106 protein-coding genes, 3 pseudogenes and 1 riboswitch are annotated in these 115,343 nt (G+C 36.6%); of the genes and pseudogenes, 74 read left to right on the plus strand and 35 right to left on the minus strand.

Going from position 1 to position 115,343, the window contains the following annotated elements:
• The first annotated feature begins 259 nt into the window (after positions 1-259).
• From AAIB49_RS03340 to AAIB49_RS03385, 10 genes and pseudogenes are all read left to right on the plus strand, one after another.
• Complete coding sequence (locus AAIB49_RS03340; protein WP_343457213.1) at positions 260-412, plus strand: hypothetical protein; 153 nt, start codon at positions 260-262, stop codon at positions 410-412.
• Between the two features lie 25 nt (positions 413-437).
• Entirely contained in the window at positions 438-1,037 is a 600-nt protein-coding gene (locus tag AAIB49_RS03345; protein ID WP_343457214.1) for a hypothetical protein, read from the plus strand.
• Between the two features lie 141 nt (positions 1,038-1,178).
• Entirely contained in the window at positions 1,179-1,796 is a 618-nt protein-coding gene (locus tag AAIB49_RS03350; protein WP_343457215.1) for a DUF4352 domain-containing protein, read from the plus strand.
• A 182-nt stretch (positions 1,797-1,978) separates the two neighbouring features.
• Positions 1,979-2,599, plus strand: coding sequence for a hypothetical protein (locus tag AAIB49_RS03355; protein ID WP_343457216.1), 621 nt, complete (start codon positions 1,979-1,981; stop codon positions 2,597-2,599).
• Positions 2,600-2,788: 189 nt separating this feature from the next.
• Positions 2,789-3,070, plus strand: a pseudogene (locus tag AAIB49_RS03360) (helix-turn-helix domain-containing protein); the annotation flags it as partial.
• Between the two features lie 146 nt (positions 3,071-3,216).
• On the plus strand, positions 3,217-3,975 hold the full coding sequence (locus AAIB49_RS03365; protein ID WP_343457217.1) for a MerR family transcriptional regulator: 759 nt from the start codon (positions 3,217-3,219) through the stop codon (positions 3,973-3,975).
• A 200-nt stretch (positions 3,976-4,175) separates the two neighbouring features.
• On the plus strand, positions 4,176-4,316 hold the full coding sequence (locus AAIB49_RS03370) for a YpzI family protein (protein ID WP_064965382.1): 141 nt from the start codon (positions 4,176-4,178) through the stop codon (positions 4,314-4,316).
• Positions 4,317-4,649: 333 nt separating this feature from the next.
• The gene (locus tag AAIB49_RS03375; protein ID WP_186870055.1) at positions 4,650-4,862 is read left to right on the plus strand and encodes a PepSY domain-containing protein; all 213 of its coding nucleotides are present in this window, start codon (positions 4,650-4,652) and stop codon (positions 4,860-4,862) included.
• A 481-nt stretch (positions 4,863-5,343) separates the two neighbouring features.
• Positions 5,344-5,808 carry an NUDIX hydrolase gene (locus AAIB49_RS03380; RefSeq protein ID WP_339215711.1) on the plus strand — a complete coding sequence of 155 codons (465 nt, stop codon included), beginning with the start codon at positions 5,344-5,346 and terminating at the stop codon, positions 5,806-5,808.
• Positions 5,809-5,973: 165 nt separating this feature from the next.
• Positions 5,974-6,513, plus strand: coding sequence for an STM3941 family protein (locus AAIB49_RS03385; protein ID WP_343457218.1), 540 nt, complete (start codon positions 5,974-5,976; stop codon positions 6,511-6,513).
• Between the two features lie 27 nt (positions 6,514-6,540).
• On the opposite strand, the gene AAIB49_RS03390 is transcribed toward AAIB49_RS03385, so the two are convergent.
• Positions 6,541-7,458, minus strand: coding sequence for an SDR family oxidoreductase (locus AAIB49_RS03390; RefSeq protein WP_343457219.1), 918 nt, complete (start codon positions 7,456-7,458; stop codon positions 6,541-6,543).
• 138 nt (positions 7,459-7,596) lie between these two features.
• On the opposite strand from AAIB49_RS03390, the gene AAIB49_RS03395 reads away from it, so the two are divergent.
• The 8 genes from AAIB49_RS03395 (at position 7,597) to AAIB49_RS03430 (ending at position 13,986) form a co-directional block, all read left to right on the plus strand.
• Positions 7,597-7,764: a hypothetical protein gene (locus AAIB49_RS03395; RefSeq protein WP_343457220.1), complete on the plus strand. Its 168-nt coding sequence runs from the start codon at positions 7,597-7,599 to the stop codon at positions 7,762-7,764.
• Positions 7,765-7,930: 166 nt separating this feature from the next.
• The gene (locus AAIB49_RS03400; protein WP_339215704.1) at positions 7,931-8,761 is read left to right on the plus strand and encodes a mechanosensitive ion channel family protein; all 831 of its coding nucleotides are present in this window, start codon (positions 7,931-7,933) and stop codon (positions 8,759-8,761) included.
• A gap of 149 nt (positions 8,762-8,910) precedes the next feature.
• Positions 8,911-10,110: an alanyl-tRNA editing protein gene (locus AAIB49_RS03405; protein ID WP_343457221.1), complete on the plus strand. Its 1,200-nt coding sequence runs from the start codon at positions 8,911-8,913 to the stop codon at positions 10,108-10,110.
• Positions 10,111-10,819: 709 nt separating this feature from the next.
• Positions 10,820-12,649: a MotA/TolQ/ExbB proton channel family protein gene (locus tag AAIB49_RS03410; protein WP_343457222.1), complete on the plus strand. Its 1,830-nt coding sequence runs from the start codon at positions 10,820-10,822 to the stop codon at positions 12,647-12,649.
• Positions 12,639-13,331: an OmpA family protein gene (locus tag AAIB49_RS03415; RefSeq protein ID WP_343457223.1), complete on the plus strand. Its 693-nt coding sequence runs from the start codon at positions 12,639-12,641 to the stop codon at positions 13,329-13,331. Before AAIB49_RS03410 ends, AAIB49_RS03415 begins: the two co-directional genes overlap by 11 nt.
• 98 nt (positions 13,332-13,429) lie before the next feature.
• The gene (locus AAIB49_RS03420) at positions 13,430-13,591 is read left to right on the plus strand and encodes a hypothetical protein (protein ID WP_339215697.1); all 162 of its coding nucleotides are present in this window, start codon (positions 13,430-13,432) and stop codon (positions 13,589-13,591) included.
• Between the two features lie 25 nt (positions 13,592-13,616).
• A complete protein-coding gene (locus tag AAIB49_RS03425) occupies positions 13,617-13,745 on the plus strand; it encodes a DUF6254 family protein (protein WP_343457224.1) in 129 nt (42 codons plus the stop codon).
• 28 nt (positions 13,746-13,773) lie between these two features.
• On the plus strand, positions 13,774-13,986 hold the full coding sequence (locus AAIB49_RS03430; protein ID WP_343457225.1) for a hypothetical protein: 213 nt from the start codon (positions 13,774-13,776) through the stop codon (positions 13,984-13,986).
• 285 nt (positions 13,987-14,271) lie between these two features.
• Here the strand turns inward: AAIB49_RS03430 and AAIB49_RS03435 are convergent, their stop codons facing one another.
• Both AAIB49_RS03435 and AAIB49_RS03440 read right to left on the minus strand, forming a co-directional pair.
• The gene (locus tag AAIB49_RS03435; protein WP_343457226.1) at positions 14,272-15,426 is read right to left on the minus strand and encodes a dicarboxylate/amino acid:cation symporter; all 1,155 of its coding nucleotides are present in this window, start codon (positions 15,424-15,426) and stop codon (positions 14,272-14,274) included.
• 310 nt (positions 15,427-15,736) lie between these two features.
• The gene (locus AAIB49_RS03440) at positions 15,737-16,564 is read right to left on the minus strand and encodes an FtsZ/tubulin family protein (RefSeq protein ID WP_343457227.1); all 828 of its coding nucleotides are present in this window, start codon (positions 16,562-16,564) and stop codon (positions 15,737-15,739) included.
• A gap of 241 nt (positions 16,565-16,805) precedes the next feature.
• Between AAIB49_RS03440 and AAIB49_RS03445 the strand changes: the two genes are divergently transcribed.
• From AAIB49_RS03445 to AAIB49_RS03460, 4 genes are all read left to right on the plus strand, one after another.
• A complete protein-coding gene (locus tag AAIB49_RS03445) occupies positions 16,806-17,207 on the plus strand; it encodes a MarR family winged helix-turn-helix transcriptional regulator (protein ID WP_343457228.1) in 402 nt (133 codons plus the stop codon).
• A gap of 17 nt (positions 17,208-17,224) precedes the next feature.
• On the plus strand, positions 17,225-18,433 hold the full coding sequence (locus AAIB49_RS03450) for an MFS transporter (RefSeq protein WP_343457229.1): 1,209 nt from the start codon (positions 17,225-17,227) through the stop codon (positions 18,431-18,433).
• 143 nt (positions 18,434-18,576) lie between these two features.
• Entirely contained in the window at positions 18,577-18,723 is a 147-nt protein-coding gene (locus tag AAIB49_RS03455) for a hypothetical protein (protein WP_343457230.1), read from the plus strand.
• A 211-nt stretch (positions 18,724-18,934) separates the two neighbouring features.
• A complete protein-coding gene (locus AAIB49_RS03460) occupies positions 18,935-19,798 on the plus strand; it encodes an NAD-dependent epimerase/dehydratase family protein (RefSeq protein ID WP_343457231.1) in 864 nt (287 codons plus the stop codon).
• A gap of 653 nt (positions 19,799-20,451) precedes the next feature.
• Here the strand turns inward: AAIB49_RS03460 and AAIB49_RS03465 are convergent.
• Positions 20,452-21,318, minus strand: a complete 867-nt coding sequence (locus tag AAIB49_RS03465; protein ID WP_343457232.1) for a proline iminopeptidase-family hydrolase — start codon at positions 21,316-21,318, stop codon at positions 20,452-20,454.
• Positions 21,319-21,439: 121 nt separating this feature from the next.
• On the opposite strand from AAIB49_RS03465, the gene AAIB49_RS03470 reads away from it, so the two are divergent.
• Entirely contained in the window at positions 21,440-22,192 is a 753-nt protein-coding gene (locus AAIB49_RS03470) for a DUF4181 domain-containing protein (RefSeq protein WP_343457233.1), read from the plus strand.
• A gap of 206 nt (positions 22,193-22,398) precedes the next feature.
• Here AAIB49_RS03470 and AAIB49_RS03475 read toward each other — a convergent pair.
• Together AAIB49_RS03475 and AAIB49_RS03480 are read right to left on the minus strand one after the other, a co-directional pair.
• A pseudogene (locus tag AAIB49_RS03475) lies at positions 22,399-22,575 on the minus strand (metallopeptidase TldD-related protein); the annotation flags it as partial.
• 196 nt (positions 22,576-22,771) lie between these two features.
• Positions 22,772-23,599 carry a TetR/AcrR family transcriptional regulator gene (locus AAIB49_RS03480; protein WP_343457234.1) on the minus strand — a complete coding sequence of 276 codons (828 nt, stop codon included), beginning with the start codon at positions 23,597-23,599 and terminating at the stop codon, positions 22,772-22,774.
• A gap of 106 nt (positions 23,600-23,705) precedes the next feature.
• Here AAIB49_RS03480 and AAIB49_RS03485 point away from each other — a divergent pair, with 106 nt between their 5' ends.
• The 12 genes and pseudogenes from AAIB49_RS03485 (at position 23,706) to cspD (ending at position 37,656) form a co-directional block, all read left to right on the plus strand.
• Positions 23,706-26,786 carry an efflux RND transporter permease subunit gene (locus tag AAIB49_RS03485; RefSeq protein WP_343457235.1) on the plus strand — a complete coding sequence of 1,027 codons (3,081 nt, stop codon included), beginning with the start codon at positions 23,706-23,708 and terminating at the stop codon, positions 26,784-26,786.
• Positions 26,787-26,944: 158 nt separating this feature from the next.
• Entirely contained in the window at positions 26,945-28,165 is a 1,221-nt protein-coding gene (locus AAIB49_RS03490) for a DUF819 family protein (RefSeq protein WP_343457236.1), read from the plus strand.
• Positions 28,166-28,504: 339 nt separating this feature from the next.
• Complete coding sequence (locus tag AAIB49_RS03495; RefSeq protein ID WP_339215679.1) at positions 28,505-29,071, plus strand: NADPH-dependent FMN reductase; 567 nt, start codon at positions 28,505-28,507, stop codon at positions 29,069-29,071.
• 109 nt (positions 29,072-29,180) lie between these two features.
• A complete protein-coding gene (locus AAIB49_RS03500; RefSeq protein ID WP_343457237.1) occupies positions 29,181-31,133 on the plus strand; it encodes a GTP-binding protein in 1,953 nt (650 codons plus the stop codon).
• A 16-nt stretch (positions 31,134-31,149) separates the two neighbouring features.
• A complete protein-coding gene (locus tag AAIB49_RS03505) occupies positions 31,150-31,737 on the plus strand; it encodes a GNAT family N-acetyltransferase (RefSeq protein ID WP_343457238.1) in 588 nt (195 codons plus the stop codon).
• Between the two features lie 31 nt (positions 31,738-31,768).
• Positions 31,769-32,487, plus strand: a pseudogene (locus AAIB49_RS03510) (DsbA family oxidoreductase).
• Positions 32,488-32,634: 147 nt separating this feature from the next.
• The gene (locus tag AAIB49_RS03515; protein WP_343457239.1) at positions 32,635-32,910 is read left to right on the plus strand and encodes a hypothetical protein; all 276 of its coding nucleotides are present in this window, start codon (positions 32,635-32,637) and stop codon (positions 32,908-32,910) included.
• A gap of 155 nt (positions 32,911-33,065) precedes the next feature.
• Positions 33,066-33,890: a DUF6612 family protein gene (locus AAIB49_RS03520; RefSeq protein ID WP_343457240.1), complete on the plus strand. Its 825-nt coding sequence runs from the start codon at positions 33,066-33,068 to the stop codon at positions 33,888-33,890.
• A 274-nt stretch (positions 33,891-34,164) separates the two neighbouring features.
• Complete coding sequence (locus tag AAIB49_RS03525; protein WP_343457241.1) at positions 34,165-35,373, plus strand: PcsB-like coiled-coil domain-containing protein; 1,209 nt, start codon at positions 34,165-34,167, stop codon at positions 35,371-35,373.
• A gap of 94 nt (positions 35,374-35,467) precedes the next feature.
• The gene (locus AAIB49_RS03530) at positions 35,468-35,923 is read left to right on the plus strand and encodes a DinB family protein (RefSeq protein ID WP_343457242.1); all 456 of its coding nucleotides are present in this window, start codon (positions 35,468-35,470) and stop codon (positions 35,921-35,923) included.
• 219 nt (positions 35,924-36,142) lie between these two features.
• Positions 36,143-37,156, plus strand: a complete 1,014-nt coding sequence (locus AAIB49_RS03535) for a beta-carotene 15,15'-monooxygenase (RefSeq protein ID WP_343457243.1) — start codon at positions 36,143-36,145, stop codon at positions 37,154-37,156.
• Between the two features lie 299 nt (positions 37,157-37,455).
• Positions 37,456-37,656 carry a cold-shock protein CspD gene (gene cspD / locus AAIB49_RS03540; RefSeq protein WP_339215661.1) on the plus strand — a complete coding sequence of 67 codons (201 nt, stop codon included), beginning with the start codon at positions 37,456-37,458 and terminating at the stop codon, positions 37,654-37,656.
• 46 nt (positions 37,657-37,702) lie between these two features.
• On the opposite strand, the gene AAIB49_RS03545 is transcribed toward cspD, so the two are convergent.
• Entirely contained in the window at positions 37,703-38,230 is a 528-nt protein-coding gene (locus tag AAIB49_RS03545; RefSeq protein WP_339215659.1) for a cysteine hydrolase family protein, read from the minus strand.
• 209 nt (positions 38,231-38,439) lie between these two features.
• On the opposite strand from AAIB49_RS03545, the gene AAIB49_RS03550 reads away from it, so the two are divergent.
• The 6 genes from AAIB49_RS03550 to AAIB49_RS03575 all read left to right on the plus strand — a co-directional run bounded on the left by AAIB49_RS03550 (position 38,440) and on the right by AAIB49_RS03575 (position 49,594).
• A complete protein-coding gene (locus AAIB49_RS03550) occupies positions 38,440-39,729 on the plus strand; it encodes an Nramp family divalent metal transporter (protein ID WP_343457244.1) in 1,290 nt (429 codons plus the stop codon).
• Between the two features lie 106 nt (positions 39,730-39,835).
• Complete coding sequence (locus AAIB49_RS03555) at positions 39,836-40,717, plus strand: aminoglycoside 6-adenylyltransferase (RefSeq protein ID WP_339215655.1); 882 nt, start codon at positions 39,836-39,838, stop codon at positions 40,715-40,717.
• Positions 40,718-40,748: 31 nt separating this feature from the next.
• Complete coding sequence (locus AAIB49_RS03560; RefSeq protein ID WP_339215654.1) at positions 40,749-41,366, plus strand: NUDIX hydrolase; 618 nt, start codon at positions 40,749-40,751, stop codon at positions 41,364-41,366.
• 160 nt (positions 41,367-41,526) lie between these two features.
• Positions 41,527-42,423, plus strand: coding sequence for a heme o synthase (gene cyoE / locus AAIB49_RS03565; RefSeq protein ID WP_339215653.1), 897 nt, complete (start codon positions 41,527-41,529; stop codon positions 42,421-42,423).
• Positions 42,424-42,917: 494 nt separating this feature from the next.
• The gene (locus AAIB49_RS03570; protein ID WP_339215652.1) at positions 42,918-48,137 is read left to right on the plus strand and encodes a S8 family serine peptidase; all 5,220 of its coding nucleotides are present in this window, start codon (positions 42,918-42,920) and stop codon (positions 48,135-48,137) included.
• Between the two features lie 416 nt (positions 48,138-48,553).
• Complete coding sequence (locus AAIB49_RS03575; protein ID WP_339215650.1) at positions 48,554-49,594, plus strand: FUSC family protein; 1,041 nt, start codon at positions 48,554-48,556, stop codon at positions 49,592-49,594.
• 237 nt (positions 49,595-49,831) lie between these two features.
• On the opposite strand, the gene AAIB49_RS03580 is transcribed toward AAIB49_RS03575, so the two are convergent.
• Genes AAIB49_RS03580 through AAIB49_RS03595 form a run of 4 tightly spaced genes read right to left on the minus strand, consistent with a single transcriptional unit; the run spans position 49,832 to position 53,378 of the window.
• Positions 49,832-50,617, minus strand: a complete 786-nt coding sequence (locus AAIB49_RS03580) for an energy-coupling factor transporter transmembrane component T family protein (RefSeq protein WP_339215648.1) — start codon at positions 50,615-50,617, stop codon at positions 49,832-49,834.
• Entirely contained in the window at positions 50,601-52,199 is a 1,599-nt protein-coding gene (locus AAIB49_RS03585; protein WP_343457245.1) for an ABC transporter ATP-binding protein, read from the minus strand. The genes AAIB49_RS03580 and AAIB49_RS03585 overlap by 17 nt, the downstream gene beginning before the upstream one ends.
• Positions 52,171-52,776: an ECF transporter S component gene (locus AAIB49_RS03590; RefSeq protein ID WP_339215646.1), complete on the minus strand. Its 606-nt coding sequence runs from the start codon at positions 52,774-52,776 to the stop codon at positions 52,171-52,173. The genes AAIB49_RS03585 and AAIB49_RS03590 overlap by 29 nt, the downstream gene beginning before the upstream one ends.
• An 11-nt stretch (positions 52,777-52,787) precedes the next feature.
• Positions 52,788-53,378: a YkoF family thiamine/hydroxymethylpyrimidine-binding protein gene (locus tag AAIB49_RS03595; RefSeq protein WP_339215645.1), complete on the minus strand. Its 591-nt coding sequence runs from the start codon at positions 53,376-53,378 to the stop codon at positions 52,788-52,790.
• Positions 53,379-53,475: 97 nt separating this feature from the next.
• Positions 53,476-53,578: riboswitch (TPP riboswitch) on the minus strand.
• A gap of 422 nt (positions 53,579-54,000) precedes the next feature.
• Here AAIB49_RS03595 and AAIB49_RS03600 point away from each other — a divergent pair.
• Positions 54,001-55,242 carry an EAL and HDOD domain-containing protein gene (locus AAIB49_RS03600; protein ID WP_343457246.1) on the plus strand — a complete coding sequence of 414 codons (1,242 nt, stop codon included), beginning with the start codon at positions 54,001-54,003 and terminating at the stop codon, positions 55,240-55,242.
• Positions 55,243-55,305: 63 nt separating this feature from the next.
• Here the strand turns inward: AAIB49_RS03600 and AAIB49_RS03605 are convergent, their stop codons facing one another.
• Positions 55,306-55,470: a hypothetical protein gene (locus AAIB49_RS03605; protein ID WP_339215643.1), complete on the minus strand. Its 165-nt coding sequence runs from the start codon at positions 55,468-55,470 to the stop codon at positions 55,306-55,308.
• Between the two features lie 137 nt (positions 55,471-55,607).
• Between AAIB49_RS03605 and AAIB49_RS03610 the strand changes: the two genes are divergently transcribed.
• Together AAIB49_RS03610 and AAIB49_RS03615 are read left to right on the plus strand one after the other, a co-directional pair.
• Complete coding sequence (locus tag AAIB49_RS03610; RefSeq protein ID WP_343457247.1) at positions 55,608-56,855, plus strand: nickel pincer cofactor-dependent isomerase, group 22; 1,248 nt, start codon at positions 55,608-55,610, stop codon at positions 56,853-56,855.
• A gap of 73 nt (positions 56,856-56,928) precedes the next feature.
• Positions 56,929-57,789 carry a serine/threonine-protein kinase gene (locus tag AAIB49_RS03615; RefSeq protein WP_343457248.1) on the plus strand — a complete coding sequence of 287 codons (861 nt, stop codon included), beginning with the start codon at positions 56,929-56,931 and terminating at the stop codon, positions 57,787-57,789.
• Positions 57,790-57,940: 151 nt separating this feature from the next.
• Here AAIB49_RS03615 and AAIB49_RS03620 read toward each other — a convergent pair whose 3' ends face one another.
• Positions 57,941-59,527 (minus strand): peptide chain release factor 3, encoded by a 1,587-nt coding sequence (locus AAIB49_RS03620; protein ID WP_339215638.1) that lies wholly within the window; start codon positions 59,525-59,527, stop codon positions 57,941-57,943.
• Between the two features lie 444 nt (positions 59,528-59,971).
• On the opposite strand from AAIB49_RS03620, the gene AAIB49_RS03625 reads away from it, so the two are divergent.
• The 13 genes from AAIB49_RS03625 to AAIB49_RS03685 all read left to right on the plus strand — a co-directional run bounded on the left by AAIB49_RS03625 (position 59,972) and on the right by AAIB49_RS03685 (position 72,519).
• A complete protein-coding gene (locus AAIB49_RS03625) occupies positions 59,972-60,877 on the plus strand; it encodes a hydroxymethylglutaryl-CoA lyase (protein ID WP_343457249.1) in 906 nt (301 codons plus the stop codon).
• Positions 60,878-61,141: 264 nt separating this feature from the next.
• On the plus strand, positions 61,142-61,747 hold the full coding sequence (locus AAIB49_RS03630; RefSeq protein WP_339215634.1) for a helix-turn-helix domain-containing protein: 606 nt from the start codon (positions 61,142-61,144) through the stop codon (positions 61,745-61,747).
• 295 nt (positions 61,748-62,042) lie between these two features.
• Positions 62,043-63,329: an L-lactate MFS transporter gene (locus AAIB49_RS03635; protein WP_343457250.1), complete on the plus strand. Its 1,287-nt coding sequence runs from the start codon at positions 62,043-62,045 to the stop codon at positions 63,327-63,329.
• A gap of 90 nt (positions 63,330-63,419) precedes the next feature.
• Complete coding sequence (locus tag AAIB49_RS03640; protein ID WP_339215630.1) at positions 63,420-65,771, plus strand: FdhF/YdeP family oxidoreductase; 2,352 nt, start codon at positions 63,420-63,422, stop codon at positions 65,769-65,771.
• A 10-nt stretch (positions 65,772-65,781) separates the two neighbouring features.
• Complete coding sequence (fdhD, locus tag AAIB49_RS03645; RefSeq protein WP_343457251.1) at positions 65,782-66,597, plus strand: formate dehydrogenase accessory sulfurtransferase FdhD; 816 nt, start codon at positions 65,782-65,784, stop codon at positions 66,595-66,597.
• 228 nt (positions 66,598-66,825) lie between these two features.
• Positions 66,826-67,839 carry a GTP 3',8-cyclase MoaA gene (moaA, locus tag AAIB49_RS03650; protein ID WP_343457280.1) on the plus strand — a complete coding sequence of 338 codons (1,014 nt, stop codon included), beginning with the start codon at positions 66,826-66,828 and terminating at the stop codon, positions 67,837-67,839.
• 29 nt (positions 67,840-67,868) lie between these two features.
• The gene (locus tag AAIB49_RS03655) at positions 67,869-68,879 is read left to right on the plus strand and encodes a MoeB/ThiF family adenylyltransferase (RefSeq protein ID WP_343457252.1); all 1,011 of its coding nucleotides are present in this window, start codon (positions 67,869-67,871) and stop codon (positions 68,877-68,879) included.
• Between the two features lie 10 nt (positions 68,880-68,889).
• The gene (locus AAIB49_RS03660) at positions 68,890-70,191 is read left to right on the plus strand and encodes a molybdopterin molybdotransferase MoeA (protein ID WP_339215625.1); all 1,302 of its coding nucleotides are present in this window, start codon (positions 68,890-68,892) and stop codon (positions 70,189-70,191) included.
• A 1-nt stretch (position 70,192) separates the two neighbouring features.
• Positions 70,193-70,648, plus strand: a complete 456-nt coding sequence (locus tag AAIB49_RS03665; protein WP_339215623.1) for a molybdenum cofactor biosynthesis protein MoaE — start codon at positions 70,193-70,195, stop codon at positions 70,646-70,648.
• 12 nt (positions 70,649-70,660) lie between these two features.
• Positions 70,661-70,894 carry a molybdopterin converting factor subunit 1 gene (gene moaD / locus AAIB49_RS03670; RefSeq protein WP_343457253.1) on the plus strand — a complete coding sequence of 78 codons (234 nt, stop codon included), beginning with the start codon at positions 70,661-70,663 and terminating at the stop codon, positions 70,892-70,894.
• A 3-nt stretch (positions 70,895-70,897) separates the two neighbouring features.
• The gene (gene mobB, locus AAIB49_RS03675) at positions 70,898-71,401 is read left to right on the plus strand and encodes a molybdopterin-guanine dinucleotide biosynthesis protein B (protein ID WP_339215619.1); all 504 of its coding nucleotides are present in this window, start codon (positions 70,898-70,900) and stop codon (positions 71,399-71,401) included.
• Positions 71,401-72,000, plus strand: a complete 600-nt coding sequence (gene mobA / locus AAIB49_RS03680) for a molybdenum cofactor guanylyltransferase (RefSeq protein WP_343457254.1) — start codon at positions 71,401-71,403, stop codon at positions 71,998-72,000. Before mobB ends, mobA begins: the two co-directional genes overlap by 1 nt.
• Complete coding sequence (locus AAIB49_RS03685) at positions 72,001-72,519, plus strand: MogA/MoaB family molybdenum cofactor biosynthesis protein (protein WP_343457255.1); 519 nt, start codon at positions 72,001-72,003, stop codon at positions 72,517-72,519. It abuts the gene before it with no gap.
• Positions 72,520-72,772: 253 nt separating this feature from the next.
• On the opposite strand, the gene moaC is transcribed toward AAIB49_RS03685, so the two are convergent.
• Positions 72,773-73,258: a cyclic pyranopterin monophosphate synthase MoaC gene (moaC, locus tag AAIB49_RS03690; protein WP_339217788.1), complete on the minus strand. Its 486-nt coding sequence runs from the start codon at positions 73,256-73,258 to the stop codon at positions 72,773-72,775.
• 281 nt (positions 73,259-73,539) lie between these two features.
• Here moaC and AAIB49_RS03695 point away from each other — a divergent pair, with 281 nt between their 5' ends.
• Positions 73,540-76,287, plus strand: coding sequence for a UPF0182 family membrane protein (locus AAIB49_RS03695; RefSeq protein ID WP_339215614.1), 2,748 nt, complete (start codon positions 73,540-73,542; stop codon positions 76,285-76,287).
• A gap of 103 nt (positions 76,288-76,390) precedes the next feature.
• Here AAIB49_RS03695 and AAIB49_RS03700 read toward each other — a convergent pair whose 3' ends face one another.
• Together AAIB49_RS03700 and AAIB49_RS03705 are read right to left on the minus strand one after the other, a co-directional pair.
• Positions 76,391-76,492, minus strand: coding sequence for a YjcZ family sporulation protein (locus AAIB49_RS03700; protein ID WP_339215613.1), 102 nt, complete (start codon positions 76,490-76,492; stop codon positions 76,391-76,393).
• 132 nt (positions 76,493-76,624) lie between these two features.
• Positions 76,625-77,068, minus strand: a complete 444-nt coding sequence (locus tag AAIB49_RS03705) for a DUF2512 family protein (RefSeq protein ID WP_339215611.1) — start codon at positions 77,066-77,068, stop codon at positions 76,625-76,627.
• A gap of 117 nt (positions 77,069-77,185) precedes the next feature.
• Between AAIB49_RS03705 and AAIB49_RS03710 the strand changes: the two genes are divergently transcribed.
• From AAIB49_RS03710 to AAIB49_RS03720, 3 genes are all read left to right on the plus strand, one after another.
• Positions 77,186-78,322: a DHH family phosphoesterase gene (locus AAIB49_RS03710; RefSeq protein ID WP_343457256.1), complete on the plus strand. Its 1,137-nt coding sequence runs from the start codon at positions 77,186-77,188 to the stop codon at positions 78,320-78,322.
• A 163-nt stretch (positions 78,323-78,485) separates the two neighbouring features.
• Positions 78,486-79,469, plus strand: coding sequence for a ring-cleaving dioxygenase (locus AAIB49_RS03715; RefSeq protein WP_339215609.1), 984 nt, complete (start codon positions 78,486-78,488; stop codon positions 79,467-79,469).
• Between the two features lie 45 nt (positions 79,470-79,514).
• On the plus strand, positions 79,515-79,787 hold the full coding sequence (locus tag AAIB49_RS03720) for a GNAT family N-acetyltransferase (RefSeq protein WP_339215608.1): 273 nt from the start codon (positions 79,515-79,517) through the stop codon (positions 79,785-79,787).
• A gap of 55 nt (positions 79,788-79,842) precedes the next feature.
• Here AAIB49_RS03720 and AAIB49_RS03725 read toward each other — a convergent pair whose 3' ends face one another.
• Complete coding sequence (locus tag AAIB49_RS03725) at positions 79,843-80,052, minus strand: hypothetical protein (RefSeq protein ID WP_343457257.1); 210 nt, start codon at positions 80,050-80,052, stop codon at positions 79,843-79,845.
• Positions 80,053-80,197: 145 nt separating this feature from the next.
• Between AAIB49_RS03725 and AAIB49_RS03730 the strand changes: the two genes are divergently transcribed.
• Entirely contained in the window at positions 80,198-80,860 is a 663-nt protein-coding gene (locus tag AAIB49_RS03730; protein WP_343457258.1) for a DUF3889 domain-containing protein, read from the plus strand.
• 133 nt (positions 80,861-80,993) lie between these two features.
• A complete protein-coding gene (locus AAIB49_RS03735; protein ID WP_343457259.1) occupies positions 80,994-81,347 on the plus strand; it encodes a DUF1360 domain-containing protein in 354 nt (117 codons plus the stop codon).
• Positions 81,348-81,616: 269 nt separating this feature from the next.
• Here AAIB49_RS03735 and AAIB49_RS03740 read toward each other — a convergent pair whose 3' ends face one another.
• The 3 genes from AAIB49_RS03740 to AAIB49_RS03750 all read right to left on the minus strand — a co-directional run bounded on the left by AAIB49_RS03740 (position 81,617) and on the right by AAIB49_RS03750 (position 85,221).
• Positions 81,617-83,191, minus strand: a complete 1,575-nt coding sequence (locus AAIB49_RS03740; protein ID WP_339215602.1) for an SPFH domain-containing protein — start codon at positions 83,189-83,191, stop codon at positions 81,617-81,619.
• A 46-nt stretch (positions 83,192-83,237) separates the two neighbouring features.
• Complete coding sequence (locus tag AAIB49_RS03745; RefSeq protein ID WP_343457260.1) at positions 83,238-83,774, minus strand: NfeD family membrane protein; 537 nt, start codon at positions 83,772-83,774, stop codon at positions 83,238-83,240.
• A 160-nt stretch (positions 83,775-83,934) separates the two neighbouring features.
• Positions 83,935-85,221, minus strand: coding sequence for a S8 family peptidase (locus AAIB49_RS03750; protein ID WP_343457261.1), 1,287 nt, complete (start codon positions 85,219-85,221; stop codon positions 83,935-83,937).
• Positions 85,222-85,510: 289 nt separating this feature from the next.
• On the opposite strand from AAIB49_RS03750, the gene AAIB49_RS03755 reads away from it, so the two are divergent.
• Positions 85,511-85,759, plus strand: coding sequence for a hypothetical protein (locus tag AAIB49_RS03755; protein ID WP_339215596.1), 249 nt, complete (start codon positions 85,511-85,513; stop codon positions 85,757-85,759).
• Positions 85,760-85,804: 45 nt separating this feature from the next.
• Here AAIB49_RS03755 and qoxD read toward each other — a convergent pair whose 3' ends face one another.
• From qoxD to AAIB49_RS03795, 8 genes are all read right to left on the minus strand, one after another.
• Entirely contained in the window at positions 85,805-86,089 is a 285-nt protein-coding gene (qoxD, locus tag AAIB49_RS03760; RefSeq protein ID WP_186870127.1) for a cytochrome aa3 quinol oxidase subunit IV, read from the minus strand.
• 2 nt (positions 86,090-86,091) lie between these two features.
• The gene (locus AAIB49_RS03765) at positions 86,092-86,688 is read right to left on the minus strand and encodes a cytochrome (ubi)quinol oxidase subunit III (protein ID WP_339215594.1); all 597 of its coding nucleotides are present in this window, start codon (positions 86,686-86,688) and stop codon (positions 86,092-86,094) included.
• A complete protein-coding gene (qoxB, locus tag AAIB49_RS03770) occupies positions 86,688-88,634 on the minus strand; it encodes a cytochrome aa3 quinol oxidase subunit I (protein WP_339215593.1) in 1,947 nt (648 codons plus the stop codon). The genes AAIB49_RS03765 and qoxB overlap by 1 nt, the downstream gene beginning before the upstream one ends.
• A 62-nt stretch (positions 88,635-88,696) precedes the next feature.
• Positions 88,697-89,629, minus strand: coding sequence for a cytochrome aa3 quinol oxidase subunit II (gene qoxA / locus AAIB49_RS03775; RefSeq protein ID WP_339215592.1), 933 nt, complete (start codon positions 89,627-89,629; stop codon positions 88,697-88,699).
• Positions 89,630-90,033: 404 nt separating this feature from the next.
• Positions 90,034-90,165, minus strand: a complete 132-nt coding sequence (locus AAIB49_RS03780; protein ID WP_186870131.1) for a YjcZ family sporulation protein — start codon at positions 90,163-90,165, stop codon at positions 90,034-90,036.
• A gap of 158 nt (positions 90,166-90,323) precedes the next feature.
• Complete coding sequence (locus AAIB49_RS03785) at positions 90,324-91,103, minus strand: DUF2268 domain-containing putative Zn-dependent protease (protein WP_343457262.1); 780 nt, start codon at positions 91,101-91,103, stop codon at positions 90,324-90,326.
• 65 nt (positions 91,104-91,168) lie between these two features.
• Positions 91,169-91,624 carry an Hsp20/alpha crystallin family protein gene (locus AAIB49_RS03790; RefSeq protein WP_339215588.1) on the minus strand — a complete coding sequence of 152 codons (456 nt, stop codon included), beginning with the start codon at positions 91,622-91,624 and terminating at the stop codon, positions 91,169-91,171.
• Between the two features lie 98 nt (positions 91,625-91,722).
• The gene (locus tag AAIB49_RS03795; protein ID WP_343457263.1) at positions 91,723-92,538 is read right to left on the minus strand and encodes an alpha/beta fold hydrolase; all 816 of its coding nucleotides are present in this window, start codon (positions 92,536-92,538) and stop codon (positions 91,723-91,725) included.
• A 214-nt stretch (positions 92,539-92,752) separates the two neighbouring features.
• On the opposite strand from AAIB49_RS03795, the gene AAIB49_RS03800 reads away from it, so the two are divergent.
• Entirely contained in the window at positions 92,753-93,955 is a 1,203-nt protein-coding gene (locus AAIB49_RS03800; protein ID WP_343457264.1) for a S8 family peptidase, read from the plus strand.
• A gap of 64 nt (positions 93,956-94,019) precedes the next feature.
• Here the strand turns inward: AAIB49_RS03800 and AAIB49_RS03805 are convergent, their stop codons facing one another.
• Positions 94,020-95,603, minus strand: coding sequence for a BCCT family transporter (locus AAIB49_RS03805; protein ID WP_343457265.1), 1,584 nt, complete (start codon positions 95,601-95,603; stop codon positions 94,020-94,022).
• Positions 95,604-95,770: 167 nt separating this feature from the next.
• Between AAIB49_RS03805 and coaW the strand changes: the two genes are divergently transcribed.
• A complete protein-coding gene (gene coaW / locus AAIB49_RS03810; RefSeq protein ID WP_339215585.1) occupies positions 95,771-96,574 on the plus strand; it encodes a type II pantothenate kinase in 804 nt (267 codons plus the stop codon).
• A gap of 111 nt (positions 96,575-96,685) precedes the next feature.
• On the opposite strand, the gene AAIB49_RS03815 is transcribed toward coaW, so the two are convergent.
• On the minus strand, positions 96,686-97,936 hold the full coding sequence (locus AAIB49_RS03815) for a DNA polymerase IV (RefSeq protein ID WP_343457281.1): 1,251 nt from the start codon (positions 97,934-97,936) through the stop codon (positions 96,686-96,688).
• A gap of 162 nt (positions 97,937-98,098) precedes the next feature.
• Between AAIB49_RS03815 and AAIB49_RS03820 the strand changes: the two genes are divergently transcribed.
• Positions 98,099-98,464: a YuzC family spore coat inner layer protein gene (locus AAIB49_RS03820; protein ID WP_339215583.1), complete on the plus strand. Its 366-nt coding sequence runs from the start codon at positions 98,099-98,101 to the stop codon at positions 98,462-98,464.
• A 630-nt stretch (positions 98,465-99,094) separates the two neighbouring features.
• Here the strand turns inward: AAIB49_RS03820 and AAIB49_RS03825 are convergent.
• Positions 99,095-100,690, minus strand: a complete 1,596-nt coding sequence (locus tag AAIB49_RS03825) for an amidohydrolase (protein ID WP_343457266.1) — start codon at positions 100,688-100,690, stop codon at positions 99,095-99,097.
• A gap of 283 nt (positions 100,691-100,973) precedes the next feature.
• Here AAIB49_RS03825 and AAIB49_RS03830 point away from each other — a divergent pair, with 283 nt between their 5' ends.
• From AAIB49_RS03830 to AAIB49_RS03850, 5 genes are all read left to right on the plus strand, one after another.
• Positions 100,974-102,698, plus strand: coding sequence for a methyl-accepting chemotaxis protein (locus AAIB49_RS03830; RefSeq protein ID WP_339215577.1), 1,725 nt, complete (start codon positions 100,974-100,976; stop codon positions 102,696-102,698).
• A gap of 345 nt (positions 102,699-103,043) precedes the next feature.
• A complete protein-coding gene (locus AAIB49_RS03835) occupies positions 103,044-104,609 on the plus strand; it encodes a Vga family ABC-F type ribosomal protection protein (protein ID WP_343457267.1) in 1,566 nt (521 codons plus the stop codon).
• 84 nt (positions 104,610-104,693) lie between these two features.
• A complete protein-coding gene (locus tag AAIB49_RS03840; RefSeq protein ID WP_339215574.1) occupies positions 104,694-105,602 on the plus strand; it encodes a DoxX-like family protein in 909 nt (302 codons plus the stop codon).
• Between the two features lie 11 nt (positions 105,603-105,613).
• Positions 105,614-106,228 carry a DUF4166 domain-containing protein gene (locus AAIB49_RS03845; RefSeq protein ID WP_343457268.1) on the plus strand — a complete coding sequence of 205 codons (615 nt, stop codon included), beginning with the start codon at positions 105,614-105,616 and terminating at the stop codon, positions 106,226-106,228.
• A complete protein-coding gene (locus AAIB49_RS03850; RefSeq protein ID WP_343457269.1) occupies positions 106,215-107,822 on the plus strand; it encodes a YndJ family protein in 1,608 nt (535 codons plus the stop codon). Before AAIB49_RS03845 ends, AAIB49_RS03850 begins: the two co-directional genes overlap by 14 nt.
• A gap of 63 nt (positions 107,823-107,885) precedes the next feature.
• On the opposite strand, the gene AAIB49_RS03855 is transcribed toward AAIB49_RS03850, so the two are convergent.
• On the minus strand, positions 107,886-108,035 hold the full coding sequence (locus AAIB49_RS03855; protein ID WP_343457270.1) for a hypothetical protein: 150 nt from the start codon (positions 108,033-108,035) through the stop codon (positions 107,886-107,888).
• 14 nt (positions 108,036-108,049) lie between these two features.
• Positions 108,050-109,321: a helix-turn-helix domain-containing protein gene (locus tag AAIB49_RS03860; protein ID WP_343457271.1), complete on the minus strand. Its 1,272-nt coding sequence runs from the start codon at positions 109,319-109,321 to the stop codon at positions 108,050-108,052.
• Between the two features lie 214 nt (positions 109,322-109,535).
• Between AAIB49_RS03860 and dacB the strand changes: the two genes are divergently transcribed.
• Positions 109,536-110,933 carry a D-alanyl-D-alanine carboxypeptidase/D-alanyl-D-alanine endopeptidase gene (gene dacB / locus AAIB49_RS03865; protein WP_343457272.1) on the plus strand — a complete coding sequence of 466 codons (1,398 nt, stop codon included), beginning with the start codon at positions 109,536-109,538 and terminating at the stop codon, positions 110,931-110,933.
• Positions 110,934-110,957: 24 nt separating this feature from the next.
• Here dacB and AAIB49_RS03870 read toward each other — a convergent pair whose 3' ends face one another.
• Entirely contained in the window at positions 110,958-111,434 is a 477-nt protein-coding gene (locus tag AAIB49_RS03870; RefSeq protein WP_343457273.1) for an SRPBCC family protein, read from the minus strand.
• Positions 111,435-111,628: 194 nt separating this feature from the next.
• On the opposite strand from AAIB49_RS03870, the gene AAIB49_RS03875 reads away from it, so the two are divergent.
• Complete coding sequence (locus tag AAIB49_RS03875) at positions 111,629-113,785, plus strand: type IA DNA topoisomerase (protein ID WP_343457274.1); 2,157 nt, start codon at positions 111,629-111,631, stop codon at positions 113,783-113,785.
• Between the two features lie 142 nt (positions 113,786-113,927).
• Here AAIB49_RS03875 and uraA read toward each other — a convergent pair whose 3' ends face one another.
• Positions 113,928-115,178 (minus strand): uracil permease, encoded by a 1,251-nt coding sequence (gene uraA, locus AAIB49_RS03880; RefSeq protein WP_339215561.1) that lies wholly within the window; start codon positions 115,176-115,178, stop codon positions 113,928-113,930.
• Positions 115,179-115,343: the final 165 nt, after the last annotated feature.

The following is a 115,343-nucleotide window of genomic DNA, read 5'->3' on the forward strand; positions in this document are numbered from 1 at the left end:
CCAACCTGTAAATAAATTGAATTACTTTCAATTTTTAACTATCTATAAGGTGTGTCAACTAACTAGTGTTTATAAAATATTGAGAATACGCGAGTATTTGGAAGAAAAATTAACTTTATTGAGGGAGGAGGGAGTAGTAATCAGGTTATATGGACAATTAAACCAGATGAGGCAAGATAGTCTCTAATAGAAAATCTAATTTGTGAAGGAGCTTCATAACCTTAGACTTAACCAATTAGCAGCTTGGAGGATATGCCATATGAAATGGCTTAAAAAGATTAAGGGAAATGAAGATGGCAGGGTCACAATTGAATTTTTAGGTATTGTCCCAATAGCTTTATTATTAGTGATCATTTGGCAATTTAATGTTGGGGTCAATGCAACGTGTTTCATTGAAAAAAGGTTTTACTAATGAATTAAAACAGAGGTGTTCGCTAATGAAAAAGCTACTATTAATTTTGATGTTCATGATGTCAACTATGTTATTGCTAACAGCATGTAGTAATGAGGAATTAAATGATAATCAGCAAGATAAGAACGAAACAAATGGTGATGCAAGTCCAGGTGATAAATCGTCAAATGGCCGTTTCAGTAGTGAGGTAGAAGACCAATTGGATTTAACTGTAGGTGATACGGGTGTGTTTCATACAACCCTAGGTAGATACGAAATGACGTTAAATAGTGCAAAGTTGCTAGGTACTGAACTTGACGGAGAAGAAACATTACTAGATGAATTAATTTTACTAGAAATTACTGTTAAAAATATAGGCGAAAATGAAATTCTTATTGAAGAAGTTATGGAATCAATGGGAGTTTCAGATAAAAAGAATGGTTCTAACTACTATGATGGAGCGGAGGATTTTGAGAGTATAGAAAAGTTTACTGGTACACTGGCTCCAGGTGAAGAAAAAACAGGAGAGTTTATTACGGATGTTTATGCTGGTGATGAATATTATTTTAAAAAGGATAGTGGTAATGTAGGAGCGGGGAGTAGTAATCAGGTTATGTGGACAATTAAACCAGATGAGGCAAGATAGGCTCTAATAGAAAATCTAAATTGTGTATGTTAGCTGTATAGTCATTTGGATGAATGACTATACAGCAGTACATAATCCATTGTTTTTATGCTAGTTCAAAGCTTTACTCAAAAATCTAATAGATAGGGTGTTAAGTAGCGGATGAAAATAAAAATGTTAACCTTGTTTTCCTTGTTGGCAATCATTTTAGGGTTGTTAGTGGCATGTGGAAGTGCAAGTGTACCTGTTCCAAAAGAGTTAATTGAAAATGCAGACACTAATCCTATTGAAATCAAAGATCAATATGAATTATCTATTGGGGATACTGGCTATACAGTAGAATTTGGCAATAAGAATATCCTAGAAATCACGTTAAATTCGGTGGAAGTGGTAGATGAAATTGAAGGTGATGCAGCTGCCAATAATGCGAATCCTGAACGAGTGTATGTTGTCGCAAACTTTACTGTTAAAAACCATGGTGAAATTGGGATTTCTAAGTCTAGACTCGAGTACCCAGTACTAGTTGATGGGAATAACTTAGCTCAAATCCAGAATAATCAAGTTACCCATCGAAATGATTTAATCGGTGTTGGAAATAGAATAAAAATCTTTGAAGATGCATTCTTTGATTTAGGTCCGATTGAACCGGGAGAAGAATTAACCGGAAACATGCTTATAAACACAGATAGACGTGCGGATAGCTATATTCTGTATTTCGGATATAATCGGGATTATTTAAATAAACTGACTTGGCATTTTACTGCAGAAGAAGCAGAATAGTTGAGTTTTAGAAGTAATACGTTATCCATTATTTAATACAAGGTGCGATGTAAAAGCTTGGCTACTCAGGTGGAAGAATTTTATAAAATCATTCCCTATTCTCGAGATAAGGAAATTACTGTTTCTAAATTAATTTTGGAATGAATAGAATGAAATGGTAGTGAAAAAGAAGGTGGATCCATATGAAAAAAACAAAGTGGTTAAGTCTAATTTTACTTACAATCTCTTTATTACTAGCAGCATGTAGTGATACGAAAGATAGTAAGGAAGAATCTGAGGAAACGAATTCTGCTAATAACTCGATAGAAGATAATTCCGAAATAGATGATGATACTGAAACTCAACCAAATGACGCTAATGACGCTAATGAGGTGGAAGACCAGCTGAATTTAGGAATTGGTGATACGGGAACGTTTGATACTACGTTAGGAACGTATGAAGTTACATTAGTATCAGCAAAACTAGAGGATGACATTGATGGCCAATCTTCAGAGTTAGATAGATTCATCGTATTAGATCTTACTGTTAAAAACACAAGTGGGGGAGAACAGAAAGTAGAAGATTTGCTATATTCACTTGAAGTAACAGATTATCTTGATGGAAGTGGTTTCTCAGATGCATCGGAGCATGTTGATAGTATCGAAAAAATGTCTGGAGTTATAGCACCGGGAGAAGAAACGTCAGGTCAACTGGTTACATTTGTTTATAATGCTGATGAGTATTATTTTCGAAAAGACCCAGGTAATATTGCAGGAGGAAGTAGTAATCAAGTGATATGGACGATTAAGGCTGATGAAGTATAATAGTTTTGAAGACTCCCACCTCAAGAAATGAAAAAAGAGCAGGTGGGAGATGAATCGCCATCTCGATTGTTCGACTATTCAAATGCTTACATTCTTTCTTGTTTTCCCCTGAAAGGACCTATCCACTTACAAAATATGGTATAATAGAGGTATCGTGATACTGAAAGAGGTGCAAGCAACGTTCGTCAAAAAGCCTATAAATTCCGTATCTATCCAACGATAGAACCGAAAAGACAGATTGCGAAAACTATTGGCTGTTCTCGTTTTGTTTTTAACGATTTTTTAGCAAAATGGAACGACACCTACAAACAGGAAAAGGACTAACGTATAACGCTTGTACTGCTCAACTACCTCAATTGAAAAATAGAATTAAGCTGGTTAAATGAAGTAGACAGCATCGCAGTCCAATCTTCCCTCCGAAATCTCTCCGATGCCTTCTCCAGATTCTTCCAAAAGCAAAACAAACCCCCTTGATTCAATTCCAAAAAGCATCCGGTTCAATCCTACACAACATAGTAAAAAGGTACGTTTTCTTTTTTCTTTATGAATTTTAAAATGCCCCTTGACCTTAACGTTACGTAAAGGTTTATGATTTGATTGTCGGGAGGGTAATCATTATGGAGTACACAGTAAATAAACTTGCCCGTATTTCTGGAGTAAGCGGCCGCACGCTCCGTTATTATGATCAGATTGGATTATTGAAGCCGGCAAGAATTAATTCATCTGGCTATCGTATTTATGGGCAAGAAGAAGTAGATCTACTTCAGCAAATTTTGTTTTACAGAGAGTTAGATGTAAGTCTAGAGGATATTATGGAAATCATCCAACAACCAGATTTCAATCGAAAAGAAGCACTGAAGAATCATCATGAGAAATTAAAGCAAAAGAGAGCCCGCCTTGACCAGGTTATGGCAACCGTCGAAAAAACAATTGCCAGTATGGAAGGAGGACTACCCATGCAGGATAATGAAAAATTCGCTGGATTAAAAGAAAAGTTGATGGAAGAGAATGAAAAGAAATATGGCAAAGAAATCCGTGAAAAATACGGGAATGATATCGTTGAGGCAAGTAATACAAAATTAAGAGGGATGACACAAGGGGATTATCAAGCAATGACAGAGCTTGGTGAAGAAATAATGAATTTATTAAAAGAAGCTTATAAAACGGGCGATCCAGCATCAGAAAAAGCACAACAACTAGCTGAGAAACATAAGCAATGGCTACTGTATTCATGGACGAATTATTCCAAAGAAGCACATGCGGGCCTAGCTGAAATGTATGTGGCAGATGAACGGTTTACTGCTTATTATGACACTGCTATAAAAGGCGGTACACAATTTTTACGAGACGCTATTATGATTTATTTAGATAGCTAATTAGAACATACCATGCGTCAACGTACTTGGTGCATGGTATGTTTGTAATCTAGGTTAACTAATTCCATAGTTCCTTTTTATATCGCTTTCCACTCCTAAATAGTAGTTGAATAGCATATATGAGCATAATAAGAGGATTGGTCAAAAGTTAAGGAATAATTCCAAACAAAAAAAACATCTTAGTAATAGGAGGTGCTAAGATGGGAAAAGACCGCCAAGAAAAAAAGTTAAAGAAAAGTAAGCGTGTAGAATCTGATCGTGATGTAGGATTGCGTTACAAGGGTTCAACCATTATGTCTAGTCCTGAAGAAGCGATGGAATTAAATGATGGGAAGAAGTAGTAGGAAACAAAGGGAAGTCTCTGTGTTAGAGATATTCCCTTTTTTGTTTTTATAAACTTTTTGGAAAGAATAAACTAAACGTAAAAAATATGATGCTTGCACTAATAGTTATGATAAGTATCGAATATGATGTCTAAGGAATGAATTAATATGATTCTAATCAAATTTTAATTTAACTGTTATTTTTCTTTAAGGATTTATGGCTATATTAAAGAAGAGACAATTACTATTCTCTGCAATTGAATTTACACATAAGACACTTAACACATAGACATAACAAACAATTAACGTACAGATGAATTTAACGATAATGTAGATTGGTAGGAGGAAAATATGGAACAAGCTACTTTCCCAAATTTAATCACAGAGCTTCAAGCAATTGAACTTGCAGAAAGTGTTATAGAAGGCACCGTTGTTCAAATGGTACTAGATGTAAATAAGGGCATCTATATATACGAGCTAGAATTAAAAACAAAGAATGGAAACACTGCAATTGAATTAAATGCTATTACCGGTGAAGTAATACGATCACTAGATTCAAGGTAGGAATAGTAACAATGAGTTCTTACTGATAGATAAAGGTATCATGAAGATTTTTTAGCAGATTGGAACGTATGAAAACTATCCTCCCTGTATAAGAAAAAACACATCCGCTCTTCTTTTAGCGAATGTGTTTTTTCTTATGGTGGAAATTTGCGGGTAATAACTTTTCGAATATCATGCTAGCACTTATAATGAAGGAAAAGTCTGTCAAATGTATTCTTTCATGTATTACCGAATGTAGCTTAAAGGATAAGGGAAGTACCGAATAAGTTATAAAAATGGGCAAGTTCATTGGTAGTACTTACAACCATATCATTTCTAGTAATCATGAATATAGTTAAAATGAAGGATATTTTTTACTCGCTTGTGTACCTTGTAACCGTACAAGTACTAGTCAAAAATCACTGCTTTATGGACTATAGAAGCTGTTCAGTAATTATCATCATCAAGTCCGATAGATAACTTTAGATAAAGGAGCAAATAAATGGGATATGTAGAGGATTTGAGGGAAATAGTAGGCCATAGACCGTTAATCTTTGTTGGTGCTGTGGCAATCATTACGAATACTGAAGGGAGTATTCTACTGCAACAACGCAGGTTTCCAAACGGAGTCTGGGGAATTCCTGGAGGGTTAATGGAACTTGGTGAATCAACGGAAGATGTAGCAAGAAGAGAAGTTAAGGAAGAAACCGGACTGACCATTGGTAGGCTTCACTTAATTAATGTGTATTCTGGCGAGGACCATTTTATTATTGCTGAAAATGGAGATCAATTTTACGTTGTGACAGTTGCTTATTATACCAATGAATATGAAGGTGAAATACAGGTGGACGAAGCAGAATCAATAACGTTTGAATTCTTTCCACCAACAGAATTGCCAGAAAGAATGGTCGGAAGTCATCGAGAGATTATTCGGGAATATCTAAACAAGCATAGGGGGAGAGTCTGATGTACTATGACTCTCCTTAATCCATACAACTCCTGCTTTGTTTCTTTTAAACCTTAATAGAGAGTGAAATCTGACTAAAGTCCTGTTTTTTAGAGGGGACTTTTGCCCCTTGAAGCAATTAGAACAAAGGGTATACTCGGTAAAGTAACGGAAGGAGGGAGAATGATGAATGAATTAGTAATTTACCCTAAAAAAGGGAAGATGATCTTATATGGAATCGGTTGCTTTATTTTTGTAGCTATTGGGGCAATACTTTTTTTGATAGGACTAATTGATAACGGGAGTGATCGTCTAAAGTTTCTTCTTATCGGTGGAGTTGCTTTTGTCTTCTTTGGCCTTTGTATGGTTTATTGGGTGAAAACAATGGCAAAAAGGAAACCAGCTATTATCATTAATCATGAAGGAATAACAGATCAATCTACATATATTGCGGCTGGATTAATTAGATGGGAAGAGATAGAAGATATTGATTTCATTCAATTTGGTGGCCAAACATACCTCGGGATTTTTACAAAAGATCCTGATTTAATTGTTAATCGAAGTAGCTCTATTAAGAGAATGTTAAATCGGATGAATAAGGGCATATTACCTTCTCAAGTTAATATTCCGGTGAAAATATTGGATTGTTCTGTTGAAGAGCTTATTGATAGGATAAATAAAGAGTGGGAAAATCAAATGAGTCAACAAGAACCATTCACAAAATAATAATCGGGATAGTAGTATCCCGATTATTTATCCGAAAATCTCACCGCCATTGACATGTAACACCTGACCAGTTACAAAACGTGAATCATCTGAGGCAAGATAAACAAAGGTTGGTGCTACTTCAAAAGGCTGAGCTTGACGGTCCATTAGGTTATTCACTTGTGTTACTTCATCCGCTGAGAAGCTTGCTGGGATTAACGGAGTCCAAATTCTACCAGGAGCAATGGCATTAACGCGAATTCCTTTATCTGCTAAATTTCTTGCAAGTGCGCGGGTGAAGCCAATGTTTGCTCCTTTTGTTGCGGTATAATCGATTAATTGATCGTTGCCAAAAAACGTCACAACAGAGGCGGTATTTATAATGGAACTACCTGCCTTCAAGTATTTTAATGCTTCACGAGTAGTATAAAAGTGAGAATATATATTGACTTTAAATGTTTCATCGAATTGTTCATCGGATATATCTAATAAACTTAATTGTTGAAACTGGATGCCAACATGATTACAAAGGATATGCAGTTCGCCGAATGTTTCCAATGTCTGTTTGACAATATCAATACATTGTTGTTTTTCCCTGAGATCACCAGGTAAAAGCAGACATTGTCTACCAAACGCTTCTACTCTATTCTTAGTTCTATTGGCATCCTCGTGCTCATCCAAATAGGAAATCGCTACGTCAGCGCCTTCCTTAGCAAAAGCAATAGCGGCAGCAGCTCCCATACCACTGTCACCACCAGTGATTAAAGCGACTTTTCCTTTTAATTTTCCACTACCTTTGTAATTGGGATTCTCAATGATTGGTTGTGGCACCATGAGACTTTCGATTCCAGGCTGACGGTATTGCCGTTGTTCGGGTACTGTTATCGGAACTTCTTGGTATTTGGTGATTTTTCCATAGTTTGGATACATTGGATAGGATTGATTCTTAGAGTTATCTTTTGACATACGAACGATTCCTCCTTCATGTTAATAATTACTCTATTCGATATGGGCGAATGGTGTGCCTGGTTGAGTAGTACAGTCTCATTTATGCACGATGTCGAATAAAATAGCTAGAAATTAAGAATGGGAGGCTTCGGTGTCATGAATTATTACTATAATCCAGAGGTTCAACTGCTGTTATTGAATCAATCCGATAGGAAGGTAACTGTATCATATTTGCCTGGAATCCAATTTCGTTTGCCGTTGACAGCAAACAGACCACCATTTTTTAAGCATCCAAGATATGAACCGTATTATACGGTTATTTAATATCCGTGCTAGGGAATTTGGTTTAAGGTTCCCTAGCACGTTTCTACATAAAAGGCGTATTAGGTTATCGTTTGACGAATGATGTTTAATTTTGATAGATTAAGGGAATACTTTATTCGTAATCTGTAAATAGATTACTAGATTAAAATAGGTTGAGGGTGAAAATATGTTAGATTGGATAGATGATATTAATTGGACAGACTTATTACTTCAAGTTGGAAATATTGCAATTCGAGTAATTGCTATTGTCATTTTGTATTTTATTGTGAAGTCTATAGGGACTCGTGCAATAAGGAAGGTATTTAATCGGAAACAAGAAGAAATGACTTTGGGTAGAGCGAAGACATTAGAATCTATTACACAAAATATATTTACATATTTCTTATTGTTTATTTTTGCTGGATTTATTTTTTCTATCTTTCAATTTGATATTACTACGTTATTAGCGGGTGCCGGTATTGTGGGTCTAGCCATCGGTTTCGGTGCACAAGGCCTAGTCAGTGATGTAGTTACTGGTTTCTTTATTTTATTGGAGCAACAAATTGATGTTGGAGATTATGTGACAGTAGCAGGGAAAGATGGAGTAGTTGAGGAGGTTGGTCTCCGTACTACGAAATTAAGAGGAATGGATGGTACATTACACTTTGTACCTAACCGTGAAATTACGAATGTTAGTAATCATTCCCGAGGAAATATGCGTGCGCTTGTCGATATAGGTATTTCCTATGATGATGATATTGATAAAGCGACACAAATTTTGCAGCAAGTATGTGAGCGGATTGCAGCAGAGGATGAGAACATCGTCGAAGGCCCAGATGTGATTGGTGTACAAGCTTTTGGTGCATCTGAGGTAGTACTTCGTGTGATTGGTAAAACAAAGAATGGAGAACAGTGGGCAGTCGAGCGGAATTTACGTAAAGCCATTAAAGAAGCGTTTGATCAAAACGGTATAGAAATACCTTTCCCACATCAAGTCCATATCAATAAGAATGCCTAAATATGAAGAGTAGCCAAGTAATGTTGGTTACTCTTTTTTAAATAGGATAAATGTATGAGAATCCTATCTTCTATACAAAAACTTCCTTTCCTTTATTAAGAGGGGTATAGTAATAATCAAGAACTAACGTCATAAGAGGTGAAGAAAGCGTGAAGACAGAAAAGCTATATTATCAAGATCCATATTTGGGACGATTTACAGCAAGCATTTTACATAATGGGAATGATGAACAAGGGAAATTTTATGTTGTGTTAGACCAAACAGCATTTTATCCTACAGGTGGTGGACAACCTCATGATACAGGTACACTAAATGATATAGAGGTCTATGATGTAGTGGAAATAAATGGAGAAATTCGTCATTACCTAAATGGAACACTGGACAAGGGTCAGGAGTGTGTGGGTGAAATTGATTGGGAGAGACGTCTAGATCACATGCAACAGCATGCGGGTCAACACATTCTTTCCGCTGCATTTGAAGAGGAATATGGATATAAAACAGTTAGCTTTCACCTAGGTAAGGAACTTTGCTCGATTGATTTAGCAACGGACCACCTTACGAAAGAAGAGGCGTTAGCAGTGGAGAATATCGCTAATATCATCATTATAGAAAATCGACCAATTGAAACAAGATGGGTAACGAAGGATGAATTAATCCATTATCGTTTGAGAAAAGAAGTATCTGTAAAGCATAATATTCGACTAGTCATCATTCCGGACTTTGATTATAACGGTTGTGGTGGAACACATCCTAATTCAACCGGCCAAGTAGGGTCAATTGAAATTTTACATTGGGAAAAGCATAAAAAACATACCCGTTTATATTTTGTCTGTGGAAAAAGAGTACGTCATCAATTACATGAAAAGCACCAAGTTATTCAAGATTTAACAGCAATACTAAGTACACCTCAAGAACAGTTGATAGAAGCTACAAAACGAGTAATAGAACAAACAAGGGAACTTGAAAATACAGTTAAAGATTTAAAGCTACAACTAATCGATTATGAAGCTGCTTCTTTAATGGAAAAGTATACCAATCAGAATGGTTTCCGATTAATTGAGCTGGTATTTGAAAATAGGACTATGCCAGAGCTTCAACAATTAGCTAAAAATATTACTGCTAAGTCAACTAATACAATAGTATGTTTTGTTAACGAAACAATTGATAATCTTCAAATCGTTTGTGCTTGCGGCTCTGATGTACCTATGAAAATGAACCAAGTGCTAAAGCAAGTATTACCTCGGATTAATGGTAAAGGTGGAGGAACAGATACAATTGCACAAGGTGGTGGAGAAAAGCTAGTTACTAGTAAAGAACTAATGGCTGAGTTAGTGAAAGAGTTAGATTAATGTAATACCTACTATTTGCAAAGGTGCCAACTGTATGTGGCACCTTTTTTGGGATAAATTGTATTGGGCTTTCTGAATGGAGAGAGGGAGGTAACGGATTGTCCTCGTCTGTGCCCAAAATGTGGAAGAACCGTCGACCAAGGTAACAGAGAGCCACCCTCAGTGCCCTAAATGAGGAGGAATCGCCGATCAAGGTAACAGAGAGCCATCCTCAGTGCGCTAAATGAAGAATAATCGTTGACCAAGGTAACAGAGAGCCATCCTCAGTGCCCTAAATGAGGAAGAACCGTCGGCCAAGGTAACAGAGAGCCATCCTCAGTGCCCTAAATGAGGAGTAATCGTCGATCAAGGTAACAGAGAGCCATCCTCAGTGCCCAAAAAGAGGAGGAACCGTCGCCCGAGGTAACAGAGAGCCATCCTCAGTGCCCTAAACGAGGAGTAATCGTCGGCCAAGGTAACAGAGAGGCCTCGTCAGTGCCCAAAAAGAGGAAGAACCGCCGATCAAGGTAACAGAGAACCCCCGTCTGTTCCCTAAATAGGGAAGAACTACAAAAAAGGTAATGTAAAATACCTAACATTCCCCCTGCAATATACCCCCATTACATAATTTTCATTATATTGTTCTGACAAGCATTCATGATTTATCTGGCTCTCGAATAGGATGTACTAATAAGCGTACAAGAATCTTATTTGGCGGGAGAGGTAAGTAGTGGTGCAATTTATATTAGAAATCTTTACAAGTAAGGAAAAGGCGGAAGCAATATTGTCAAGTCCCCTAATAGAGCTGATATTTTTGATGCTTATACTAGGGTTTATTATTTCTGTTTTAGTTCATTTCATTGTATTTAATAAACTTAAAAAGCTACGAAATTACTTTAAAGAAACAAACAGGATGGATATTGAACCACTGGCATCATTTTACCAAGAGTTTGAAAGAAGGAGTCAAATTGAATCTGTTGCACGAGAGACGTTTGTCCAGGAAAGGTTTTCAAGCTGGAGAATTTTTGGAATTCCTGTCGTGAATTTAATTAAAATGATACAAATGACAATTTCGGTGTTTATATTACTTGGTGTTCTTGGAACGTTTATTGGTCTAACTATTTCACTTGGAACCATTAATGCTACAGGAGAACAACTAGTTGAAAATATTGCAGCTGTATTAGCAGGAATTGACGTTGCCTTTTACACGAGTATTGCAGGTATGGGATTTTCTTTAATTATGACGATTTTGGTAAAAGCGTTTAATACAGAGCATATGCTTACCGACATTATGCTGAAAGTAGAATCAAGTCTAGAAGGTAATGATGAAAATAGCATGGGGCGTTTGATTCAAGTCTCAGAAATGATTAATCAGTCCATCGTTCAATTGCAAGAATCGAATCAACAATCTCTAGGTAATATTGAACGAGCTTTTGAAGGATTTCAAGAATATACAACTGGATTACAACAATCAGCAAAGGATTTAGCAGCCTTCAATGATGGATTATCAAAGAATCTAGGAGAATTTCATCAACTTTTTAATCAGATGAAAGAGGTAACAGTTGGATTTAGTGAAGGGACTGCTCGATTAAACGCGAACTTTGATTCACTATTTGCTTACTTTAATAAAGTAGAGGAAAAGAATGAGCGTATTGTTAAAACGGTTGAGGGGACATATGAACAAATTAAAGAAGCGTCTGATACGCAAAAAGAATCCTTACTTCATATGAAAAATGTCGTATCTGATTTGAAGGACTTCACATCATCAATCTTACAAGGACAAAAAACAGTAGGGGATTCGATCGGTCAAATTGTAAATCAAAGTAATCAATTAGTTAAACGGATGGATAGTCATAATAAAGAGTTTAAACAAATTTTCGGAAATGATTTATCGTCTAGATTGGCAGGGATTACAACTTATTTAGGGGAGCTTTCAAGAGAATTCGATCGACTAGGGGAATCGATTTCTGGCCTGCCAGAAGCACTAGATGTCATTAATCATACACAAGCAGAATATAAACAACTTTTGACGGATCGGTTTGAGGAACTGAAGCATTTTAATCGAACCTTTAGTAATCATTTGAAAGAGCATACGACAGAATCGGTAGCATTTGAAAGGAATCTACGTGAAGTAACGAAAACATTTGAACAAGTGAGTATGAAAAATAACCAACTGATGCAGGAAATCGATTCGAAAATATCTCAGATGAACCAATCCTATAATCACCGAGAGAACCAAATGGAAGCGAGTGTAACAGTTTTAAAGGATGCTCTTACTAACTATATCAACAACTTTGAAGGCTCATTTGGTAATCGTATAGATCAGGTAGTTCGGAGCATATCACACTCCATGGATAATACAAATGAACATATTAAACGTGAATTTATGGAAATCCGCAGATTAAATGAGCAAATACAACAAACGAATGCACAGAATTTACAACACATTCTACAAGAATTAGGGAGAGAGATGCAAGCATTAATTAGGCAACTTAGTGTTGTCAGTCAACAAGGGCCTTCCAGACCTCCGGGAATAGGAATGAATCAAAATGGATACTAAATACCAGCGATTATTTAAGCGAGAAAATGATGAGGGGCAGTTTTGGCCATCCTTCACGGATGTACTGACGATTATTTTGTTATGCTTTATCTTAATTTTCATTGTCATGATGGTCATCAAATCATTACAAATTGAAGAGATGAAGCGGACAATTGATCAAATCATGGGAGTTAGAGTACATTTAGTGAATGAGCTTAAGGCTGAATTTAACGATTCTACTACAGGAATCACAGTGGATGATAAAACCGGTGCCATTTTATTTGATACGGATATTCTGTTTGAATTTGATCGAGCGGATTTAAAGCCCGAGTCGTATCAATTCCTAGACGAGTTTGTGCCAAAGTATCTAGATGTGTTGTTAGAAAGTGGTTATGAAGATTATGTGGCTGAAATTATTATTGAAGGGCATACAGACCGAAGTGGTGGATATCTATACAACTTAGAGCTTGCCCAGGACAGAGCATTTAGTGTTGCCTCCTATATATTAGGAGAAGAATTTCCCTATAAAAACATCCAAGAACATTTGGAACAAAAATTAACGGTCAATAGTAAATCCTATTCAGATTACCGAACCGATGAAAATGGCGAATATAGTGCAGAAGAATCGAGACGGGTAGAATTTAAGTTTCGTTTAAAGGATGAAGAAATATTGAACCGCACAAGAGAGATACTAGGTGAGTAACAAGTTACTGAAGTAGAATGTATCCTCTTTATTTCTTAGGATCATAGCATATTTCTAAATTTGCTGTTCCATACTATAAGAAAAAGGAGGATAAGGCAATGGCGAAGAAGACAAAGAAAAATCGTCCTGATCAAAAAAATAAACAAGGCTTCGACTCCAGTGTTCAAGACACAGAATTCTCTACAGAGTTTGGTAGTGCCAAAGCTAATCAAGCACATAAAGCTAAGGCCAAAAAAGCAAGGCAAAATAAACAAGGATAAAATGACATAGTAAGGAGAATTCCTCATGACTGATTCAAAGAGAGAAAAAGATAGACAATGGCAAGCAAGAAAGAACGCTAAAAATCCGCATGGTAAGATAAAATCTATGGACCAGTTAGCAGATGAAGCAATGAAAAATGAAAAAAGATCATAATATAAATAAGAAGCTAAGGAGTATCAGGATGAAGAAGCATTCACATGATCAAATAATTAAAGAGCTAAATGAGCTATTAAATGAGGATGTCACCAACGCTTTTGAAGAACAGCTAAAAGATGCTGGAGAACATGGAATACCGAGCTTTATTATTTCCAATCAGGAAGGAAAGGAAATCGAAGTTGCGGTGGAATGGGATAAAGAAGCAGATCAACTTTATTATAAGATTCTAAAGGATTAAGGAGAATCTACCTTTTATTAAAAAAGTCATACGAGCGACCCATTCTAGTAGTACCCAATTGGAGATCCTGATGTGCTATATGTATCTATTGATGAGACTATAAAAGGAAGTCTAAAAGGCCAAAAAAATGGCAATGAAACGTGATTACTTCTCTTGGTCTACGGATTATCTAAATAAAGCTCGCTGTTGGGCTGTGAAATAATTCTGATTTAAGGTAACTATCTATAATACAAAAAACAGACAGCCTCTTGCAATCGTTATTTTTCGAGAACTGTCTGTTTTTAGTTACTTTTTAAAGATAGTATTGACGATCGATGTGATGGCACCATCACCAGTGACATTACACGCTGTTCCTAGACTGTCTTGGGCAAGATATAGGGCTATCATTAACGATATCATTGCTTGATTAAAACCAAGCATAGTTTCTAAGAGTCCAATAGCTGCCATAACAGCTCCACCAGGAACACCAGGTGCTGCCACCATTGTAATTCCTAACATTAAAATAAATGGAAGGTAGGACTGCATAGTAGCTGGTTCACCATTAAGAAATAATACTGCTAGTGAACAACTAATAAGTGTAATAGTACTACCAGATAAATGGATATTAGCATATAAAGGAATAGTAAAATCCGCAATGGATTCCTTTACACCTAAGGATTTCGTTTGCTTTAAGGTTACTGGTATTGTTGCAGCTGAAGACTGTGTACCTAAAGCAGTAAAATAGGCTGGTGACATTTTTTTTAACATTACGAAAGGATTTTGACGACTTAGCGTACCCGCAATAGAATATTGGAACACTAGGTATAATAGATGCAGAATAAGAATCATCAGCATTACTTTTGCAAAAACAGTAATAATGGTTGCCACTTGTCCTGTATACGTCATATTTGCAAAGATCCCTAAGATGTGAAAAGGAAGTAATGGAATAATTACTTTTTCGATTACTAATTGAACAATAGCACGTAGGTCTAAAAAGATACCAAGTAATTTTTCACTGTGAAGAGAAGCTAGCCCAATTCCTAGCACAAACGAAATAATTAACGCAGTTACAACCTCGAACGGTGGTGTCATAGGAACGGTAAAGAAAGGCTCTGTTAATCCTTCTGTTGGATCTGTCAACGATTGTAGGGATTGTCCATTTAGTAAAGAAGGATAAAGCGACTTCGCTACGAGAAAAGCAATAATTCCAGCTAAAATAGTAGATGCATAAGCAAAGAAAGCACTTATACCGAGAAGTTTTCCAGCTCCACGGCCAATTTCCCCTATTCCTGGTGTAATAAATCCTAAAATAATGAATGGGATAATAAAGCTAATAAAATTACCAAAGATGCTATTAAAAGTAGCAAGCAGCTGAATAAACCACTCATTGACAAATGAACCAATAATAATCCCTACTATAATGGCAATAATAATTTTAGTTAGTAATCCGAAATTCTTCAAGATTCCCCCTCTTTTCTAAGTATGATTAAATATCTGTATTTTACTATATAATCGTAGGAAATTTAAGAGAAAATGTATTCTGAAAGTTGAAAGGGATTACGTTATATGGATGAGGGGTAGTCCAATTGCGTTTCGGACTACCCACTTACATTATTGCCTATTCTTAGGATAGCGTTCCTTCCCCTTCATATCATTTAATTCTTCTTTACTTTTATTTTTTTTCTTCTTCTTCTTATTTTTAGCCATGTTAATCCCTCCTTATAGCTTAGTTTGAACGATTCATTTAATTTAATGTAAGTATAAATAGTGGTTACTTGGGTTCTGCTAGCCATTTACGTATCACTTTCTTATATTTAGAGAACGTATTTTTGTTGGATTTTATTGGGGCATCCACGGGATCCTGTATACCATTTACTAGTAATGAAATGTTGAAAAGATGGCCAGGCTTATCAATTAAATAAGAACCAATTTTAAATAAATCAGCTTTATCAAACAAGTCATTTAGGCGGAGGTTAATTTGTCTAAAGGCTTCCATATCTACATCTCTTGTATAGCCGATGTTAATAATTAACTGCTTTGCTTCGGTAAAATCTTTTGGCAGATAGGGAGTTGAAATTAGGTATTTAAGTGGTTCATCAAAACTTCTGCCTTCAATCGTATGTATAAAAAGGGGGCCATGGTTTCGGGAAATAAAAGCTTTAATATCATGATAATCGATATTCACCTTTCCTGTATCCTCTACCATGTCCCGTATAGTACCGATTGCTCTCTCTTCAATTGCATCAAAGGCTTGATGTGCCTCGTGGATAGGAATCGTAGGATCTATTGTTTCCATTAGTTCATCACTGTGGAAGAAGATGATAGCATCACAATAATCTTTCATGATGAAGTATTGTTCGCGGGCAGTCATTTTTCTACGTTTTCCTTCAAACCGAAATGGGAAGCGGAAGAGACCGATAAGTAATGGTTTACTCTTTTTTAAATTTTGTAGTTTATGCCCTAATGTCTCCGTCTCGCCGGGATTACCACCAATAAAACGATAAAAGCAGATATTATCTTCCTGAAATTCTGCAATAGTCGCTTGTTTTTGCTCCGAAACGTCCGTTTTCCTCTTAAATGGTTCAAAAATTCTCTCCATGTCGCCTCTCCCAACTCTATTATTTCATTATTTTCACCATAATATCAGATAAATCTAGTAAAGTTTGTCGTTTTCTGTTAAGAATAAAGACTTATTTTGTTGAAATAAGAAGTAAGTAAAAGTAGCAATAGATAATTGTTCTAATATTACTATTTTAAAGTAAGACCTATACAGCAGTGAAAAATAGGTGTAAGATTAGCATGATAGAAATACTTACCTAGGTAAGTAATGGAGGTCCGTGATGAAAAACCGTGATATCATTCATTTATTCAATCAACGTGTTCGTTTTATAAATAAACAATTGAATGATCGATTACAGTCACATGATTTATACCATGCTCAATGGTCGATTATGTACTACTTGTACGAGAATGGTCCCAAAACGCAAACAGAGATCACAAACTATTTTCATGTGAATCCACCTACGATTACTAGAACAGTTAAGCGAATGGAGGAAAATGGCTGGGTCAATCGAGTAGTAGGAAAAGACAGACGACAGCATTATATTGAATTAACAAATGACGCAATGGAGCGATATAAGGAAATTGAAAAGATCGTAGCGGACCACGAGGCGGAGATTCTTTCCCAATTGTCGGAAGAAGAAAAGGAATTATTTCATAACATATTACTGAAACTAGGATAAGGAGAAATTATTACAGCATGCATAATCATAAAGCTAAGATTTGGACAAAAGATTTTATAAACATTTCATTGACACAATTTATCGTATTTATAGGTTTTTACACATTGCTTACTACGCTTCCTTTGTATGTGTTGAATGATTTAGGTGGTTCGGAAGCAGAAGGTGGACTTGTTGTAACGATTATGTTAATTGCAGCGATTGCCATGAGACCTATATCAGGTAATCTTTTAGATAAATTTGGTAAGAAAAAGACGTTATTATGGAGCACGGGCTTGTTTACAGGTACCATGTTTTTTTATTTTTTTATAGATAGTTTCATAGGATTAATGATTTTAAGATTTATTCATGGTCTTTCTTTTGGGGTTGTGACAACTGCTGCTAGTGCAATTGCGGCAGACATCGTGCCAAATGAAAGAAAGGGTGCTGGTTTAGGGTATTTTGCAATGGCTACTAATATTGCAATGGTCGTTGGGCCTTTTATCGGTTTAACGCTTATCCAGTTTATATCGTATGAGGTACTATTTGTCTTGATCAGTATTATTGCTGTGGTAGGTGTTATTTGTGCCATGCAAGTAAACGTTCCACAGGAAATATATAAAATCAGAGATCGGAAAGATAAGAAATTTACGTTAGATGCCCTAATTGAGGTCAAAGCGCTCTCGATTGCGGCTATTAGTTTGCTAGTTGGATTGGCATACTCTAGTATTCTTTCCTATGTCAGTGTCTTTGCTGATGCGAATGGATTATCTCATGTAGCAAATTATTTCTTTGTTGTTTTTGCTGCTGTTATGATCCTAGCTCGGCCGTCATTTGGACAATTATTTGATGTGAAAGGACCAAAATATGTTATTGTTCCATCCTTAGTCATATTTAGTGTTGGATTATTCATGTTAAGTTATGTGGAATCAGCTTGGATGTTTTTAATAACAGCGGGGATTATTGGTCTTGGAAGTGGGTCTTTGCTACCGAGCTTCCAAACGATGTGTATTCAAGCTGGTGGTCCAGGGAGAAGCGGGCATGCTACGGCTACATTTTATATTTTTTGGGATATAGGAATCGCAACAGGTTCTTATGTACTTGGAATGATTGTAGCGAGATATAATTTTCACATAATGTATATTGCTTGTGCTGTATTACTTATAGTGGTTATAGCGTTATTTATGATCCAGCAAACCAAACATGATAGACGTATTGAAGTAGAACAATCTACCGCTACTCAAAATTGACAATAGCTTGGTTTCAGCCTTTAGACCGAAAACCCCTACTGATAAAGTAGGGATTTTTTATGGTTATAAATCAGTCGCTGTTCCGAGTTTAAAAAACGTCAGAGTGTGTATGATAGAAGTATGAAAACTAAGGAGGAATTCAAATGAATTATGATATAAATAGACTTCTAGCGGAAGGAAGAATAAAAGAAATGAGGGATTATGCTTTACAAAATAATTTAGTTGTAAAACATAAAAAAATAAAACAACTAAATTCACAAGTGAAATCCCTTAATAAAGAGGTAGTATAGAAGCAATCTCCAATAGTTAGATAGGTATTCCCTCGGAAGTGTAAACCTCCGGGGAGGAGTACATAGCTTTTTTGAGCAGGTATAGCCCTTGTACTGGAAATGAACCGATATAAAATTTATGAATTTTTAACTAATGTGAATGTTTCTTTCTTGTTATTTTTCTATTCCTATCCCATAATGGACTCACGAGATTGAGAAAGGGGATAGCTAGATGAAATCGGCTTTAGTATTTGGGGGAACTAGATTTTTTGGTGTAAATTTAATAGAAAAATTATTAGATAATGGTGTGAAGGTTACAGTGGCTACTAGACAATCGAGCGAAGATTCGTTTGGGGATAAGGTAGAACGGCTGAAGGTAGATCGCTTTGACGAAGCCTCTATTCGGGAAGCCGTACAAGGGAAAAAATGGGACGTTGTGTTCGATCAGCTTTGTTTTTCTTCCAATGATGCAGAAATTATTGCCAATGCCATGGAGGGGAAAATGAAGCGTTATGTATTTACATCCACATTGTCTGTTTACGATTATGGGACGAACATGGATGAAAAAGTCTTTGATCCATATACTTACGAGTTGAAAATGGTAGATAGGCAAGAAGTGACGTATCAAGAAGGAAAACGTCAGGCAGAAGCTTATTTATTTCAAAAAGTCTCCTTTCCAGTTGTAGCAATGCGAATCCCAATTGTTCTGGGGGAACAGGATTATACAAAAAGATTAGTACATTATGTGGAAAGTGCAAAAGAAGGAAGGGAAGTTTATTTCCCAAATCCTAAAGCAGAAATGTGCTTTGTTCATCAAAAAGAAGCTGGGGAATTTTTAGCTTGGATTGCTGAAACAAACTATACAGGACCAATTAATGTTAGTGCCAATGGCTTTATTACCATGGAGAATCTAATGCAACTTATATCTGAGAAGACTGGAAAAGAAGTAATCATTACGACTAACAACGAGTTGGAATCTCCTTATGCTATACAAGAAACATGGACTTTAAGCAATGAAAAGGCCAAGACACTTGGTTATAACTTTACAAACCTACATGATTGGTTACCAGATTTAATTAGGGAATTATCGAAATAACCTTAAATTGTTTGCGGTTGGGACAAAACGATTTCTAACATAGGATAAACCGAACATGAAAGTTAGCGCATCAAATCCGCCCCGGAAATATACTTGCGGTTAGTGCGAAACCGGGAACCCCACGTAAAACTAGAAATCTTCGCGCGATATACGATCAAATTCGCGCGAGAATCATAAAAAAACGCGCGACATTTAGCATAATTCGCGCGACAAAGAAAGTCTCGCGCGATTTTTGGGGGAGCCTGCGCGAAATTCATGGGAACTCGCGCGAAAATAGGAATCCTCACGCGATTTTTGAGGTAGTTCGCGCGAAAATTAAGGATCGAGGGCGGCTGGTGAGCTTCCTCAGAGCTAAAGCTCTTCCGGGGTCTCAGGCCGTGCCCTTTCCTCCCACAGGAGTCTCCGTATATTTCCGGGTAATGATAGTGATAGTTCGTTTTTTATTACCTTTGTTTTAGTTTTATCCAAGCCTCTATTTATTTTTAAAATGTCTGAATGTTTCTCGGATGACGATATGTATACGATGAAAGTAAATGGAACTAGCTGAGGAAAGCAGTGGTAGAAGGAGAGGGGATCGTAGAGACTATCTTTTTATTTTTATTTTTATTTAAATCAAGATAAGAGACTGGACTAGTCCAATCTCTTATATAACATTAACTTAAGAATGCTTTTGTTACGCGAAGAAATTCATCAGGTTCTTCGATATAAGGCATGTGAGCACTATTTTCAAAAACATGAAACTTGCTGTTCGGTGTTAGACTACTAAAGTACTCCGTTGACTCAGGTGTTGCTTCATCGAACCGACCACATGTAAATAAGGTTGGGACTGCTATTTTATGTAATTCCTTTGTACAGTCAAAGTTCTTTAGGTTACCAGCAACATGAAATTCAGATGCACCCCACATGATATTGTAAATCTTGGAGTTTCTATATTTAGCTCCTTCTTTAAGAAAATCAGGTCGTTCCGATTCTGGTAATCTACATACAAAATGATCATTAAATACTTTAGTTGCCTTTTTATATTCTTCTGAGTCAGTCATCCCATTTTCTTCGCATTCTTTTATGGTGGTCTGTATTTCTAGTGGTAGCTTTTGCAGATTTAGCTCTTGATCTTTTGCCCATATCGGAGCACTTAAGCATGGACTAGAAAAGATAATACTTGCGACATCCTCAGGATATGTTAAATAATATGCAGCAGCCAATGTTGTTCCCCAAGAGTGTCCAAGAATATGTAATGTTTTCACGCCCAGCCCATCTTTTAACTGTTTCACTTCATGGACAAATCTATCAATATTCCATAATGAATCATCCTCTGGTCGGTCTGACTTCCCACACCCTAACTGATCATATAGTATTACAGGTCGTACACTTGCTAGTTCCTTTAACCCTTGTAAGGACCAATGAGAAGAACCAGGTCCACCATGTAAGATAAGAACAGGGGCATTATCCGTTTGCTGGTCATGGATTTGATACCAAACTTTCCCACCAGTTACTTCTATATATCCCTCACTAATTGGCATCGACATAATCTCCTTTGTTCTAAGTTTATGAATTTATACTATCATTAATTTGTGTTAATTAACAAATAAATGTTAATGTGATATATTATTGTTAATATTCAGTATATAAAAGGTGAGGAGAATGATAAGTAATATTATTCTATTTGTAGTTATAGTAGGTATATTTTTCAATGTTGTTAAATTTATCACCCGCAAACTATTTGCAATACCATCTGATTGGGGGGAATATCAACCAATTAATCATACGCACAAATCGGGGAGGCGTATTTTTTTTCTACTCTTTGTTCTCTCAATCATTGCATTTACATTTGAATTTAATTATGGATTTATCTATATCATGATAGGATCATTGTTTGCATTATCTATTTTCGAAGCTTATATGGAATGGAAATATGAGCCAGAGGAAAAGCAATATATTATTTCTATCATAGAATCAAGTGCATTTGCTGTAATCTTTATTGGTATTCTTATTATCTCCTTACAAACAGTAACGTTTGAAGAGGCGTTACAAGAATATGGTTATATCGACATGGATTCCGTTGAACAGATAGAAGTTCAACATGTGGCTTGGAACGAGGAAGAAAAGGAGTTATGGAATAAAACAACGGTGAAAAGAGAAGGTACGATAGAGGATGCTAATTTGATTCGTGAAATATTTCATGAGTTACATGAATTGAAATATCGGGAGCGACCAATTCATCATGAAAATCGGGATAATTACTATCGGCTAAGAATAAAAGGGAAGAGCGATTTTGATGTCACGGTTTATGATAAATATATAGCATTCTATTTAGCGGATTATCAGTCCTACCGGATTCTTGATGATAATAGTATGTATCAGTTCCTAGAAGAAATGAAACTAGGTAGGGAATGAGTATAGGGTTAACTTGCGTGTATGGAAATTCAATAGATAATCAACGCCCAACATTGTATTTTGATGTAGCTCAATAGCCCCGGAAATAGGCGCGACACTTGGGGGAAAAACATAACGGTTCTCTTACACTGATAGGTTTTCCCGCTAGGTATTCTTGAAGTGCCCGTCCGATATTTCCGGAGCTTCTTTTGTGCTTTCTCTTTATTTTAATTTAATGACGGAGATCCAATATAGCCATAATAGTCCATTGGAGAGAATTCTAAGTCTTTACCCACTTCTTCAATATCCATTAATAGCTCAAAGAAATTACCGGCAATTGTCATTTGATTAGTCGGTCCTACGGTTTTACCATCCTTCACATATAGTTCATTTGCCGCAAGCGAAAAGTCACCGGAATATTAAATATGGAGCAACAAAAGCTTGAATGTTTCTCATAATAAAGCTCCAAGTCGTTGAAACCTAATTTTTTCCCTCAACAAATAATTAGTCTCGAAATTCGATTACATTCATTTAAATTGTCTCCAGACTTAAGGCGGAGGATAAGAAAAAGCACTGTAATGGAACAGTACTTTTAAATATCTAACTTATATATCGCCTTAATAAATAGGATAGCCATTTACAATCTGGGTGGTTACGAATGTTTTCAATTAATCCAATAATAATCGCTCGATTATAGCTTGGTTCTATAAGATGTTGTTTTAATGTCATTAAGGATTCTTTTTCAATAGATTCTTCTATTTCCTTAAGGGATATGTCTATCATAGAGATGAGTTTTTCTTTTGATATGTCTTCTATTAAAAAATCTTGAAACATTACTTTCGTTTCTATCGTAATAAAAGGCGTGGTTATATTTTTAGCGAGGATATCTACTTTTTCAACTAGTGATGCTGCTATTAAATCAAGGTCAAGCTTACCATTATTAAATATGACAATATCGGCATAGCCGTTAATTAATCCTTTTATTGCATAGATTAAATCATATTTGATTTCGGTTATGCTCTCGCCATATATCCTTTCTAGCATTTCTAGAAAAGTCTTATCAGCTATTTTATGATAATACTGCATTTTAGTTAGCAATTCTTTATTAAGGGAGTGATTCTGTTCTATCATGAGAAACTTCGCTAAGTCTCGATGCTGTAAAAATGCTTTAAAGATCATATGGAAAATTTGATAAAGAATATCCTTAGCATGAGTAGTTCTGACCACATAGTCAATATCGGCGGTGATTTGTTGCATGAAACGGTCGATAATCGCAAGAACAAGCTCGTCTTTCGACTTAAATGATAGGTAGAAAGCACCTTTCGATATACCACAGTATTCGGTTATTTGTTGTACGGAAGTTTGTTTGATTCCTTGATCTGCAAAAAGTTCTATTGATTTCTCCATAATTAATTGTTTTTTATTCATTTGTAAAAACTCTCCTAAATTACATAGCATATGGTTGACAAACTGACTGAACAGTCATTAGTATAGGGGAGTGAGTTTATAAAGTCAAATTAAGGTAGGTGTAAGCGTGAAGAATTTTGTCAACTTTGTAATAAAAAATAAGCTAGCAGTTTGGCTTTTGACAATTATTATTATTGTATCCGGAATATATTCTGGTTCTCGTATGAAGACAGAAATGATTCCTGATATCTCTATTCCTTACTTAATGGTGTCAGGAGTATATCCTGGTGCGACACCTGAACAGGTAATGGAGGAAGTTTCGATTCCAATTGAAAAAACAGTTGAGAATTTAGAAGACGTAAAGGCGGTTTATTCTAATTCCTATGCCAATATGGCTAGTATTCAAATCGAATATGACTATGGGATAGATATGAATGAGGCAAAGCGGGCATTAGATTCTGCACTAGATAATGTGACATTGCCTGATGATGCTCAAGAACCAACCGTTACAGCTATTAGTATGGATATGATGCCTGTAGTTGCATTAAGTATTAGTAGTGATACGGAAGATATTGTGGAGCTAACTTCTACAGTAGAAGATATTATTCTACCGAAGCTTGAAAAGATAGATGGTGTCGCTTCTGCCACCATTACTGGTCAACATATTGAAGAAATTGAATTGCGATATGATGACGAAAAAATGGCTAGTCTTGGCATTACAGAAGATGATGTTGAGCAAATGATTCAAGCAAGTGATATGGCTATATCACTAGGACTTTATGAGTTTGAAGAAGGAGAGCAAGCTGTAGCTCTTGATGGAAAGTTCATGTCTGAGGATGAATTAAAGGACATGTTAATTCCGGTAACACCTTCTGAAACACAACCACTACCTTTTGTGAAATTAAGTGATATTGCATCAGTTGAAGTAGTAGGTAAAGTTCAATCTATTTCCCGTACTAACGGTGAAAACGCAATTGCCGTGCAGGTAGTAAAAGGGCAAAATGCTAATACAGTTGATGTTGTAAATAGTGTAAAGGATTTAATGGAAGAAGAAGAGTCTAATATCTCAGGGCTATTGGTGGATGTTTCCTTGGATCAAGGTAAACCGATTGAGGATTCTGTCGCTACAATGGTAGAAAAAGCAGTATTTGGTGGGTTAATTGCGATTCTTATCATTCTACTGTTTTTACGCGATTTCAAATCAACTATCATTTCGATTATCTCTATTCCAGTATCCATCTTTATTGCACTAATGCTATTAAACTGGATGAATATTACGCTTAATATAATGACACTTGGGGCGATTACGGTTGCCATTGGACGTGTTATAGATGACTCTATCGTTGTTGTAGAGAATATATTCAGGCGATTGCATTTAAAAGAAGAAAAACTAACTGGTCGTGCTCTGGTTCGAGAAGCAACACTTGAGATGTTCAAACCAATTGCGTCCTCGACATTAGTTACAGTTGCAGTATTTGCGCCACTTATCTTTGTAGGTGGTATGGTTGGTGAGTTATTCATGCCGTTTGCACTGACCATGACATTTGCTCTAGGTGGTTCGCTACTTGTTGCGGTAACTATTGTACCAGCACTATCTCATTTCTTATTTAAGAAAAAACTATATGGTGAGAAAACAGAAATTAAACATAAAGAAGTTGGTAAGTTAGGAAACTGGTATAAAGGTATCCTACGCTGGACATTAAATCATAAGTTTATTACATCAGCAGTAGCTGTAATTATGTTAGTTGGTAGTTTAGCATTAACACCACTAATTGGCTTTAGCTTCTTAGGAAGTGAAGAGGAAAAGGTAATGTACCTAACCTACACTCCTGCTACTGGGGAACTAAAGGATGAAACAGTCGCGAATGTAACGGAAGTTGAAGAAGCAATGCTTGACCGTGATGATATCGAAATTGTTCAATTATCGATTAATGACAGCGGTTCGGAATCTGCTATGCTGACGGGTGGTGGAGGTGCATTAATGTACCTCATCTTTGACGAAGATTTGAAGAACTTCCCTGAAGTACGCGAAGAAATAGAAGAATATGTCTTTAATATTGATCAGTCAGGGGAATGGAAGAGCCAGAACTTCTCTGCTATGGCCTTTTCTTCCAATGAAATTAGCTATACCTTATATAGCGAGGATTTAAATAATCTAAATGAAGCTGTATCTATGGTAGAAGAGGTAATGCTAGAAAATGATGGATTAAAAGACGTAAGCTCAAGTAAAGAAGAATCGTACGTAGAGTACACGTTTAAAGTGGATCAAGAGGAGCTTCTCCAATATGGTTTAACAACGGGTCAAATCTATATGGCGTTAAACCCTAACCGAACAGACAATATTTTAACAACTATTGAAAAAGACGGTACTAACCTTAATGTTATCGTAAAACATGATGAAGAAATTCAACAGCCAGATTCAATTGATGAAATGTTAAATATCGAAATTGAAACGGCTCTTGGTACTACGATGCCTCTATCTGAGTTAGTAACCGTAGAGGAAGGTACGACGTTAAATACGCTTGCACGTAGTGAAGGTCAATATTACGCAACGGTTGATGGTACCATTATTTATGATGATATATCGAAGGTTTCTGCTGAGGTAGATGAAAAGATAAGTGAATTAGAGCTGCCTAAAGGTGTTACAACTGGTATTGCAGGTGTAACAGCGGATATGGAAGAGACCTTTACACAGTTAGGCTTTGCAATGCTTGCAGCGATATTAATTGTATACTTCATCCTAGTGGTAACATTTGGTGAAGGACTTGCACCATTTGCAATCCTATTCTCATTACCATTTGCAGTTATTGGCTCATTTGTTGGGTTATTAATCGCAGGTGAAACTATCTCTGTAACAGTAATGATGGGATTACTAATGTTAATTGGTATAGTCGTAACAAATGCTATTGTACTGGTTGATCGTATCATTCATATGGAACGTGAGGGAATGGGAATGCGAGATGCAATACTCGAAGCTGGTGCAACTCGACTTCGTCCAATCCTAATGACAGCAATAGCAACCATCGGAGCACTTATCCCTATGTTATTTGGAAGTGCAGGTGGAGGGTTAATTTCTAAAGGACTTGCGATTACGGTAATTGGTGGTTTAGCAAGCTCAACCCTATTAACGCTAATCATTGTACCAATTGTTTATGAAGTTTTATCGAAGCTGTTTAAAAAGAACCGTAAAGAAGTAATTGAAAACTAATTAGAAAAGAAAAGGTTGTCACATGATGAAAAATTGTGTGGCAGCCTTTTTTATTTGCTATTCCACATGAAACTATCCTAATAGTTTCATAGTTAGCGACCTCGTTGTGAATAGGGTATAATTTATTCATATTATAAGGACTAAAAGGAGTAGTTAACATGATTTATTCATTAATTCAACCGGATGATTCGTGGATATTATGGGCGTTTTTAGCAGGTTGGGCAGGGGTTAGTATTTATTTAGAGCAGAAATATGAATGGGCTTCGAAAGTATCTGGAGCAATAATCGCATTAGTTGGAGCTATGGTATTAGCTAATTTAAACATAATACCAACTGATTCACCGGTATATGATACGGTTTGGGCTTATGTAGTTCCTTTAGCTATTCCATTATTACTTTTCCAAACGAACATATTAAAAATATGGAATGAAAGCGGCAGATTATTAGTTATATTTCTAATAAGTTCAATAGGAACAGTCATAGGGGCCATAGTAGGATTCTTTCTATTAAAAGACTTCATTCCAGATTTATATAAAGTAGTAGGGATGATGACAGGCTCGTATATTGGTGGAAGTGTTAACTTAGCAGGACTTTCCGCACGATTTGAAACTCCTGGAGATTTATTATCCTCTACGGTTGTTGCTGATAACCTGATGATGGCACTATACTTCTTAATTTTGATGGTAATTCCAACTTTAGCGTTCTTTCGTAAACGTTACCATGCTCCATACCAAGAAATGATAGAAAAATCAGCAGATAAAGATGAGAAAAATTTAGCAGCTTCTTATTGGAAAAGAAAAGAGATTTCATTAAAGGATATTGGTCTTGCAGTCGGTTCTGCGTTTACCTTAGTTGCTGTATCATTTAAACTGGCTGAGTTATTTGATTCCCTTATACCTTCTGGAGAGAATGCAAACTTTGCTTATCATGCCTTAAATGGATTTTTGGGTGATAAATATTTAATGTTAACAACGGTAACGTTAATTACCGTCACGCTATTCTCACGTTTCTTTGAAAATATTAAAGGTGCCCAAGAGATAGGTACATATTTAATTTATATATTCTTTGTTGTTATTGGGGTACCAGCGTCACTTCCAATTATTCTACAAAATGCGCCATTATTATTTGTATTAGTATTTATTATGGTAACGCTAAATATGATAATCTCCTTTGTATTTGGTAAACTATTTAAATTTAATCTCGAGGAAATTGTCCTAGCAAGCAATGCTAATATTGGTGGTCCGACAACTGCGGCTGCAATGGCTATTTCTAAAGGGTGGACGAAGCTTGTTGCTCCAATATTAATCATCGGCACATTGGGATATGTTATTGGTAATTATATCGGTGCAGCAATCGGATATTGGTTTGGCTTATATTAAATTGGGAAAGAGCCTGGGACATATTTTAAAGATTTACATGTAAAACCGAATGATACCGGAGCGGGGTCCATGCTCATCATTCGGTTTTTTCTTTATGCTAAATTTTTTGTAGTATGCTGTTTTTAAATCTGTAGAATAAAGTAGTTTTAAAGCTATGGTTTGTCTTTCTTTGTTATTAAGCTGGATTTTAAGCAGTTTATTAGCTATCATTTTCTGGTTTGGTGTACTATGACTATAGTAAGTGAGAAATAATCTCACTTGTGATAAATGAACTATAACAAAGTAACGTTACAATAAAACGATTATATAGTTTGTACCGGAATAAGGAGGAAGCATAGTTTGAAAATTGTCGGGTTATCCGGTTCTATCACTGGTTCGAAAACAAGAACTGCTATGGAATATACGATAAAAAGAATGATAGATAACAATCCTAATGCAGAGGTTACATTATTAGATTTAAAAGATTATGATATTCAATTCAGTGATGGTCGGAATTATTTAGAGTATGATGGGGATACCGGGTATGTTGTCGAAAAAATTATGGCTGCGGATATAGTAATCATAGGAACTCCCATTTTCCAAGCTTCCATTCCAGCCCCTTTAAAGAATATTTTTGATTTACTACCTGAGAACGCTTTTTTAGATAAAATTGTCGGGTTGATTGTCACTGCTGGTTCAGCGAAGCATTTCTTAGTGGCTCAGCAACAAATAAAACCAATCTTGTCCTATATGAAAGCTCATATTGTTCAGACCTATGTATTTATAGAAGAACAGGATTTCTATCAAAAGAAAATTACAAATGACGATGTATTACTACGAATTGATCGGTTAGTAGAAGATATCGTTGTATTAGCGGAAGCTTTCCATACGATTCGTGAAGAGAAAGAAGCGGAATATGGATTTTAACAGATCTTGGGAGGTAAGGCCTAATGCTTTTTCTTTGAAATAAAAGAGCTAGTTACTTCTAGGTAGGTTGATATAATATGCTGCGAGTAGCTTATAAAGGAGTATTCAAATGAATAAAACGATTGGGATCCTTGCTCATGTTGATGCTGGTAAGACCACCTTTTCAGAACAAATACTATACCATACGAAGGCAATCAAGAATAGGGGGAGAGTGGATCATCAAAGTTCCTTTCTCGATAGTCATGAGATAGAGAAACAGCGGGGAATTACAGTTTTTGCTGATCAAGGCTATTTCTCTTATATGGGTTCTAGCTATTACCTTATTGATACACCTGGACACGTTGATTTTTCTCCAGAAATGGAGCGAGCTGTACAAGTGATGGATTATGCCATCGTCATCATTAGTGCAGTTGAAGGGATAGAAGGACATACAGAGACGATTTGGAAGCTTTTACAAAAACATCACGTTCCCGTCTTTTTCTTTATTAATAAACTAGACAGAACTGGGGCAGATGTTAATCGGGTAATAGCAGATATGAAGCTATATTTTACAGAAGATATAATCGAATTATCTTCACTTGAAAAAGGTATGGTATTAGATGAGGGTGTTATCGAATTTATAGCAGAACGTGATGAATCGTTATTGGAGTATTATCTGGAGAATGGCTATCACGCAGAAAAATGGCTTGAAAAGATACAACAAATGATAAATAATGGTACGATTTTCCCTGTGTTTTCTGGCTCTGCTTTACATGATGTTGGTATAAAGGAATTTTTAGATGCGTTTCACTTATTGACATCGACAGCATATAAAAGTGAAGGTGAGTTTTCAGGAAGAGTCTATAAAATACGCTATGATAATTCAGGTACCAGGGTAACATTTATCAAAGCGTTAAGTGGAAGACTGAAGGTGCGCGATGAAGCGACCTATAAAATTCAAGAGCAAATCATTTCAGAGAAAATAACTCAAATACGGAAGTTAAATGGAAGTAATGTTGAAATTGTTCCTGAAGTCAAAGCAGGAGAGCTATTTGCCGTAACTGGTCTAACCAGGGCGAATATAGGGGACGGCATTGGGGCAATTACGGATAGAAACACATATGAATTAGTACCTACGCTTCGTTCCAACGTTGTATTTGAACCACATGTCAATGTGAAAGAAGCCTTAGCGTACTTTAATATGTTAGATGCCGAAGATCCGTCCCTAAAAGTAACTTGGGAAGAGCGACTTCAACAAATTCATATTCATGTAATGGGTACTATTCAGCTTGAAGTATTGGAACAAGTTGTTATGGAACGTTTTGGTCTAAAGGTTCTATTTGAAAAACCTGAAATCATATATAAAGAAACCATCAAATCTGAGGTTATCGGTTATGGGCACTTTGAACCGCTCCGCCATTATGCTGAGGTGCACTTGAAGTTAGAGCCTGGAGAACGGAATAGTGGTATCCTGTTTGATAGTAAATGTCACACCGATCAGTTATCAATTGGATTACAGAACTTAGTTAAACAACATGTGTTTGAGCGTGAACATCATGGATTGTTAACCGGATCGGCATTAACAGATGTAAAGATCACACTGTTAACTGGTAAATCTCATCCGAAACATACTCATGGAGGAGATTTTCGTGAAGCAACCTTTAGAGCAATTAGACAAGGGTTAGAGAAGGCGGAGAATGTATTATTAGAACCGTATTATCACTTTAAAATCAAGGTGGATATAGACCAAATGGGAAGGGTTATATCCGATGTTCAGGCCGCACATGGTCGTTTTGAAGCACCGGTGACTGAGGGAGAGAAAGCTGCTATCAAAGGTCAGGTACCAGTAGCTACATTTATGGACTATCCGATGAATCTTGCTTCTTTTACAAAGGGGAAGGGCAGTATGACACTAACTTTTGCCGGGTATGACCAATGTCATAATGAGAAAGAAATTATTGAGCGAATAGCTTATGATAAAGATGCCGATCCAGAATATACGTCATCCTCGGTATTTTGTGCTAAAGGAGCAGGTTTTAGTGTGAAGTGGGATGAAGCGGAGAAAATGATGCATCTATTATAAAACGGAGGGGAATTTGATGAAACAAGTCCATACAAGCTTTCCAGTAATGGAGACAGAACGATTACGACTAAGGAAAATAGAAGTTCAGGATGCAGAGAATATGCTAACCTATTTGCAAGATCCAGATGTTATGGAATATTATGGATTACCACCATTCGTTTCGACGGAACAAGTACTTGATGAAATAGCTTGGTATAATAAGATATTCACACAACAAATGGGTATCAGATGGGGAATCACACTGAAAGATGAAGATAAGATTATTGGAAGCTTGGGCTTTCTTAATTGGGTGCCAATGCATCATCGCGTGGATATTGGTTATGAGTTAAACCAGGAATACTGGGGCAAGGGGATAGCAAGTGAAGCATTGCAGGCGGTATTAGCATACGGTTTTGAAACAATGGAGCTGGAACGGGTGCAAGCACTAATAGAACCAGCTAACTTGGCATCTATCCACTTAGTAGAAAAACATGGATTTCTTCGCGAAGGATTGTTACGAAATTATGAATTTGGTAATGGTAAATTTGATGACTTACTGATGTATGCTATTTTAAAAGAGGATTTCTTAGCTAGTTCAAAATGGAAGAGCTATTCAATTAAGTAATAAAAAGTAGTTAAAATGAAGGAGTTTTATAATGAAAATTGAAGTATGGTCCGACTTTGTTTGTCCATTTTGTTATATAGGGAAACGTAGATTAGAAAGTGCGCTTGAACAATTTCCTAATCGTGATCAAGTAGAAATTGAATATAAAAGCTTTGAACTTGATCCTAACGCACAAAACTATGCAGGGGTTTCGATTCATGAAGCTTTAGCAAAAAATATGGAATGAGTGTAGAAGAGGCTAAACAAGCTAATCATGGGATTGGAGAGCAAGCAAAGAGTGTTGGATTAGAATATAATTTTGATACAATGAAGCCTACCAATACGTTCGATGCCCATCGGTTAACAAAATATGCAGAGACAATTGGAAAAGGGAAAGAACTGACAGAACAATTGCTTCACGCATATTTTGTAGAAGGTAAATTAATTAGTGACCGTGATACGTTAGTAGAGATTGCTAATTCTGTCGATTTAACGAAAGAAGAGGTCGTAACTGTTTTAGAGGATCAGGAGAGATATGCTAGTGAGGTACGTAATGAAGAAATGTTAGCGCAACAATATGGTGCAACTGGTGTCCCATTCTTTGTTATCAATCAAAAATACTCGATTTCAGGTGCACAACCGACAGAGTTATTCTTAAGTGCCATTAATCAAGTTTGGGAAGAAGAAGCACCAAAGCCTAAATTGAAAAAATTAGGAGAGGAATTAGCAACTGTTTGTACAGATGATGGTTGTGTAATTCCTGAAAAATAGGCCCTTAAATTGTTTGTCCCTAGTTACTTCTTGTCTTTGTCTGTTAAAAATAAATATCCAGATTGCTTACACATAATTGCAGTAATGATTGGAACACTATATAAAGGAAGTTTTAGCTAGTTCAAGCATAATGGAGGGTTACTTATTTTGGCACAGGTAAATATGCATGAGAAACTACAGCAGGCAAGTAAAATGTTAAAAGATGCCCAGGCTTCTGTCTTACAAGCTCAAGGGCAAGATTTACAACGATTAGAGCAAGCAGAACAATTACTGAACCAAACAGAAAATGAACTAAGAAATTTACAAAACCAAGCTGGAACAGAAGCAACAGACAATTCACAGTTTCAGCAGGCTTTTGAGGAATTACATGATATTAGACAGCAAGTCCAAGAAGCACAACAAAATATTCATGATATACCGTAATGAGAAAAGGAAACTTCCATTTTATAATTGGAGTTTCCTTTTTGTTTATAGGCCTTTTGAATCAGTTAGGAGCATTTACTGTTTTTCGTGAAACCTTTATAGATATTTGTCGTATAATTAGACGTAATAAATATTTAAAAAGGGGATGTACTATTTTGAAAAAGTGGATAGTAACGGTTTTTCTAGTAATGGTTTCTATCGGGCTAGCTGCTTGTGGAGAAAACGCAGAAAATGTATTTAACAAGGCACTGGAAGCATCTGAAAACATGGAAAGTGCGGAAGTAAGTATTAAGCTGGATCAAGAGCTTTCTGTAGGTGATGAAGGAAAGATAACAATTACTAGTGATTTGCAAGGTTCCGTCATAAATGATCCGATCGCAATGCATCAAAAGGGAATTATGTCCATGTCAATGGACATTCCAGGTATGGGTAGTGAAGTACCATTAGATATGGAAACAGAGATGTATCTAGTTGATGGTGAAATGTATATGTTTGAATCCTTAACAGGAGAGTGGGTTAAAATGGATAGTTCTATGATTCCACTTGAAACAGTTACAGCAAACCAGCCAGATGTGTCTGAACAACTAAATATGATGGAAAAATATGTAGAAGATTTCGAGTTTGAACAAGTAGATAATGAGTATGTATTTAAGTTAACTGCTGATGGGGAAGGATTTAAAGAACTTTCTCAAGAAATGCTAGACGAATATCTTCCAGAAGAATTAACTGCAGAGCTAGGTGATTTATCACAGCTTTTTAAGGATATGGAAATAAAGAATCTGTATATTGAAATGGTTATTGACAAGGAAACTTATGACTTAAAGAGATACAACATGGATATGGAAATGTCTATGACGGTGGAAGGCGAGACAATTGATATGGTACAGCATGTCAAATCCGAATATAAAAACATGAATAATATCGATTCCATTGAAGTACCACAAGATGTAAAAGATGGTGCAGTGGAAGGTGCATATTAAATAGAGAACTAGACTGGGACATAACGAAGGTGTTAAGTGAAAAGACAACTATTGTTGGGAGCGCTGTTGTCATATTAACACCAGGTTGTGTCCCGACTATTTTATGCAGAGATAGAATACACTATATGTGTTCGGTAATGAATCCCAACTAATCGATTGGTACTAAATTATGAAATGTAATTGTAATATCCTGCTAATGAGGTTGAAATCTAGTAATGGTACACTTTAATTTAAAGTATGTATTTACTAGATTATAGGAGAGCAGGGGAAAAAGTTGAGAAAATTAACTGTAATTACCTTAGCTATTACAATTATTTTTGGTATTTCATTTAGTACACATGTTTTAGCTGATGATAAAAAAGATGATTTACAAGAAATTAAAAAACAGCGTGAACAAATTCAAGAGAATCTTTCAGGTGCAGAAAAACAAATTTCTACTATTATGTCTGAAATTGATAACCTAAATAAAGAGATAAGCGATGTAGAAGAAGAAATTTCTAAAAAACAATTAGTAATCGATGAAACTGAAGATAAGCTACATAATACGGTTGATGAAATAGCGCAGCTTCAGAAAGAAATTCAAGAATTAGATGAAAATATTGCTAAACGACATAAGTTATTAGAAGATAGAATTTCTTCTTATCAAAAGTCTGGTGGACATATTAGTTATCTGGAAGTGTTGTTCGGAGCTCAAAGTTTTAGTGACTTTATTAGTCGTATTACGATGGTAAATACAATTACTAAATCCGATTCCGATTTAATTGCCCAATTAGAGGCAGATATGAAAGCCGTGGAAGAAAAGCAATTACTCTCATTAAATAAACTTGATCACTTAAATGAACTGAAGCTAGAACAAGAAAAAGCTTTAGCAGAAGTACAAGAACAAAAACAACATAATGAGCAGAGAAAAAATTCACTTGAGTCGAAACAAATTGAACTGTTAGCTAAGATTGAGAATTTAAAATCAGAAGATAATAGTTTAGCTTCGATGGAATCAAAAGTTCGAGAACAAATTGCTGCTGCTAAAGCAAAAGCTGAAGCTGAGGCAAAAGCAAGAGCTGAGGCTGAGGCAAAAGCGAAAGCCGAAGAAGAAGCAGCTGCAAAGGCTGAAGAAGAAGCCAAAAAAGAGAGTGCAGAACGTGAGCAGAAAAATAGTAACAAAGACACTAATGAAGATACATTAAATCAAGTCAGTGAAAAAACGCTTACGGTAACAGCCACAGCCTATACTGCAAATTGTAAAGGATGCTCAGGAACTACCCATACAGGGATAGATTTAATTGCGAACCCGGACACGAAAGTTATTGCAGTTGATCCATCAGTAATACCGCTTGGTTCTGTTGTTTATGTAGAAGGATACGGTTATGCTATTGCTGGAGATATTGGTAGTGCAATTAAAGGGAATAAGATAGATGTATTCGTTCCAACTCGTGCGGAAGCTCTAAAATGGGGCGTAAGACGAGTGAAGGTTACCATTCAATAAATATGGTGGAGATGTGTCGTTCATTAGGCACATCTCTTTTATTTGAATAAAACTTGTTTTTTATTTATAATAATTCTAGATAGGAGGAGCAAGTATGTCATATTTAAAGCAATTTAACCTGAGTAGAACATCTTTACTCACCTTTATCCGTGAGTTAGATGAAGATTTAGTAGATCGAAAGTCTAAGTACTTTGAAAATACAATTCGTTGGTATATTGGAAATACCTTATTAATGAACGAAAAATTGCTGTTTGTTAAAAAGTCATCTCAAAAACTACCAAGCCATTATAATGAGCTATTTAGTTCTGATATTGCGGTTGCGGATTGGTCGGTTGAAGTCCCGACATTAGAGGAATTAATCGGACAATTGGAGGAACAACAAATCAGAATCAATAATTTTGATGATTTGTTTTGGAAATCAAATGTAAAATTTAAAGTTCCTTATGGACATGTAGAAACACATGGTGATTTGTTAATTATGTTAGCACATCGTGAATCCGAAATTCTCGGTAAAATTAAACTAATGAAACAAGTTATTGATGCTGAATAAAAGGAAACTCGCTTACTTTAAGCGGGTTTTTTCTTTGAACTTGATTCTTACAAGAAATCTTTTTGACTATAAGATGAACTTTTTATTTATACATACTAAATATCTAGAATTTTGTTAAAATATAATTAGATCATCCCCATGATTAATCTTCATTTTATGTTGAAGGAAGGTTTTCGAATGTCCTTAAGTTGAGAATTACTGCGACATGGTTGGCTAGTTATGCTACTGTTAATACTCAGTTCCAATATGTTGCTCTATCATACTACATTCGGTGTGTCGATCATTCCGGAAAATTCAAATGGAGTAGTAATCGGTTCTATCATTGACTTAGCTATTGTATCCCCTATACTCTTTATTGCTTGGATTAGGAAGTGGAGCTGGAAGTATATTGTTAGTGCAATTGCAATAGGATTAATTCTTACTAGGTTTCTTATCCCTTTCCATTACTTACAACCTTTTGCAGCTATAACATGGATCGGTTTTATAGCAGAAGGGGTATTAATTCTAATCGAGTTAAGTATATTGATATCTTTATTCGTTTATATTCCCAACATAATAAAACTGGTAAAACAAAGCACATTACCAGTATTATTTTCTTTCCATCAAGCAGTACAGCAAAAGGTTAATAACGCCCCCATTATCCACATAATATGTTCTGAAATGCTTATGTTTTATTATGCTTTTGCAAGCTGGAGGAAGCAGCCTAAATTGACCCAATCCACTTTTACTTTCCATCAAAAGTCTAGTTTTATAGCCCTACGAATAATGCTTATCCACGCCATTGTGATTGAGTCCATTGGGATCCATTGGTGGTTACATAATATTTCACCAGTAGTTGCTGTTGTACTCCTTATTTTTAATATTTACGGTGTTATTCTTTTACTAGGAGATATCCAGGCTGTTAGGTTAAACCCCACACTGGTTGCGAATGAAAAGTTATATATGTCATTTGGTTTGATGAAGCGTATGGAGTTGGAATGGTCTAATGTAGATAGAATAATCCATCATACCGAAGAACTTGATGAAGAGAAAGTGAAAGAGACGGTTGACTTTATTGCTCATGACGTAGAAAAGGTAAAGCCTACCGTCATACTTGAATTAAGAAAACCGGCACAAGTTGTATTAATCATGGGATTTAAAAAACAATACAGTAGGGTTGCTATTCGGGTGGATGAACCGGAAAGGTTTGTAAAAGTATTACAGAACAAATTAGAAACAGCTGTGAACGAGTAGATGGATAGTGAAGCCGAAAGAACTTTATCAGTCTTACTTCTTAATTTCTTCAGCAAATATGCTTACTGGAAATACAATGAAAATGTTGAACATAATGGTTTCCATTTAATGTTTACGATTTTTTATAAAAAAAGGTATAGTTTTTATCGGAAACGTGGTATACTAATATTAACTTATTGATGTTCGTGTTAGGATTACAAGATATATGTAATAACTTTCTAGTCATTATCTTCGTCTTGAATTAGCATCTTGAACTGAAATTAGTAATAACGTGCATAAAGCACATGGAGGTTTTCTTAATGAACACAGGTTCAGTAAAATGGTTTAACGCAGAAAAAGGTTTTGGATTTATCGAAGTTGAAGGTGGAGACGATGTATTCGTACACTTCTCAGCAATTCAAGGCGACGGTTTCAAAACTCTAGAAGAAGGTCAACAAGTATCTTTCGAAATTACAGAAGGTAACCGTGGACCTCAAGCAGCTAACGTTGTTAAATTATAATTAATAGAAAAAGTTCTTCTCTTATGAGAAGAACTTTTTTATTTTTTTACTTATATTGCTCAACATACTCCTCATAATCAAGTACTTCCATTGTCTCCGACCAGTGTAGGATGGTACCAATAAAATCACGGATATCTAAATCATTCATTTCATATGTTTCTCCAGTATTAACTGTTCCGGTTGCTTCCTCTAGGAAAGTTACGTTATAACCCCGATCATAGCCTGCGATAGCGGTAAATAGACAACAATATTCTGTATTAAAGCCAGTAATAAATAATTGATCTACTTGAAGTTCTTTCAATATGCTCTCCAGATTGGTTTTGTAAAAAGCACTCGGTGTTTCCTTTTGGACGATATAGTCAGCATAATCCTTTAGACCTGGATAAAGCTGTGATCCTTCAGATTCTGGATGAAGAGGACTTTCTTCATGTTGGTCGAAGTGTTGAATGAATAAAACAGGGTCCTCTTTCTCTTTAAAGTCTTTAATTACTTCTTCTATTACATGTAGTTCTTTTGTGAAATCCTGCAAATTTACAATTCCCTTTTGTACATCGATAACTAATAATGCTCTCATTTTCTCACCCACTTCTATTGATATAGATTGTATTCGTGATAAAACTACCGATTCCTGCTAAATTCGAGGATTTTTTTACGAATGACAGCTTTATCGATTAATAAGTTGAATAAGCTATGGTAATACTACGAAATGATGGCATCATAGTGGAATAATTTGATGATTTATGCGAGAATAATACCCGACAAAATTTAAAAAGGGGGAATTTGATGCCTGGGTCAAAGGCGAAGGTTAATGGAAATAATAATAGTAATAATACGATCAAGGATGAACGTATTTCCTTTAAGGATTATATGAAAGGCTTAGGTCCAGCAGCGATTGTGGTCGCTGGAATTATTGGGCCTGGTACGATAACAACCATGTCCGTAACCGGTTCATCGTATGGTTATCAAGCTCTATGGATCATCATACTTGCTTGTATTTTTGCCTATTTTTATCAAGAACCAGCAACCAGAATTACGATTGTAAAAAAGATTTCGATCATGGAAGGTGTTAGAGATTATATCGGTAAGCCTGTTTCGATATTTTTATTTATAACCGTCTTAATTGGTGCAATTGCGTTTCAGGCTGGTAATTTTACAGGTGCTGCACTGGCGTTGAATTATTTTATTCCAGATATTTCTTTAACAGTATGGGCATTATCGATGTCGTTGGTTGCACTAGTGATAGCTTGGATTGGCGTATATAAAATTTTAGAGAATATTAATAAGGTCCTCATTGCCTTGATGATACTGGCATTTGTCCTTACCGCTTTTTTCTCGGGACCAGACTTAGGAGATCTGGTAACAGTTGGTTTTTCCTTTCAAACTTTAGGAGGAGAATATTGGTTAGTTCTAGCACTCCTTGCTACAACAATGCCACCAAATATTGTCCTTGGTTTGTCCGCTTTCACAAAATCCAAATATAAGAATGCAAATAACCTCTCTACTAAGCGTGAATTAAAACTTTCCAAATTTGATTTACGGTTAAATATGACAGCTACAGCATTAATTACAGGAGCTATCTTAGTATGTGCTGGTACTGTCATGTATACACAAGGGATTGAAGTAGAAAGTGCAGCTGATATGGCAGTACAGCTAACCCCATTACTGGGTAGATATGCTGCAGTATTATTTTCTTTAGGCTTGTGGGCAGCTGGCTTCTCTTCTGGCCTATACCAAATTTCATTAGCTTGTATGCTGATGAATGAGTCAATTGGTAAAGAAGAAGATTTTAAGGCGACTAGAAGTAGGGTAATAATGCTTGTAACAAGTCTTGTACCCATTATCATTATTATGATGTTCGAAGCTGTTCCGATTGGGATTATCGTTACGGCTCAGGCCTTAAATGGACTAGCACTGCCAATAGTGGCAGGGATTGTTCTCGTTCTATGTAATAAAAAGGAAGTTCTTGGATCGGCGATAAATAATACGAGACAAAATATCATCTACGGATTTATTCTGTTAGTCGTTACTTTGCTTGCGATTCGAGTATTTTTAGATTTGTTTGGGATAATATAACCTGTAAGCGACTGAGCATTCTGTCGCTTTTTCTATGTATGTAGACTATAATGCAAATAGTATAACTATTTAAATAAAATGGATAATATTAGGGGAAGCTGATTGAATGAGAACAGAACAAGAGATGGTCAAATTAATCTTACAGGTAGCAAAGGAAGATGAGCGGATACGTGCAGTGTATATGAATGGTTCAAGGACGAACGTGAATGCTCCAAAGGATATTTTTCAAGACTATGATGTTGTTTTTGTTGTAACAGACGTGAATTCATTTGTAATGGATCAGAATTGGATTAATCAATTTGGAGAATTTTTAATGATCCAGGAGCCTGAGAGAAATGATAAAGCACTTGGAGCTGATGTGGATTTAAGTCAGAACTATGGCTATTTGATGTTATTTACAGACGGAAACCGTATTGATTTACATCTTCAAACAAAAGAATTCATGTTAACGACATATCAAGCGGATAGTCTTACCATTCCTCTACTGGACAAGGATGGTTGGTTACCGGAAATACCACCAGCAACGGATAAGGATTACTGGGTTAAGCAGCCTTCTGAAGCGGAGTATTTCAGTTGTTGTAATGATTTCTGGTGGTGTATACAGAATGTCGCGAAAGGATTATGGAGAGAGGAGCTACCGTACGCCAAACAGATGTATGAACTGGCAATTCGTCCACGACTTAATCAAGTGGTTTCCTGGTGGATTGGAATGAACCATGATTATAAAATCTCTCCTGGTAAAATGGGGAAGTACTTTGAGAGGTATCTTCCAGATGAATATTGGAAAATGTATCGACGTACGTATACGGACGGTGATTATGAGAATACTTGGGACGGGCTAGTTATTACCTGTGAATTATTCCGATTGCTAGCAAGGGAAGTAGCAAATCATGAGTCCTTTCACTATGTAGAGACAGACGATCAAAACATGATGAAGTATTTAGCAAGGGTACGAGCATTGCCAAAGGATGCAAAAGATATTTTTTAGTTTTATATGCTGATAGAATAAGGGTGATACAATGGAGCCAAATTGGCTAAGATGGGCAAAAGAACTTCAAGCAATTGCTCAGAATGGAATAACGTATTCAAAAGACGTATATGACATAGAACGATTTGAAGAAGTTAGGAGAATTAGTCATGAGATGCTAGCTGCACACACACTTACAGATAAACAAATTATCAGCAATCTGTTCGCTAATGAAACTGGTTATAGAACGCCAAAGGTTGATATTCGAGGAGTTATTTTTCGTGATAAGCAGTTACTGATGGTAAAAGAAAAAGCTGATAATAAATGGGCATTACCTGGGGGGTGGGCTGATATAGGCTTGTCGCCACGCGAAGTTGTAGTAAAAGAGGTAAAAGAAGAAACAGGTTTAGACGTAGAGGCTAATAGGTTGTTAGCGGTATTGGATAAAAAATGTCATCCCCATCCACCTTCTGTTTATCACGTGTATAAACTTTTTATTCAATGTGAAATAAAAGGTGGAAAGGTTGAAACAGGTGTGGAGACTAGTGAAGTTAGTTTTTTCTCACAAGATAGAATACCAGAATTATCGGAAGCTAGAAATACGAAATCACAAATTGATCTGCTATTCCAGTTCCTTAACCATCCTAATTTTGAAGTTAAACTAGATTAGAGAGAGAAAAATAGAATTTTCTTTCATATCTATTCGTTCAATAAATAGTACTAATTTTGCAAGAAAAAAATAGAAAGAAGTGTTACAATAGTAGAAGTGTTAAAGGGAATATAGTCCTAAAGTTTTTGTGGGATTGATAGAAGGGAATATAAAGAGTAGTATGAGTAACTTTAAGGAATTAAAACTTACTTTGGATAAAACTTTAAAAACAGGAATTATTAAATCTAATCTTGTTCCGATGTTTGCTGGTCTAACATTAGCGATGTACACGTATGAGTATAAGATTACAGACAAAATTCCTGAGATGATTCTGGCGATTATCGGTACAGCCTTCATTATTGGCGCTGCAGGTGCTTTTAATAATGTGTATGATCGTGATATTGATGCGGTAATGGAGAGAACGAAGGTAAGACCGACAGTAACAGGCGCCATTAGTATAAAAGCAACGATATGGCTTGCTATTGTATTGGCGGTATTAGGAATAGTAGCACTTTCTTTTACAACTTTATTATCGGCATTTTTAGGATTTATGGGTCTGTTTTTATATATAGTACCGTATACGATGTGGACTAAACGGAGAACGGTCTATAATACAGAGGTTGGTAGCTTGTCCGGAGCAATGCCACCTTTAATTGGGTGGGCTGCAATTTATCCTGACATTACGCACCCGGCTCTTCTTGGATTATTTGTAATTGCAATTCTATGGCAAATGCCACATTTTTATGCTATTGCAATAAGAAGACATGATGATTATAAAGCAGCGAGTGTCCCGATGTTACCTGTCGTAAAAGGTATTAAAAGAACCTATTTGCAAACAAATATTTACTTGATCATTATGATGTTAGCAAGTTTTCTATTAGGATCTTTAAGTATTGGCCTTATGTTAGTAGGTTTATTACTTGGCGGAATTTGGTTAATTATTAGTTTTGTTGCCTATAGACAAGAAGATTCGGAGAAATGGGCAAAAATGTTATTTATCTATTCGCTTATCTATATGACAATCATGTTCTCGACGATTATTATCTATTCATTAATGGGTATTATATTTAATTTGTAAAGATAAAAGTCCTTATAGGGCTTTTTTTCTTTTGGGCATTTTTTACTGGATAACAGAAACGTTTGTAAGACTTTCGCAATACGTTAGTCTAAAATAAATGTAGAAAAAGAATGAATCATAGATTATTGTATAATAAACCAATTCTATGTATGACTTTGTGATTATTTTTATTTCCAAGTATAGGAAAGTTATGACTTGGGGGAATTGGACTAATTAGGGTTATGTATTGATATAATAGGATTTTGAACATAATTACCTTAATGTTAGTACGACTATTTTCATGGAACAATAAGAATAGAAGGTAGTAATAATTATTCATTTTTAAATATTCGGAAAACAACGACAAAATACGACGGAATATGACAAACCCAATCCATTATAGTGAATACAACAACATAGAGCATTTAGCAACCAGACATCTTCTTACTTTTCGAGGAAAGGAGGCAAGTTTGGTTTTTTTGTTTTAAAAATAGTATTTGGGGGAGGAATATTCTTTGAAAAGAAGAAAAAAGCAGGCGAGAAGATTTAGTATTATTGCAACGGTCTTGTTGATTTTCTCATTATTTACTCCAGCTTTTTCAAGTGCTGAAGCAAGTAAGAATAAAGATGCTTCACCACACACTTCCTTAGTTAATAAGGAGGAAGTAGCAGAGGCTAAAATTAACAGTAATTTAGCGAAATCGTTCGAAAAAGATGAGAAAGTTACATTTTTAATTAAATTTAAGGAAAAAGCTGATCCGGTGAAGGTAGCCAAAGATGCTCGTACAAAGGCACAAGGTGCTAAATTGTCAGCTTTTAATCAAGAATTAGTGCAACGCTCTGCTGTTATTTCTGAACTTAAAGCAACAGCAATTTCTTCACAACAAAATGTAGTGAGTTATCTAGAATCAGAAGCACAAAAGGGACACGCGGAAGATATTGAAGCATTCTATATCGTTAATGCGGTAGCGGTAACAGCTACAAAAGAAGTTGCAGAAAAAATTGCTAATTTCCCAGAGGTTGAAAAAATACTACCAAATGAAAAGCGTCAGTTGATTAAGACTGAAATAGCTATTGATGATATTCCAAAAGCGAATCCGCAAAACATTGAGTGGAATGTGGATCGTGTAAATGCTCCATCAGTTTGGGGCCTCGGTATTGATGGGGCTGGAACAGTAGTTGCAAACATTGATACAGGTGTTGATTGGCAACATCCAGCATTAAAGGAGAAATATCGTGGATATAATGCTGCAACAGGTGAAGTTGACCATACTTATAGCTTTTTTGACCCAGTAAATGGTCAGACAGTTCCGTATGATAATGATGGTCATGGAACACATACAATGGGTACTATGGTAGGAAGCGAGCCAAATGGTTCAAACCAAGTCGGAGTAGCACCTGGTGCAAAATGGATAGCTGTACAAGCTTTCACGGATGATGGTGCATATGACAGAGATCTAATTGCAGCTGGCCAATGGATTATGGAGCCAGGTGGAGATGCCTCTAAGGCTCCAGATGTTGTGAACAATTCTTGGGGTGGTGGCGCTGGTATTAATGAATTTTACCAGGATATTGTCATTGCATGGCGTGCAGCGGAAATATTCCCAGCATTTGCTGCAGGTAATACGACACTCTTTAACCCAGGTGGTCCTGGTTCTGTAGCGACTCCTGCAAACTACCCAGAATCGTTTGCTGTTGGTGCAACAGATAGTAATGATATGCTAGCTAACTTTTCACTAAGAGGACCATCGCCATATGGGGAAATTAAGCCGGAAGTTTCGGCACCTGGCGTAGCGGTTCGCTCCGCTGTACCTGGAGGAGGGTATAGTAGCTATAATGGTACGTCTATGGCAGCTCCAGCCGTTGCCGGGGTAGTCGCGCTATTGCGGTCTGCGGATTCTAGTATTTCAGTTGATTATATGGAGCAATTATTAATGGATACAGCTGTTGCTAGAACAGATAGCCAGTATCCAGAAAGTCCTAACCATGGCTATGGACATGGAATAGTAGACGCGTTTGCTGCTGTATCGACCATCGCTGAAGGGCTTGGTTCTATAGAAGGGCAAGTGACAATGGATGGTGAGGATACGGAAGCACCTGAATTTGAGCATACTGCTCCTTCAGAGACCTATGCTGGTCTTGATTTAGAACTATCGATACATGTTAGTGATAATGTAAGCATCACATCTGTTCAGCTACAAGCGGGAGATGAACTCTTTGATGCCGAACGTGTATCTGGAAATTATAAAGCTGGTGAATACGTCGTTACAGTTCCAGGTGATATGCTTGAGGTAGGTACATTCACGTATAACTGGATAATTAATGACTTCGGTAATAATGAAGTAGTTACAGATGAGTATAGTGTTGAAGTGAAACCTGGTATTACAAATGGTTACTATGAAGACTTTGAAGAAAATCCATTAGGTTGGCAGAAGTTAGGCTCCAATAATACATGGGAGTGGGGTGCACCAACTTCTGGGCCAGAAGAGGCATTTGTCGGAGAGAATGTATACGCAACTAATGTGGCTGGGCCATACGTGAACAATATGGATGCACACTTAGTCATGCCTCCAATTGATGTACCGGAAGGAGATTCATTCTTACAATTTAAAAGCTGGCATGAATTTGAAATTAGCTCCTCCGGTACAGCATATGACTACGGAAATCTAGCCATTTCCACAGATTTAGAAAATTGGACTACCTTAGAGCAATTTGTAGGATCATCAGATGGATGGAGTAATATTGAAGCTGATTTAAGGGATTACCAAGGACAACGCGTATACATTGGCTTCTACACGTATTCTGATGGTAGTGTTACAAGAGATGGTTGGTATATAGATGAAGTTGCATTAACAGATGAATCTCAATACAACAATGATTCTGAACCTCCAACATTTGAGCATACACCACCTGAGATTGCATATAGTGGAATGGCATTAAATCTAGATGTGCTAGTTCGAGACAATATGCTTGTTGGTGGAGCAACTTTACATTATCAAGATGAAAATGGTGATTGGCAAGCGCTAGAGGCTGAATTAGAATCTGGAAGCAACTTAGAAGCTACTTTCTCTGTCGTTGTTCCGGGAAATCAAGTTACAGGGGATTCTTTCACTTATAAGTGGGAGGTTTCTGATTATGCTGGTAATACGGTAGAAAGTGATGAATACGTCATTTCGCTTACGGATGGTATAACAGTTGGATACTTTGAAGACTTTGAAAATAACCCTCAAGGTTGGACGCTCATTGGAAGTAATAATGTTTGGGAACTCGGAGAACCAACGTCCGGGCCAAATGAAGCGGTTTCTGGTGAGAATGTGTATGCAACAAATTTAGATGGACAATATCCATCTAGAATGGATGGAACACTTATTATGCCAGGAGTACAAGTTCCGGATGAAGGTGCTTATCTACAGTTTAAGAGCTGGCATGAATTCGAACAATCGTCTACAGGAAGAGCTTGGGATTATGGTGAAGTTGTTGTATCAACTAATATGAGTGATTGGACAACATTAGCAGAATTCCATGGTAGTGCAACGGAATGGCAGGATGCTGAAGTCGATCTATCAGAATATGCAGGCCAAACTATTTATGTTGGGTTTTATGCTTATTCAGATGCTAGTGTCGAAAGATTAGGTTGGTATATTGATGATGTGGCATTAGCTGACTCTTCCTTAAACCTAGAGAATAATCCTGCTAGCAAGAAATTCACAAAGCAAGATGAAGCAGCTGAAAAAGAAAAAGAAGCGAAGTTAGAGAAGGAATTAGCAAAGAAAACAAATACTAAATCAGCTAAGGATGATGCAGAAGCATCTGTAGAAACGAGTGATAATCAAACGAGTGGTTTACCACTTGAAGCTATCGTATCCGTGCTTGAAAATGGTCGCTCTGTATCTACCAATCCACAAGATGGAACATACAAAATGACACTACCTTCTGGAGCGTATACTTTGGTAGCAGAAACGTATGGATTCCGTGCAGAGGAACAAAGTGTGACAGTAACAGAAGGGGATACAGCTACAGCAAACTTTGTACTAGAGGAACTACCAAAAGCAACTGTTTCAGGAACTGTTACAAGCGAACAATCGGGTAATCCAATAGTAGATGCAACACTTCTATTAGTAGAAGATGCTAATGTAGAACCAGTTAAAACGGATGAAAATGGAAACTTCTCTATTACAGCTTATGAAGGAACGTACACATTAAAGGTTATTGCTCAAGACTATAAAGGGCAAGAAATGGAAGTAACATTTGACGAGAATAAAACATTAGACATTGCACTCGAACCATTCTTTACTATCCCAGGTGGAGAAATTGGTTATGATGATGGAACGGCAGAAAATGCACGTGTATTTTATGATGCTGGTAATGGTTGGGCAGTAAAAATGTCACTACCTGAAGGGCAAGAACAAGCGATTGTTACAGATGGGGTATTCCAATTCCATGGAACAGATTGGCCAACCCCTGGAGGAACTGGTTTTGCAGTAGAAGTATGGAGTGCTGGTGCTGACGGACTCCCAGCTGAAAAATTAGCAGGGCCAATTGAAGCAGAAGCAATTCGTGATCTAAACGAGTGGACTGTAGTTGATTTAAGAGAACATAATATCCAAGTAGATGGTGACTTCTATATGGTTTATATTCAGACTTCACCAAATCCCAATGCACCTGGATTAGCGACGGATGAGAATGGTCCAAATGCTGGAAGAAGTTATCAATATGTAGGTGGATCATGGTCGTCGTCACCAGCTGATGAAGGAAATTATATGATTCGTGCCCGTGTCGCGTATGGAGTAGAAAAACCAGAAATCACTTCTCCTGCAGACGGTACTTTCACTAATGAGGCTACTGTAACTGTAGAAGGTGCAGCATCACCTACTACAACAGTTAGTTTATTGAATAATGATGCAGAATTAGGCACAGCAGAAATTGGTGAAGATGGATTATTTAGCTTCGACATTGAATTAGAAGAAGGTCAAAATAATCTACAAGCCGTAACCTATGTCAATGGCGATCAAGCGTCAGCTTCTGAAGTTGTTACCGTAACATTAGATACGATCGCACCTGAGTTGAATGTTGTAAATGTAGAAGATGGGCAAAAGACAAATCGTGAGACATTAACTGTACAGGGATCGGTCCATGATGATAATCTTTCTACGGTCACAGTCAATGGACAAGAGGCTTCTGTGGAAGATGGAGAATTCTCAAAACGAATCATGCTTGATGAAGGAGAAAATACGATAGAAGTAGTTGCAACCGATGCAGCTGGCAATACAACTACTCAAACGTTTACAGTTTATGCGAAATTTACAGCTCCAGAGATTACAAATTTAACACCTGCTGAAGATCAACATTTACATGTCGGTCAAAGTGTTCAGATTGAGTTTGATAGTGAGCCTGGATTAAAAGCATCCTTTGTCGTTCAAATGCCGCTTACCAATTTAAATGGGGTGACATCCTATAATCCTATTGAACTTCCATTAGTAGAAACTACACCTGGACATTATGTCGGTTATTGGACAGTACCGAGTAATGTACTTGCTGAAGGTGCCGTTATCGAGGTTAAGGTAAGGGATAGCTACGGTAACGAAACTCGTCAATTAGCAGATGGAAGACTATTTATTACAGAACAAAGTGACGGGAATAATAGCCAAGGGAATAAAGGTACTGATAAAGAGAAAGGCAACAATGGAAAAGGTAAGGATAAGAAGGACACAAATAAAGGAAAAGGAAATAATTAAATTTCTGAAGCCTTGAGAAGGCTGGACATAATGAAAATAAATGTAAAACCGAATGATACACGATACTAGCTCCGGAAATATACGTAGACTCCTGCGGGAGGAAAGGCATAGGTGAGACCCCTAAAGAAGTAGCACGAGGAGGCTCACCAGCCGCCCGGCGGCAAGGTAGACACTGCGATGGTTTTATCGAGCAGATGTCGCCCCTGTACTGGAAGTGAAAGCGAAGTATATTTCCGGAGCGAGGTCGGTTGCTCATCATTCGGTTTTTCCTTTATGATTATTTTTTTATCCCAGCCTCCTTTTTTCATATTATGTAAATATTATTGTCGAATGAACACTAAAAATAGTAATTGAATTTTATAGGAGGAGTATCTATAATAGGTCTATCTTTATAAATAGTACTTGAGGTGCAAAACATGGAATTTAATATCGGCCCACGTATGGTAAAAACGGGTCTAGCAGTAGCATTAACATTACTTGTTACGGAATTGTTAAACTTAGAACTACAAATCGTAGCAGGTATTGCTGCAGTATTAGCGATGCAGCCATCCATTATGAGGTCTTATACGTATATAAAAGAAGTTATTATTTCGAATAGTGTTGGGATAGTCTTTGCGTTAGGTGGATATTTCTTATTAGGTAATCATCCGTTATCTGTTGGGGCTATTGTTATTATATCTATTGCTATTAATATAAAGCTCGGGCTGAATAAAACTGTAAGCTTGACCGTCTTAACAATTATTACAATGATGCTAGGTGGAGATAACGGAATTAGTTATATGTATATTATCGAACGTCTATCTTTAGTAGCTATTGGCGTTGTATCTGCATTTATCATTAACGCACTAATCATGCCTCCAAATCACAAAAAGATATTGTTTTCGTTAATTAAAAAGGCAAGTGAACAAACCAACTTTTTATTACGGGTCATATCGAATAAGACGATGAGTGTACCGCAAATGAGAGCAGAGGATAAAGAGGCGGAAAAATTAATCAACGATGCTAAAAATTATTATGAGATAATATCGGATGAAAGAAATCGACTTTTTATTAGGAAGCGGTTAAGCTTTTTCCGTAGTATTATTATCTATAAACATATGATTCAAGTTCTAAGTAAGAAACATACGCTTATTCGGGAATTAGAAAAGAATATTCATGATATAGAAATGATGTCTAGTAATAAATCGTTTCTAATTAAAAAACTGGTACAAGAGATTAATTCTTATTGTGAGAATATATTGCTTTTGTATGAGGACAAGATCATTTTAGATAAGGATTTACAAAAAGAGACGAAGGCAGCAATGCAGGTAACCATCAATAATTTGATTGAGGAATTACAAGGAGCAGAATTTTCAAAGTGGGCAAAAGTTTTTCCAATTGCTAATAGCATTATAGAGCTGTTTTTCGAACTGAATAAGTTAGAGCGTTTTGTTAGATTGAAAGAAAATAAGAAATAAAACGGGGCATAAGAGTTTGGGACAAAATTATTTATTATAATAGAAAACCGAATGATGAGTTCATAACCCCTTCCGAAAATATGTTTGATGTTGCATTACTGGGGTTCTGGGAGGGGCCAATCCTCCCTTGCCTATTTCCGGATCACATCATTCGGTATTACATTTATTTTTTTAGTTATATCCTAGATTCTTATTATAGTTATTTGGAACCTACACGAAAAAAACTATATTAAAGCATCATGGTTTGATTTTATACCCCATAATATTAAAGTATCCTAGATAGTAAGAAAGTAGCATTATCCCTAATAATACACCTACCATCATCAAAAGAAATAGCCAATCCCTCTTTTTAACCTTTAATTCTCGGTAGTAAGTTCGGTCGGGGTCTCCAGTAAATCCTTTGGACTCCATCGCAATAGCTACTCGTTCAGCTCTACGAATCCCATTTGCTAGTAAGGGAATGATATAGCGACGGAACTGATGTAATCTTTCCTTTATGCCTGTTGCCCTTCCTACTCCACGAATCCGATGTGCTTTTCTGATCGTATCGAATTCTTGTTTAAATGTAGGCAAGAAACGATACCCGGCTAGAATACCATAGGTGATTCTAGGCGATAGTTTACACTGTTGCATCAGGCTTAACATGAACTTGGTAGAATCGGTCGTAAGCGCAAATAATAGGGATAGTGAAACAAAGCAAAGTGATCGTAATGCTAGACTTATCGCGGTGAGGACACTACCGACTTGAATTTCAAACATAAAAATATGAAATAAAACATCACCACCAGAGAAACGTCCACTTGTATATAGCATCGTCATCCAGGCAAGCCCCAAAACAAGGAAAAGAAAGGGAGCAAACATTTTTATCCACTTCTTGAAGGATATCGTCGTGAGTAAGAATGTGATGCTAATAATAAACACAAAGTAGAGAAGTGGAGTCATAACATCATACATTAAACCGAGTAGTACGCCAGGAATTAATATAGCAATCGCTTTGATAGCCGGATTAATAGACGAAATCATGTTGCTCACCAACTCTATATTGTTTTTCCATGCGATATGGTAACCGCAGTTTTGCTTTCGAAATAATATCCTGTTGCATCCATAGTTCATCTGGTGTACCAGAGAAACAAAGTCTCTGCTGATCCAATACGATTATCCTATCGGCGAAATCAGCAAGATCCATATCATGTGTAATCATGACTACACTCGTTCCGCTTTCTAAAAGCTGTAAGAGAATTGCTAACATTTCTCGTGTGTTATGAGCATCTTGGCCAAAAGTTGGTTCATCCAATAGAAGTAAGGAAGGTTCTTCATCTAGCATCGTTGCTACACTTAGTCTTCTTTTTTGTCCACCACTTAACGAAAAAGGATTAGCATGTTGTAGATGAGTCAAATTAAACTGTTCAAGAAGCTTTAATACACGATGGTTTATTAATTCATCCGCTATACCATTTAGTCGCATACTGAATGATATTTCATCATATACCGTGTCAGTTATAAATTGATGCTCTGGATTTTGGAAAACAAACCCCATTTTACTTCTTAGTTCATTCTCTTTCCATGCTCTTAATGGTTTATCAAAAAATGTCACTTCTCCAGAATCAGGAACTAATAGACCGGACATCAACTGGAGTAGGGTAGACTTGCCTGCTCCATTTTGGCCAACAATCGCAACCATTTCACCTTGAAATAATTCAAGATTAATATCTTGTAAGACATCTTTTCCCTTGTAACTAAAACATACATGTTCAAGAGAATAGATTATGCGTTGTTTCTGTTCGACTAATCGTTTGTCAAATGGATAAGGTGCTTGGTATTTTTTCGGTAGAAATATACCTTCTTGCTCCATTACCATATCCTGAAAAATTTCATCTGGCTGACCATTTGCCATCAAGGTACCATTTTTTCCTAAGACTAATAAGCGGTTTATAATAGGAAGCCAATCATCCGATTGATGATCAATGATAAAGAAAGCGGTATTCGTTTTCTGCTTTATTTGATGTACTAGGTTAATAAACTCTAAACTAGAAACGGGATCTAGATTTGCTGTTGGTTCATCTAATATGATTAGCTTTGGTTCTAGTAAAAGAACAGCAGCTAATGCGATTTTTTGTTTTTCTCCACCAGATAGTTCATGAAGGTTTCTTTTCATGTAGCTTTCCATCTTCATTAGTTGAAGAATTTTTTTAATGCGATTAGGCATTTCCTTTGAAGGTATCTTCTTATTTTCTAATGTAAAGGCTAGTTCGTCTTCAACAGTAAGCATGCAAAACTGACTTTCTGGGTCTTGGAATACAATCCCAATATACTGGGATAATTCTCCCTTGGCATAATTCGTTATATGATTTCCTTCAAAATAGATATCACCAGAAGAAATTCCTTCAACTGCCTCAGGATAAATCCCATTTAAGCATAGTGCGAGGCTACTTTTTCCCGAACCACTAGTCCCCATTAATAATGCAATTTGATTAGAATAGATAGAAAATGTTAAATCGTTTAAGACTGGAGATTGCTCTTTATTTTCGTACCAAAGACTAAAGTTATTTAGTTGGATTAACGGTTGGATTGCTTCGTTATACAACTTTTGATTCACGTTTTTCACGTAATTCCTTTCCTAATGCATAGCCTCTTAATACACCAGTTTTAGCCAGTTGATCTCCAATCCATTTACCTAATATCCCAGCCAGAATAGCACCACTAATAATTCGAATGATTAAAGAAGCAATAATAATCCAACTTTCTAATGCTATAATCCCTGAGGCAAATAAATGATAGCCAAAGCTCACACAGGCAGCAGTTACTCCTGAAAGCATAAGTACTGGTAACGTATATTTACGCCAACCTGTTAAAGCAAATGCTAACTCTGCACCTAATCCTTGAATAAAGCCGGACAGAATAAGTGTAGGACCAGCGGTAGTTCCCATTAATACTTCTACAACAGCTGCAATGACCTCGGCGGTTAATGCGACACCAGGTTTTCGAATAATATAGGCAGCTATTATGGATACAATGAACCAAATACCAAAAATAAATTCGTACCCTAAGGGACCTAATCCCAAGGGGGTAAGTAAGGTTGTAATTCCTTGACCTACAAAAAAGAACAAGAGATAGATAATCCCAAATACAACCCCTAAAATTGACATTAATATAATTTCTTTTAAATTCCATTTTTTAGACATGACATTACTCCTTATTTATTGGATGGACTATTTGCACTAATGGTGAACGTCATGGTTACATGAGATACCTCTTCTTGAACTTGTTGAAAGGCCTCCTGCATCGTACGGAAAATAGCATGTACATCGCCATCCAAGCGTGTTGCGTAGTGGCTTCCACTTACTGTAACGCCACGTGACTTCGATAGATCAATTTGTTGATAAATTGTATCCATATAGTCCTCTCTCCCCAATGGGTATAAGGCAAATTTACAGCCTGCCTGTTGCGTTATGGAAGCACTAAGCTCTTCGTTTAATGGTTCTTCTGTTTCATCCATATAGACATCTGCATCAGTATCTCCAGGACAGCCAATTGAAAAAGTACCACTCATTGCTACATGTTCCCCTGTTTTTGCTGCGTGTAAGAAGATGGCTTTTGTTACATCAAAAATATGGACCATCTTTCCACGTATACAAGTACTAACATCATCTGTATCCTTCCATACCTTTGATGTATCCACCTCTTCTAAAGCTGTAAGTATAATTTCTACAAACTGATTGCTCATTGGGAAAAGCGTAAACTGACAACCCGCAATTCTACTTGTACCACAAGCGTTATTCATCATAAATTCCTCCTCAAAATTTTTGCAACAAAAAAACTGCATCCCGTGGGAATGCAGTTTGGTTATGTATAGGAGTTCAAAAGTATCAAAAAAGAACAACATAAGGCCAACTACACTTCCCCACGCTAGTATTATCTAGATCGGGTTATAAGGGTCAGACAATGTCTTCTCAGCCACTTAAAGTAGCTCCCCTAGTGCAAACGATAATATGCAATTATGTTACAAAAACACTATAAACAAATATGGACCGAATGTAAAGGGGGACTTTTAGCCTAAAAAGTGATTACCACTTATTAATAGTAGGATCTAATGCTGTAAAAAACATTTATATTATTGCATTCCACGATAATTGAATTAGTCAAGCATGATATTATGAATATTTTGTAATTAAATTATAAAATTGTATAATTGAGGTTGCGGGTATTTGCAAAAAAGAAAGGGGATGGAAAAGAGAACGTATTCTATTGATGATATAGTGTCTACCGTTTACATAATTTCAAGTAATGCATAATCGTTTGAAAAAAAGTAAAATTGATAATATTGGGGAAATACCCTTAAATTTTGTCTGTTTTTGACAGTAATATGGTATTATTCAACTAGGATTTCGTATTTATGAGGTGGGAATATGGAAGTATATGTAGCACGGCAACCAATTTTAAATAAAAAGCTTGAAGTGTTTGCTTACGAATTATTATATAGGGATAACCAACGTGAGAATGTATATTTGGCGGGGAATGATAATCATGCCACCTCTGAAGTGATTAATAGCTTTTTACAGTTTGGTATTAATGACCTTTCAGAAGGAAAACCCTGTTTCATTAATTTTACTGAGACTTTATTAGAAAATACTATTCCTACATTTTTGCAGCCTGAACTAATGGTAATTGAAGTATTAGAATCGGTTAGGCCGACAGATCAAATCATAGAAACCTGTCAAAATTTAAAAAAACTAGGGTACAGAATAGCATTGGATGACTTTGAATGTAGGGAAGAAGATGAGAATTTCCATAAGCTTATTCATTTAGCAGATATTATAAAAATTGATATTCAAAAAACAAGTAGAACGGAACAGCTAAGAATTATGAATCGTCTTCAGGATACATCCATTGTCTTTCTAGCTGAAAAGGTGGAGACAAGAGAAGAATATGAACAGTGCGTAAAAGATGGTTATACATATTTTCAAGGGTACTTCTTCAGTAAACCTGTCACCTTGTCGACGAGAGACTTACCTGTACTGCACCATAACCTATTCATTCTTATCTCGGAGCTTTCTAAGGAAGAACCAGATATTGATAAAATTACACAATATATTGAGTCCGATGTGTCCCTTTCCTATAAACTATTACGATTACTTAATTCCCCAGCCATCGGACTCGTGTATGAGATTAAATCTATTAAACAATCCATCGTATTATTGGGCCTAATCGAACTTAGAAAATGGATCTATGTCATATCATTTCGAGAACGATACGATAAATCAGATCGGTTAACAGAAGAAGTCATAAAACTTAGTTTAACAAGAGCAAAGGCGAGTGAATTAATAGCACTTCACATAGGTAATCGTAAAGATAGTTCAAGATTATTTTTAACGGGTCTCTTTTCATTAGTAGATACGATTTATAAGCAACCTTTAATTCATATCTTGAAGAATCTTCCTCTCGAGCAGGTTATTAAAGATACATTATTAGGGAAAGAAACCTCATTAACTTCTGTAAAAAACTTAGTTTGTGCTGCGGAAAAAGGAGAATGGTCCAAAATGGATGCATTAGCAGGGGAATTAGGGATTAATGCTAAGTCCTTCAATAATCTCTATAAACAATCTGTTAAATGGGCAAGGGATGTTATGCTTGGAAAGGAATTAGTATAATTATAGGTCCAAAATTAAGAAGAACTTTGTCATAACAAGGACAATAGTTCTTCTTATCACTTTTTATCTTTCTTGATGATGTTTCCAATATGTGTCCTCTTTACTTACAGGACATTGTGGAAATACTTCGTTTTTACTTAATTTTGCCGTTGCCCCTGACTGACACATATAGGACCCTGATAATGGTACACCTTGACCGGTACGATATTCACGTAAATCTCTATCCAAGATACACACCTCCGCCTATAATATACCCCATATTCAAGCCTCTTACCCAAAGTATGGTTACTTTGGAGCATTTTAATGAATGTACAGAATATATCATGTATACTGATAATTAAACCTATCGATTAGGAGATGGTACTATGATTTTATATGAAATTGAACAGTCATTTAAATCTTCTAAGTTAAAAAACTTGAAACATATAATATGGAATGAGATGAAACAAAATAGTAGTATAAATGATTTACCTCCTGGAGCAGAGGTAGCTATTACAGCTGGAAGTCGTGGTATAGATAATATAGTCAAAATATTAAAAGAAATTGTTTTGTATTTACAAAGCAAGAAGCTGCGACCTTTTATTGTTCCTTCCATGGGAAGCCATGGCGGGGCAACAGCAGAAGGACAGGTTCGGGTATTAGAACATCTTGGGATTACTGAACAATCAGTTGGGGCGCCAATTCGATCGTCTATGGAAGTCATTAAAGTTGGAGAAATACATGATGATTTCCCAATCTATATGGACAAGCTAGCCTATCAGGCGGATGCGATTATAGTGATTAATCGAATCAAGTCTCATACAGCTTTTAGCGGCAAGATAGAAAGTGGTTTAAGTAAGATGGTGTTGGTTGGCTTAGGGAAGCAAAAAGGTGCAAGCTTCTTTCATAGTCAGGGAGCAGATAGGATGGAATATAATCTTGTCGAAGGCTCGAAAGTGGCACTAGAAAATTCTCCTATTCGTATGGGGCTTGCTGCCGTAGAAGACAGTTATGACCAGACCGCAATTATCCAGGGGGTCTCGGTAGATAATTGGCATGAAGAAGAGGCTAAACTATTGAAGAAAGCAAAAGAACTAATGCCTTCCTTACCCATTAAGGATATTGATTTATTAATCGTCGAAGAGATGGGAAAAAACTATAGTGGTACGGGGATGGATCCGAATATAATCGGAAGACTACGGATTGATGGAATAGAAGAACCAATAGAGCCAAGAATTAAAAGAATAGTTGTACTAGATTTATCAAGTGCTTCACATGGAAATGCACAAGGGGTAGGTCTTGCCGATTTTACTACAGAGAGATTGTTTCATAAGGTTGATAGAGAAGCAACGTATATGAACTGTATTACTAGTACTTTTTTAAGAAGAGCTATGTTTCCGTTTATCTATCCTACTGAACAAGATGCGATTGAGCAAGCATTACATAGTTTAGGGCCTAATTTTAAACGAGATAATGCTTCCATTATCCAAATTGCTAACACATTACATCTAAATCGTTTGATCGTTTCGGAAACAGTATTAAAACGTATTCCTCCCGATGTTTCATATACTGTGATAAGAGAAATGAATTGGTCATTTGAAAGAGGGGAACTTTCCTATAAATTATCTAATTAATGCAAAAGACAACTTCATTTTTTCTTCTGAAGTCAAAGCTTACATTCATTAGTTCGAATAAGAAGGAGTACATATGATAAAAAAACAGTTAAATCAGGATATTTCCATTCAACTAAAAGCGGATTATAACTTTATTTGGTTAAGCAGATTTGGTCAAGTCTTTGCAGTATTTGATCAACAAGATTCTGGTAATATAAGCTTTGGAGTAGAAAGCGAAGGAGTTAAACGATTTTTGAAATATGCAGGAGCGGAGACTCTTCATGGTTCTGTTTCTCCAGAATTGGCAGTTCAAAATCTTAAACAATCGGTTGGAATTTATCAAGACCTATCCCATGCTTCTTTAGTCAATTTATTGGATCATATGGAAGTGGGGGATGGATATTGTCTTTTATTTGATTGGTTTGGTGGAGAAGTTTTACACAATCACTGGAATTTCCCACCACCACTTAAATATGAACATCCTGATTCACCATTCTTCCGGTTTAAACAATTGCCTATAGAAAAACGACTGGCAGCTTTTAAGCAAATTTTGGAATTTCACGTTCATGTTGAACGTCATGGATATGTTGCCATTGATTTTTATGATGGAAGTATATTATATGATTTCACGAATTACCAGCTTAAAATTTGTGATATTGATTTATATCAGAAAAAGCCATATATAAACACGATGGGGAGGATGTGGGGCTCATCTCGATTCATGTCCCCAGAAGAATTTGAATTAGGTGCTGTAATAGACGGCAGCACAAACGTCTTTAATATGGGAGCGATGGCTTTTTCCCTATTAGGTGGAGAATTAAATCGTTCATATGATAAATGGGAAGCTGGCAGAGAGCTGTATGAGGTTGCCATTAAGGCGGTGGAAAAGGATCGAAACAAACGCTTCCCTAGTGTAGAAGTGTTTTATCAAGAGTGGAATAAAAGCGACTCTTGAGTAAATACAACGATGCACGATAACAGCTCCGAAAATAAATGTAGAAGCCTAGCTTAACAGCTTTAGCAAGCGTTATTTCCGGAGCCGTGTGAGGTGCACGTTATATCATTCAAGTTGTTAGTTGAATATCGTTTTCCTACTAAAAACTATTTTATTTAACTTGGCCATACGAATTAACTTCAAACAAATCAATTAACTCAATGTCCTTATGATTATCTTTAAACCAGTTCAATGCAAACTCATTACGGAATAGGACGAGATAATTATCGTTACGATCACGAACAAGTAAATTACGATCATCAAATAGCGATTCCTTTACCTGTTCTGCCTTCAACCATCGAGGTATCCGTTCCCCAATCGATTCAAACATAACCTCTACATTGTATTCATTTTCCATACGGTATTTAAACACTTCGTATTGCAATTCACCTACTGCTCCGAGAATATAGGACTCCGTTCGTTTGTCTTTAAATAGTTGAATGGCTCCTTCTTGTACAAGCTGCTCAATTCCTTTTTTGAACTGTTTCGACTTCATAACATTTTTTGCCATTACTTTTTTAAATAATTCAGGTGGAAACTTTGGAAGTTCATCAAATTCAAAAGCTGCCTTTCCTTCTAGTAATGTATCTCCAATTTGATAGGCATTAGGATCATAGATTCCAATAATATCTCCAGCATAAGCTTCATCGATTGTATCTCGGGTAGAAGCAACAATTTGTTGCGATTGTGATAGCTTAAATACTTTACCTGTACGGGATAGCTTCACACTCATACCACGTTCAAACTTACCAGAGCAAACGCGAACGAAGGCAATCCGGTCTCGGTGTTTAGTGTTCATATTCGCTTGAATTTTAAAGATAAATCCAGAGAAATCAGGATTATCCGGGGATACAATTCCCTCAGTTGACCTTCTAGCTTGGGGTGACGGTGCAAGCTTTATAAATGTATCAAAAAAGTCATGGACACCAAAGGGAGCTAGTGCACTTCCGAAAAATACTGGTGTTTGCTCTCCGTTTAAAACAGCTTCTAATGAGAATTGGTTACCAGCCTCATCTAATAATGCTAATTCCTCTTTTGCGGCCTCAAATTCGCTTGTGGTAATCATAGCTTGATTATCTTCGTTCTCTAGTTCTCCATACGGAATGTGAGATTCAGCTTCATTACCATTAAATTTAATAAATTGTTGATTCATTCTATCGAATATACCAAGGAAACGTTTCCCCATACCGACAGGCCAGTTCATAGGGTATGTTTCGATTTCCAGAACTTCCTCAATCTCTTCTAATAGTTCGAAGGGTTCTCTACCTTCACGGTCCAATTTATTAATAAACGTAAAAATAGGAATACCACGCATTCTACATACTTTAAATAATTTAATTGTTTGTGGTTCAATACCTTTTACCGAATCAATAATCATAACAACACTATCGACAGCTGTCAGTGTACGATACGTATCCTCACTGAAATCTTCGTGTCCAGGAGTATCGAGAATATTTACTTGAAAATCTTTATATGGAAAATTCATTACACTGGAGGTAACGGAAATACCACGCTGTTTTTCGATTTCCATCCAATCAGATGTAGCGAATTTACCAGATTTTTTACCCTTTACCGTACCGGCAGTACGAATTAGATTTCCATATAATAATAATTTTTCAGTTAATGTTGTTTTCCCAGCATCTGGGTGGGAAATGATTGCAAATGTTTTTCGCTTTGCTACTTCATCTTTTATGCTCATGTCTATTTCCTTTCCCTATAGAACTTACAAGGTATTACATACCTTATCTATCATACTATATTCAATGTAAATTGCATAATTGATTATATATGTCACTTCTTATGTAGTTATAAGTGGATAAGGAGGATCAGTCTATATCACTGTATAAAAGTTCTAAAACGCCAAAAGCTCTTAAGTGAGAATACATAAAACGTAAGGCCATACAGATAATACACAGCGAAAAAGCAGTATCTAGAAATAATACTTATAAATCAAAAAATTTAAAAATAACGGTTTGACATAATGTATTATAGTAGGTTAAACTTTATTCAACAAAGTTGAATAAAAGGATACAATATTGAATAAGAAATAATAAAAACGATTTTTTATTTTTCACATATTTTACTTATATACATGTAATCGGAAACAGGAGGCTTTTGTCATCAATAAAAAGGAGGGGAATACGTGGGAAAAAGACCAGATTTTGTTCAGTTAAAAGAAGTGGGCCCTCGTGATGGTCTACAAAATGAAAAACAGTTTATCACGACAGACGATAAAGTGGCATGGATAGATATGCTCTCTAATACGGGAGTAACAGAAATAGAATACTCTTCATTTGTTAATCCGAAATGGATCCCAGCCTTAGCAGATGCTAAGGAGGTTGGGAAGCGGATTAAGCGTAATCCTGCTGTCGTGTATTCGGCGTTAGTCCCAAACATAAGAGGGTTGGAGAATGCACTAGAAGCAGGTATAGACGGAGCGTCTGTTTTTATGTCAGCGAGTGGAACCCATAATGTAAAGAATATCAACAAATCGATAACGGAAACCTATCCTGTACTAAAGCAAGTTATTGATGAGGCGAAGAAAGAAAAGAAAAAAGTTACGGGCTATGTTTCTACAGTATTTGAATGTCCATATGAAGGGAAAATAACGCCAACTCAGGTTATGCAAGTATGTGATCAATTAATCACAAGTGGTGTGGATGATATTTCACTAGGGGACACGATTGGTTCAGCAGTACCCTCTCAAGTAGAACTACTACTGGATGAAATACTGAAGCGATTTCCAAAAGAAAAAATAATCATGCATTTCCATGATACCAGAGGAATGGCGATTGCTAATATCATGACCGCATTAAATTATGGAATAACGAGGTTTGATACGTCAATTGGTGGACTAGGAGGCTGTCCTTATGCTCCGGGTGCAGCAGGTAATGTCGCAACAAATGATGTCTTATATTTATTACATGGGTTAGGGATAAGCACAGGTATACAGGATAAAAAGGTTCAAGAAGCTTCTATTTTTATCCAAAACAAACTAGGAAAAAAACTTCCTAGTCGATCGTTAGCTTATGTAGAAGGAACAGGTTAATATAGGAGGATTGTGATTAAGGTGTAAAATCACAATCCTTTTTATTTTACATATAATTAAAAACTAAATTTCGTTATCAGTGGTAGAATGTAGGAAGATGACTATGACTAGATACCGTTTTCCGTATTAGCTTATTATTCTGTATCCTATTGTCTATTTATATTTTTGTAACGAAACCAAAGGTATCAAGTAATATTAATAAAGATAAAGTTAGCTAACGTATAAAATCTATCCTACTCTTGACTAGCAATTTATCTCTAATCTATGATAGAAGAAAGATTTGCAACAACAAGAGGGGAGAGAAAAATCATTAATCTGGAAACAATCGGGAAGAAAATAAAAGAAATGCGCCTGCGGAAAAAATGGACTCAGCAGCAAGTTGCAGATGAAGCAGGTATTTCAAAAAGTATGCTATCGAAAATAGAAAACGGGCAATCTGCATCTGCCATTGCAACCCTTTCTAAAATCAGTGAAGTACTCGAAGTTTCTCTCTCATGGCTATTAGATGAACAAAATGAACAAGACTTGGTTTTATTACCTAAGTCCAGTAGAAGGCCGAGATTTGGGGATGAAAATATGGGGTATTCCTATGAGCTTCTTGCCAATCGTTCATCACTATCTGGATTTGAACCGACTATTGTTCATGTAACCCCTAAGAATTTAAATGCTCGTGAAGATACCTATACGCACTCACAAGACGAATTTATCTTTATTCTCGAAGGGGCAATTTATCTTTTATATGATGGAAAAAAGTATTATATGGAAAAAGGAGATAGTGCTTGTTTCCAAGGTTCTAAACCGCATCTATTTGTTCCAGTAGATGAAAATGAAGCGAAAGTTTTAACATTTTTTATCGATAATCCTTTATAAAAGCCTTGCAATCGGTCTGAACGCTAAAGTTAGTGTCCCAATACTAGCTAATCGGTTCACCTTGCAAAGCTTTTTTATTTTAGCTTGTCAAAGGAGCAAAATTAATAGTTGATTAGCAATCGCTTTCATGATAGGATAATAAACAGAATTGATTGAAAATAATAAAAAATAATACGTTTACACCTTGTTTTGCAAAGCAATTATAAAAGCCCCAATCTGCCACTAAGTGCTCTATAGTGAACTTGTTTTTAGTATGATTAATGATGAAACTTACTATGATTAAAGGAGGAAGTTTATGGAGAAGGTCAAAAATAGGTGGCTAATCGCAGCATCTGCTCTTGGTGTTCACCTTTCCATTGGATCGGCGTATGCATGGAGTGTGTTTACCAATCCAATGATTGAACAGTATGGTTGGAGTCAGACACAAGTTTCTACAGCGTTTAGTATTGCTATTTTCTGCTTAGGCTTTTCGGCAGCATTTATGGGGCGCTTTGTAGAAAAAAACGGTCCTAAAAAATCAAGTATGCTAGCAGCGATATTCTTTGGGGTAGGAGTTGCTGGTTCAGGTGTTGCAACGCTTTTGGAATCATTGCCTTTATTATATCTTTTCTATGGAATTATCGGAGGAATGGGACTTGGAATCGGATACATATCACCAGTGTCAACACTTGTTAAGTGGTTCCCTGATCGGCGTGGCTTGGCAACTGGTTTGGCTATTATGGGATTTGGATTTGCTGCTATGCTCAGTGGCCCAGCCATCGAATCGTTAATAGGTTTAGTTGGAATATCGAATACATTCTTTATTCTTGGAGCGGTTTATTTTGTTGTCATGACGGCATCTGCTCAATATTTAGCACCACCACCAGAAGGTTGGGTACCAGCAGGCTTTGTGGAAAAACAAGAATCTGGGAAGACAAAGATTAAGATAAGAGAAGATTTATCCCAGTTAACTGCTAATGAAGCAATCAAAACAAGAAGATTCTGGATGTTATGGTTTATGTTATTTATTAATGTCACTTGTGGAATTGCCATTCTTGCCGTAGCATCCCCAATGGCACAGGAAATTACCGGAATGACAGCTATTGCTGCAGCTGCTATGGTAGGTGTGTTAGGCTTGTTCAATGGTGGAGGACGGATTGGCTGGGCGTCATTAAGTGATTATATTGGTCGTCCTAATGTATATACTGCTTTTTTTGTTATTCAAGTAGTGGCATTTGCCATCTTACCATTTGCATCTAATGCGATTTTATTCCAAGTTCTTTTGTTTGCCATATTAACGTGTTATGGTGGTGGATTCGCATCGATACCAGCATATATTGGTGATTTATTTGGAACAAAGCAATTAGGTGCAATTCATGGCTATATTTTAACTGCATGGGCTATGGCTGGAGTTGTTGGGCCTATTCTGCTTTCCTTTATTTATGACAATACGGGTAGTTATACGTTAACGATGACTATATTTTCTATTATGTTCGCTGTAGCGTTAGGGCTATCTTTGTGGATACGATTGGATATTAAACGACTTCGAGGGGAAAAAGAGAAGCTTGCTGTGCAGCATGCCTCTGCAGCAACACAAGAATAGCATATTGGTAATCGAAAAAGGGTCGCGACTTCAAATAAGGAGTCTGACCCTACATGTGTATCTCAACCAGCTATAAAGGAGGAGAACGTCTTGGGAAAAACGAAGCATACTGGTCCGATCAAAATATCGAAGAAGCCTGATCCGAAGCTTTGGGTAAGTAAAGTACCATTTGGATTAGGAAAAGTAAAGCCACATCATATTCGAGATACGATGAAAGTGGTGTGGGAGAATAAGGATAACTTACCATACGCAACTCGAATTCTTACGCAGGGTGTATGTGATGGTTGTGCATTAGGTGTTGCTGGACTTAAGGATCAAACATTAAAGGGTCCACATGTATGTACGACAAGATTGAATGTACTTCGTCTAAATACGATGGGGCCAATAAAGGAAGATATTTTACATGCTGATATAGAAGAACTGCAAAAGATGAATAGTACAGAACTTCGTAAGCTAGGAAGAATTCCTTATCCATTAATCCGTAAGCCGGGGGACCGAAATTTTAGACGAATATCATGGGATGACGCCCTAGATAGAATTGCGGATAAAATGAAAGCGGTTAATCCGAAGCAAGCTGCGTTTTATACAACGTCAAGAGGAATAACAAATGAAGTTTATTACACGTTAGCGAAGGTTTCTCGTTTTTTGGGAGTAAATAATGTAGATAATGCTTCACGTATCTGCCATTCACCATCTAAAACGGCGTTGAGCCGCTCTATTGGTGTGGGAGCTTCGACTTGTAATTATAAAGACTGGATTGGTACAGATGTCCTCGTATTCTGGGGATCTGTCGCCGCTAATAATCAACCTGTATCCACGAAATATATGTATGCAGCTAAACGTAAAGGAACCAAAATCATCATTATTAATCCATACCATGAGCCAGCAATGGATAAGTATTGGGTTCCTTCCATTCCAGAATCAGCACTGTTCGGAACGAAAATTGCGGATGATTTCTACCAGGTTAATATTGGTGGTGATATCGCCTTTATGCATGGAATAATGAAGCATTGGTTTGAAATGGAAGAACGTGAGCCAGGATCAGCCCTTGATCACAATTTTATAAACCATCATGTAAATGGTTTAGCAGAATTGCAAGCGAAAGTAAAATCCTATAATTGGAAGCAATTAGAAAAATCATCGGGTATTTCGAAAGCGAGGATGCTAGAATTAGCTCAGTTACTAGCTAAATCACGCTCTGCGGTTTTTGTTTGGTCGATGGGACTTACGCAGCATCGATTTGGCACAGATAATATATCACAAGTAGCTAACTTAGCATTACTTAGAGGTTTTCTCGGTAGAGAGCACTGTGGCTTAATGCCAATCCGTGGGCATTCTGGGGTGCAAGGTTCTTCCGAAATGGGTGCCGATCCATTCTCCTTACCAGGTGGAGGTCTCGATGAAAATAATAGGAAGCGAATAGAACAAATTTGGGGATTTGATATCCCGCAATGGCAAGGAGATATTGTTGGGGTATCCTTGGAAAATGCACTATTGCCAGAACAGCATGAAAGAAAATTAAAGCTCTATTATATGTCTGGTGGAAATTTCTTAGAAACGATGCCAGATCCAGATTTTGTGAAGGACAGTTTGGAAAATATTGATTTACGAGTGCATCAAGATATTATCTTGAATACCTCGACACTACTAGATGCCAAAGAGGCTGTTCTCGTTTTACCTGCTATGACGCGGTATGAGCAGCCTGGGGGAGGAACGTCTACTTCAACAGAGAGAATGGTCTATTTCTCACCAGAAATAAAAGGACCTAGAATCGAAGAAGCACGAGCAGAATGGGAAATATATATTGATTTAGCAAAAAGAGTTAGACCGGATAAGAAAGAGCTAATCGATTTTAAGGATGCCTCTGAAATCCGTGAAGAGATCGCTAAGGCAGCACCAAACTATGATGGGATTCAAAATTTAAAGAAAAAGGGTGATCTCTTCCAATGGGGAGGAGCATGGTTATGTGAAGATGGTATCTGTCCAACTCCGGATGGAAAAGGGAATTTAATTACAGTTGAATTACCAGAATTACGAAAACCTGAAGGACATTTTTATGTAACTACTCGACGGGGAAAACAATTTAATTCGATGATTTATCATGAGAAAGATCCATTTAATACTGCAGATCGATTTGATGTACTAATGAATAAAAAGGATGGAAAAGAGCTTGGTATTCAGGAGGGAGATGCTATTGTCGTCTTTAATCAGCATGGGTCATTTACTGGACGTGCAAAATTTGTCCCAGTACGGTCTGGTAATTTAGAAGTACATTGGCCAGAGGGAAATTCCTTAATTCCTAAGGGTGTCTATGAGAGCTTTGCTGGAATACCGGAATATAATACTGCAGTCATTGTGGAGAAAGCGGAAACCTACTATGCACAAAAAGATACCAAGTACGTGGAAAAACGTATAGAAGAATTAGAAATGGAACCACAATGAAGGTGAGACGATGAATGATATCAATCAGGATGGTTGGGAGATAGTTCGTTTTCATGGTAGAGAGGCATTAGAAGTGGAAGAGGAGATTGCTATAGAGTTTCCTTTAACCATTATTTTGAATGGGGAAGAATTTGCAACAATGCTCTGTTCCCCAACCAATCTAGAAGAGCTTGTAGTCGGATTTCTGGCTTCAGAGGGGATTATTCGCCTATTCAAGGAAATTAAAAACCTTTCGATAGATCAGGTGAGCGGATTTGCCTATGTCGACTTATATAAACAAATAAACTTGCGAGAGCAGGATTATTCCAAACGATTTATTGGTTCGTGTTGTGGGAAGAGTAGACAGTTTTACTTTAAAAGTGATGTCAAAACTGCTAAAACGATAACGAGTTCATTATCGTTATCTGTAGAACAATGCTATAATCTTATGAAAGATTTACAAGAACGTTCTGAACAATTTAAAAGAACTGGCGGTGTTCACAATGCAGCACTTGCAACACCAGAAGATTTGTTAGAGATTCGTACCGATATAGGAAGGCATAATGCACTAGATAAAGTGTATGGTAGTGTATTACAGAATCAAATCCCATTAGCAGATAAACTCATCGTATTTAGTGGTCGTATCTCATCGGAAGTACTGCTTAAGGTATCTAAGATTGGTGTTGGAATATTATTGTCTAAGTCAGCACCAACAGATCTAGCATTAAATCTAGCAAATGATCTAGGTATTACAGCAATCGGTTTTGCCAGAGAAAATAAAATGAACGTTTATACACATCCATCTAGGATTAAAGAAGTAAGTAGCAATAGCAAATACCATGCTTGATTGGCGTGGAGATAGAATAAAAGTGGATTTCTACTGAATTGCTACATGGGTGGGTAATCGTTTCAAACATAAATTTGGTGAGCCAATATCTCTTTTGAGAATGTTTGGCTCACCAGTCCATACGCCGTTGGAATTTTCTAGGATAATATAGCGAATGCTTAGGCTTTCGTTAGATATTTTTCTATTATTATCTCACCATTTTAGTCAAAACAGGTCATTAGGAGGCCGATACGCATGAATATTACGGATAAATTTGGTCGTCCCATACAGGATTTGCGTATTTCCGTAACGGATCGATGTAATTTTCGTTGTACATATTGTATGCCTAAGGAAATATTTGGGAAAAACTATCCATTCCTACCTAAAAGCCATTTACTAACATTTGAAGAGATTGAAAGACTAGCGAAGACATTTGTGAAGTTAGGTGTTAAAAAGATTCGTATTACAGGTGGAGAACCATTATTGCGTAGAGACCTACCCAACTTAATAGCTAGATTATCTGCCATTGAAGGGTTACAAGATATTGGTTTAACAACTAATGCTACATTACTAGAGAAAATGGCTGTATCGTTAAAAGCGGCCGGCTTAAAACGGGTTAATGTTAGTTTAGATGCTCTTGATAATGATGTATTTCAATTGATTAATGAAAGTGGCGTAAGTACGAATCGAGTAATACAAGGTATGGAAAAGGCTCTACAGGTGGGCCTTGATGTAAAAGTGAATATGGTTGTAAAAAAGGGTATGAATGATCAGGAGATTATTCCAATGGCTAAGTTTTTTAAAAATAAAGGTATTTCATTAAGGTTTATCGAATTTATGGATGTTGGCAGTACGAATGGTTGGGATTTTAGTAAAGTAGTGACAAAAAGAGAAATCTATGACCAGCTAACAGAGCATTTTGATTTAGAGCCAGTCGACCCTGCATATGTAGGGGAAGTAGCAAAGCGCTACCGGTACGTAGGTAGTAATGTAGAGGTTGGTTTTATTACTTCGGTTTCGGAATCCTTTTGCTCGACATGTACAAGAGCTCGAATTGCAGCAGATGGTAAGGTCTATACTTGCTTGTTTGCTGCAAGTGGATTCGATTTGAAAGAACTAATTCGCTCTGGGGCTACTGATGAGGAATTAGAGAAACAAATCATAGTAATTTGGCAAAATCGAACGGACAGATATTCCGATGAGAGAACAGAAGAATCCTCAAGAAATAAAGAAAAAATTGAAATGTCCTATATCGGTGGTTGATATTATCTTACTTAAGTGAGGGAAAGTCAATGAAGGATCGTTATTCGCGCCAGGAATTATACAAACCAATCGGAGTAAGTGGTCAAAAAAAGATACAGAGTAAGCATGTGTTAATTATTGGATGTGGCGCACTTGGAACGATGAATGCAGAAAGCTTAGTACGAGCTGGAATAGGTAGGCTGTCCATCGTTGATCGGGATTATGTCGAGGTAAGTAATTTACAAAGACAACAGCTATTTACTGAGGAGGATTGTTTGAAGCAATTACCGAAAGTGATAGCTGCTAAAGAACACTTACTTAACATCAATTCTACCGTCACGGTTAATGCGTATGTCATGGATGGTACGAGTTCGAATTTGCCATCATTGATGGAGGATGTGGACTTGGTTATTGATGCTACGGATAATTTTGATATTCGCTTTATTATGAATGATTTAATCCATCAATATACCATTCCATGGATATTTGGCTCCTGTGTCGGTAGTACAGGGATGAGTTATACCATCTTACCTCAAGAAACACCTTGCTTACAATGTTTACTTGATGCAACCCCAGTTTCAGTTGCAACCTGTGATTCAGTAGGGATCATCTCCCCGGCTGTACAAATGGTTGTCGCACTTCAGCAAGCGGAGGCATTAAAAATCTTAGTAGAAGATAATAAATCCCTACGTACGAAGCTAGTGACCTTTGATTTATGGAATAATATATTTCACACCATGGACTTAAAACGTGCAAAGAAAAATACCTGTCCTACATGTGGGGAGAATCCTATATATCCGAAACTAACCTATGCGTCACAAACCAAAATGGAAGTTCTTTGTGGGAGAAATACGGTTCAAGTTCGGTCGAAACGAGAAGTACATATGAAAGAACTTGCTAGACGATTAAGCGAAATTGGAACGGTTCATCAAAATGATTTTTTACTTTCAGTCGATTATCAATCATTTCGGGTTGTAATATTCAAGGATGGTAGAGTGTTAATTCATGGAACGAATTCAATTGAACAGGCTAGAAATATATATTATCAACTAGTAGGATAGGAGGGGCAGCATGGTAGAAAGAAGAAAACCTATCAAGGTTCAGGATGCGATCCAACGAATGATGAACTATAAAAAAACTGGGAGCTTACAGTATGTGCCAATTGAAGATTCCTATGGGCATTTTCTTGGTCAAGATTTAATTGCTGACCATGATGTGCCTTTTTTTGACCGCTCACCATATGATGGTTTTGCAGTTCGTGCAATGGATACAGTAGGTGCTTCAAGAAGTAACCCAATAACTTTTGAAGTAATCGGGGAAATAGGTGCCGGAAGTGTATTTCAAGAGGAAGTTGGGAAGAAACAGGCTGTTCGTATTATGACTGGTGCCATGATTCCTAAGGGCTGTGATGCCGTTGTGATGCTTGAGCTAGCAAACGAATATGAAGTGAATGGAGTTGCATATTTTGATTTAAAGCGTAGCTCTAAGGCAGGGGAAAATATTTCATTTACAGGAGAGGATACAAAAAAAGGTACGGTATTGGCATCAAAGGGAACTTTTATAAATCCGGGGATTGTAGCTTTACTTGCTACCTTTGGGTACAAAGAGGTTCCGGTCAGTGTAAAGCCAAAAGTCGGAATCATAGCTACTGGAAGTGAACTATTAGAGGTCGATCAATCTCTTGAACCAGGTAAAATACGGAATAGTAACGCCTATATGGTGTATGCTCAAGTGAAAAGAGCGGGGGGAGAACCAATCTATCTTGGCCATTTCTCAGATGATTTTGATACATGCTTTATCCAGGTGTCAGAAGCTTTGGATAAGGTGGATTTTTTAATTACTACTGGTGGAGTTTCCGTTGGGGATTACGATTATCTTCCCGCAATCTATGAGAAATTAGGAGCCAACGTATTATGTAATAAAATTGCGATGCGTCCAGGGAGTGTTACGACTATAGCGGAATACAATGGCCAGCTTTTATTTGGATTATCAGGCAATCCATCTGCATGTTATGTCGGATTTGAATTGTTTACTAGGCCTATTATCCGTGAATTTTTACATACTAGTACACCGTTTTTAAAGAAGGAAGTGGCTATCTTAGGAGCTGACTTTAGGAAAGCGAACCCTTTTGATAGGTTTGTTCGTGGCCAATTAAGGTTTAAAAATGGTAGGTTAATAGCAAATCCAATTGGATTGGATAAATCGAATGTCGTTTCTTCATTGGGGCAGGCAGATATTCTCATTCAGCTTCCCGGTGGAACTAGGGGATATGAAGCAGGGATGGAGGTCTCCGTTATTTTACTAGATGATCAAGAAGGTGTATCATTTGATAGCTTTATAAAACAGGAGATTTATTCTAAAAGGAGTAAATGAAATGAAGGAAGATATGTATGAAATTCTCGAGGAACCAATTCAAGTTGAGAAGATTATTGAAAAAGTAACAAGAAGAAAAGCTGGAGCTATTACAACTTTTCTAGGAACAGTTCGTGAGTGGACAGATGGCAGAAGGACAATTTTTTTAGAATATCAAGCCTATAAAACGATGGCAGTGAAGAAACTTGCCCAGATAGGGAAAGAAATTCAAGAAAGATGGCCAGATACAGAGGTTGCCATTACCCATCGGATTGGAAAACTAACTATTTCCGAGATAGCGGTTGTAATAGCAGTATCCTCACCACATCGAAAAGCAGCCTATGAGGCGAATGAATTCGCGATGGAGAGAATAAAACAAATTGTGCCGATATGGAAGAAAGAACATTGGGACGATGGAGAAACATGGATTGGAGATCAGCTTGAACAGAACGGTTATCCAAATGGTGAACCATCCTAGGGAGGTAGCAGAATGATTACAGTTCTATTTTTTGCCCAATTGCAAGAAGCGATAGGGAAAGAAAGATTGATTGTGGAAGAATCTGGAATAACAATTACGGAATTAAAGGAAAAATTGAAGATGGAGTACGCTTTACCACAACTAGATCATGTGATGACAGCTGTTAATGAGGAGTATGCACTGCCAACAGATACTGTTTGTTCAGGGGATATTGTTGCGTTTATCCCACCAGTAAGTGGGGGATAAGCAATGGTCATTCTGCAGGTAGTAGGATATAAAAATAGTGGGAAAACGACTATTGCAAAGGAATTGATTACGTACTTAGCAAGCGAAGGAATAAGAATTGCTTCACTCAAGCACCATGGACATGGTGGACTACCAATTGGTTTAGAGAAAACAGATAGTGAACAGCATAAACAAGCTGGTGCATATGTCGCTGGAGTACTAGGTGAGGATGTATTACAAGTATCCCATTCTGGGGATTGGCAAATTCAAGATATTCTTCTTATTTATCAACAATTAGGAGTAGAGTTCTTACTATTAGAAGGGTTTAAAAAACTAATTTTTCCCAAGCTAGTTCTATTAAAGAATGAAGAAGAGTTATCCTTAATTTCATCCCTACAAAATGTCATCGGGATTATAACCACCGCTGAAATTAATGCATCTGCCATTCCTTACCCTATATTTCATTTCGATGAAACCAATCGCATATGTACTTGGGTATATCATAACTATAGAGAGGGATGGTTATGATGGGAAAGGGCGTATCAGGAATTATAGTAGCCGGTGGAAAATCTAGTAGATTCGGTTCGCCAAAGGCATTTGCTGAGAAGGATGGGATTCCTTTCTATCAATATACGATAGCTGCCATGGAACCCCTAGTAGAATCGATTGTTCTCGTTTCCAGTAGTGAATTAATAACTAAGTTCACTAGCGAAGATACTAGCTGCAAAATTATTACCGATAACCCTGCCATAGCTGGACTGGGGCCACTAGCAGGTATTTATTCTGGAATGGAGCATCTAACAAGTGAGTGGTATTTGATTTCTCCGATTGATACACCATTTATTAATACAAGAACATATGAGATTCTTCTTGATCATATTGGAGCTGGAAAAGAAGCGATTGTACCAATTGTAAATGGAAGACTGGAGCCTCTTATATCGATATTTCATTGTTCCATAAAGGAGAAAATGAAGGAGCAACTACGCTGTAATATGCTTGCTCCGAGGCAACTATTTCAAAACAGTCAAGTAACTTATGTGGAATTTGAAGATGATAATCCATTTCGTAACATTAATTACCAAGAGGATCTAGAACAGTATATAAAGACAAAAGAAGGAGGTAATTAGATGCTGCAAGAACATCGAGAGAATGAGAGAGCTTCTGTGCAATGCTCCGTTATAACTGTAAGTGATACACGTACGAAGGAAACGGATAAGAGTGGAAAGCTGATTATACAATTATTAGAAGCAGAAGGGCATCGTATAACGCACTATGACATCGTTCGAGATGAGAAAAGACTTATCCAAGAAATGGTAAAAGGCGTTACGATACGTCAAGATGTGGATGTGGTACTTATTAATGGTGGTACAGGAATTTCGGAGCGAGATGTCACCATTGAAGCCATTCAGCCTCTTTTCACTAAGGAAATTCCAGGATTTGGTGAGCTGTTTAGAATGCTAAGTTATCAGTCAGATATTGGTTCTGCTAGTATGCTATCTCGGGCTACAGCTGGTGTAATGAATAATCGAATTGTTTTTTCTACACCAGGTTCACCAAAAGCTGTCCAACTTGCAATGGAAAAGCTAATCCTACCTGAACTTGGACACGTGTTGAAGGAAGTGACGAAGGATATCGATGAAAAGTAAGAGGCTGGGACATAGCTAAAACAAAGGTGATAAAATACGAACAATCACTACTTTAGCCCCGGAAATATACGGAGACTCCTGTGGGAGGAAAGGGCACGGTTGAGACCCCTAAAGAAGAAGCACGAGGAGGCTCACCAGCCGCCCACGAACCGCAAGTATATTTCCGGGGCGGATTTGATGCGCTAACTTTCATGTTCGGTTTATCCTATATTAGAAATAGTTTTGTCTAAAGCCTCTTAACTAATAAAGTTAACTACTTGCTTCGTTTATAATCTCCGCTCTTTCCACCACTTTTTTCAAGCAAATAGGTAGAACCAATCGTCATGCTTTTATCGATAGCCTTACACATATCATAGATGGTAAGTGCTGCTATCGAAGCAGCTGTTAAGGCTTCCATCTCAACTCCTGTACTACCAACAGTCTTAACCTCTGAGTGGATAATAAGTTCTATGTTATCATTTACTTCATTCCATTCGAACGTAATATTAACCCCGCTGATTGGAATCGGGTGACACATCGGAATGAGAGAGGAGGTTTGTTTGGCTGCCATAATACCAGCTACTTGGGCAACTGACAGAACATCACCTTTTTTTATTTGTTGCTGTTGTATTGCTTCATAGACGAGTTGGTTCATATGTATACTAGATCGAGCAACAGCTACACGGGAACTAGCTTCTTTATCAGATATATCAACCATTTTTGCTCGACCATCTTGATTAAAATGGGTAAGCATGATTATCATCCCCCTTTAATACTTCACTTACATTCATCATATTTTACTAATCAGAAAATGACAAGGATTCCCTATAGTATGAGGGTTTTTAGGGGGAAGTGGGTACCACTACTAACTAGAAAACGAAATGGATAATCCCTTGTTTATTTATGAATGAATTTATGTACGAGAATTATTTTGAAACCTAAAGTAGTGTCGCATCGTATTAATAGTTGCAATATCAGAAAATCTGATATGATTAGGATAAGCAATTATTTTTGTTTAACTATTAATTAGGGGGTACAACATTGGATTTCACCGTTTTTGAAAACAAATCTTCAAAAAAGAAACCAAAGCTATCGAAAGCTAAATCAATTACTTTATTGGTTATTGCTCTCGTTCTTATTGTAGGTTTTTTATCTGTTGGATTGTTAACAGATTATATTTGGATGGATAGTGAAGGGTTCCGTAGCGTTTTCGTATCCATTTTAAGTAGTAAATTATTACTTGCTGCGGTTGGTTTTGTTGTTTTTCTTGTACTATCTGTTGTTACATTTTATTGGATTCGTAGTTCCTATATTAGTTATTTAGATAACGAAAAACTACCACCAATAATTTTAGAAAAGAAGAAGAGTAGTGCTATTATATTTGCTATTTCATTATTAATTGGATTATTGGGTAGTTCTCTAGTACAGGGGATTGGTTGGGAGCCATTACTGAAATTCTTGAATCAAGCATCCTTTGGGATAACCGATCCGTATTTTGACATGGATATTGCATTTTATATGTATACATTGCCAGTATTGAAAATTGCTATAAATCTATTACTAGGCTTAGCCATCTTTTTCTTTTTAATAGAAGCAGGATTCTACTCTGTGTTTTCCATGTATCGCAAAAGTAAAAAAGCTCAAATTCATATGGGAGTTACTTTAGGGGTTATAGGTCTATTGCTAGCAGGTCTACATGTATTAGCTCCATATGAAACATTATTAACAAATCAAGTTAATATTTTTCAAGAAAGTGCTGTTTATGGTTTAAGCTACACAGACCAAATAATCAATATTCCTAAATCTTATATTTTAGCAGCAGTTGCTATTATTGGCACCATCTGGATGATTATTGCGATGAATCGCGGGAAAATTGTAGCTATGGCTATTCCAGTTGTAGTTTATGTCGCATTAGTTATAGTTGGTCAGGCTTCTAGTGTAATTGTACAAAGCTTTATTGTTTCTCCAAACGAGTTCTCGAAAGAGGAACCATACTTGGCGCATAATCTAGAATATACAAGAGCTGCCTATCAATTAGCAGAAATCAAAGAAGAAGAACACCCAGCTAATGATTCTTTAGATTCTGATATGATTGAGCGGAATCGGCTAACGATTGATAATGTACGAATTAATGATGTTAGACCGTTACAGGATGTTTACGATCAAACCCAAACCATACGACCTTATTATACGTTTAATGATGTGGATATTGACCGTTATATGATCGATGGAAAATATGAGCAAGTATTTATTAGTCCAAGGGAATTACGCACCGAGGATCTATCTGATCAAGCGAAAACATGGGAAAATCTTAATTTACGCTATACCCATGGATATGGTGTTGTAATGAGCCATGTTAATCAGGTAACACCACAAGGACAACCGGAGTATATGTTAAATAATTTACCACCACAAGGTGTTATCGACATTAGTCGTCCACAAATTTATTTTGGGGAAGAGCCCTATGATGAAGTAATTGTTAATAGTAAGAAGGAAGAATTTGATTATCCTGAAGGTGGCGATAATGCCACATCACGTTATGAAGCAGATAATGGAATACCGATGACTGGTTTAAATCGTTTATTATTTGCAATCGACACAGGTAACTTCCGTATGCTCGTCTCTGATCAGATAACGAAGGAAAGTTTATTACTTCATACACGTAATATCGTTGATCGTGTTAATAAAATCGCTCCTTTCTTTGAGTATAATGATGATCCATATATTTTCATTCGCGAAGATGGTAGTCTTGCCTGGATGATCGACGCATACCTTACTGAAGCACAGTATCCATATGCTGAGCCTTATAATAATAGTGGTGAGAATTATATTCGTAACTCTGTAAAAGTAGTTGTAGATGCGTACAGTGGAGAAGTTAATTACTATCCAGTAGATCCAACTGACCCATTGCTACAAACATATCGAAATATATTCCCTGATTTATTTACGGAAGAAATTCCTGAGGATGTTCAGGCACATTTCCGATATCCTGAAAAGTTATTTATAACACAAGCGACGATGTTCGGAACATATCATATGACCAATCTGGAAGTATTTTATAACCGTGAGGATGTATGGCAATTTCCGACAGAGAAGTACTATAACAAAGATATAACGATGAATCCATACTATGTCACGATGAAGCTTGAGGAAACAGAGATGGAAGAATTCATCTTAATACAGCCATTCACACCTAGAAATAGACAAAACATGATTGCATGGATGGGAGTTCGAAATGATGGGGAGCATTATGGTGAGATATTCGTACATCGTTTCCCTAAGCAGAAGAACGTATATGGTCCACAACAAATTGAAAATAGAATTAATCAAGACAGTGTGATATCACAGCAGTTAAATCTTTGGTCTCAAGGTGGATCAGAGGTTATTCGAGGGAATTTACTAGCCATTCCAATTGAAGATACGATTCTCTATGTGGAACCAATTTATATTGAATCGTCCAATGAAACATCACTTCCAGAAGTAAAACAAGTGGTGGTAGCATATGGTGATTATATTGTGATGGAAGAAACCTTTGAAAAAGCCTTAGACCGGATTCTTGAATTAGTGGATCCTAATCATGAATCAGATGAGGAAGTAGATCCAACTGAATCTAATGAAAGTGTTGAGGGTGGGGAGGATACGAATCCTATTCTTGATGCAGAGGATACGCTAATAGAGCTATCCGAATTATTCGATGCCTATCAAAATGCGCTTTCACAAGGTGAGTGGGAAAGAGCTGGAGAAGTAATGACTGAAATAGAAACATTATTAGAAGAAATTAATAACTGATAATGATAGAAGGGTGGTTGATAGGCTTTAGCCTGATAACCACCCTTCTTGTGTAATCAGTCAGGTAACTTGAACAGTTAAAAACAACGTATCAGGTTCATTCTTAGTATCCACCACCAACATAGGCAGAACCTACAATAATTAATAAAATGAATAGAACTACAATTAACGCAAAGTTATTCCCATAGCCTCCATTATACCCCATACTTACATTCCCTCCTTTATCTTTATTCAATGCTATCCTATGGAATTTCGTTTTAACGAGCGTGGACATTTATGACAAGGATAGGAGAAATGTGCTTTGTAATCATTTAATGAGACTTCACGAGGAATGTAACTATTGATGATTATCATCAGGATCGTCTAACTCTTTACTAAATTCTGTTTGCATGCCAGTAAACGTTCTTATATTCTGTGGTGAAGATCTGTTTTTGGCGTGAAATATATTGTCCTTTAAATAACGGTGATAGAAAACCTCACCAATAGCTATGCCAATTGCTGAGATTAATGCGGCATCAGTCAAGAAAGTGCTATCTTCGGTTAACCATAGTCCTAGTACATAGATGCCAACAAATGATAAGCCAAAATCACCAATAGTTGCCCAAAAGTTACGGACGCTAGGTAAGATGAAAATATCTCCTAAAAATGCCAATGTACTTATTATAATACTGATAATCAATATGTTCATGAGGCTTACATGATAAATTAATCCTAAAACAATCCATAGTATTGCTGTGGTCAATACAAGTTTTATGATAAAGGGTTTCAAATAATAGTTCATCCATTTATCCTCCTAACATCATTTGGTACTAATTTTCCCTTGTTCTATTTTTTCATTCTTTCTCAACTATCTATAATTTTGAACAGGTTAAAGCATACTACCATCGAGGTGATACAAATGTACAAACTACTTTCCCATAATGATTTAGATGGTGTCAGTTGTGGTATTCTAGCCAAGCTTGCCTTTGGTAAACAAGTACAGGTCAGGTTTAACTCCGTAGGGGGATTGGATAGGGAAGTAGCTTGGTTTCTAGATAGCGAGAATAAGGACACCTATTTGTTTATAACAGACCTATCAGTTAATGAGGAAAATGAAAAGCGGTTAGAACAGTTTTATCAAAGCGGCGGAAAGCTTCGATTAATTGATCATCATAAAACAGCATTACATTTTAATGCTTATAACTGGGGACATGTCGTAGTAGAAAATGAAGATGGTAATTTGAACTCTGCTACTTCTTTATTCTATGAGTTTTTGGTAAAGGAAGGCTATCTTGAAGCGAAGCCAGCAATTGATGAATTTGTCGAATTGGTAAGGCAATATGATACGTGGGAATGGGAAAAGAATGAAAACCATGAGGCACATCGTTTAAATGCATTATTTTATTTAGTTTCAATAGATGAATTTGAAGAAAAAATGATGGAACGTCTACAAGACAATGAACATTTCTTTTTTGATGATTTTGAAAAGAAGATACTCGTCATGGAAGACGATAAAATAGAGCGGTATATTCGCAGAAAGAGAAGAGAACTGATCCAGCATAAGATTGGAGACCACTATGCAGGAGTTGTATTTGCTGAATCCTATCATTCAGAACTTGGTAATGAATTAGGAAAAGGCTGTCCCCATCTAGATTATATCGCAATTGTAAATATCGGTAGTCGAAGAATGGGGTTTCGTACCATCCATGATCATATTGATGTAGCGGAGATTGCATCTGAATATGGAGGTGGTGGACATGCAAAAGCTTCTGGTTGTACGATGACAGAGGCAGTATATCGATCATTTGTGGAGGAAACATTCCAGCTGGAGCCTTTAAGGGAGGATGCCAAAAGAAATCGTTATAATGTAAAAGGAAATTCCTTTGGCACACTCTATAGTAGTAAATCGGAGTCATTATATCTCTTATACCAAGAGAATGATACGTGGTTTATAGAACATAATCATCAAAAACTCTCTGAATCCTTTTCGAATTTTATCGATGCTGAGAGCTATTTAAAACGAAATTATGAGGCCTGGTTAGTAAGGGATGATTAATTTGTTCATTACTTAATTGAAAAAGTTAAACGTTCATAGTGTAAGAATAACCAAAGAGAAACAGTTAATTGACACGATGTATGATGTATGGTACATTTATTTTGAATTAAAGATATTTTAATTAAAGTTATATTAGTTCGAGGTATAAGTGAGGGGAATAGTAATGAATCAGTTAAAAGGTATCCACCATGTAACAGCTATTACGAGTAGTGCAGAAGAAAATTATAAGTTTTTTACGTATGTATTAGGTATGCGCTTAGTGAAAAAAACGGTTAACCAAGATGATATTCGTACGTATCACTTGTTTTTTGCAGATGATAAGGGGAGTGCTGGAACAGATATGACGTTCTTCGATTTCCCTGGTATTCCAAAAGGTGTTCATGGAACAGATGAAATATATAAAACATCGTTTCGCGTTCCAACAGATGAAGCTTTAACGTATTGGGTGAAACGTTTTGACCGTTTGGGAGTAAAACATAAAGGGATACAAGAACAATTTGGGAAGAAGCATCTATCATTTGTTGATTTCGATGATCAGCATTATCAGCTAATTTCTGATGAACATAATGTTGGCGTAGAATCAGGCACACCTTGGCAAAAGGGACCTATCCCGTTAGAATATGCGATTACTGGTTTAGGGCCAATTTTTGTTCGAGTAGCTAACTTTGATTATTTTAAAGAAATGTTAGAGAAGGTACTTTTATTTAAAGAAATTGGTAGTGAAGGTGCTTTTCACTTGTTTGAAGTTGGCGAAGGAGGAAACGGTGCCCAAGTAGTAGTGGAATACAATCCGATCCTTCCTCGAGCACGTCAAGGCTATGGAACGGTTCACCATACGGCTTTTCGTGTCGATGATCGTTCGGAGTTAGATGCTTGGATGAATCGTGTTCATAGCTTTGGCTTCCAGTCGTCAGGTTTTGTTGACCGATTCTTCTTTGGTTCATTGTATGTAAATGTTGCACCGCAAATATTGTTTGAGTTTGCGACAGATGGCCCAGGCTTTATGGGCGATGAACCATACGAAACATTAGGGGAGAAATTATCTCTACCACCTTTCTTTGAGTCAAAGCGAGAAGAAATTGAGAAATTAGTAAGACCTATCGATACGGTTAGGAGTACCATTGATTTTGAAAAGGAGTATGAATAATCGTATAATTAAACCTATCAAACAAATAGGTGAAAGGGTGTAATCATGGCAGAAATAAAACATGGTCAGAGCAAATTATATATCGGTGAAAATGAAGATATGCCTAAGGCAGAAATAACATTTCAAAAAGACACTAATTCAAATTTGATTGTTGATCATACGTTTGTTTCAGACGAGCTTAGGGGGCAAGGCATAGCAGGCCAACTTGTTGAAGCAATAGTAAATTATGCTAAGCAGGAAGGCGTTAAGCTTGTACCAGAATGTTCTTATGCTAAGCGTTATATTGAGAAGCATAATTTGCATGATATACTAGCCTAAAGAAAAAAGAGTGTAGCGGCAAAAACTGGTTTAACAGTTTAACGCTACACTCTTTTTAATGCAAAATGGTGAGATTGTGTTCTACTAATGTCATGACAATTCTTTCCTTCGAAATAACTTTATCATCAAATTCTAACTTTACTTCACCATCACTTGTATCAACTAAAACTCTTTCGACTCCATGTAATGGATTTAAAATTTGTTCCACTTTATCTATACCTTGTTTGGATATAGCCTCTTTAATATAGAATGTTTGTTCGCTCATTTTCAATTCCTCCTTCTAATTTAATATTTCCCATATATGTAACAGGCCAACCATCTAGTTTCATATCCTTGTATTATAGGTAATTGTATGACAGGACGTTTAGCTATAACGTGATTGATAAATTTGCATGAGGGAGAGATTCGAGATGTATTATTACAATCCATATATGAATCAAAGTTCACATATGTACCAATACACACAGTATCCCTATCTGTACTATCCGAATTCCACAGCTAGAGCTAATGAATTTGACTATGTTGAAACATATAACCGACAACAGGTAATCCACGGGCAAGCTACTTGGACAACTGGTGGTCAAGTAACAAAATGTGGTATTCCTTGGTCCACGAATAACTATATGACGGTAGCTGTAGGGGATAATTCACCATATCAATGTGGCGAAGCAATAAAGGTTCGAAATCCAGCTAATGGTAGAGAGGTTATTGTTACTATCGTTGATGAAGTAAGAGGATTTCCGAATAATCGTATTAATTTACATCGACGAGTTTTTGAAACATTAGGTGTGAATATAGGTCAAGGTACTCTAAATGTGGAAATAATTCCCTCTCCTGAGTTAGAAGAAGAAAGATGGGGGAAATATTTATTAGAACTTGTACAAATAGCATATCGGGGATTTGATGTATCAGATTATCGAGCTGTTAGTAAAACCGAAATATCCGCAAATAGAATAAAAGAGACATTTGATTTTGAACTACATCGTTCTGAAGAGCAACTGAAGATACGAGGAAATGTGGTTTATAATCCGGAAACAGACCGAGTATTATCCTTTAATTTGGCTGAAGCTTAGTTATTTCTTGGAATTAGGTGTTTAGTGGTGTCACATCACACTAGGAATCAATATAATATTTTATATTAAGCTATTTTATTCGTAATCCTCCCCTAATTCAGCTCATTAAGAAAGAAATAGGAGGATAAAAAACATGATTAATGGCTGGTTAGATTTTTTAATCCTATCATTAGCATCATTTCGACTAACCCGATTGATAGTTTTTGATAAAATTACTAGTTTCTTACGCAAACCGTTCCATGAAGAGATAAAAGAAATAGATTCAGATGGAAATGAGATTACTTATATTGAAATAAAAGGGAAAGGATTACGTAATTGGTTAGGCGAGTTGCTAAGCTGTTATTGGTGTACGGGTATTTGGGCTGCAGCAATACTCCTGGGATTATTATATGTTTGGCCAACTGGTAGTGAAGTCTTAGTATTAATACTTGCGGTAGCGGGTGCCGCAAGTATTATAGAGTCCATAGTACAGCGACTTGCAGAATGACTTTTAAGTGAAGGAGGACCAATTTAAATGAAAAAACAAAATAAGGTAGAGAATACGTCCTCTCCTAAACCACAACGAAAAAGAGCAAAGAAAACATGTGGTTGTGGTAGAAGAAGAAAAACAGCAAGAGTATAAAAGTAAAGGGTTCAGTTTTGGAGTGTAAATAAAATAAGATTTTTTGTATTCATGAAAATACCCCCATACGACCTTAACAGTTGTACGGGGGTAGCCATAGTATTAAATATTAAAGCTTATTGAGAAGCTTTATCCTAATTAGAAACTTCTTCCTCGACTTTATCTACGGATTTCTTAGATGGATTATCTGTTTCAGTTAGTTCAAAAGAGAGTCCATCTCGATCGACATTAGTCAGTTTATTAGTACCGACTAATCCCTCTAATAGTTCCTTAACATCAATACCAGAGGATGCTTTAAGGGTTTCTTGTAATGATGCCATTAAGTCTGTAGCATAGCCTGTAACTTTGTTTGCACCACCATCTTTACCATTTCCACCAGTATCAACAACGGTAATCTTATCAATGTTTCCTAGTGGACTAGCAATCTCTTTTGCATATTCAGGAAGCATACGGATAACCATATCAAGAATCGCTGCTTGACCGTATTGCTCAAATGCTTCGGCAATTTTTCGTTTAGCCTCTGCTTCTGCAAGACCTTTAAGACGAATAACATCTGCTTCTGATTCACCTTGTGCACGTTGCGCTTCTGCTTTAGCTAAACCATCTACGCGAACTTTTTCTGCATCTGCTTTCGCTTGAGATTCGATTCTGTATTGATTAGCATCAGCTGCTGCGATCTGTTTAGCCTTCTCAGCGATTGCTGCCTGCTCAACTGCATAACGGTCCGCATCTGCTTTTTTCTTAACTTCTGAATCATATTGTTTTTCTCTACGAAGAATCTCTTTCTCTTCTAGTTCAATTTGCTTCTGACGTTCGATAATTCTGATTTGCATTTCTTGCTCTGTTACTTCTTGTTGTGCACGAGCTGTTTCTAAATCATATGCTTGGTCTGCACGTGCTTTAGCTATATCTTGTTCACGTCGATATTCTGCTGTTTTTAATTGATTTTCTTTTTCTGCTTCTGCAATTTCAGTTGCACGTTCTAGTTCAGCTTTTTTCGCTTCTTTAGAGGCCTCTGCTTGTTTGATACGGGTTTCTTTCTCTGCATCTGCAGTAGCAATATCTGCATCACGCTTTACTTGTGCGATACGTGGTTTACCTAATGATTCTAAGTATCCATTTTTGTCTCGAACATCTTTGATTGTGAAGGAAACGATGTTTAATCCCATTTTAGCTAAATCTTGAGATGCAACGCGTTGTACCTCTTGAGAGAATTTTTCACGGTTTTTATAGATTTCTTCTACAGTCATGGATCCAAGGATGGAACGTAAATGTCCTTCTAGGACTTCTTTGGCTTCATTTTCTCGATCTTCTTTTGTCTTGCCTAAAAACTGTTCTGCAGCAGTAGCAATTTCATTAATCGTTCCACCAATTTTTATAATAGCGGTACCATCAGCCATAACGGGCACACCTTGCTCCGTATAGACTTCAGGGGTAGTAACATCTATTTTACTTGATAATAGACTTAGTTGCTCTGCTTGTTGGAATACTGGAAGTACAAAAGTACCGCCACCACGAATGATTTTGATTTTGTTTCCAGATTCATCTGTATGTACCGTTTTCCCATTTCCTAAATAACTACCCGTAACGATAAGTGCTTCGTCTGGACCAGCTGTACGGTACTTCTTAATAAATACTCCGATAAGTGCAATGACAAGAAAGACAGCTATTGCAATAATAATCGTCATTCCGTTAACTAATTCATCCATTAACGTTCCTCCTAAAATTTATTTAACACGGATATTCCGTATTAGACTAAGACAACTCGGATTCTAAATCATATGGGACGACATATAAAACGCGCTCTTTACTATTCAGTATTAATACTTCGGTTCCTTCTGGGATAGGTGTGTTTTCATAGCTTGCCGCAGGTCTTGTAATCATGCCACCTTTACCATCAATTACAACCTCTCCAAATCCATCTTCTGGTATGGAGATGATAATTTTTCCTACTCGTCCTTTAAGTGATTCCTCTGTTAAAACTAATGATTCTTCGGCAGATGCAAGCGGAATTAATACGAAGAAATTCAATAATACGTCCATAATTAATGCGAAGCTTATAGAGATTAGGAGTATTACTAAACTTGGGAAAGATGTTACTAATTCCAGAACATAACCAGATGAAGAAAGGAAAACAAAAAAGGCTAATATAAGAGTGGGATTAAGGAAGGGTATTCCCTCACAAACAGCATCTAACACGTCCCCAAAAAAGATATAAAGAACAATTAGACATCCAGATATGATAAGTGTTGTTAAATAAATGGTTTGGATATCAACTCCAAATAATGTCATATGCATCATCCTATCTGTAGATTTAAAACTCCGATTACCTATTATACGTTATTATTGTATCGCAGGTTTCACAAAATACAAACAATTTTTAATAAAAAAGGTATCTGCTAATTAGTTATGCTTGCAGATACCTAAGGGTAGTTCAGATAGAAGGGAGGGGTTAATGTAGTAGGTTTACTGCATTCAAGTATCCGTATCCTTGAACAGTAGGTGGTTGTCCCATATCAGTGCACGCCATAAGTAACTTATTCTTTACTTGATCTGGGGTAAGGTAGGGTTCTTTTTGAAGTAATTGTGCAACGACTCCAGCACATATCGGTGTCGCCATAGAGGTACCAGATAGGGAAAAATAGTTTGAACCAACTCTAGCAAATCGATTAGCCCGGTCCAGGTAAGATCCAGGCGCCCTAAGTGATACGATATTAACACCTGGTAGTACTAAATCAGGTTTTATAAAATTATCGATGGTTGGTCCTCGACTTGAAAATTCAGCTACAGTGTCGTCCGACCGATCTATTGTGTTATTGTCATTAGTTGCACCTACGGTAATGACTGCAGGACTTATTCCAGGGCTAGCTATTGTACCATTTCTGGGACCGGAGTTTCCTGCTGCTACACAAACGACAATTCCATTTTCCCATGCTCTTTCAACTGCTTGCACTACTGGATCATCACTAGCTGATTCAATTGCCTCTGAGCCTAGAGAGAGGGAAATGATATCTATGTTGTATTGCTCTTTGTTTTGCGTACACCATTGAATGCCTTGAATTACAGTTGATAAAGATCCGGCACCTCTCTTATCGAGCACCTTTACACCAACCAGTTTAGCTTCGGGTGCGGGTGCTATATATTTTCTATCGATGGAGGATAAGCCGTTTCCTGCCGCATCACCAGCACAGTGGGTACCATGTCCGTTATCATCATAGGGCTCTGTTTTGCCACCAATTAGGTCTACAAAACCCGTAATGCGATCCTTTATATCATCGTGTGGATGTATACCGGTGTCGATGATAGCTATCGTCTTACCAAGCCCGGTATATTCTGATTGGTGAAGTGTATTTGATCCAATTGTCGGGGTAACTACATCTAGTAGTGCTGTGAATTCTCGGTCATGATATACCTTTTTAATCGCTTTACAATTATCAAGTAATTGTTCCAGGTTGTTTAAGGACATTTTTGCTGAACAGCAAGTAATCATAGGAAATTCTTTGAGATTTTTGCAACTGGTGGTTTTTATTTCCCTTATCCCGTGATCATACGATTGGGGTTCAAATTCAATTACGACGGAGTAATTTTTATATTTCTTCAGGTTATTCTCAAGTGGCTTGTGCAGAATAGTAGGGATAGAACGGAATGGTTGATAAAAATTCAGTAAGGTTTCTCGTAATGTTTGGTCTATTTTTCTTTCGTTTCGTTTAACCAATTGGGAAATAGAGTAATTTATCAAAATAGTTCACTCCTTTTCGATAAGATGAATTTCACAATAGAATATGTACAACTTGTGAAGAAGGAGTGAGCTATTTGTACAAACAATAAGTAAAAAAGGCGATTCTCTTAACTTCAAAAGATAAGGAAATACAAGCTCAAAGCGGTATAGCACCTGATGTTCAGAGATTAGCCTCACCTTCTACGAGAGATTAATAGTAGCTACTACTGGTTGTCCCAGAGCTTTTTAAAAATAAATTTGACAAATTTGTGAACGATGTGAATAATATAAGATAGAAGGGGGATTTATTATGATAAATTCTGCGAAAGTTGTAAGAGCGATTAGTATTCTTTGTGGGACATTAATTACAATAGGTGTCATTTCGTTTCTGTATGGATTTTTTGGAAGCGGTTACGAATGGTTAACAGGAGTTGGATTAGGTGTTGTAATGGGCGGCGTATTTATTTTTATTATGGGTATATTCCTAGTTGCTACGGAAGAAGTAGTGGAGAAAAATAAGCAGAAGCATCCTCATAAAAAAGAAGAAGCCCTGTCATAAGACAGAGCTTCTTTTCTTTTTAGCTTTACGCTTCTAACACTTCTCTTACATATAACCCCAAATTAATGTTAACAATGTCCCAAATATGGTCACTAATGCAATCGCAATTCCATAATAAACATTGGTATAGATCATATTCTTATCTTCAGATTCCCCAGCGTGCATAAAGAATACTAATTGGAGCGCAGCTTGGGTAAATGCTGTTATTAATAGTATCGTCATACCAACTTCAAATGACATGTCAAGGAAGTAAACAGTTAGCGCAACAGCAGTAAGGATTAAGGAAAAGACAAAGCCTATCACTTGTTTTGCTGGAAATAATTCTTTCATGTTTACATCATTCCTTTCAAATAGATGAAGCTAAAGATGAAAATCCAAACTACATCTAGAAAATGCCAATAAAGGGAAAAGATAAACGACTTGTTGGTTGTTTCCGGTGTGAAACCACGCTTTTTAATTTGGAGAAGGATGAATAATCCCCAAAATAAACCGAACGTAACGTGGGCACCGTGTGTCCCTAATGTTGTTAATAGAATCGCTGTAAATGCACTTGTTTGAAGGGTTGCCCCAACATGGTAATAATGAATAAACTCGTAAATTTCAACACTTAAGAATGATAATCCTAGTAACAGGGTAATAGCTAAAAATGTAATGGTTGCTTTTTTATTATTGATACGCATGGCATGTGTTGCAAGACCAATTGTAAAACTACTAGTTAATAGAATAATGGTTTCCATTAATACAGGCGTGATTTCAAAAATGTCAGCACCAGATGGACCATTACCAACACCGTTTTCTAAAGTGAAGTACGATGCGAACAGTGTACCAAATAACATGATTTCAGCACCTAAGAATATCCAAAAACCTAAGATATTCATTTGGTTCTGATGTGTACCATATTCAAGAGGTTGCGAGTGATCGATTTTCATTATTTAGCACCTCCGTATTTATTTTCTGTTTCTTTAATTTCTTCTTCAGGAATATAGTGACCATGATCAATTTCGAATGATCGATAAGCCATGGTACCAAGAATTCCTAGTAGTGCAATAATGACACCAATCCAAATGCTAAAGACAAAGGAGAATCCGAGTATAAAGAATAATCCCGCCATAATGATTGGCAATCCACTATTATTCGGCATATGAATTTTCGTGATTTTATCTTTAAATAAGGTATGGCCGTTTTTCTTCGAATCCCAGAATGCTTCTGATGAGTTAACGACTGGTGTTACAGCAAAGTTATACTCCGGAACTGGGTTAGGAGTTGCCCATTCAAGTGAACGTGCATTCCATGGATCTTGCCCTACATTTCTTGGTGCGTTACGGAAGCTATAGTATACGTTGTATACAATAAGCACGAATGCAATCGCCATTAATCCTGCACCAAAGAAGGAAAGTAAGTTTAATGGACCAAATCCAGCTGCTTCAGAGTACGTGTACATACGGCGTGCTTGACCGTCTAGTCCTGTAATGTACATTGGGAAGAATGCGAAACAGAAACCAATAGATAGGAACCAGAAGCCCCATTTTCCGATTCGTTCGTTAAGCATAAATCCGAACATCTTCGGCCACCAGTAGGTAAGACCAGCTAACATCGCAAATACGACACCAGGAATAATCACGTTATGGAAGTGAGCAACTAGGAACATCGTATTATGATATTGGTAGTCTGCACTTGCAATAGCAAGCATAACACCAGTTACTCCACCAATTGTGAATAATGGAATGAACCCTAAAGAATAAAGCATTGGAACGGTGAAACGAATTTTACCTTTCCACATAGTTAATAGCCAGTTAAAGATTTTTATCCCTGTTGGAACGGCAATCGCCATAGTTGTAATAGAGAAAATACTATTTACCATTGCTCCATGTCCCATGGTAAAGAAATGGTGAACCCAAACTAAGAATGATAAGAATGAGATAATGACCATTGAACCGACCATTGATTTGTAACCGTAAAGATTACGTTGTGAGAAAGTAGAAATAATCTCACTATAAATACCAAAGGCAGGGAGTATCAAGATATATACTTCAGGGTGCCCCCATACCCAGAATAGGTTGGCCCATAGCATATCCATACCACCATTTGTTGATGCAAAGAAATGTGTACCGAACTGACGATCAAAGGTACCCATTAATAGTGCTATTGTTAGTACCGGGAAAGCAAAAACAATAATGACGTTTGTGATTAATGCAGACCAAGTAAACATCGGCATTTTCATCAGTTTCATGCCAGGTGCTCTCATTTTCAATATGGTTACGATAAAGTTAATCCCTGTCATTAACGTACCAATACCCGAAATTTGCAGAGACCACATGTAGTAGTTAACACCTACTGATTCACTATAGTCGGTACCTGCAAGTGGGAAATAATTCGTCCAACCTGCATCTGGAGAACCACCGACAACAAAGGAGATGTTAAACAGCATTGCTCCTGCAAAATATAACCAGAAACTGATCGCATTTAGACGTGGGAATGCAACGTCACGTGCACCAATTTGTAGTGGTACAACAAAGTTCATTAAACCAATAACAAATGCCATTGCCATGAAGAAAATCATGACAACACCATGTGTTGTAAATACTTCATTATAGTGCTGTGCATCTAGAAATGTATTATCTGGAACCGCAGTTTGCAGACGCATCATGACAGCATCTGCTCCACCACGGAATAGCATTAATAATGCAGAAATCATGTACATAATACCGATTCGTTTATGGTCAACAGTGGTTAACCATTCACGCCACAAGTAACCCCATTTTTTAAAGTACGTAATACCAACAACAATGGCAATTAGTGTTAATCCAATTGCAACCATTGATGCATAGATTAATGGGCTTGGATGGGGGACGGCAAATCGATCAAAAAATTCCATTATGTTAACTCCTCTCGAGAATTTCTGTTTAGTTTCATACAATTAACTCATTAATTTATCTTTTAGTGATTGGAATGGTCTTCGTGATTTTCATGATTTTCATGATTTTCGTGTTCTTCATGATCATCATGGTCATCACTGGAGCCTTGATGATGTTGATGACCTGCATGCTCACCTTCAGGAGCTGGGTTAAATTCTAAATGCGTACCCGTAAAGGTCATTTGTCCAAGATGTCCAGGTTCTAATAATTCATCGAACTTCTCTTCAGTTAGAGGTTCAGCGGTTGAATGGATGTCTTCAACCCATTTATCAAACTCACTTGGAGATAACGCCGTCGCAGTAAATGTATTTTCAGCAAATCCTTTTCCACTAAAGTTGGAATTACGACCTGGGTAATCTCCTGGGACCTCGGCTACAATATTAATCTTTGTAACCATATCTGCCATGGCATATTTTTGCCCGGCAAGCTGTGGAATCCAGAAGCTTGTAATTGGTCCATAGGAATACAAACGGAATTCTACTGGACGATGCGTTGGTAAAATGACATAATTTAATGTCTCAATATCTTGTTCTGGATAGCTAAAATGCCATTTCCAGTTAGATGAAGCAGCATAGATAATCATCGGTTCTTGATTCTCATAACCTTCTGGAACACTTTCTACTTCATAGGTTGATTTTACCGACACTATAGAAAGGAAAATAACGATTAATACGGGAATCCCGATAATAAGCCCTTCTACAATTGGATTTCCTTCAATATGAGGAGGCTCATAATCCTCTGATTGCTTACTCGCTCGATATTTAAATAGCATGATGACTAGCATTGCAATAACTACAATAACAATTACTGCCATAGTAAAAATGGATAACCATATTACATTAGCTGTTGTTTCTGCTTGTGGTCCTTTTGGATCTAGAACTAATAATGGTTCACAGCCAGCTAATAGTGTTGTGATCAATATAGCAAATGAAATAAATGCCAATTTGATTTTCATTTTCTTGCTCCTTTCTAGCTAGTTAACTGTTCAAAAAATGGACAAATTTGTGTTTTTATTCACAAAGTGCTGCAACCATATCTTATTACGCTGTAATAAATATTACAATGGATTGAGAAATACTTCACAAAAAGTTCAAGAAGATTTGTCTTTTTCATGGAGGTAATGGATTAAATTGGTTGAATTAGTAATTTGAGGGGGAGAGGCGGTATATATTTCTAGCTAAACAAAAAAGTATCCCTAATGGAAAGGGATACTTTTATTCGCTATATTTTAACAATTGGCCCACCTCATGGCCATTAAACTTAGAAGAAATATAGTCTTTCGTTTATAAACCTAAACCTTAACTACCTGGACGGGGATCAGATCCCCGCCTAATTGTAGTCTAGAAGGTATTTCCTTTATTATAGCCAAGCAGCACCTACGATGATTAGAAGAATAAATAGCACGACAATCAGCGCAAAACCACCGCCGTAGCCATATCCTCCGCCGTAGCCGTAACCGCCGCCATAACCACAACCGTATCCGAATGACATTCTACATCCCTCCTAACGTACTTTTTCAATTTATCTAAGGATATCTCCTTAGTTAAAAACACTATTTATTTAGTGTTTGTTAATACTATATGAAAGCTCATTCTTTTTGTTTGGGATAGATACCTAGATATTAGGTAAACATTTTATTTGCCTATATGTTAGTTATCCAGTACAAATTCTTCAGATGGAACACGGATTAATTCTCTGCTTAATCTACCATTTTTTCTAATATATTGTTTAACCAAATAATATCCTACGCAATATCCAATCATATTTGGATAATTGCTTTTTCCATATAACAGCTGGATAGCCTTCCGGGAGGTCTTTGGTAAATCCTTATTTGGAAGTATTATTTCGTACCATAGATCCTCTAATTCTGAATCAGAGTAATAGGAAGTCCATGGGGCTAACGGCTCTCTACCAAATCTTTCATAAACTGCACTTTCTGCTAATCCTTCTAGAACAATAACATCTAATAACGAATAGTCTTCATCATTTTTTTGATCGTGTAATAGTCTACAAGCATGATGGTATTCATGGGTAAATAGAGCTTTTACTTCTTCTATTGTCGTTTTAGTAGATATAAATAAAAATAGTTTATCTTGAAATGCAAGGCCGGTTCTTCCATTATAATGTTCGCTAATTTTACGATTGTAAGAATTAGAAGGGAAAATAAATATTGGCAAGTTTGGACCTTCCCAGTCTTGTTTTAGATATCGTTCCTCTTGTTTCACTATTTCCCATATTTTATTATGTTGAAGTTTCTTTAATAAATCTTCCCATTCTGGCTCTGGTTTTTGATACATCCCATTCTGTATTAGGATGTTAGCAATCCCTTTAGGATATAAATGGTCAAAGTAAGGAGAAAGCTTCTGGAATAAAAGCTCTGGTGTGTTATATGACTTCTCGAGCCATTTATCTGTTCGTATTACGGACAAATTCTTCACTCCTCTTGTACAAACAAAAGGACTCGACTATCTCTAGTGCCGAATCCAAGTAATGATTATGAATCTTCAATTTCGATAAACCTATGATCCGTTTTTTGTTTGGGAATGGTTATATTCAACCTATCCTTATTAAACGAAGCTTTGATGTCCTTTTTCGGTATGTCAAATGGTAATGATATAACGCGTTCTTTCTTAGAATAACGTTGTTGGGTTTCCCTGTACTGTTTTTTTGTATCTTTTTGATCCGTCATTTGATAATCCTGTACAGCTATTCGAATTCGGTTACCTGCCACTTCGATCTCTATTTGGTCTTTGTTGTAGCCTTTAAGATCCGCTTCAATGGTGAAGTGGGTATTATGTTCCTTTACATCAAGCCAGAATGGATTAAAGTGAAAGTGTTCATTCATTTGTTTAAAGGAATGATTAAAGAAGGAATCTAAGTTTCTCATAAAATCGTGTAATGGGGTCATATCAATATCGAAGCGGCTAGGTAAATTCCTTCGCGATGCCATAGACATCCCCCCATGCTTTTAAATTATCTACTATCAGATTATGCAATTTTAAATAAAGGTAGTGGGCTTTTATAGGGAAATACTGTTTCTATTTGCATTCACTCCTCTGTAAAAGAAATAATTTGCTCATATAGTTGTTGTGGTTTTTCTTCTGTAATTAAATGCCCTGCCTTTTCATAAACAATCAGCTTAGCGTTCGGTATATCTTGGGTGAGTTTTTTACCTATCGCAAGTGGTACGACCCTATCTTCTTTTCCCCAGAGAAGTAGTGTAGGAGTCTGTATTTTGTTTAATTGTTCTGTACATAAATCTCCCTCTCGATGACGTAATAATCGAATTAATGATTTAGGGAAATTCTTATCTTGAAGCGGTCTACCATATTCCTCTATTTGGTCAGCAGTAATTAAGGAATGATTATAGAAGACATTCTTTAAATTTCGTACTACACTTTGTGAATTAATCTTTCGCCTTGCGATGACATGAGAGAAAGGGAGATAGGAGCTATAGATTAGGTAACTTTTCGCTCGAGGCAAGTACCCAGAGCTCCCGAATAAAATGAGCTTCTTCACGCGAATTGGATTCATTTTTGCAGTGTATAACGCAATTTGTCCCCCCATTGAATGACCAGCAATATGTGCTTCTTTAATCTGAAAATAATCTAAACATTGAAGCACAAGACTGGCATAGTTTTTAAATGAATACGTAAACGTAGTAGATTTTTCGCTTTTACCAAATCCTGGTAAATCTAATGTAATTACCGAGTAATTTTGTGCGAGTAGTGGTTTTAAACGATTAAATGTATAAGATGAAGCCACAAACCCATGAATGAGTACGATAGTTGGTTTATTATGAATTACAGATTCACAATAAATGGTCGTGTCTAGAAGGTTGATAAAATCCTTTGTAAATTCCATTTGTAATTAACTTCACCACCATCTTGAGTCTATTTTTAGTATGAACAATTTGGTGAAAAAGTTTTATGCATATTTTATTACTTTTTAGTCATAAAGACCTGCAACTTAGAATCTATATTCCCTTCAGTTTCCCAACTTTTTTAGTAAGGAGTACTTATAATGAGACGTCTATTCTCGAAGTATACTTTATCGTACATTCGAGAGGAGGAGTTTCATGAGAAAATCTTGGTTAGGTAGTATTGTTATTGCGGTGTTTGTTTTACTATTTCCTATGGTGGGAAGTGCAGAGGCAGATGATGGGAATTTAGAGAAGGTTACGAATAGCACTCAAGCTTCCTCTAGTGGGGAGTATGTGAAGGATGAGGTAATTGTAAAGTTTAAAGACCATGTTACGGAAAATCAGAAAATCAGTGTACTAGAAATGGTGAATGCTAAAGTGAAAGCAGATGTGAATGCAGTAAGATCGCCTTTTTCAGTACTGGAGGTAGAGAGTGTAGAGGCTGTTGTAAAGGCTTTAAGTGAGCATCCAGATGTTGAGTATGCAGAGCCCAACTACATTCTATCAGCGGCTTGGACACCAGATGATCCGTATTTTAGCCCTATTTACCAGTATGGCTTATTTAACACCAATGCGCATCTAGCATGGGATGTTGCTCGTGGAAGCTCCAATCAAGAGATAGCCGTATTAGATACTGGTGTAGATTATAATCATCCTGATTTAGCTGGGAAAGTTATTCGAGGGTATGATTTTGTGCAAAATGATTGGAACCCGAGTGATCAAAATGGTCATGGTACTCATGTAGCTGGTATTGCTGCAGCAGGGACGAACAATGGGATAGGAATAGCAGGTATGGCACCTAATACGAAAATACTAGCAGTTCGTGTACTAGATGCTAGTGGAAATGGAACGTTAGCTAATATTGCCGATGGTATTATTTATGCAACAGATGCTGGGGCAGAGGTGATTAACCTTTCTCTTGGATGTGACTGTCATACTCAAACCTTACAAAATGCCGTGAATTATGCCTGGAATAACGGTGTTGTTCTGGTAGCTGCTGCTGGAAATTCAGGTGTTAGCACGACATTTGAACCAGCTTCCTATTCTAATGTAATAGCTGTTGGTGCAACCGATTCAAGAAATGTTAAGGCAAACTTTTCAAACTGGGGAACATGGGTAGATGTAATGGCTCCGGGTGTTGATATTGCCTCTACTTATCCAGGTAATCGCTATGTCTATATGTCAGGTACTTCCATGGCAGCGCCACATGTTGCTGGTCAAGCAGCATTACTTACTGGTCAAGGAAGAAATAACACGCAAGTTCGAGCTGCTATTCAGAATACAGCCGTTTATATGAATGGTGTTGGAAGAGATGTACGTTATGGACTAATCGATGTGAATGCTTCCGTTCGTTATTAATTGAATTAACTTTTAAAGGTGAAAAATAGAAAGTAGAGGAAGTCCTCGTTTCTTCCTCTACTTTTTATTTATCTTTTTTCTGTATGGTTCTACGATCTATATAAATTGTAGGAGAACGATATTCCTTTGATGCGCGTAAATCACTTCCGCAAGCTTTTACAAAGGATATGGCAAGTAAAAGCATAATAAACATGACGGGAAAGCCTGCTACAATACTAGCGGTCTGTAGTGCTTCTAAATCGCCGATGAACATAAGTACAAGAGGTAGGATTAATAATGTGAAAGCCCAAAATAAACGATTCCATCGCAATGCTTCCCCGCCAGGTACATGCTTTTGTACTACTGCAGCTAATATATAGGAAGCAGAGTCGAAGGTCGTGGATAGAAAGATAATCGCCAATATGGTAAATAGTAGTACAATGAATCCCGAAATAGGTAATTGATTTAAAGTAGCAATAATTGCTGCTGGTGCCCCAAATGCATTCATATGACCAATTACATCAAAGGAACCAGATAATTGTAAGTATAATCCGAAGTTCCCTAGGATTCCAAAGAACATAATACAGCCCAGTGTTCCATAAATTAGCGTTCCTAATATCATTTCTTTAATTGTTCTCCCATAAGAAATTCTTGCTACAAACAATCCTACAAATGGAGCGTAAACAACCCACCATGCCCAGTAAAATACAGTCCATGTCTCTGGAAACCTTGTTTCAGGATATGCTTCAAATGCTGCTAACGGTTCTAACCAAGTTGCCATATGAAAGAAATTGTCCATAAGAATACCTAAGCTGGTAAAGGTAGATTCGCTTATAAATACGGTAGGACCAAAAACGAAGATAAACACGAGAATGAAAATGGCAAGCCATAGATTAATATCACTTAATATTTTTATTCCTTTATTTAATCCAGAGTAGGCACTTATTGCAAAAATTAACGTGCATAGGACCATGATACCTGCTTGTAAGAAGAGGGTAACTGGAATGCCTGTAATATGGCTAACACCTTCTGCGATCATTGGTGTTCCTAGAGCGAGTGTTGTACCTGCACCACCTAATAGTCCAAAGATAAAGAGAATATCAATTAGTACTCCTACTGGACCATCTGCGAGCTTGCCAATAACAGGCTTGGTGGCCAAACTTATTTTTAGTACTGGATTTTTCCTCACATAATAGAAATAAGCAATTGGTAGGGCTGGGAGTGTATAGATTGCCCAAGCAATCGGACCCCAGTGGAAAATTCCATAGGTCGCGGCTAATTCTATCGCTTCCTTTGTCATTGGCTCTACACCAAAGGGCGGACCTTGATAATAATAAGCCCATTCAATCATTCCCCAGTATAAAATACTAGAGCCTATTCCAGCAGAAAAGAGCATTGCTGCCCACGAAAAAGATCCAAACTCCTTTTCTGTTCCTCGTTTTCCTAATTTGATTTTCCCATACTTACTGAAGGCAATATATAACATAAAGATTAAAGCGAATAGACCTAGGGCTAGAAAGAGGACACCAAATTTTCCAGTAATATAGTTATTAATGATGTTAATGACATTTGCTCCTGCTTCTGGAAAGATAATTAATGGTAGTGAAACACTTAGCAAAATAATTAGTGCTCCAATAAAAGTAGGCCAGTCAATCAGTTTTGTGTTCATATAGACATTCCTTCCTAAATTGCTTTCTATTTCATTAATCTGTTCTAAATTCTAATTTTCATTATGGCTATATAGATGGACAACTGCCTGTCAATTTTTGGCTTTTCTTTTTGCACGCGTTCGTGTAAATTGAAGGTAATTTAGGACAAGGAGGAGAATACAAGTTGGTGAATAAAATTGGTATAGATGCTGGAGGTTCACTAGTCAAGCTTGCTTATCATGACCATGGGAAAATACATATTAAAACCTTTTCTAGTCTGGATATAGATGCAGTATTGGAGTGGTTGTCAATCTTGTCTCCTAATGCGAGTCTGTTTGTAACAGGTGGTAAAGCGAACTCCTTTACAAAATTTCCTTCTTTTAACTGTCATTTGGTTGATGAGTTTCAAGCAGTTACGAGAGGAGCTTCTTATCTGTTAAAAGAAAAAGCTATTAATCATGAGGAATACATTTTAGTTAACATTGGGACAGGAACCTCCATTTTTCATGTTACCCATAACTCTTTTGAACGTGTTCTAGGTAGTGGTATCGGTGGTGGAACTTTGATGGGTTTAGGTTATCTAATTACCCGGAATAATGATTTTCAAACCTTCACTACGATGGCTAGTAATGGTGATTCTCGAAAAAGCGATTTGCTAGTACGAGATATTTATGACCCGGAAGAACCTCCTATATATGGGGACTTAACAGCTGCCAATTTAGGGAAAGCACATTTAAATAAAGATGTTACAGAAAATGATCATCTTGCGAGTGTCATGCGAATGATAGGGGAGACCATTTTATTATTAGCTACTCAAGTTGCGACGGCAAAACAAATTAAACAAATCGTATTTGTAGGTGGTACTGTTACGAATAATCCTTCATTGAAGGAAGTTTTTGTTCAATTTCGTGACATGATGTCCTATGAGCCAGTTTTTCTAGAAAAAGGTACTCATACTGGAGCAATTGGTGCATTGTTAGAAAACGAATAAATCTTAAGATGGTTCACTTCGCAGATAGGGATATACATATCTATCTCGTCAGGCATGAGAAAAAAAACTAACGCATTTGCTCGGGAAAGAGCAAATGCGTTAGTTTTCCTGTTAAGCGTAATGACCACCAATTTTTTTACTACGGTCTAGTGTAACTCCAGCATCGGTAAAGCTACTAGCTCGGAGGAGGGCAGTTGTACCATGTTTTTCACGAATAGCATCCATGACATAGCCAATATCATTTTTTTTGGAGCGATTCTCAAATAAATCTAGTTGTGTTTCGGCTTTATCATATAAGTTATCTAACGTGACATAAACATGGCGAATTGTACTATGACCGTCATAAAATTCCTTGAAAAGCAGCATACAAATATGGTACATATCCATCGTGATATTAGTCGGAATAGGGATAGACCTAGAGCGTGAGAAACCACCGCCGGTTTCCTTAGAATAGGCTATTCCAAGATGAATAGTTTTACCGACTTTGCCAGCCGTTCTGGTTCTACGACAAACCTCTTCACAAAGATCTAAAATACAAACCGCAACTTCATCTTTCGTATAATCTCGTAAAAGAGCAATCCCGTGACCAAAGCCTTTTTGCTCGTGCTTAACAAAATCCCCAAATACTGGACTTAAATCAATCCCCCATGCATGCCAATAAAGCTGTTCTCCCATTACACCAAACCGCTTTTTAATACGATTCAAGTCAAATTTTGCAAGCTGTCCAAGGGTGACAATCCCCATACGATTGAGGTTGCGCTTCATTCTACTCCCAATTCCCCATATTTTTTCCACAGGATGTGGCCAAAGCTTTTCCTCTACATCCTCATACCGGCATTCTACTATACCGACTTTTTTAGCGTGTAAATCCATGACAACCTTCGCTAAAAATTTATTATCGCCAATTCCAATGGAGCACGTAATGCCAAAACTATCGAGAATGTCTTGTTTAATTTGATTGGCAATCTCCCATGGATTCCCAAATAGCTTCTCTAATCCATCAAGTGTTACCCATACCTCATCGACAGAGTATTGATGGATGGCCTCTTTTGGAGCGTATTGGTTTATTAGCCTAGTGATTTCCACCGAAACTTGAAGATAATCAGCCATATGTGCTGGAACAATATGAATAGCAGGGTCATTCGGTAATTCAAAAAAACGACTCACATTGCTAATTCCGTATTTTGCTTTGAGAGCAGGTGAAGCGGCAAGTACAATACTTCCGGATCTATTTGGATCCCCAACAACAGCAAGCATTGTGGTCATTGGGTCAAGTTTTAATTTAACAGCTTCCACACTAGCATAGAACGATCGCATATCAATACATAGTACATTGTGACGTGGAAAAGTAGAATAATCTATTTGCATTACATTTCACCACCAATAAGAACGTTTGTTCTTATTATATGCTGCTGGAAATAGATTATCAATGGAAAAAAATTCATAATCCAAACGTGGGCTAGACAATTTCCTTATTTTCTTCTTCAGCATATAGTGTTATATAGGAATTGAGGAGGGGATAGCTTGTATTATTGGTATCCAGTTTATTATTATCTACCACATTCTTATCTATTTAGGAATTATTATCGCCAGTTTCCTGAAGTGGACCCTGGTTTATTATATGATTCTGCAAATGAAACAAAGAAATTAATGAAAGAAGTAAGTATGGTTTTGGATCGCTTTGCATCATCAAAGGAGTTTGATGAGCAGGTTATGACTGCTGCACAAGAATCCAATGTAGAGGAAGTTAGACGGTTAATCCAAAGTATTGGAATCACTGCGGATGTAGATATTCAAGTAAATCCAGACGGTTTGCGATTAGATTTTGTATCCATGATTAATGATACAAAGTGCTGTAGATTAACGGTAGCATTGAGATGGAATGAATAAAATTAATAAATGAGGCCAGGAGCATATGCAGACCATGCATATCTACTGCATCGGAAATATGCGATGCAACTTTGCGTGAAAAATAAGGATGCCCGCGCGAAATGGAGAAAGAGTCGCGCGAGAAATAAGTCCCCGCGCGGCCGGAGTAAGTTTCGCGCGAGAAAGGTGAAAAATCGCGCGACAATAGAAAGAAATCGCGCGACCCGGAAGGAAAATCGCGCGACAATAAGAAGAAATCGCGCGACAGAAGCAACCTCGCGCGAAAAATAAGGATGCCCGCGCGAAAAAGAGAAAGAGTCGCGCGAAAAAGAAGTGCTCGCGCGGCCGGAGTAAGTTTCGCGCGAGAAAGGTGAAAAATCGCGCGGCAATAGAAAGAAATCGCGCGACAATAAGAAGAAATCGCGCGACAGAAGGAATCTCGCGCGAAAAATAAGGATGCCCGCGCGAAATGGAGGAAAAGTCGCGCGAAAAATAAGTTCCCGCGCGGCCGAAGTAAGTTTCGCGCAAAGGTAAAACCCCGCGCGACAGATAGTAATGTCCTCTAAGTACCTGGAACGTCTAGAGGATTGGTATATTTCCTATCTAGTGTTGATACGTTTGGGTCTTTAGCCTCATCTATTAAAACTGAAGTTATTTTTCGTATTTGATTTCTCCACCAATAATCGTCATTTCAATTTCAGTATTTAATAATTCATCAGGATTTTCCATTTCGAACGGATTATTAGAAAGAACCGTCATATCCGCAAGTTTTCCTCTAGAAATAGTTCCTTTTAATATTTCCTCACTTGTTGCATAAGCTGTAAATTCGGTAAATAACCGAAAGGCATCAATCATAGATAGCTTTTCTTTAGCATTCCATCCATCATGTGTTTCACCTGGTAATTTTCGCGTAACGGCAGCGTGAATACCGAGTAATGGGTCAACTGGTTCAACTGGAGAGTCTGAGCCACCAGCACAAATAACACCATGATCCATCAATGTCTTCCATGCATAGGATGTTTCGGAACGGCTCTTACCAAGTCTTTCTATAACCCATGGAAAGTCACTAGCTACAAATCTAGGCTGAATATCAGCAATGCGGCTTGGATGTATTAAACGATTAATTAATTCTTGATTAAGCACTTGTACGTGAATAAGTCTGTCGCGATGACTAACGGTAGGAAATTGATCTAAGACATCTAGAACATTTACCAATGCTTGATCACCAATCGTATGTACGGCAATAGGCATCGATAATTCACGCGACCTCCTAACAATATCGGTTAGGGCTTCTTGATCAAGCATTGCCTCTCCATAATGACCTGGGGCATCATGGTAAGGTTCAGATAGTAGTGCTGTTCTTCGTCCAAAGGCCCCATCAGCAAATATTTTAACTGCACCAATTTGCAGTGTTTCATTTCCATAACCAGTATATATACCAGAGGCCTTCAAATCATCAAGAAAGTCATGATTAATTAAAAGGTTCGTCCGGAGTCCAAGCTTCTCTTGATTTAATAAGGTATCATAAATTGTATATGTTTGCTGTAAGCCACCGAGAAAGAGTGGGTCATTTGTATGAACACTAGTTAACCCTTTTTGAATAGCAAATTGAATAGCCTTCCGCATCGCCTGGACTAGTTCCGCATAAGATTTTTGTGGGATGTGCTGTTTAAAGAGTTCCGAAGCGGATTCAAGGATTAACCCAGTCGGTTTTCGAGAGGATTCGTCTAAGACAATAGTACCACCTTCTGGTATAGACATATGAGGGTGGTAGTTACTTAATTCAAAAGCTTTACTATTAGCGACAGCTGCATGTGTACAAATTCTAGTTAAAAAGAGTGGATTATGGGGAGCAACATAATCAAGCTCTTCAAGGGTAGGAATGGATCCATCCATAAATAGATTCTCATCCCAGCCACCACCAAGTAACCATTCATTAGGTGCTAACGTGTTAGCTTTCTCTTGAATTTTTTCCAACATTTCTGTTTTGGAGGTAATACCAGTAAGGTCTAAGTGCATAAATTGTTCAGCGATAAGTGACAAATGGAGATGACTATCCACTAACCCCGGTGTTACAGTCTTCCCACCAAGGTCAATAACTTCACACGTATGATTGTTCCATTGAAGTAATATGTCTGCTTCAGATCCCATAGCAATAAATCTCCCGTTCTCTACAACTACGGCTTGTACAATAGGTTTAATTGGATCTAATGTATAAAAGTTCCCATTAATAAATATTTTTCTCATAATCTTCCCCCTAAAAATGACTGATAAGTATATAGAAAATGACAAGTTTGAACGATATAAATATTAAGAACATCATACTAACTGCCATATTGGAAGTCAATTATGTTAAACCATTGAAATAGTAGCTATTTTTATGTAAATAGTTATATTTGAGAATTGTTGTAAATTGTCGAATCATAGCTTATTATAAAAAGTAGGGGATAGTATTTTATACATAACTAGTTAACGATTTTGAAAGAAGAGTTGTTTACTAATTGATCTATAAAATATGGGAGGAAAAGAAATGCTAAAGAAACTTCGACTGAAAAGAATAAGATACCGTGATATAAGAATTGGTTGGAAGTATGGCTTGACACTAGCTATTGTTATATTACTGTTTATCGGTTCCTCGGCTCTTGTTTCAAACTCTATTATTGGGATAGGAAAAAATATAGAAGAATTAGAAGCGAAAAGTGATTTAGCGATGAGCATTTCCGAAATGGGATCATTAACACGCAATATGAGCATTTATATCGTTTCTTATTATCAAGAACAAAATCCTGATTTGGTAGAATCGTTTAAAGAGAACCAAGTAAGTTATAATCAATTTGCAAGCAAAGTTCGCGTTAATTTAAAGTCAAAAGAACAAGAAGAGATTTATCAAGAAGTCACTTCCATGAATCAAGAAATGTACCGTATGTTTACCAATTATATTGTTTCAGCAATTAAGAATGGAAATATGGATGTGGCAGAATCATTTCTTAGTCAGACGAATGAAATTAGAGATGAGACGGTCAGCTTATTAGATGAATTAGTCAGTATGTTAGATGCGGATCGACAACAAGCAATTAGTAGTGCAATGGAAAGCCAAAAGAAAACATTCGTAACTCAATTAATTATCTTAGCGGTGACGATTGTTATTGGTGTTCTGTTGATTGTATTCATTAGTCAAGCTATTTCCCGCAATCTCAAAAAAGTTGTTGAAGTTAGTAATCAAATAGCAGAAGGAGACTTAACCGTACCAGAAGTTGATTATGATGGTAAGGATGAGATAGGACAATTAGCATCTTCTATTGGGAGAATGAGCGCCTATTTAAAAGAAGTGATAAGACAAGTTTCCCTTGTTTCCAATTCGGTTACTACGCAAAGTAAGGAGCTTAAGCTGTCAGCGAGTGAAGTAAGAGCCGGATCAGAACAAGTAGCCACAACAATGCAGGAATTGGCTGCAGGTTCGGAGAAACAGGCAGATGGTGCAAGTAATTTAACCTATACGATGCAGCAATTCTCACGAAGAGTTCAAGATGCTAATGAGAATGGAACGAAGATAGAGAATTCTTCTGAATCTGTGTTAGATTTAGCTAACCAAGGTAATGAGTTGATGCAGGCTTCAGGTGAGCAGATGAATCGTATCGACAATATCATGAAGGTAGCTGTTACAAAAGTACGTGGATTAGATGATAGTTCGAAGACGATTAGTCAGCTCGTTTCTGTCATCCGTGATATCGCCGATCAAACCAATCTACTAGCACTTAATGCAGCAATAGAAGCGGCCCGAGCAGGCGAGCATGGAAAAGGATTTGCAGTAGTAGCAGACGAAGTAAGAAGATTATCAGAACAAGTATCCACATCAGTAACAGATATTACTGATATTGTAAAAAAGGTTCAGTTGGAAACACGTTCCGTGACCGAGTCATTAGAGAGCGGATATGAAGAAGTACAACAAGGAACAAAACAAGTTATCTTTACAAAAGAAACCTTTGATGATATTAATCAGGCAATAGTGGAAATGGTAGAAAGCATTAAAGTTGTTAAACAAAACCTGAATGAAATATCAGATACAACACATGAAATGAATACTTCAATAGAAGAAATTGCAGCTATATCTGAGGAGTCAGCCGCTGGTATTGAACAAACCTCTGCTTCTTCGCAACAAACGAGCAGTTCAATGGAAGAAATGGCAAAAAGCTCAGAGGATTTAGCTAAATTAGCGGAGGAACTAAACACACTGGTAGGACAATTTAAAGTTTAGAGTAGAAAAAGATGATCCATAACAAACGGGTCATCTTTTTCTCCGTTGACAGGAAAAAAGCATTCATTTATAGTATTAGTAAGAAAAGCGGAAAGGGTGTTACTTGGGCAGATGTTAAATTAATCCTATTTTAAAAATCGTGAATTGGATAGTTGTACGTTTAAAAGATTGGGAAAAAGCCTTCTCTTTTGCATGCAATTTATTCACGCATTGAATAGGATTAGCTCTGCTTTAGTAAACACGGACAACGGTAATAATCGTTTATTTAGCATGGTTTTTAGCTTGAAAAGCTTCCTATTCAATTGTGAATTGGGGGCTTTTTTTAGTTGAAAAAGAGGTGAAAACATGCTGTTATTAGAAGCTCAGGATATTATATATGAAGTGAATGGGAAAGAAATATTAAATGTTCAACATCTGCAAATACAACAGGGTGACTGTATTGGTGTAGTCGGAAAGAATGGCAGTGGTAAAACATCCTTAGTCAATATTTTGGCAGGTCGCGAGTTAGACTATCAGGGTACTGTTCAATCGGAAGCAAGCTTGGAATTATTACCACAATTGAAGTATACCAATACAACGAAGAGTGGTGGAGAGATAACGCAGCAATATATCAATAAGGCAATCGCAAAGAAACCACAATTATTATTCGCAGATGAACCAACTACTAACTTAGATAAAGAGCATATTGAAAAATTAGAGCATCAACTGAAACGGTGGACAGGGGCAATTGTGATTGTTTCACACGATAGGGCTTTCTTAGATGCTCTTTGTACGACGATTTGGGAGGTTGAGCACTGTAAGGTTACGGTCTACCCCGGGAATTATACGGTCTATCGTGAGCAAAAAGAGCTAAAAATCCAACAACAACAAGAAGAATATATGCAATATATAACAAAGAAGAGACAACTGGAGTCTGCCTTAGAATTAAAAAAGAAAAAAGCATCTCGTGCTACGAAAAATCCTAAAAAGAAAAGCGATTCAGATGCAAATCAAATGGGAAGCAGTCCATATTATGCTAAAAAACAGAAGAAGCTAGAGAAAACAGCTAATGCCATTAAAACGCGAATAGAAAAGCTTGAAAAGGTAGAAAAAGTAAAAGAGGATCCGCCATTAAATATGGATATTATTCATGAGGAAATGCTTGGAAAGAAAGCCATTATTCGTGTAGAGGAAATGGAAGGAAAGGTAGGAACTAGGTTGCTATGGGGCCAAACATCCTTTCAGCTTCATGCAGGTGATAAAGTAGCGGTTATAGGAAGTAATGGTGTTGGTAAAACAACATTTATCAAGAAATTACTATCCAAGGAGAATGGTATAGAAATATCTCCATCGGTAAGAGTGGGTTACTTTAGTCAAAACTTAGATATTCTAAATGTCGAAGAAACGATTTTAAAAAACATTACGACCACCTCATCTCAGGATGAAACGCTCATACGAACAGTTTTGGCGAGATTACATTTCTTTCAAGATGATGTTTATAAGCAAGTAAACGTTTTAAGTGGAGGAGAAAGAGTAAAGGTTGCCTTTGCCAAAATATTTCTAAGTGACATAAATACAATAGTTCTAGACGAACCAACTAATTTCTTAGATATTACAGCTGTAGAGGCATTGGAATCTTTATTAAGAGAATATAGAGGTACCATCATCTTTGTGTCCCATGATAGGCGATTTATTGAAAAAGTTGCGGATAAAATTATAGCGATTGAAAATCAAGAAATGAAGTTATTCGAGGGGAATTACAATTCGTATATGCATTATCAACCAAAGACATTGGATGAAAAGGAACAGGATTTGATGATTATTGAAACGAAGCTTGCGGACGTCTTAAGTAGGCTAAGTATTAATCCTGATCCAGAATTAGAAAGGCAATTTCAAGAGCTATTAAACGAAAAGAAAAGACTTAGTAAATAAAGAGGGAGTTGTAGGGAATTTTCCTACAACTCTTTCTTTATGGTAAACTGAACCAAAAGAAGGACTAAAAAGGGGGAGGTAGCCGTGAGGAGTAAGCCAATATATGTAGAGACGACTATCGAGGCCGATATGGATAAGGTCTGGAAAGCAACACAGGATCCAGGGTTGCATCAGCAATGGGATTTACGGTTTTCCGAAATTACATATATGCCAAAAGAAGAAGGAAAACCACAGGAGTTCTTATACAAGACGAATATAGGCTTTGGAATCTCTGTGCAAGGCTGGGGAAAAAGTGTTGGAAGCTTTCATGCAGAGGATGGTTCGCGGACCTCTTCACTTCATTTTGGCACCAATCAGAAAATATCGATAATAAAAGAAGGTAGAGGCTATTGGAAGTACATACCAAATCAGCAAGATCAAACTTTACAATTTTTAACGCAATATAACTATGAACCTAGTTTTGGAAAAGTTGGTAGGTTTATCGATCACTTTCTATTTCGGCCTTTAATGGGGTGGGCGACAGCTCTTAGCTTTGATGTGTTAAAACGATGGATGGAGAAAGAAGAGACTCCTGCTTCACAATTTATCCGTTTCTTTAGTCATGTCATGTTATCCATCTTTTTTATGTTTATTTGGTTATACCATGGAATTGTCCCGAAGCTCGTTGCTATGCATCCAGAGGAAATAATGATGGTAACGAATACACTCCCTTTAACCATGAAGCAGGGGGAATTAATCGTATTAACTGCAGGTGTTATAGAAGTTCTTATAGGCATCATATGGATTTTCTATCCTTATAAGAGAAGGTTATTCTACATTCAAGCTATTCTTTTTCCCATATTGATGCTAGGTGCGATCATTTCAAATGTGGAATATTTAGTTCAACCCTTTAACCCATTAACATTTAATCTAGCTTTATTTGTATTATCCATTATTGGGATAGTAATTAGTAAGGATGTTCCAACTGCACGAAATTGTAAACGAAAACGTTAGGGGAAGTTAGGATGTCTATATATGAAAAAGTGCTAGAAGATCAATTTGAAAAATTACATCCCATGCTCCAATACCGTTATCGATCGATGGGGAAACGAGTATTTCGGGGAACAGGGATAATGAAAACGGTAAAAGGAGGTCCTAAATGGCTTTATCCGCTTTTTCGATTCGGGGTAAGATGGAAGCTTCTTTTCCCGGAATCAGGAGAAAATATTCCGTTTTTAATAAAAAACTCGCCAAGGATAGGAACAAATGGAGAGGAACAAATTCACTGGGAAAGAATATTTCAATTTGAAAATCAATATCGATACTTTAATGCCTTGATGAAATTAGACTCTAAACTACCTATTATTAATGACTATTTAGGAGAACCATCACGGTTGTATTCAGACCTGATCTTTCATGTCGAAGCGGATGGTGGATTATTAATTCAATCCAACAAACAACGTCTAATAATAGGGAAACTAGAAATTCAGTTGCCAAAAATGCTACAAGGGATAGCTACTGTACGGGAAGGCTATTGTGATGAAAAGGCATTGTATACAATTGATGTTAAAGTAAAAAATCCAATTATAGGACGGGTTTTTTCCTATGAGGGAGTGTTTAAGGAAGATGAGGATAGGTAATCTGATACTTTTAAATATACTATTATTGCTGGTGATCCTATTATCACAAAGTTCCGGCTGGTATTTAACTTTATTAACGGTAGCGCAACTAATTTTTGTCCCGTCGATACTGTACTTGCTTCGGGAGGATTTTAATCAAGTGTTTGGTAGATTGCTACCATATACAGTTCTTCTGTCTTCTATTGCCGTATTCTTTTTATACTTTGTTCAGAATCCAATCCTTATTTTTCTGTTTTCTTCTATTTATCTACTATTTACTTGTTTACTTGCTATTGGCGGGATTATGCGCTTTGTAAGTAGAGGATTTATTCACTTTGAGGAATTTTTGATTGATATTGGGTTTATCTATTTAGCCACCGGTGGTGCTTGGTTTTTTGCTTATCAAGTAAAGCTGGATATAGGGTTTTCGCCAATGATTACTTGGTTAACGAGTATCCACTTTCATTATTCAGCATTTTTATTCCCTGTTTTCCTGGGGTTACTTGGTAGAATGATTAATAGGAATAGGTTGTTTATTTTTGCCGGGATGATTATTATTATCTCTCCTTGGGTAGTTGCATTCGGAATAACCTTTTCCGTTTTCATAGAAGTATTATCGGTTATATTATACATTGTTGGCATCTATATTAGTATATACTTAAGTATAAAAGCTACGATTAGCAACCGTATCCAACGAGTATTGATTCGTCTTTCCTTTGGGTCATTGGGCATATCCATTTTGTTTTCATTAATCTATGCATTTGGAAATTTCTCTGGTCTATATTCCCTTGGGATTGATCGTATGATTGAGTCCCATGGATTAATCAATGCGGTACTTTTTGCTTTTATTGGTTTAATTGGCTGGTCGTTAGATATACCAAAGTCAAGAGTAACGAAAATGTTTTTCCCGGTAAGTCAGATTAAAGGAAAGTGTATTATCGGTGAAAAAATCTTAGAAGATAAAAGAGGCGACTATGTTCATAACGGATTGGTAGACAGCATGGAAACGTTTTTTACAGTGGAATGTGATAGTATGGCCAATAATATAAGAGATTTCTATGAAAATACCAATGACTATGAACTTTATGCTGAAGTGAAATGGAGTAGATGGTTCCTACCGTTTGCAGCTATATATAAGTTGATAAGTCGGGTAATGAAACAAATTAATTTACCATTAAGTAAAAAGCAAATAGAAATGACTGGACGAATTATCGATGTAGAGGATTCGAAGGATGGTCGAGAGAATGTTCGAGCGTGGGTTCGTAAGATAAATAATGAAACCGTTTTTGTTGCTTTGTACTCGGAGCATGAAACATCAGGTGCACGATATATGAATATAGCGTTACCATTACCAAGAACTACTATGACAGGGATTTTGGCTCTCCAGCCGCAGGGAAGTGATCTTTGTTTAACAAGTAAAAGGATGTCTAAGGACTCTGATGCTGGAATTTACTTGACCATTGGAAAGAGCAATATGAAGCTACCTTTAGAAGAACAATTTAACATGAAACAGCTAGAAAATGGGTGCTTGCAAGCTTTACATCAAATGTGGATATTTTCCTTGCCTTTCCTAAGAATTAAGTATGATATAAAGAAAAAAGAAAATCTAGTATAGAGAGTATATTTCTCCAAATTTTTATCTTTTAAAGGCAAGGAAATATACACATCTTTTTTTAATTTATGGTTTTGTAGCCCATGGAGGTATTGGCTCTTCGTCATTTGCGTATGTTACATTTGAATCTATTACTACAGAGAAGCCAATAGCCAAAAGGGTTCCGGAAAGAAACAAAAATGATAATAGTAGGAATGTACTAATCGTCTTTTTCATATTTTCACCCCCTTTCAAGTACAAGTAATTTTAGATAATATATTTAATGCTTCTTCATAAGTGCTGGATGATAGCTTGTATTTTCTATTATCTTTATAGTATTTTGCAAGAAGCTTTAGATAAAATACTTTTTCATACAATAATTCTTTATCCTCTAAAAAAGGAATGATTTCGTTATTGACTAGATTTTCAAAAGAGCTATCTAGACCATTAATTAAATAATTATATGCTGTAAATTCGTAAACATAGGTAGACTTTAGAGGACTCAATGATTTTGTTAAATCTAATCCTAGCTCAAGCCAAATTTTAGCGTTATGAAGATCCTTTAATTCAAAGTACTCTTTCATTAGACTAGAGATTGGAACAATTTTAATATCAACAGGGTCTTCTTTACGAAGTTCATAACTTTCGAGGTAATTAGTAATTGCTTCTTTAGGTTTTTTCCAATCAGAAAACAAAGATCCAATATTTTGGTAGGAAAGTTTTAATATCTCTCTGTCGTCAATTTTATTAGCAATGTTGATAGCAGAACTATAACTGGCTTTAGCATTTTCTAACTCCCTAATTCTTTGATAAGAAATTCCCAATAAAATATGACATTCTGCACATTCCTTTAATTGATAATTTTTCTGGTAAAAACGTAATGCTTTATTAGAATAATGTAAACATAAATGGGTCTGCCTATTTTTACTAGCTGCTAAGGCAATTAAGTAATATAGATTATGGGTTTCCTCATCTTGATGGAACAGCTCGGGATTAAGCAGGTTTTCAGCTTTTTGATAGAACGCAAGGGATTTTTTATAAGCAAGATGCTTATAGTAATAGTTTCCTGCAAATTTATAATAATAGTATTTTTCTATGTCATTGAATTTCTTGGAGCTTTTATGAAGGGAGATGAGAAGTTGTCCGGCTGATTCCAAATTATTAACTAGAACATAATAGCAGAGCTTATGGATATCTATTAATGAAAGCAGTTGCTTATCGATTCCATTAGGTAAAGCAAAGTTGATTTGATCATATAGTCTGATCGCTTCTTCTTTATGAGAGCGGAGTAAATGTAGAAACCATTTAATAATAGTTTGATTTGTAATTTGGTCCTCTAAATTAGCCTGATAAAGATTCAGTTTTTCTCTTAATAGCTGCATTATTTCATTTGTTGGCTCAGCCGTACCATTCTCTATTTTAGATAAATAGGATACAGAAATGATTCCATTCGCTAAATCTGCTTGTGTCATATTTGCTCGTAATCGATTGATTTTAATTGACTTTCCCAAATTAATTCCCATTTTTTCACCTCCACGGCTTTCATTATAATCAAAAAAGGGATAAAATACTATATAATAGTGACAATATTCAACAAAATATGAAAATATATAAAAAATGGCTTAGTTTTGCTGTTTTTTAGGAAACTTTTCCTAAATTTTTCTATTTAAATATAGGGTAGAGTGAATTGGATTTAAATAAGAAGTCTTAATGGAAATGATAAAAGGGGGTAGAGAAATGGACATGAAATGGACTAGATTTGAAGAATTAGTAAAACTTGAACCCAAGCTGGAAGGAGCGTTAGTAGGGGTCAGTATTCGTTCGAGAGAAACTGGACAATTGTTATATGAGCATATGGGTAATACTCGATTGCACCCAGCATCCAATATGAAACTATTTACTTGTGCAGCAGGATTAGAGGTGTTAGGAGAAGACTATGTTTTTCCAACTGAATTATGGGTGGATGGTGATATTGTTGGAGATCGATTAGATGGTAATTTGTATATAAAAGGTAAAGGGGATCCAACTTTGTTACAAGCTGATTTTGAAAAATTAGCTAAGGTATTACTAGGATATGGGATTAAAGAAATAAACGGCAATATCATTGGTGACGATACATGGTATGATGCAGTTCGATTATCTCAGGATCTAAATTGGAATGATGAACATCAATACTATGGTGCCCAAGTATCAGCCTTAACTGTTTCACCAAATGAGGATTATGATTCAGGTACGGTAATGCTGACGATAATACCAGGGGATAATGTAGGAGATAGACCAGAGATTGTATTGAATCCTTACACGAAATACATAACTATAACAAACAAGGTAGTTACCGTAGAGATTGGCAGTGAGGAAGAGGCTGATATTACGGTTACACGTCAACACGGGAATAATAATGTTGTATTAGAAGGGACTATCCCTAAATATTCTGCAACGATAAATAAATGGGTCTCCGTTTGGGAACCTTCAGAGTATGCTTTAGAAATTTTTTCTCGCTCATTGAAACAGGTAGGGATAAATTATACTGGTCAGTTAAAGCGGGGTGAGACATCGAAAGACGCTAGGCAACTTTTTGTTAGGAATTCTATTTCCTTAAGAGAATTAGCTATACCTTTTATGAAGCTTAGTAATAATGGGCATGGTGAGATTATCATTAAGGAATTAGGAAAGGTAAAAAGAGGAGAGGGTAGTTGGGAAAGTGGTTTAGAAGTATTAAATAACTATTTAGAAGATATAGGAATAGATCCAAGCAAACTAGTAATTCGAGATGGATCTGGAATTTCACACGTTACGTTAATTCCAGCTAATGTCATAACTGATTTGTTATGTCGTATACAGGATAGAAACTGGTTTACTAGTTTCTACCGATCTCTGCCGGTGGCTGGTAATGGTGACCGAATGATCGGTGGAACATTACATGATAGAATGTATGGGTTACCAGTTGTTGCAAAAACAGGAACCATAATGGGGGTTAGTACCCTATCAGGCTATTTGACGACTCGTCAAGGGGAAGAATTGGTTTTCTCTATAATGCTGAATAATCTTCTTGATGAAGAAGATGGGCCACAAATCATTGACCGATTAGTAGAATTTATTATTACGGAAAAAAGCAAAACAATCCCTTCTTCTTGATTGTTTTGCTTTTTTTACTTCCATTTATAAGTAGGAATTTAGAGCTTTAGTGTACTTTTCATACCAATATTCCCATTGTTCTTTTCGAGAATTAATTCTTTCATTGTCTAAGATAGATTGGATAACATTTAAACATACATGCCATCCAGCTATGTCTTTTGCAGTATGCTCCGTAATTTCTGTAATTCTTTCAATTAGTACTAAATTACACCCATCAGACTCTTCTAATAGTTCAAACCGGACGAAATTGTCATCCCAAGTAAATTCTAGTATTTCATATTCCTCGAAGTCGATTATATCTATTCGTTGAAATGTTCCATCTCCCATATCAAAGTGCAAATATCCCCCTTTTCCCAGCTTAATAACCTGTAACTCATCAAACCAAAGAGCTAACCGTTCATTGTTGGTAAGCATTTCCCATACATCCATTTTTGAATGTTTTAAGTGGCGTTGAAATGTTACTAAAAATTCATTGGATTGTTTTTCGATAGTAGCTAACATATTCATTGCTCCTTTCCTTAAACTATTTTCTACAAGTATACCCTTTATTTGCAAAAAAGTGAGTGTTCCATATTCTATTTTCTCTGTTAACATTTCCGCTATTTATTAGTATAATAGATTCACCCATCTTTTATCCTCCGAATACTTATCTGATTCCCTTCCTATATGCTTCAAAAATGAAAGTAGGTGTAAGTTTGAAATTAATTCTCGCAGAAAAACCCTCCGTAGCAAAGAATATAGCCGATGCTCTAGGGATTAAAGGTAAAAGAGACGGCTACTATGAAGGTAATGATTATATTATTACTTGGGCATTTGGTCATTTATTACAGCTCTATGATGCGAAAGACTATGATAGTAAAATGGCTAGATGGAAAATGGAACATTTCCCGTTTATTCCGACTAAATTTGAGTACAAAGTAAAGAGCAATCCGAAAAATAGACAATGGGCAGACCAAGGGGCAAAGAAGCAATTAGCTATTATTCATCAATTGATGAAAAGAAAAGATGTAGTGGAAATTATATCCGCATGTGATTTTGATCGGGAAGGGCAATTGATTGGAGATAGTATTATTTACCGGGCTCGATTAAATAAGCCTGTATCCCGATTATTACTTAATGAATGGACGAAGGATGAGGTCCTACGTGGCCTTGAATCACTACAACCAAATGATGAATTACGTCCTCTTCAAGATGCAGGAGTTAGCAGACAATGGGCAGATTGGTTGATTGGAATTAACTTAACCTCTGTTGCAACGCTGAAATATCAAAAAGGAAGAGGAAAGGCACTTAATATTGGTCGTGTCTTACTACCTACCTTAAAGATTATATATGATCGTGATAAAGAAATAGAGAACTTTGTCCCAGAAGATTATTTTAAGTTAGTAGCGACATTTAAAACGAATAATAATGAGTTGTACGAGGGTACATATGTAGAAGAATCAGGAGAGAAGTTTAAGCAAAAGGAAGCACTTGAAATTGTAAATCAACAAATCCAACAAAAAGAAGCGGTTATTACTCACAAAAAGGTAGAAAAGAAAAAAGAATTTCCACCTTTTCTATTTAATCTATCTAACTTGCAAGGGTATATTACGAATAAATATAAGGGATGGACTTCAGATAAAGTATTAAAAGTTGCTCAGTCCTTGTATGAGAAGAAATTTATTACCTATCCGAGAACATCTAGTACAGCATTAGAGGAAAGTTTAGTCGGTAAAACTGCTAGAGTTCTCAAAACACTAGCAGAAGAGCTGCCATATAAAGATGAAATTAAATTTATGAAAACAAAACGGGTGTTTAATAATGCCAAGGTGGAAAGCCATAGTGCAATCATTCCGACATATATGAAACCGAAGCGGTTAACAGCAGATGAACAAATTATATATACTGCAATTAAGAATCGTTTTATTATGCAGTTTATGCCGATAGCAGTGTACGAAGAAACAAGGTTAATTACGAAGATTAAGGATGTCGAGTTAAACGGGATTTTTGAATCTAAAGGGAAGGTGCAACTTGAAGAGGGCTGGAAGAAGGTAGAGAGCATTAATTCGAAAGATAAGCTGCTACCATTAGTTGAGAAAGATGAATTGGTGGAGGTAGCTGAATCCGATGTGACAACGCATGTTACGAAACCACCTAAGCCTCATACAGAAAAAACGCTTCTACGTGTGATGGAAACTTGTGGTAAAGGGTATGATGAGGACGACGAAGAAATAGTTGGTAGTATTTTAACCGGTTTTAGCATAGGTACCCCTGCTACAAGAGCAGAAACGATAAAAAAACTAAAAGATGTAGGCTATATTTCTACACAAGGTAAAAATCTTATCAGTACAGAGCTTGGAAGGAAATTAGTAGAAACGCTACCAGTAAAGTCATTGTTTGACCTTGAATTTACTGGAAGACTAGAAAAGACACTTTCTGACATTCAAAAGGGTATTGTTCCTAAAACCGCATTCCTTGAAACGATTTATAAATTTACGACAGAATCAGTTGAAATAATTAAGGTAGATCAGGAAGTCACGATTCATGAGGTGAAAAGCAATGTAGCGAAACCTAGTCATGAAATACTTGGGACTTGCCCGAATTGTGGTGGAAACATTATTGAAGGTAGGAAAGGCTTTGGATGTAGTAATTGGAAAAAAGGGTGTAAGTTTGTCATATGGAAAAACGATAAATACTTACAGGCATTACGAAAAAAACCTACCAAGACAATGGTAAAGAATATCTTAAAGAATAAAAAAGCCTATGTTAAAGGATTAACGAGTAAACAAGGGAAGAAATTTAACGCTTATTTAAGCTATGAAAAAAATCCAGACAAAGATTATTACGCTTGGAAAATGGAGTTTGAAAAGTAAATAGAGATGAGACATAAGGGGTAATAATAAGGAAGAATCCGAACCAGTAAAGGTGGTTCGGATTCTTCCTTATAACATTTTTACTTCAGTCCTAACCTCTTTATTTTATTCTGAGGAAGTATATCTAGCTCTTACGTATCTCTTATTCATTAGATAATTTTAGCATATCAAATAACTTAAATAGTATGCTTAATAGAATTCCAACTATAGTAGCAAGTCCCATTCCGGAAAGTCCGACTTGACCGATTTGAATCGTGGCGCCACTTATACCGATAACTAAAATTACACAAGTTAGAATTAAGTTTTGGGATTTACTATAATCTACTTTTGCTTCTACTAACATTCGAATCCCACTAGCGGCGATAATACCGAACAATAGTAGAGAAATTCCTCCAAGAACAGCCCCTGGAATAGAGGAGATAAGTGCGGCTAATTTTCCTACAAAGGAAAGTAAGATAGCAATTACAGCTGCTCCGCCAATTATCCAAGTTGAGTATACTCTAGTAATTGCTAGTACACCAATGTTTTCCCCGTACGTTGTGTTTGGAGTAGAGCCTACAAAACTGGATAAAATCGTAGATACACCATTTCCGATGAATGAGCGATCCAGACCAGGATTTTTAGCTAAATCTTTCTGAACAATATTAGATGTTACGAATAAATGCCCAATATGTTCCGGAATTAATACTAGTGCTGCAGGTATAATAATTAATATAGCAGACCAATCAAATTGCATCGTGTATAACTCTGGCATCGCAATCCATGGAGCGTTTTTTACTGGTTCTAGATCAACCAATCCAAAGAAGTAAGCAATAATGTATCCAGCTATAAACCCAATTAGTATTGGAATAATCTTAAAGAATCCTCGGAAGGTTACCCATCCAATTACTGTAATTCCTAAAGTTAATAAAGAAACAATAATCGTTGTCGGATTTAGGTTCTCTCCAATTAATCCAGCATCTGCAGCTGCAACTGGCACTAGTTCTAGTCCAATAACGGCTACTATTGCCCCCATAGCTGCTGGTGGAAATAAAACATCAATCCATTTGGTACCTGCAACCTTTACAAGTAACCCTACTAAGGTCAGGATAATCCCTACAACTAAGAACCCACCAAGTGCATACCCATAACCGAATTGGCTTATTACAATCCCGACAGGAGCTAAAAATGCAAAGCTCGATCCTAAATATGCTGGAATTTTTCCTTTTGTGATAAAAATGTATAACAATGTTCCTATACCATTCATTAGTAGAATAGTAGCAGGATTAACCTCGAATAGGATTGGTACTAATACAGTCGATCCAAACATAGCGAATAAATGCTGAAAGCTTAACGGTAGACTTTGAAAGAAAGGTAGCCGTTGATCAACTTGAATTTCATCGAATTTTGCCATATAGAATCTCTCCCTTGTTTCATTAGCTCTACAGTTACCAGGTAAGAGATAAAAAGAAAAGCACCTTGGCCGGATTAGGCTAAGGTGCTTCTATGCATAAGAATATAGAAATGGGTAGACCATTTCTACTATTATGATAGACAGCTAAACTGTCTTTACACCTTG

The organism is Ornithinibacillus proteolyticus, assembly GCF_039581225.1.
Taxonomy (GTDB): Bacteria; Bacillota; Bacilli; order Bacillales; family Amphibacillaceae; genus Ornithinibacillus; species Ornithinibacillus massiliensis.

Bases quoted from the DNA above. Each gene is read 5' to 3' on its own strand.
- AAIB49_RS03765 (WP_339215594.1), bottom strand. From the start codon at position 86,688: ATGAAAATCGATCACTCGCAACCTCTTGAATATGGTACACATCAGAAC.
- mobB (WP_339215619.1), top strand. From the start codon at position 70,898: ATGGTCATTCTGCAGGTAGTAGGATATAAAAATAGTGGGAAAACGACT.
- cyoE (WP_339215653.1), top strand. From the start codon at position 41,527: ATGAGTAACTTTAAGGAATTAAAACTTACTTTGGATAAAACTTTAAAA.
- AAIB49_RS03465 (WP_343457232.1), bottom strand. From the start codon at position 21,318: ATGCCAATTAGTGAGGGATATATAGAAGTAACTGGTGGGAAAGTTTGG.
- AAIB49_RS03445 (WP_343457228.1), top strand. From the start codon at position 16,806: ATGAAAAACCGTGATATCATTCATTTATTCAATCAACGTGTTCGTTTT.
- dacB (WP_343457272.1), top strand. From the start codon at position 109,536: ATGGACATGAAATGGACTAGATTTGAAGAATTAGTAAAACTTGAACCC.
- AAIB49_RS03780 (WP_186870131.1), bottom strand. From the start codon at position 90,165: ATGTCATTCGGATACGGTTGTGGTTATGGCGGCGGTTACGGCTACGGC.
- AAIB49_RS03365 (WP_343457217.1), top strand. From the start codon at position 3,217: ATGGAGTACACAGTAAATAAACTTGCCCGTATTTCTGGAGTAAGCGGC.
- AAIB49_RS03725 (WP_343457257.1), bottom strand. From the start codon at position 80,052: ATGAGCGAACAAACATTCTATATTAAAGAGGCTATATCCAAACAAGGT.
- AAIB49_RS03535 (WP_343457243.1), top strand. From the start codon at position 36,143: ATGCTACTGTTAATACTCAGTTCCAATATGTTGCTCTATCATACTACA.
- AAIB49_RS03600 (WP_343457246.1), top strand. From the start codon at position 54,001: ATGGAAGTATATGTAGCACGGCAACCAATTTTAAATAAAAAGCTTGAA.
- AAIB49_RS03735 (WP_343457259.1), top strand. From the start codon at position 80,994: ATGATTAATGGCTGGTTAGATTTTTTAATCCTATCATTAGCATCATTT.
- AAIB49_RS03740 (WP_339215602.1), bottom strand. From the start codon at position 83,191: ATGGATGAATTAGTTAACGGAATGACGATTATTATTGCAATAGCTGTC.
- AAIB49_RS03870 (WP_343457273.1), bottom strand. From the start codon at position 111,434: ATGTTAGCTACTATCGAAAAACAATCCAATGAATTTTTAGTAACATTT.
- qoxB (WP_339215593.1), bottom strand. From the start codon at position 88,634: ATGGAATTTTTTGATCGATTTGCCGTCCCCCATCCAAGCCCATTAATC.
- AAIB49_RS03550 (WP_343457244.1), top strand. From the start codon at position 38,440: ATGCCTGGGTCAAAGGCGAAGGTTAATGGAAATAATAATAGTAATAAT.
- moaD (WP_343457253.1), top strand. From the start codon at position 70,661: ATGATTACAGTTCTATTTTTTGCCCAATTGCAAGAAGCGATAGGGAAA.
- mobA (WP_343457254.1), top strand. From the start codon at position 71,401: ATGGGAAAGGGCGTATCAGGAATTATAGTAGCCGGTGGAAAATCTAGT.
- AAIB49_RS03575 (WP_339215650.1), top strand. From the start codon at position 48,554: ATGGAATTTAATATCGGCCCACGTATGGTAAAAACGGGTCTAGCAGTA.
- AAIB49_RS03380 (WP_339215711.1), top strand. From the start codon at position 5,344: ATGGGATATGTAGAGGATTTGAGGGAAATAGTAGGCCATAGACCGTTA.
- AAIB49_RS03545 (WP_339215659.1), bottom strand. From the start codon at position 38,230: ATGAGAGCATTATTAGTTATCGATGTACAAAAGGGAATTGTAAATTTG.
- AAIB49_RS03460 (WP_343457231.1), top strand. From the start codon at position 18,935: ATGAAATCGGCTTTAGTATTTGGGGGAACTAGATTTTTTGGTGTAAAT.
- AAIB49_RS03350 (WP_343457215.1), top strand. From the start codon at position 1,179: ATGAAAATAAAAATGTTAACCTTGTTTTCCTTGTTGGCAATCATTTTA.
- AAIB49_RS03655 (WP_343457252.1), top strand. From the start codon at position 67,869: ATGAAGGATCGTTATTCGCGCCAGGAATTATACAAACCAATCGGAGTA.
- AAIB49_RS03440 (WP_343457227.1), bottom strand. From the start codon at position 16,564: ATGGAGAGAATTTTTGAACCATTTAAGAGGAAAACGGACGTTTCGGAG.
- AAIB49_RS03835 (WP_343457267.1), top strand. From the start codon at position 103,044: ATGCTGTTATTAGAAGCTCAGGATATTATATATGAAGTGAATGGGAAA.
- AAIB49_RS03790 (WP_339215588.1), bottom strand. From the start codon at position 91,624: ATGGCATCGCGAAGGAATTTACCTAGCCGCTTCGATATTGATATGACC.
- AAIB49_RS03420 (WP_339215697.1), top strand. From the start codon at position 13,430: ATGGCGAAGAAGACAAAGAAAAATCGTCCTGATCAAAAAAATAAACAA.
- AAIB49_RS03530 (WP_343457242.1), top strand. From the start codon at position 35,468: ATGTCATATTTAAAGCAATTTAACCTGAGTAGAACATCTTTACTCACC.
- AAIB49_RS03455 (WP_343457230.1), top strand. From the start codon at position 18,577: ATGAATTATGATATAAATAGACTTCTAGCGGAAGGAAGAATAAAAGAA.
- AAIB49_RS03340 (WP_343457213.1), top strand. From the start codon at position 260: ATGAAATGGCTTAAAAAGATTAAGGGAAATGAAGATGGCAGGGTCACA.
- AAIB49_RS03580 (WP_339215648.1), bottom strand. From the start codon at position 50,617: ATGATTTCGTCTATTAATCCGGCTATCAAAGCGATTGCTATATTAATT.
- AAIB49_RS03745 (WP_343457260.1), bottom strand. From the start codon at position 83,774: ATGACATTATTTGGAGTTGATATCCAAACCATTTATTTAACAACACTT.
- AAIB49_RS03620 (WP_339215638.1), bottom strand. From the start codon at position 59,527: ATGAGCATAAAAGATGAAGTAGCAAAGCGAAAAACATTTGCAATCATT.
- AAIB49_RS03480 (WP_343457234.1), bottom strand. From the start codon at position 23,599: ATGAATAAAAAACAATTAATTATGGAGAAATCAATAGAACTTTTTGCA.
- AAIB49_RS03805 (WP_343457265.1), bottom strand. From the start codon at position 95,603: ATGAACACAAAACTGATTGACTGGCCTACTTTTATTGGAGCACTAATT.
- AAIB49_RS03825 (WP_343457266.1), bottom strand. From the start codon at position 100,690: ATGAGAAAAATATTTATTAATGGGAACTTTTATACATTAGATCCAATT.
- AAIB49_RS03715 (WP_339215609.1), top strand. From the start codon at position 78,486: ATGAATCAGTTAAAAGGTATCCACCATGTAACAGCTATTACGAGTAGT.
- qoxA (WP_339215592.1), bottom strand. From the start codon at position 89,629: ATGAAAATCAAATTGGCATTTATTTCATTTGCTATATTGATCACAACA.
- AAIB49_RS03730 (WP_343457258.1), top strand. From the start codon at position 80,198: ATGTATTATTACAATCCATATATGAATCAAAGTTCACATATGTACCAA.
- AAIB49_RS03385 (WP_343457218.1), top strand. From the start codon at position 5,974: ATGAATGAATTAGTAATTTACCCTAAAAAAGGGAAGATGATCTTATAT.
- AAIB49_RS03720 (WP_339215608.1), top strand. From the start codon at position 79,515: ATGGCAGAAATAAAACATGGTCAGAGCAAATTATATATCGGTGAAAAT.
- AAIB49_RS03700 (WP_339215613.1), bottom strand. From the start codon at position 76,492: ATGGGGTATAATGGAGGCTATGGGAATAACTTTGCGTTAATTGTAGTT.
- AAIB49_RS03615 (WP_343457248.1), top strand. From the start codon at position 56,929: ATGATAAAAAAACAGTTAAATCAGGATATTTCCATTCAACTAAAAGCG.
- fdhD (WP_343457251.1), top strand. From the start codon at position 65,782: ATGAATGATATCAATCAGGATGGTTGGGAGATAGTTCGTTTTCATGGT.
- AAIB49_RS03450 (WP_343457229.1), top strand. From the start codon at position 17,225: ATGCATAATCATAAAGCTAAGATTTGGACAAAAGATTTTATAAACATT.
- AAIB49_RS03660 (WP_339215625.1), top strand. From the start codon at position 68,890: ATGGTAGAAAGAAGAAAACCTATCAAGGTTCAGGATGCGATCCAACGA.
- AAIB49_RS03595 (WP_339215645.1), bottom strand. From the start codon at position 53,378: ATGATGAATAACGCTTGTGGTACAAGTAGAATTGCGGGTTGTCAGTTT.
- AAIB49_RS03710 (WP_343457256.1), top strand. From the start codon at position 77,186: ATGTACAAACTACTTTCCCATAATGATTTAGATGGTGTCAGTTGTGGT.
- AAIB49_RS03370 (WP_064965382.1), top strand. From the start codon at position 4,176: ATGGGAAAAGACCGCCAAGAAAAAAAGTTAAAGAAAAGTAAGCGTGTA.
- AAIB49_RS03430 (WP_343457225.1), top strand. From the start codon at position 13,774: ATGAAGAAGCATTCACATGATCAAATAATTAAAGAGCTAAATGAGCTA.
- AAIB49_RS03850 (WP_343457269.1), top strand. From the start codon at position 106,215: ATGAGGATAGGTAATCTGATACTTTTAAATATACTATTATTGCTGGTG.
- qoxD (WP_186870127.1), bottom strand. From the start codon at position 86,089: ATGAAAGAATTATTTCCAGCAAAACAAGTGATAGGCTTTGTCTTTTCC.
- AAIB49_RS03490 (WP_343457236.1), top strand. From the start codon at position 26,945: ATGATTTATTCATTAATTCAACCGGATGATTCGTGGATATTATGGGCG.
- AAIB49_RS03415 (WP_343457223.1), top strand. From the start codon at position 12,639: ATGGATACTAAATACCAGCGATTATTTAAGCGAGAAAATGATGAGGGG.
- AAIB49_RS03555 (WP_339215655.1), top strand. From the start codon at position 39,836: ATGAGAACAGAACAAGAGATGGTCAAATTAATCTTACAGGTAGCAAAG.
- AAIB49_RS03400 (WP_339215704.1), top strand. From the start codon at position 7,931: ATGTTAGATTGGATAGATGATATTAATTGGACAGACTTATTACTTCAA.
- AAIB49_RS03610 (WP_343457247.1), top strand. From the start codon at position 55,608: ATGATTTTATATGAAATTGAACAGTCATTTAAATCTTCTAAGTTAAAA.
- AAIB49_RS03630 (WP_339215634.1), top strand. From the start codon at position 61,142: ATGATAGAAGAAAGATTTGCAACAACAAGAGGGGAGAGAAAAATCATT.
- AAIB49_RS03345 (WP_343457214.1), top strand. From the start codon at position 438: ATGAAAAAGCTACTATTAATTTTGATGTTCATGATGTCAACTATGTTA.
- AAIB49_RS03860 (WP_343457271.1), bottom strand. From the start codon at position 109,321: ATGGGAATTAATTTGGGAAAGTCAATTAAAATCAATCGATTACGAGCA.
- AAIB49_RS03505 (WP_343457238.1), top strand. From the start codon at position 31,150: ATGAAACAAGTCCATACAAGCTTTCCAGTAATGGAGACAGAACGATTA.
- AAIB49_RS03500 (WP_343457237.1), top strand. From the start codon at position 29,181: ATGAATAAAACGATTGGGATCCTTGCTCATGTTGATGCTGGTAAGACC.
- AAIB49_RS03425 (WP_343457224.1), top strand. From the start codon at position 13,617: ATGACTGATTCAAAGAGAGAAAAAGATAGACAATGGCAAGCAAGAAAG.
- cspD (WP_339215661.1), top strand. From the start codon at position 37,456: ATGAACACAGGTTCAGTAAAATGGTTTAACGCAGAAAAAGGTTTTGGA.
- AAIB49_RS03375 (WP_186870055.1), top strand. From the start codon at position 4,650: ATGGAACAAGCTACTTTCCCAAATTTAATCACAGAGCTTCAAGCAATT.
- AAIB49_RS03390 (WP_343457219.1), bottom strand. From the start codon at position 7,458: ATGTCAAAAGATAACTCTAAGAATCAATCCTATCCAATGTATCCAAAC.
- AAIB49_RS03665 (WP_339215623.1), top strand. From the start codon at position 70,193: ATGAAGGAAGATATGTATGAAATTCTCGAGGAACCAATTCAAGTTGAG.
- uraA (WP_339215561.1), bottom strand. From the start codon at position 115,178: ATGGCAAAATTCGATGAAATTCAAGTTGATCAACGGCTACCTTTCTTT.
- AAIB49_RS03685 (WP_343457255.1), top strand. From the start codon at position 72,001: ATGCTGCAAGAACATCGAGAGAATGAGAGAGCTTCTGTGCAATGCTCC.
- AAIB49_RS03795 (WP_343457263.1), bottom strand. From the start codon at position 92,538: ATGGAATTTACAAAGGATTTTATCAACCTTCTAGACACGACCATTTAT.
- AAIB49_RS03830 (WP_339215577.1), top strand. From the start codon at position 100,974: ATGCTAAAGAAACTTCGACTGAAAAGAATAAGATACCGTGATATAAGA.
- AAIB49_RS03470 (WP_343457233.1), top strand. From the start codon at position 21,440: ATGATAAGTAATATTATTCTATTTGTAGTTATAGTAGGTATATTTTTC.
- AAIB49_RS03855 (WP_343457270.1), bottom strand. From the start codon at position 108,035: ATGAAAAAGACGATTAGTACATTCCTACTATTATCATTTTTGTTTCTT.
- AAIB49_RS03560 (WP_339215654.1), top strand. From the start codon at position 40,749: ATGGAGCCAAATTGGCTAAGATGGGCAAAAGAACTTCAAGCAATTGCT.
- AAIB49_RS03395 (WP_343457220.1), top strand. From the start codon at position 7,597: ATGAATTATTACTATAATCCAGAGGTTCAACTGCTGTTATTGAATCAA.
- AAIB49_RS03355 (WP_343457216.1), top strand. From the start codon at position 1,979: ATGAAAAAAACAAAGTGGTTAAGTCTAATTTTACTTACAATCTCTTTA.
- AAIB49_RS03845 (WP_343457268.1), top strand. From the start codon at position 105,614: ATGTCTATATATGAAAAAGTGCTAGAAGATCAATTTGAAAAATTACAT.
- AAIB49_RS03590 (WP_339215646.1), bottom strand. From the start codon at position 52,776: ATGTCTAAAAAATGGAATTTAAAAGAAATTATATTAATGTCAATTTTA.
- AAIB49_RS03755 (WP_339215596.1), top strand. From the start codon at position 85,511: ATGATAAATTCTGCGAAAGTTGTAAGAGCGATTAGTATTCTTTGTGGG.
- AAIB49_RS03800 (WP_343457264.1), top strand. From the start codon at position 92,753: ATGAGAAAATCTTGGTTAGGTAGTATTGTTATTGCGGTGTTTGTTTTA.
- AAIB49_RS03705 (WP_339215611.1), bottom strand. From the start codon at position 77,068: ATGAACTATTATTTGAAACCCTTTATCATAAAACTTGTATTGACCACA.
- AAIB49_RS03635 (WP_343457250.1), top strand. From the start codon at position 62,043: ATGGAGAAGGTCAAAAATAGGTGGCTAATCGCAGCATCTGCTCTTGGT.